This is a genomic window from Cryobacterium breve (assembly GCF_004402375.1).
GTDB lineage: Bacteria > Actinomycetota > Actinomycetes > Actinomycetales > Microbacteriaceae > Cryobacterium > Cryobacterium breve.
This window is the reverse complement of record NZ_SOGJ01000015.1, coordinates 1-115,060: the sequence shown is the minus strand read 5'-3', so window position 1 is coordinate 115,060 and position 115,060 is coordinate 1. Positions and strand designations below refer to the sequence as shown.

Here is a 115,060-nt window from a genome sequence, read left to right as displayed (position 1 = left end):
ACGGGAGCTCCTCGAGCGCACCGTGAGCCGGGATGACGCCCACCGCGAACTGGTGAGCCGCTCGGCACGGGCGCACGGCATCGGCACGGCGAAGGACTTCGCGGACTATTTCCGGCTGCGGGGACCGGCGACTCTGGCGGCCATCCGCGACCTCGAGGACACCGGTGAACTCATCCCGGTGGAGGTGCCTGGCTGGGGTGCGGGCGGGCAGGCAGGCGCCGCGTGGCTGCACCGCGACGCGCGGCTGCCGCGCACGATGAATGCCGCGACCCTGCTCTCCCCATTCGACCCGGTCGTCTGGGAGCGGTCGCGCACGTTGCGCCTGTTCGGTTTCCACTACCGGATCGAGATCTACACCCCACAACCGAAACGGGTGTTCGGGTACTACTCGCTGCCCGTGCTTCTCGGCGACACGATTGTGGGCAGGGTCGACCTCAAGAACGACCGCCAGGCACAGGTGCTTCGGGTGCGTGCGGCGTGGGCGGAACCGGGCGCGCCGGCGGACACCGCCGGACGCCTGGCATCCGTGTTGCGGCAGGCGGCCACGTGGCAGGGCCTTCCGGAGATCGACGTGGAACCACGCGGCAACCTCGCCGCCGCCCTGATCGCCGAGCTGCGCGCCTAGGCAGCATCTCAGTTTCTGCGACAGGGTCCGTTCCGGCCCAAAGTGACGCGCGGATCGGGGTCTCAGGGTCGGAACGAGTGGTTAGAACTGGCGACCCATGGCGTGCAGGCGCTCGACGCGGTCGGCGATCGGCGGGTGCGTTGCGAACAGCTTGTCCATGACGCCGGGCTTCAGCGGGTCGGCGATCCAGAGGTGGGCCATCGACGTGTTCTGCTTCTTCATGGGGCGCCCATAGGCCTCGAGCTTGCCGAGCGCACTGGCCAGAGCATCCGGATGCCGCGTGGTCAGTGCGCCCGTGGCATCCGCGAGGTACTCACGCTGCCGTGACACCGCCAGCTGCACGACCGTGGCGATCAGGGGCGCCACAACCATGGCGACGAGACCGACCACCATGATGACGGGGCTGCCGTTGTTCCTGCTGTCCCGACCGAAGAACGCCATCCGCAGGAACATGTCGGAGATGAACCCGACGGCCACCACGAGACCGAACACGACCATAGACAGGCGAATGTCGTAGTTGCGCACGTGGCCGAGCTCGTGTGCCATGACACCCTCAAGTTCGGAGTCGGTCATGATCTCCATCAGACCGGTGGTGGCGGCCACGATCGCGTGCTGCGGGTCGCGCCCGGTGGCGAAGGCGTTCGGCGCTTGATCATTGATCACGTAGATCTCGGGCATGGGCGTTCCGGTCGTGATCGCGAGGTTCTCGACGATGTTCCAGAGGCGTGGATTCTCCGACTTGTTGTTGATCTTGATGCCGCCGCTCAGGGCGACCGCCTGGCGACCCGCCATGAAGTATTGCAGCAGGGCATAGCCCGAGGCGACGACGACCGTGAGGACCAGGATGCTGTAGTTGCCGGGCGTGCTGTAGATCGCGTTCGCCAGCCAGCCGAGACCGGCGATGACGACAATGAACACGATGATGATGAAGACAGTGTTGCGCTTGTTGCGCGCGATAGCGCTGTACATAGCCAGTCGCCGCTAGAACTGGACGCGAGGCGGCTCCGCGATGGCGGCGGAGTCGGACACCTCGAAGAAGTCGCGCTGGGTGAATCCGAGGTTGCGGGCGATGAGGTTGTTGGGGAAGACCTGGATCTTCGTGTTCAGTTCGCGCACGCCGCCGTTGTAAAACCGGCGTGAGGCCTGAATCTTGTCTTCGGTGTCGACCAGTTCGCCCTGCAACTGTAGGTAGTTCTGGCTGGCCTGCAGCTGAGGGTAAGCCTCGGCCACGGCGAAGATGCTGCGAAGGGCGGTCTGCATATGGTTCTCGGCGGCGGCGGCTTCAGCCGGGCCCTGCGCGGTGAGCGACTCGGCCCGTGCCTTGGTGACGTTCTCGAAGACTGCCCGCTCGTGTGCCGCATAGCCCTTGACCGATTCGATCAGGTTGGGGATCAGGTCGGCACGACGCTTCATCTGAACGGTGATGTCACTCCACGCCTCGTCGACGCGCACCTTGAGGGTGACGAGAGAGTTGTACGTCGCCCAGAGGTAGATCCCAATGATGACGACGAGTGCAACAACGATGACGACCGGGATGAGCCATTCCATGGCAGCTTCTCCTTGTGATGGGGCGGGGCGAGCAAGCAGGCCGCGGCGGCGTGTCTACGACGCAGCACCATCATAACCATGCGCCCTGAACCTCTCATGTCCTTCCCAACACACTCCAAGAAACACCCTGCGCCTCAGTGTCAGCGGGCGGAGAGTGCCCTCTGCAGCCAGCGGTAGGAGGACTTCGGGGTGCGGCTGCGGGTTCCATCCTGGAAGTCGACGTGCACGAGTCCGTACCGCTGGGTGTAGCCGGCCGTCCACTCGAAGCTGTCTAGCAGGGACCAGATCGTGTATCCCTGAAGGGAGACGCCGTCGGCGATCCCACCGGGGGCGACCGCGGCTAGCGCCGCCGTGAGGTGCTCGGCAAGGTAGTCGATCCTGGCCGGGTCGTGCACGGCACCCCACTTGTCGGCCACGTCGGGAAAGCTGGCTCCCCCGGCCGTGATGCAGACGCTTGGCAGATGCTCCGCGTAACGGTCCCGCAGTTCGGCAAGGGCCACGCCCAGGAATTCGGGGGCGATGGCGGTGCCCGCGTTGCTCACCGGGAACTCGCGGAACGTGGTGACGTGGAAGGGGAACGCCACGACTTTCTCCGGCGGCCCGCTGGGCGGAGGGCCGTTCGCGGCCTTCGGGGTCGCCGCGCCGGCCTTGATCCGGCTCGGCTGGAAGTAGTTGAGGCCGTAGAAGTCCAGCGGCTGATTGATGGTGCGCAGGTCGTCCGGGTCTGTCTCCAGCAGCATCCGCAGCGGTACCTGATAGGGCTCGGGCGGTTCCGGGTAGCGGCCGAGCAGCACGGCATCGGCGTAGACGCGGTTGTGGAGCACGTCGAAGAGCGCGGCCGCGACCTCGTCGGCTTCGCGGCCGCTGGCAGCCTGCACGGGCGAGTGCACGTTCGCGATCCCGATCCGGCCGCGCACATCGGCGGCACGCAAACCCTGCACGGCGAAACCGTGGCCGAGGAGCTGGTGGTGCGCCGCGGGCAGGGCGCCGAACAGCCGGGCCTCACCCGGGGCATCCGTGCCGAGCGCATACCCGTTCAGGGTCACAGTCGCGGGGTCGTTCAAGGTCAGCCAGGAGTCGATCCGGTCCCCGAACACCTCGCCCACCTGGTTCGCGTAGTCGCCGAAACGCATCGCCGTGTCCCGGTTCAGCCAGCCGCCGCGCAACCGTAGCGGGGTGTCCCAATGGAACAGGGTCGCCATCGGGCTGATCCCCGCCGACAGGAGGCCGTCGACGAGCCGGTCGTAGAAGGCCAGGCCGGCTCGGTTGAGTGCACCCCGGCCGTCCGGCTGCAACCGGGCCCAGGCCAGGGAGAACCGGTAGTGGTCGATGCCCAGCTCGCGGAGCAGGGTGAGATCTTCGTCGAGCCGGTTGAAGTGGTCAGCGGAAACGGATGCGTTGGAGCCGTCACGGACGCGACCGGCTGCGGCCGTGAACGGGTCCCAGGTCGATTCGCCGCGGCCGCCCTCCCGGGCACCACCCTCGATCTGGAAGGCGGAGGTAGCCACGCCCACCGTGAACCCGTCGGGAAGCCGGTCGCCCAGCTCCCCCGCCCGGTGTTCCCAGGCGCGTGCTGCGGTGGTGTTGCTGTTACTCATCGACCGAGGACTCTTTCCAAATAGCTGTTGTTGAAGCGACGCTCCGGGTCAAGCCTGTCACGCACGGACAAGAAGTCGTCGAAATGCGGGTAGTCGGCGCGGAGAGACGCGGCATCCCGGTCGTGCACCTTGCCCCAGTGCGGGCGCCCGCCGTGCCCGCGCATAATGGCCTCGACGCCCTGGAAGTAGGCAGCCGGATCTTCCCGGTAGTACCGGTGCACGGCGATGTAGCCGGTATCCCTCTCGTTGGCTGTGGAGAGCCACACATCGTCGGCCGCCGCCGAGCGCACCTCGACCGGGAAGGAGATGTTCCAGCCGCGCATGGCGATCAGCTCCTGCACCTCCCGCAGCGCGGCCGGAACCAGGGCCCGCGGGAGGGCATATTCCATTTCTTGAAAACGCACGGCGCGGTTGGTCACGAACACGCGGTGGGAGACATCGGTGAATTCCCGCTGTCCGCTGAACCGGGTGGCAAGCCGGTTGAATCTCGGCACCGTCGCCGGCAGCGCGGCGCCCAGGGCGCAGATGCCGCGGTAGGCTCCGTTCGCGAGCAGTTCGCCGTCGACCCAGCGGGCGACCCTGCCGGCCGGCGACCGGCCGGACTCCAGGGGAAGCCGGGTGTTGGTCTTGGTCAGGGCCGTCTCGGTATGCGGGAACCAGAAGAACTCGAAATGATCGCTCCGCTCGGACCGGTCGAGGTAGCTGTCGAGCACCTCCTCGAGCGGTTCGGCCGCTTCGACGGAGTGCAGCAGGTATGCGGGCACGCACTGCAGGGTCACGTCCACGACAATGCCGAGTGCGCCGAGCCCGATCCGGGCCGCCGCCAGCAGCTCGGCGTTCTCGGTTTCGCTCACGCGCAACAGGGAACCGTCGCCGGTGACCAGGGTCAGGGCCACAATGTGGGTGGCCAGCCCGCCGAAGCGCCCCCCGGTGCCGTGGGTGCCGGTGGACAGGGCGCCGGAGATGGTCTGCCGGTCCACATCGCCCATGTTCGCCAGGGCCAGGCCGTAGGGCCGCAGCAGCCGGGGCAGCTCGAACAGTCGGGTGCCGGCAGCCAGAGTGACCTGGCCGGACGCGGGATCCGCGTCGATCAGCCCGGCAAGATCGAGCAGATCGAGCTGCACTCCGGGTGCTAGGGCGATGCCCGAGAAACTATGCCCGGAGCCGACGGCCTTGACCCGAAGGCCTACCTTGCCGGCCGAGACGACGGCGCGCTGCACAGCGGCGGCGGTCGACGGCCGCTCGACACGCACCGGCGTCACCGCCTGGTTCCTGGCCCAGTTGCGCCACAGCGCTCCACTCGCACTCATAGAAACGCCTTCCCCTCGCCGCGGTACGTCGGCAGGATGTCGACCACCTGACCATTCTCGACCAGCGCCACCTCGTTCACGTGCTCGCTCAGTTCCCCTGATTTGGTGTGCCGCGCCCACACGCGGTCGCCCACCTGGAGCCGCGCCGCGCCGGCTCCGGTGATCGGAGTCTGCGCCTCGCCGGCCATCTCCCGCGGAACCAGGCGCAACCCGTCCGGCCAGACCAGGCGCGGCACCCGGTCGGCGCCTGGAACCCCGGAAGCGATCCAGCCGCCACCGAGCAGGACGGCCATGCCGGGGCTGGGCTTCCGCACCACGGAGAAGGCGACCGCGGCGGCCGGTGCGGGCCGGAAGCTCGCGTAGTTGTCGAACAGATGCCCACCGAGGAATCCGCTGCCGACCGCGACGTCGGTGACGGATGCGTCGCCGCGCGTGGTCTCCACCGAGCCGGTTCCGCCTCCGTTCACGAATTCGAGGGGTGCGATCTCCCGCACCGCGCGCACGACCGCCCCGCGCCGCTCGCCGATTTCGGCAACGGACCGCCGCCGCACCCAGCGATTGAGCATCCCCCGGACGGGTTTGCCCGCCGGCCGGTCGCCGATGCCTGCCACCTGGGCCTCATAGGACATCACCCCGACAAGGTGGAAGCCGGGCCGGGCCAGGATGGCGACCGCGAGGCGACGGGCGTCGTCGGGCGTGTGCACGGGCGAGCGCCAGACGCCTAAGTGGCCGAGCAACGGGGTCTCCCAGGAGGCGTCGAGGTCGATGCAGACGCGAATCGGGGCCCGGCTGCCCGGCGGGAGCACCGCGTCGATGACATCGAGGTGCGCGACCGAGTCCACCATCAGGGTGACGGTCTCGGCCAGCTGGTCCGAGCGGCCCAGTCGCACGATCGCGGCCCGGTCGGCCGTGGGGTAGCCGACGACGACATCCGTCACCGTCTCCGCCAGCCACAGCGCTTCGGCCAGGGTGTAGGCGAGCACGCCCCGATAGCCAGGCAGAGCCAGGATCGCCTCGAGCACCCCGCGCACCCGGATCGACTTCGACGCCACCCGGAGCGGGGTGCCGGCCGCGCGATCCAGCATGTCGTGCGCGTTGTGCCGCAGGGCCTCCAGGTGCACCGCGGCGACCGGTGCGTCGAGGTGCGCCGTCGCGGCAGTGAGTGCGGGCCAGAACAGTCCGGGGTTCAGCCACGGCCTTTCCACCGGGCGCTGGGAGAGGTCGAGCATCAGCGCACCGCTTTCCCCGGCGTGGGGGTGGGTGTGCGGGAGGGCTCCCGGGGTGATGCCGGAACGGCGACCAAAGCCACGGAACGCCCTTTACTCGTCAGGGGGAAATCAGCGACCGGATGGGTCAGCGCCAGTATGCACCATGGCTCCCACCCGGGCCGAATGGGTTCATTTACGTCACAGTGCGCGTCCTGCGTTGACTTTCCCGGCCATGCCCCCTGGAATGGTCCCAAGGGGGAAGCGATGCGACGTAGAACTGTGGCCGGTTCGGGCTCCGAGTCCGGGCGATCCGGTCGAGGGTTCACCTCCGGCTTTCGTGCACTGGCTGCCCCGCTGATCGTCGCCCTGGTCGGCGCGCTGACCGTGGGCCTGCTCACGCTCGGATCCTCGGTGGCCCCAGCCGTCGCAGTCCCGACCCCCACGCCGTCGCCCACCCCGTCACCCACCCCGTCACCCACCCCGAAATCGACGGAATCGACGAGCCCACCGATGCTGACCCCGGCGATCACGAGCCCGGCGCCGGGCAGCTTCGTCGGCAGCGGCACCACAACGGTATCCGGCACCGGCGAAATCGGGCGGGAAATCCAGCTGCTCTCCCCCGTCACCGGTCAGGACCCGCTCTGCTTCGCCGTGGTCGACGCCGCCGCGGAGTGGAGTTGCACGGCCGTGGCCCTGCCCAGCGGTCCCGAGGTGCGACTGCGCGTCGTCGTCACGGGCGCCGCGCAGTTGGCGGCCGAGCAGACCATCGCCGTGCTGGCCGCCCCGGTCGTGACCGGGGGCCCGACCGGCCTCGCGCTGACCAACGGCACGGTGCGCGGAAGCGGCTACCCGAAGGCATCCGTTGTCGTCACTTTGGCCGGAGGGAAGCGCTGCACGGCCACCGCCGACGCGTCCGGCGCCTGGTCCTGCACTTTCTCCGGCAACGTCGCCAACGGATCGGTCGCCGTGTCGGCGAGCCAGCAGACGTCCTACAGCAACCCCTCCTGGTCGAACGCGAGCGCACCGGTCAACCTCGACTTCGACCTCGACCGCCCGGGAGCACCCACAGTGAGCGCGCCCGTGGGTGGCGACCAGGTGCCGCTCACCGGCACCACCTACTCCGGATCCGGCGAGGATGACGCGACCGTGACGGTCTTCGCCGACGCCTACTCGGTCTGCAGCGCCATTGTCGTCTCCGGGTCCTGGAGCTGTGCGGCCGGTGGCGTCGCCGCCGGGTCCCACCGGGTCATTGCGGTGCAGCGGGACCCGGCCGGCAACCTGGGACCGGGCAGTTCCGGCGTGGAGGTGCTCTTCGGGGCTGCGGCCACGGTTCCGCCCGGCAGCGCCGGTCCCGCCACCCCGGCCCCGACCGCGGAGGCGACCGCCCCACCGTCAGAGTCCGCGCCGACCCCGCAATCGACCGAACCCGGCACCCCGGCACCGGGCCAGGAGTCGCCGGCCCCGCAGGCCGGACCGACCTCCGGAGCGGCACCCGCTCCGGTGCCGGGCGGGTGGAACGATCCGACCCTGTTCGCGACCGCAGTTCCGGCGCCGTGGTCCACGTCTCAGCTCTCTTGGGCACAGGCAGCACTCCTCGCCTTCGGCGCCCTGCTGCTGCTCTGCGTTCCCGCTCGGCTCCTGGCGGGAACCGTCTCCCGGGCCCGGAACGGTCGCCCGGTCTGGCAGGCCGTTTCGATCGCGGGCCGCAACCGCAGCCGCGTTGAGTTCGAAACCGCACCCGACGTGCCCCTGAACCGGTGGTTGGTGGCCGGTGCGGCCGTGACGGCAGCGGCGACGCTGGTCATGCTGTCGGGCCCGGTGACCAGCCAGCCGGCCTACCTGCGTCTGCTCCTGGCAGTCATGGCCGCCCTTATCGTCGTCAACGCGGTCGGAACGCTCGTGCCGCTTTGGTGGAGCTCCCGGGTCTGGCGCGAACGGGCATCCGTCGCCTTTCTCCCGCGCTACCTGCTGCTCGTCGCCGTGACCGCGCTCGCCTCCCGGGCTTTCGAGATTCACCCGGCCCTGGTCTTCGGGCTGCTCGGCTCGGTCGCGACGGCGCCCGGGTTGCCGGGGCGCAGACGCGGCCAGCTCGCAGCCGTGCGGGCCGGCAGCCTGACCGCGCTGGCCGCGATCGGATGGCTCTCGCTCGGCCTCCTGCCACAGGCCCACGGCTTCCTCAGCGCTTTCACGGCGGAGATCGCCAACAGCGTAGTGCTGGCCGCGATCGGTTCGGCCGCCTTCGTGCTGATCCCGATCGGACGAACCAGCGGGCGGAGCATCCTCGCCTGGTCGCCGCCGATCTGGGCGGCCCTGACCGTGCTGGCCTTCACAATCATGTTCGGGGTGCTCTCACCCGCCGGACTATTCTGGCCCGGCGACGGCAGCGTCAGCCTGTGGTGGGCGGGGGCCGGCGTGTTCGCGGCGCTCAGCGTGGGCGCCTGGGCCTGGCAGAGGTTCGTCGTGCCCGCCCGGCACTAGCGGTGCCTCCCGACTGCCCGCCCGATCGTAGTCCCCGAACCAATTCGACGGGGCGACGCGGTGGCGCGATGCCGGCCGCTCCCCCGCGACGGATCAAGCCAGACTGACGCGCGGCCGCAACGCCCGCCGTGCGCGACACGACCCCGAGCCTCGGGATGACCGTGATTGGGTCGTCGGGCGAGGTGTCCGCGAGTAGATAGCCGGCCGCTCCGCCCTCGATGGCCCTGGGCGGGTCCCCCGCACGCTATCGTCGGAAGGGTGCGCCTCGGAGTCCTTGATGTCGGTTCGAACACTGTCCACCTGCTGGTCGTCGACGCGCATGCGGGCGCCCAGCCGGTGCCGATGGCCTCCGACAAGTCCGTACTGCGGCTGATGCGCTACCTCACACCCGACGGAGCCATCACCGACGAGGGCTGCACCGCCGTGCTCGAGGCGGTGCGGAATGCGGCCGAGGTAGCCCGTCGACACCAGGTCGACGATCTGCTCCCATTCGCCACCTCCGCTCTGCGCGAGGCCTCGAACGGGCCCGAACTGCTCGCCCGGGTCGAGCGGGAAACGGGCGTCGCCCTGCAGGTCCTGTCCGGGGAGGACGAGGCACGACTGACCTTTCTGGCCGTCCGGCGCTGGTACGGCTGGTCGGCCAGGGACATCCTGCTCTTCGACATCGGCGGCGGCTCCCTTGAGATCGCCGCCGGCGCGAACGAAATCCCCGCCATCGCCCTGTCACTGCCCCTGGGAGCCGGCCGCTCCACCATCGGCTTCCTGCACGACGACCCTCCGCTGCCCAACCAGGTGTCCGCACTCCGCGCGCATGCCGCCGCGGTGCTCGCGGAGGCCGTGACCGCCTTCCAGGGACTCCCAGCGCCGCATCACGTGGTCGGTTCGTCCAAGACCATCCGGTCCTTGGCCAAACTGGCCGGCTCCACGTCGGAGGGCTTCGGCTCAGGCGAACGAATGCTGCTGACGCGTTCCCAGCTGGCCGATTGGGTCCCGCGGCTGGCCCGGATCCCGGCTGAGGCCCGTCCGGCACTGCCCGGCATCACGGCAGACCGCACCTTCCAGATCGTGGCCGGTGGCATCGTTCTCAGCGCGGCGATGGCCGCCTTCGGCGTGACCGAGCTGGAAGTGTCCCCTTGGGCGCTGCGCGAGGGCATCATCCTGAGGTACCTCGACCACCTTGAGTAGTCTCCCCAACCAAGTCGACGGAGATTTTGGCAAGAATGGCTCCGAATCGCCCGAAACTGTGCCCCGAGCCTAAAATCTCCGTCGAATTGGTTGCAGCGCCCGTGATCCCGGGTGGCGACACACCGATGCCCTGGCCGGGAACTCTCCGGGCATCGGCCGGTGTGGCGGAGTAGGTCAGCGCAGCGCCTTCGCCTTCAGCGCCGCGTACTCCTCGCCGGTGATCGTGCCGCTGTCGAACAGCGCCTTCGCCTTCACAATCTCGTCAGCGGAGCCACCCGACCCGGCGACGGAGCGCACGTACTCCTCCGTGGCCTGCTGGTTGCGCTGGGCCGCCTGCATCTGGCGCGCGGCCATGCCCTTGCCTCGGGCGATCAGATAGACGAGGGAAGTCAGGAACGGCACGAAGATGAGGAACAGCATCCACGCGGCCTTGGCCCAGCCGTTGAGCGTGTTGTCACGGAAGATGTCCCCGATGATCGAGAACAGCACCATCAGATAGGCGATGAACGCGAAGGTCCAAAAGAAGAACCAGATGACATCCCACGTTGCTTCCAGAAAATCCATAGTTGTTCCTCCGTCGTCGGGGAAGGGCACGTAGCAGGAGGCAACGGCCGTTTCACTGGAGGATGGTAGCGCGACCAAACCGGCGCGGAAAGGCCCCGTCACGCCGCAGAAACGCCCTTGAGGACCTCCAGGCAGGCCCCCGCCACAGCGGTTCGAAACTGGTTTTCTCTGCAGCCGCCGATCTTCCGGGGGCATTTCCACACGGTGCGCCCGACCGGCGTGTCCGATGCCCAGGTCATGAACGATGCACTTCCGACTAGCGCCGCCCGGGCCGATGCGAAGGTGCACGCGAGTTGAGTCACGCTCCGGGAGATGTTCCTTCCCTCGACGGTGGGTTCTGGTGTTTCACCCTGTCCCGATGCCGGTGCAAGCTGCTCGGCTCTGGCCTGCACGGCAAGCGGTGACGGCGGGCACTCTGACTAGCGACCGCCGGGCACCGGTATTGCCCGGTGCGGATGCGCATGGTGCGTGGTGCCCCCGCTGGGGGTCGAACCCAGACTGTGACGATTTTAAGTCGTCTGCCTCTGCCATTGGGCTACGGGGGCGCGTCCGGAGAGTCCGAACGCCTCAAGCGTAGGCGCTGCGGGCGCCGCGGCTTCAACCGCTGACGCCCGCAGACCCTGCTATTTGGCGGCTGCGGTCTCCGCAGCCTGCTCGGCTGTTTTCTCGGCCGCCGTCTTGCGCGGGGCGCGAGGTGCCCGCGCCTTGACGGCGGGGACCGTAACGGACGAAGCCGCGGTGGCGGTGGGCTGCGCCGCGGCCGCGCTCACCGGTGCCTTGGCCGGAGCCACGGCCTCTGCGGCGGGCTTGGGACGCGAGGCGAACTCAACGAACGTGGCCCGCGGGTTTTCCGTCGCGGCCAGAGACACGATGTCGCGCCCGAGGAAGAAGTTGTTCACCCAGCCCCAAACGACGCGCAGTTTGCGCTCCCAGCTCGGCATGGCCAGGCCGTGGTAGCCGCGGTGCGCGAACCAGGCCGGCAGACCCTTGATGGCGATCTTGCCGGACTGGAAGACACCGGAGCCGGTGCCGAGGCCGGCAACGGCGCCGAGGTTCTTATGCAGGTACTCCTTGGGAGCCTCCTCGCGCAGAACCGCGACGATGTTCTTCGCGAGAAGCTTGCCCTGGCGCACCGCGTGCTGGGCGTTGGGCACGCAGAAACCGCCCACGCCGCCGCCGCTGAGGTCAGGCACGGCCGTGATGTCGCCGGCGCCCCAGGCGTCGGCGATGATCTCGTCCTCGGTGCCGACGCGCAGGTCCGGGCGAACCTGCAGGCGCCCGCGTTCTTCGATCGGAAGGTCGGTGTGGCGCACGATGGCCGGATTCGCCATGACTCCGGCGGTCCAGACGATCAGGTCGGTCTCGAAGCTCTCACCGGTGGAGAGCTCGATCCTGCCGTCGACCGCGCTGGTCAGCTGCGTATTGAGGTGGATCTGCGCGCCGCGCTCGTCGAGGTGCTTGATGACCCAGAGGCTGGTGGGCAGGGAAACCTCAGGCATGATGCGCCCCATGGCCTCGATCAAATGGAAGTGGGTGTCGTCGAACCCGATCTGCGGGTAGGACTTGAGTAGCGAAGAGGCGAATGAGCGCAGCTCGGCGAAGACCTCGATGCCCGCGAAACCGCCGCCGATGACGACGAATGTGAGCAAGCGGTCGCGCTCGGGGCCGGCCGGCAGCAGGGCAGCCTTGTCGAAGTTGGTGAGAACGCGATCGCGGATGGCGACGGCCTCCTCGATGGTCTTGAGCCCGATCGCCTGGTCGGCGACGCCCGGGATCGGGAAGGTGCGGGACACGGCGCCGGCCGTCACGACGACGATGTCGTAGACGAATTCATACGGCTCACCGATCGGCGGGGTAATGGTCGCCGTCTTGGTGGCGTGGTCTATGTGGGTGACCTTGGCCGTGACGACGACAGTCTTCTTCAGGTGGCGACGGTGAGCGACGACGGCGTGTCGGGCCTCGATGGACCCGGCCGCGACCTCCGGCAGGAACGGCTGGTAGGTCATGTAGGGAAGCGGGTCGACCATGGTGACCTCAGCCTCGCCGGTGCGGAGCCATTTCTCCAGCTTCCACGCAGTGTAGAACCCGGCGTATCCGCCACCGACAATCAGAATTTTGGGCACTAGGGAAGTCCTCCTACAAGATTTGGATGCGCGAAAACTTACCGTTTTGATCGTATTCGCTTGATGTGCCGAGTGGCCCCGATGCCGAACAGCGTTACTAGAGTACCAAACCCGACCAGCACCATGAGCGGCACGCTGACATACGTCAGGGTGAGCGGGGTGGGCAACCACGCCGCGGCCACGCTCGGCAGCGGTCGCTCCGGGTCGTCCTTCGGGGCCACGGGTTCTTGCGTCGCGGTGTCCGGTGTGGGCGCCAGTTCGGTGTCGGCCCGCCGGTGCACCCGGATCCATTCCTCCAGCAGGGCCGCCGGTTCCGGGCTGGCGGACGCGGGGACGAAAGCGGTGACCGCCGCCGCAGCGTCGATCAGGCCGTTGCCGTAGATGGGGCTGGGCACCTCGCGACCGTTGGCGTCGGCAGTCGCAATGACCCGGTTCATCACCTCGGCCGCGTCGAGCCGGGGATAGGCGGCACGCACGAGCGCGACGAGTCCCGACACGATGGGTGCGGACGCACTGGTGCCGTTCCACTGCACGTAGCCGCCGCCGGGAACGACGCCGACGAGCTGTTCGCTGGGCGCCGCCACGGAGATCGTGATGCCCTGCGAGGAGGCGTCGAAGCTGGCGCCCTTGTTGCGGTCGACGCCGGCGACGGTCAATACGCCGGGGATTGTGGCCGGGGCACCTACCTCAGTTGTTCCGCTACCCCGGTTTCCGGCGGCGGCCACGACGACGACGTCGTTTTCGAAGGCGTAAAGGAACGCGTCATCCCAGCTCGACGGCCAGTCCAGGGTGTTGCGCGTGAGCGACATGTTGATCACGTCAGCGCCGTTGTCGACGGCCCAGCGGACGCCCTCGGCAATTTGGTCGTCGTTGCTGAGGGTGGCGTCGCTGCTGCCGAAGGCCACTGAGACAGCCAAGATCGACGCCTCTGGTGCCACACCCAGCACACCCGATCCTTCCCCCGTGCCGCGGCCAGCCAGGAGAGAGGCCACCAGCGTGCCGTGCTCGCTGCCTTCGCCGACGGGCGTCTGCCCGTTGGCGGAGCCGAGCCCGGAGACATCCGTGCCCCCGGTGACCGCGCCGGTGAGCTCAGGCACACTCGTGTCGACGCCCGTGTCGATGACGGCGACCGTCACCCCCGCCCCACGGGTCGTGTTCCAGGCCTTGGTGAATCCGTAATCGTTCAGCCAGTACTCCAGGTCGCGCACCTGCGTGTTTGCCGCGTAGGCAGGGAAGGCCGGTGCGATGGATGCCGACCCCAGCACCACGGTGAGGGCCACGGCAACGCCCGCACCCGCTCGAAACCAAGCGGAGTGGGTCACGCGTCGGCCGCGGTGTAGTCGAGGCACTCGCAGACGGTGGGGGTCCAGGCCGCCCGCGCGAGGGCGAAGTCTCCGATCGGGTTCACGCCGGGCCCCGCGGCCAAGGAGTGTGCGGCCAGCGCGTGCAGGCATTTCACGCGCTCGGGCATGCCGCCGGAGGAGATGCCGGCGATTTCCGGCACCGTGCCCAGGGTCTCGCGGTCGGACAGGAAGCTCTCGTGCGCCCGACGGTAGCGGGCGCGCACGTGTTCGTCATCGGCGAGGAGCTGGTTGTATTCGTTCATCACCTGGGTGGCCTCGAGGAACGACAGTGCGGCGGTGGCCGCCGGGTGGGTCAGGTAGTACAGGGTGGGGAACGGGGTTCCGTCGGCGAGGCGGGGCGCCGTGGCCACCACCGTCGGGGCGCCGCACACGCACCGCCCGGCGATGCCGACGACGTTGCGGGCCGGGCGGCCGAGCTGGGCGGACACGATCGCAATGTCGGACTCGGTGACCGGTTCGAAGGGGGGCCGGGTCATTTCGCGGCCTCGGGAGCCAGACCGGCCGTCATTACGGAGGCGAACATTGAAGACAGCCAATCGACGTTGGTGGTTTGGATGGTGGGGGTGGCGACCGACTCGGCAGCACCGCCGGCGACGGGCAACGCCAGGTCGTTGATGACGAGGAAGCTCACGTCGCCGGGCAGCACGTACGACAGCCGGTCCCGGGCCTGGGTGGTGACGTAGGTGCGGTCGTTCCAGCGCTCCCGCTCGCTCTTGAGCTCTTCCACGGCGCCCTGCTGTGCCTCGACTGCGGCCGTGAGCCGGTCGATCTGCTGGCGCTGATCCACAAAGGTACGGATGCCGGGAGCGAGGACGACGACGGCCATGATCAGCAGCCCCATCATCACCAGGGAGAACCCGGACAGTCGTAGGCCCCTCAGCCATCGGGCGGCCGGGGTCTCGGTGTCGGGGAGCGCTACGGGCGTGCGGTCTGCACGTTTCTTGGCCACGGCCGCTCCCTTCCCGCATCGGTGATCGCGGTTGTCCCGCAAAGGAACCCTAACCGCAAAAGGACAAAAAAATGGAGCCCTCGAGGCGTGGGCCGTAACCCGCGCCGCGAGGGCTCCAGTCAATCTACGCCTTGAAGCGTGGGAAAGCGGAGCGGCCCGCGTACACAGCGGCCTCGCCCAGTTCTTCTTCGATCCGAAGCAGCTGGTTGTACTTCGCGACGCGCTCGCTGCGTGCGGGCGCTCCGGTCTTGATCTGGCCGGCATCCGTTGCAACCGCGAGGTCGGCGATGAAGGTGTCTTCGGTTTCACCGGAGCGGTGCGAGATGACAGCGGTGTAGCCGGCGCGCTGCGCGAGGGAAACCGCATCGAGGGTCTCGGTCAGAGTGCCGATCTGGTTGACCTTGACCAGGATGGAGTTGGCGGTGCCGAGGGCCAGGCCCTTGGCCAGACGAACCGGGTTGGTCACGAACAGGTCGTCTCCGACGATCTGGACCTTGTCGCCGAGTTCGGCGGTGAGGTGCACGTAGCCCTCCCAGTCGTCTTCCTCGAGCGGGTCTTCGATCGAGACGAGCGGGTAGGCGCCCACGAGCTCGACGTAGTAGGCGGACAGCTCAGAGGCGGTGAGTTCCTTGCCCTCGAAGTGGTAGACGCCATCCTTGTAGAACTCGGACGCGGCGCAGTCGAGCGCAAGGCCGATGTCCTTGCCGGGCGTGTAGCCGGCGTTCTGGATGGCTTCGACGATGAGGTCGAGTGCGGCACGGTTGCTCGGCAGGTTGGGGGCGAAGCCACCCTCGTCGCCGAGGCCGGTAGAGAGGCCCTTGGACTTGAGCAGCGCCTTCAGGGCGTGGTAGGTCTCTGTGCCCCAGCGGAGGCCCTCGGCGAAGGACTCGGCGCCGAGCGGGACAACCATGAATTCCTGGATGTCCACGTCGTTGTCGGCGTGGGAGCCACCGTTGATGATGTTCATCATCGGGACCGGCAGGGTGTGCGCGTTCGGGCCACCGAGGTAACGGAACAGCGGCAGGCCGGCCGACGTGGCAGCTGCCTTGGCGACGGCCAGGCTGACGCCGAGGATGGCGTTGGCGCCGACGCGGTGCTTGTTGTCGGTTCCGTCGGTCTCGTTCAGGACGGCGTCGATGATGCGCTGGTCTGCGGCCTCGAGGTCTTCGACTGCCGGACCGAGCTCGTCGATGACGGCGTCAACGGCCTTGAGAACGCCCTTGCCCAAATAACGTGACTTGTCGCCGTCGTGAAGCTCGTAAGCCTCGAACGCACCGGTGGATGCGCCGGACGGAACGGCGGCGCGGCTAACCGAACCGTCATCAAGCAATACCTCGACCTCGACGGTCGGGTTGCCTCTGGAGTCAAGAATCTCGCGTGCTACTACTGCCTCAATGAGAGCCACAGCTATCTCCTGTTTCCTATATTTTTTAATTGTTGGGGTGTTGGTCTGAAGGAATCAAGGAAGACAGCGCCGTGTTCCAATCCGGTAACAGTCTAGCGACTGGGCTCAGCCGCCGAGGGAACGGAACTCAAGGTCGGCTTCGCCGGGTGCGCCGTTTCCGACGAAGGCGTAGCGTCCATATCCCGCTCCGGCCGCGCGTTCCAGCAGTGCCTTGACGTTCTTGGTGCGCTGTTCGAGGCGCACCCGGAGACCCTGTTCGACCAGTGTTTGTTTCAGCGCCACGAGCTGGGCGGAATCTGTTCCCTTCTCGTACACCAGCACGACGGCGTTCTCGGAGGATGCGGCATCCGCCCCCAACAGGTCGACGATGCGTTCGAATCCGATTGAGAAACCGCAGGCCGGCACGTCGGTGCCGAGGAAACGGCCGATCATTCCGTCGTACCGGCCGCCGCCGCCGAGGGAGTAGCCGAGGTCCGGGTGGCTGATCTCGAAGATGGTGCCCGTGTAGTAGCCCATCCCGCGCACGAGGGTCGGGTCGAAGACGAGCCGCACCCCGGGCATCGCGGCACGAAGCGCGAGCAGATCGGCGTAGGCATCGGTGTCGAGCCAGACCGGCGGAGCCGAATCGGCGGCGTTCCAACCGGCGTCGGCGATCCCGTTCAGGGTCTCGGCGACGTCAGCGGTGGAGATGCCCAGACCGCCGAGCTCGGCGACGACCCCGTCGACGCCGATCTTGTCGAGCTTGTCGATCACGATCAGCGCACGTTCGTTCAGTTCGGGCGCCACCTTCCAGTGCGCGAGCAGCGTGGTCAGGATGCGCCGGTCATTGATGCGGATCGAGCACCCGGTCAGGCCGAGGGCGTCAAGCGCGGCGGCGGTCGCCGTGATCAGCTCGATCTCGGCGAGCAGCCCTGACTCGCCGATGATGTCGATGTCGCACTGCACGAACTGACGATAGCGACCCTTCTGCGGGCGCTCCGCCCGCCAGACCGGCGCGATCTGGATCGCGCGGAACACCGTCGGCAGCTCCGCACGGTGAGTGGCGTAGAAGCGGGCCAGCGGCACGGTGAGGTCGAACCGGAGACCCAGGTCGGCCAGCGCGAGAAGGTCGCCGGACTCGGCGGCGGCCGCGGCATCCGCCGGTTTGAGGCCACGCTTCATCACGGCGAAGGCGAGCTTCTCGTTGTCGCCGCCGAGCCCTGAGTGCAGCCGCGCGGCGTCTTCCATGACCGGGGTTTCGATCTCATCGAAGCCGTGCGCGGCGAAACTGCGCCGGATCACGGCCAGCGCGTGCTCCCTCGAGGCCTTGTCGGCGGGGAGGAAGTCGCGCATGCCGCGGGGAGGGGTCACTGGTGTTGCCATAGCCCTAATTGTGCCAGTTCGGATCAGCCCGACGGTTCGGGGTGGCGTCGGTTCGGATCAGGCTCAGAGGGCGCCGCCTGCCGTACCTGGGGCGTCGGAGTCGACGGTGCCGCCGGTCACGGTCTCCCGGGCGATGTAGTTCTCAATGTCGAAAAGATTGTCGCCGGCACGCTGAGCGATGGTCAGGAGGGTGGACATGGAGGCCACTTCCTCGACCTGCTCCTTCAGGAACCAGAGCATCGCCTGCTCTCCGAGGGCGTCGCCGTCGGCGCGCGCGGCCCGGAACATGGCCTCGATCTGCGCGGTGACCTGCTTCTCCTGGGCGAGCGCCAGCGCGATGGGCTCGACCGCTCTGGTAAAGTCGTTGCGCACGGCAGGGATCCCGGGGATTTCGACTCCCAGGTCGCGGTCGAGGCGGTACTGCACGAGCATCATGGCGTGGTTGCGTTCTTCAATGGACTGCGCGTAGAAATGCGCGGCCAGCCGCGGCAGAGCCTGGTTGTCGAACCAGACGGCGATGGCGATGTACTGCTGCGATGCAGCGAATTCGTTGCCGATCTGGGCGGACAGAAGGTCATTGAAGGATGTCTGGCTCATGGTTTGACGGTACCGCCTCTGCCCGGTCGGCATCACCACGAAATAACTGCGGGCCGGAGGATCAGCCGGGGAGACCGATGATCCCGGCATCGGCGACGTCGATGCCGCGGGCATCCGTTGTCTCGGCCTCCCGAATCTCGTCCTGCAACCCGCGGAGCGCCGTGCGCAGCGCACGCTCGGAGTCCAGTCCCTGGCTCTTGGCCGCGGACACGATCGCCAGCAGCAGCGGGCCGAGCTGGTCCTCGCTTTCGATCGGGAGCGGAAACGCCGCCTCGGAGCCGAGCAAACCGATCTTCTGAGCCCGGCCGAGCACCTTGTCGGCGAGCGCGAGCGCCGGCATGCCCTGCGGGATGCCATCGAGCACGCTCGTGCGGGATGGTTTCTCGGCGGCCTTGAAGTCGTCCCAGGCGAGGGCCACGTCGTCGGCCGTCTCCAGGTTCACGTCGCCGAAGACATGCGGATGCCGCCCCACCATTTTCGCGGTCATCTGCGCAGCGACATCCTGAATGTCAAAGCCCTCACCCGGAGTGTGCGCGGCGAGGTCGGCGTGGAAGATGACCTGATAGAGCACATCGCCGAGCTCCTCCAGCAGCTCGTCGCGGCTGCCGGACTCGATCGCCTCGATCAGTTCGTGCGTCTCCTCAGTCAGGTATTGCACCAGCGACTCGTGGGTCTGTTCCGCGTCCCACGGGCACCCGCCCGGGGCACGTAGCAGGGCCACCACGCGCACGAGCTCATCGAGGCTGGAGGCGGAGGCAAGCCCGGTGGGAAGGTCTGAAGAGGTCACGCGACAACTCTAATCGCCCCGAATTGCCGGGGAACCGCGGGGCTGCTCCGCCGGGCTGGGCCTGCCACGGGCATCCGCGGAGGTTGCATCCGGTATCGGCGGCCGCGACCTTACCTGCGGACATTTTCGCAACACGCCGCTGATCGGGCCGAGATAGCCGGCGTTTCGCGAAAATCTCCTCAGTTACGTGCGGACGGATGCCCCGGCTTGGCCCTGCCGCGGCGCGCGGGGCTCATGCATCAGGCGACCGCGGCGACGGGGCGCGGGAAGAGCGCGTCGAGCAGGGTGCCGGCCCACGCGATCAGCGCGGCGTCCCCGAGCGGTTCCCCGTTGACGCGCGGCAGGGGAACGGTGAGCGAGCCGTTCTGGGTGAAGTATCGCGAGCCCGGGTACATGCGTTGCAGACGCACCTGCATCGAGTCGGCGAGGTCCGCCGGCGACACCCGCAGGTTCGGTCCCATGGCCACGACCTCGCCGAGGCCGGCCTGTTGGGCCATCCAGCGCAGGCGTGACACCAGCACCAGATGCTGCACGGGCTGCGGGGGTTCGCCGTAGCGGTCGGTGAGTTCCTCGAGCACCAGGTCGATCTGGTTTTTCGCGGCCGTGGGTGAGCTGGCCGCGGAGAGCTTCTGATAGGCCTCGAGACGCAGCCGCTCGCTGTCGACGTAGTCCTCGGGGATGTGCGCGTCGACGGGCAGTTCCAGCCGCAGCTCGGTCTGCCCCTCGGCGACGTCGCCGCGGAAGGCGCTGACGGCTTCGCCGATCATGCGCAGGTAGAGGTCGAAGCCCACCCCGGCGATGTGCCCGGCCTGTTCGCCGCCGAGCAGGTTGCCGGCGCCGCGGATCTCGAGGTCCTTCAGCGCGACCTGCATTCCGGCGCCGAGCTCGTTGTTCGCCGCGATCGTGGCCAGGCGGTCGTGCGCGATCTCGGTCAGTGGCTTGTTCTCGTCGTAGAGGAAGTAGGCGTAGGCGCGTTCGCGGCCACGGCCGACCCGCCCGCGCAGCTGGTGCAGCTGACTGAGCCCGAACTTGTCGGCCCGGTCGATGATGATCGTGTTCGCGTTCGCGATGTCGAGCCCGGTCTCGATGATCGTGGTCGAGACGAGCACATCGAACTTGCGCTCCCAGAAGTCCACGACGACCTGCTCGAGCTGGGCCTCGGGCAGCTGGCCGTGCGCCACCGCGATGCGCGCCTCGGGCACGAGCTCGGCGAGCGCGGCGGCCACCCGGTTGATGCTGGACACCCGGTTGTGCACAAGGAAGATCTGCCCCTCCCGCAGCAGCTCCCGGCGGATGGCCGCGGCCACCTGGCGATCGGAGTACGGTCCGACGAAGGTGAGAATCGGGTGCCGGTCCTCCGGCGGGGTGGCCAGCGTGGACATCTCCCGGATGCCGGTGACCGCCATCTCCAGTGTGCGCGGGATGGGCGTGGCGCTCATGGCGAGGATGTCCACGTTGGTCTTCAGCTTTTTCAGGGCGTCCTTGTGCTCCACACCGAAACGCTGCTCTTCGTCAATGATCACGAGGCCCAGGTCCTTGAACACGATGGAGTCCGACAGCAGCCGGTGCGTGCCGATCACGAGGTCGACGGTGCCGTCGAGCATTCCGGCGATGGTCTCGCGAGACTCTTTCTCGGTCTGGAACCGGCTGAGGGCGCGCAGGTGCACGGGGAACCCGGCGAAGCGCTCCTGGAACGTTTCCATGTGCTGGCGCACAAGCAGGGTCGTCGGCACGAGCATCACGACCTGCTTGCCGTCCTGGATTGCCTTGAACGCGGCGCGCACGGCCACCTCGGTCTTGCCGAACCCGACGTCGCCGGAGAGCAGCCGGTCCATCGGGATGGGCCGTTCCATGTCGGCCTTGACCTCGTCGATGGTGGTGAGCTGGTCGGGCGTCTCCGCGAATGGGAAGGCCTCCTCCAGCTCGCGCTGCCAGGGGGTGTCAGGGCCGAACGCGTGACCCTTGCTGGCCATCCGTGCGGAGTAGAGCTTGACGAGTTCGACAGCGATGTCCCGTACGGCGCGACGCGCCTTGGTCTTCGCGGCGGACCAATCGCTGCCGCCCATCTTGCTCAGTGCCGGAGCCTCGCCGCCGACGTAGCGGCTGACCAGGTCGAGTTGGTCGGTGGGCACGTAGAGCTTGTCGCCCGGGTGCCCGCGCTTGGACGGCGCGTACTCGAGCACGAGGTACTCGCGCTTGGTCTTGACCGGGTTGCGGCCGCCGCTGGAGACCTCGCGCTGGGTGAGCTCGATGAAACGGCCGATGCCGTGCGTCTGGTGCACGACGTGGTCGCCGGCCTTCAACTGCAGCGGGTCCACGACGTTCTTGCGGCGGCTGGCCAGCTTCTTCACTTGGCGCGCGTCGTAGCCGACCGTGCGGCCGTAGAACTCGGACTCGCTGACGAGAGTGAACTTCGTCTCCGGCAGTTCGAAACCGTGGTCGACGGATGCCTGCAGCAGGTACGCGATGCCGGGTTCCGGTGTGCCGGGCCATTCCGTGACGATGCGGGCCGGAAGCTCCCGCTCGGCCAGCACATCGGCGGCGCGTTCGACCAGCCCGGCACCCTGTGCGACGATGCCGACGGTCCAGCCGGCCTTCATCCGCTCGGACAGGTGGCCGACGGCACCCTCGACGCTTCCCTGAAAGCTCGGAACGGCGTCGCCCTCGACCCGGACGGTGAGCAGGTCGTCGATTTCGCGGTGCTCCGGCAGCACAGGGGCATCCGTCGGCGCAGCTTGGAAAGAGCTCAGGGTCCACCACACGTGCGCGGATGCCGGGGCGCCGGGCGCACTGAACTGCACGGCCTCCCTCAGCCGCCCGAGGGTGAGGAAGTCGCCGGACTCCAGGTCGATCGGCGCCTCGGCGCCCGCGGTCGCGGCGCTCCACGCTGCACCGAGGAATTCCCGGTTCGTCTCGGCCAGACTGATCGCCCGCGAGGCAACACGCTCGGGCGAGATCACGGCGACGGCCGCCCCAGCGGGCAGGTAGTGGGTGATCGGAACGAGCCGGTCGAGAAGAGCGGGTGCAAGGCTCTCCATACCTTCGACCGGGATGCCCTCGGCAATCTTGGCGAGCAGGCCGGACAGGCTCGGAAACTCGTGCTGCATCTCGCGGGCCCGCTGCCGCACGGCGGGGCTGAGCAAAAGTTCGCGGCTCGGCGGCAGGCTGACCGACGCGACCGGGTCGGGGAATGAACGTTGGTCGGCGACCGAGAACGCGCGGATCTGCTCGACCTCGTCGCCGAAGAATTCAACCCGGAATGGGTGTGGGGCGATCGACGGGAAGACGTCCAGGATGCCTCCGCGCACGGCGAATTCGCCGCGCCGGGTGACCATGTCCACGCGGGCGTAGGCCACGTCGACGAGCTGGCGGGCGATGGCGGAGAGGTCATGGCCGCGCTGGCCCGCGACCAGATCGATCGGCTCATAGTCGGTGAGGTTGTCGGCCACGGGCTGCAGCGCGGCGCGCACGGAGGCGATGACGATCAGGGGGCGCCCTGCGGTGGGGCCGCTTTCCTCCCACTCGCGCATCCGTCGGAGGGCGAATAGGCGCTTGCCGACGATCTCGGCACTGGGGCTGAGGCGCTCATGCGGGAGCGTCTCCCAGGCCGGGAAGTCGATGATTTCGGCGTTGTCGGTGAAAGAGGCGAGATTCTCGTGCAACGACTCCGACTCCCGACCGGTGGCGGTGATCAGGAGCAGGGCCGGGGCTTTGCCCAGCTGCACGCGCTGCGCGAGCAGTGCGGCGAGCAGCGGCGCACGCAGCCCTTCGGTGAGAGAGAAGTCGACGTCGCGGTTCGCGAAAGCGAGCGCGTTGTCGAATGTGGAGGCGCGCGAAAGTGTGGCAATTATGCCCTGGAGAGTCACTGGACAAGTCTACGCAACCCGGCTGAAAGCCACCCCGCGCCCCGGGCACTGTCGCGGGAGGCTACGGCGCGTGAAACTTCTGCTGCGCGGCGGTGACGCCCTCGGCGGCGATGAGCTCGATTGCGTCGGCGGCATCCGTCAACAGGTTGGGCAGGGTCGCCCGCTCGGTCGACGCGAAGTCGTGCAGCACGAAGTCCGCGGCGGGCTGACGGCCGGGTGGGCGCCCGACGCCGACGCGGATACGAATGAACTCGTTGGTGCCGATGGCGGCGATGATGTCGCGCAGCCCGTTGTGGCCGCCGTGGCCGCCGCCGACCTTGATCTTCATCGTGTCGAACGGGATGTCGAGGTCGTCGTGGATGACGATCAGGTGCGCCGGAGGCAGCGAGTAGAAGCGCAGCAGCGCGGCCACCGGCCCGCCGGACACGTTCATGTACGTGTTCGGCTTGGCCAACACCAGCTTCGGTCCACCCGGAAAACTGCGCCCCTCAGCGACCGAGGAGTTCGTTTTGTGGTTCTTGAAATTCGCCGATATGCGGCCGGCCAGCACGGTAGCCACCATGTGGCCGACGTTGTGCCGGTTACCGGCGTAGTCGGGCCCGGGGTTGCCGAGCCCGACTACGAGCCAGAGATTGTCGTCCAGGGGAGTCCTCCGCTTGACGCGAAACCAGAAGGGAATGACTACTCGGCAGGAGCAGCCTCGGCGTCGCCCTCGGCGGCCTCGGTCTCTTCCTCTTCTTCTTCCTCGGCGGGCAGGTGCACGAGTGCAACAACGGCGTCCTCATCGGAGATGAGCGTGGCGCCCTTGGGGAGCTCGACGTCCTTCGCGTGGATCTGCGCGCCGTCCTCGAGGCCCTCGATGGAGACCTTGAGGTTCTGCGGGATGTTGGTGGCCTCGACCTCGAGCAGCAGGGTCTTGGTGTCCAGGTCGGCGATCAGGCCGGCGGCCGGCTCACCGGTCAGGTGCACGGAAATCTCAACCTGGACCTTCTCACCCTTGCGGATGACGATGAGGTCGAGGTGCTCGATGATCTGCAGGAACGGGTCCTTCTGGACGTCCTTGACCAGGGTCAGGTGGCTCTTTCCATCGATGTTCAGTTCGAGAACGGCGTTCGCGCGGCGCAGCAGCAGACCGATCTGGTGCGCGGGCAGCGCGACATGGACCGGCGTGGTGCCGTGGCCGTACATGACGGCGGGGATCTTGCCCAAAACGCGCAGCTTGCGGGCCGCGCCCTTGCCGAACTTCACGCGCAGGTCGGCGTCGATCTTGTTGGTGGCGTCAGCCATGATGTGTCTCCTTGAGGACCGCTACGGCCCAGATCTGGTTTGCGGGCGATGTTCCGCAAAGGTGGGTACTGGTTCAATTTCAACTCGAACGCGTGTCAGCGTGAGGAAAGGCCGTGAAGCATTCCGCCGCGTCGATAACGGATGCCGCACCCACGGTTTCCCGGCGGGCGGCAGCCCTCGCCGAAGTTCAACTGGTAAGTCTAGCGGAGACGCCCGGCCCCGGGGAACGCCCGCCCGGGCATCCGTCACCGGAGCCGCCCGCTTCACTCCACGTAACGTTCTTGGGCCGAGCGACTAGCCTTGGAGGAGTTTTGAGAACAGACAGCTGAAGGAGCAAACGTGGCCGAAACCGGCGCAGCACAGGCAAACATTGGCGTAGTGGGACTGGCGGTGATGGGCTCGAACCTCGCCCGCAACCTCGCCAGCCGCGCGGGCAACACCGTGGCGGTGTACAACCGATCCCCCGAACGCACCCGGCTGCTCACCTCCGAGCACCCCGAGGCCGCCTTCGTCGCCTCCGAAACCATCGAGGAGTTCGTGGCGTCGCTGCAGAAGCCGCGCACGGCGATCATCATGGTGCAGGCCGGTAAGGGCACGGACGCCGTGATCAGCCAGCTGACCGCCCTGTTCGAGCCCGGCGACATCATCGTCGACGGCGGCAACGCCGACTTTCAGGACACCATTCGCCGCGAGAAGGAGGTGCGCGCCACGGGCGTGAACTTCGTCGGCGCCGGCATCTCCGGCGGTGAAGAGGGCGCGCTCAAGGGCCCCAGCATCATGCCGGGCGGCTCGGTGGAGGCGTACAAGACCCTCGGCCCGATCCTCGAATCGATCGCGGCCTTCGTCGACGGCGTGCCCTGTGTCACCCACATCGGCACGGATGGCGCCGGTCACTTCGTGAAGATGATCCACAACGGCATCGAGTACGCCGACATGCAGCTGATCGCCGAGGCGTACGACCTGCTTCGCAGGGTGACCGGGCACTCCCCCGCCACTATCGCCGACGTGTTCACGGAGTGGAACGAGGGTGACCTTGAGAGCTACCTGATCGAGATCACCGCCGAGGTGCTGCGCCAGGTCGACGCCAAGACCGGTCTGCCGTTCATCGACATCGTGCTCGACGAGGCCGGCTCCAAGGGCACCGGCGTCTGGACCGTGCAGAACGCGCTCGACCTGGGCGTGCCCGTCGGCGGCATCGCCGAGGCCGTCTTCGCCCGCGCCGTGTCCAGCCACCCGGAGCAGCGCGGCCCCGTGCGCGCCGGCATCACCGCCCGCCCGGAGATCGCCGTCGTCGGCCACACCTTCCAGGACGACGTGCGCCAGGCGCTCTACGCGTCGAAGGTCGTCGCCTACGCGCAGGGCTTCGACGCGATCATCGCCGGTGCCCAGAAGTACGGCTGGACCGTTGACAAGGGCGCGATCGCCACGATCTGGCGCGGCGGCTGCATCATCCGCGCCCAGTTCCTGAACCGTATCGTCGACGCCTACGCCAACGACCCGTCGATCACGTCACTGCTCGTCGACCCGTACTTCGCCCAGGCCGTCGCCGACGGCGAGTCGGCGTGGCGCCGCGTGGTCTCGACGGCGGCACTGTCGGGCATCCCGGTTCCCGGCTTCGCGTCGGCGCTCAGCTACTTCGACTCGCTCGCGAGTGAGCGGCTGCCGGCCGCCCTGGTGCAGGGACAGCGCGACTTCTTCGGCGCTCACACCTACAAGCGCGTCGACCTGCCCGGCACGTTCCACACCCTGTGGTCGGGCGACCGCAGCGAGATCGCGACCGAGGGCTCCTCGCACTAGCTGCCCGCCCCCGGCTCCCGCCCGCCCGTCCCCGTAGGGCGGACGGGAGCACGCACGCCCTAACGAATTCGACGGAGACTTTGCCGCTATTACCCATTCGCAGGCCGAAAACCCGCCGTATCCCGAAAATCTCCGTCGAATTCGTCTGGCGGACTGGGCCGGAAACGGCGCGCGTACCTCGGGCGAGGTTTGGGATACTGGGAGCCTGATGATGAGCGACGACCACCCCGAACTCTCCGGCTACGAGCCGCAGGATGCCGCCAGGCCCCTGCGCAGTCGGCGCACCCTGGCCCTGATGCGCATCGTCGTCGTGCTCGGGCTCGTGGCCCTGATTGTTCCGGGTATCCTCACGAGCGTGCAGATTGCGTCGACCACGGCCGACAACGCGTGCAGCGTGGCCACGGCCCGGTACTATCCGGTCGCCATCGCCTTTGACGCGCGCTTCGACCTGGCCGGGCCGGGCGGTTTCGGATGGCAGTGCTACGCGATCGACATCAACGAACGCGAGACGTACGTCATCCCACTGGGCATCATCCCCTCAGCGCCCCGTGCGCCGGGGACGACCGTGCCGGCGTAGCCCGGCATTCACGGAGAGGTGGCCATGAGCATTTCGAGGGGTCCGTCGTTCACCTTCACCGCCGAATTGTGGGAGTACTCGGGACAGGCTGCGTGGATTTTCGTCTCGGTGCCCGCCGACATGGCCGAGGACATCCGAACTGTGACGGACGGACGGCGGGGCGGCTTCGGCACTGTGAAGGTGCAGGCCGGCCTTGGGAGCTCATACTGGTCGACGTCGCTCTTCCCCAGCTCGGCTGACGGCACGTTCCTTCTCCCGGTGAAAAGGGCGATCCGGCGGGCCCACGGGGTCGAGGCCGGGGACCCGGTCACGATCGTGCTCGAACTCCTGCTGTGAACCTGACCCCTGACCGGGCGCGGACAGACCGATGGCCGGCCGTCGACATCCGTCAACGACCGACCAGGGTCACGCAGAACAGTGGCGCCTACGCGGCACCCTCGAACATCGAGGTGACGGAACCCTCGTCGAAGACCTCGTGGATGGCGCGGGCCAGCAGCGGGGCGATCGGCAGCACGGTGAGGGTGGGGAAGCGCTTCTCCTCGGGAATCGGCAGGGTGTCGGTGACGACGACCTCGGAGATTGCGGGGTTCTGCAACAGCTCCAGCGCCGGGTGACTGAACACGGCGTGGGTGGCGGCGACGACGACGCCGATCGCGCCGGCGGCACGGAGGGCCTCCGCCGCGAGAACGATGGTGCGGCCGGTGTCGATCATGTCGTCGACGATCAGGCAGACGCGACCCTCGACCTGACCGACGATCTCGTGGACGGTGACCTGGTTGGCGACCTTCGGGTCGCGGCGCTTGTGGATGATGGCGAGCGGGGCGCCGAGCTTGTCACTCCAGATGTCGGCGACACGCACGCGGCCCATATCGGGTGAGACGACCGTCAGGGTGGCCGGGTCGAGCTTCTCCCTGAAGTGCTCGAGCAGCACGGGCATGGCGAAGAGGTGGTCGACGGGACCGTCGAAGAAGCCCTGGATCTGGGCGGCGTGCAGGTCGACTGCCATGATCCGATCGGCTCCGGCGACCTTGAACAGGTCTGCGATCAGGCGGGCCGAGATCGGCTCCCGGCCGCGGCCCTTCTTGTCCTGGCGGGCGTAGGGGTAGAAGGGAGCGACGACCGTGATGCGCTTGGCGGAAGCCCGCTTGAGTGCGTCGACCATGATGAGCGACTCCATCACCCACTCGTTGATCGGGTTGGTGTGCGACTGGATCACGAAGGTGTCGGATCCGCGCACGCTCTCATCGAAACGCGCGTAGATCTCGCCGTTCGCGAAGGTGCGAGCGTCGGTGTGAACGAGTTCGGTACCAAGTTCCGTGGCGATGTCCAGTGCCAGTTGTGGGTGAGCTCGCCCCGAAACCAATACAAGTCGCTTTTCGCCGCTGGTCTTGATTCCAGACACCTAGTCTCCGCTCTTTTCCGCAGCCGCCGCCGCGTCGGTTCCTGGGCGGTTGGTCTGTACCCAGCCGTCCATATTGCGTTGTGGGGCCACGGTGAGGCCCAGGGCCCCAGCCGGCACGTCCTTGCGGACGATTGTTCCGGCACCCGTGTACGCCCCGTCCCCAATCCTAATCGGCGCGACGAACACGTTGTGCGACCCGGTGCGCACGTGGGACCCGATGTCGCTGCGGTTCTTGTTCACGCCGTCGTAGTTGGCGAAGATCGTGCCGGCCCCGATGTTCGACTCGACGCCCACCGTCGCGTCGCCGACGTAGCTGAGGTGCGGAACCTTGCTGCCAGCGCCGATGGTCGCGTTCTTGGTCTCGACGAACGCGCCGATCTTGCCGTCAGCACCCAGATTCGTGCCCGGTCGCAAGTAGGAGAACGGACCGACGGATGCCCCCGCTCCGATCACGGCGAGCGTCGCATCCGTTCTCTTCACCACTGCGTTCTCGCCGATCTCGCAGTCGACGAGGGTGGTGTCCGGGCCGATCACGGCACCGGTCTCAATCACGGTCGAACCGAGGATCTGGGTTCCGGGCCGGATGGTGACATCCGGCGCCAGCTTGGCCTTGAGGTCGATCCACGTGGTGGCGGGGTCCTGCACGGTGACACCGGCCAGCTGCCAGCCGTAGACGATCAGCCCGTTCAACTGACGCGCGGTCTCGCTGAGCTGAGCGCGGTCATTGATACCGGCCACCAGCCAGGCGTCGGCGACCGGCACGGCGCGCACTTCGGAACCCGCCAGGCGGAGTAGACCGACCACGTCGGTGAGGTACTTCTCCCCCTGAGCGTTCTCGGTGGTGACGTTGCTCAGCTGCTCCCGAAGCTCGGCCAGGCGGAAGACGTAGACGCCGGCGTTGGTCTCGGCAATGGCGCGTTCCTCGACTGTCGCATCCTTCTGCTCGACGATGCGGTCGAAGGCACCCTCATCCGAACGCACGATGCGGCCGTAGCCGGTGGCGTCATCCGGGAAGGAGGACAACACTGTGGCAGCGACGTCCCGCTCGCGGTGCGCGTCGACGAAGCTGGCCAGCGTTGCGGCATTGAGCAACGGCACGTCGCCGCTGACCACGAGCACGTCGCCCTCGAAATCGTCGGGCAGTGCGGCGATCGCCTGTTCCACGGCACGGCCGGTGCCCGGCAGCTCGTCCTGGTCGACGATCAGGCTCTCGGGGAGGTCCTTGCCCACGAGTGCTGCCAGCCGATCACGCTCGTGCCGCACGACGGTGACGACGTGCGCCGCGTCGAGGGCGCGGGATGTCGCCAGGACGTGGCTGAGAATCGGAAGTCCCGCGAGCTGATGCAGCAGCTTCGGCGTGCTGGACTTCATGCGGGTGCCCTGGCCGGCGGCCAGCACGACGATGGCGAGTCGAGAATCAGTCACGTGGTTTCCTCTAGCTTCTGTGGAGCCGCCCGGTAAAGACCGGATGGTGACGCCAATCAAGTGCTCCGCCGCCAGGACTCGAACCTAGACCTAACAGCTCCAAAGGCTGTCGTGCTGCCATTACACCACGGCGGAATTCGTCGACCCGGGGCCGACCAACCGTGACAAGTCTGCCAGATATCGCGCCGGAAGCGCGCCCCGGCACCCCGGGAGGTGGCTCGCGCGCAGGTTTTCGCACCCGACCGGGATAATAGACGGATGCCCGCACATGACGAAGTCGACCGGATCGTTGATGCCTGGCTGCGCGAACGGCCCGACCTCGACTTCGCACCGCTGCAGGTGCTGTCCCGTGTGGGCCGGTTGTCAAAACACCTGGACCGCGCCCGGCGCACCGCCTTCTCCCGCTCAGAGCTGGACTCCTGGGAGTTCGACGTGCTCTCCGCACTGCGGCGCGCAGGTGCGCCCTACGAGCTGAGTCCGAAGGCGCTGCTGCAGCAGACTCTCGTCTCCAGCGGAACAATGACCAACCGCATCGACCGGCTCGTCGAGCGCGGCCTGGTGACCCGCCGCACGGACCCCAACGACGGTCGCGGCATCTTCGTCAGCATGAATCCGGCCGGACTCACCCGAGTGGATGCAGCCATCACCCGATTGGTCGACGCCGAGGCCGAGCTGCTCGCCACGCTGTCCCCCGCCGAGCAGACCGCCCTCGCGGGCCTGCTGCGCAAGCTCAGCCTCGGCTTCGACTGACTGACGCGACCGGACGAATGCGACCGGAAGTGGAACTCTTCAGCGCTTTGACCTGTTGAGACCCGTGCCCTATTTCGCGATCGAGGCCTTCGGGAAGTTGCGCCAGGTACGGAAAAAGCGCGCCTCCATCGCTGCGGCCCCGCTGTGTTCCACGGCGTGCAGCCTGCCGTAACTAAACGCGTTCTCACCCTGGAGGTATGCGGCCATGCCGAGCCCGAGCAACTCCGTGCGGGCCACAACGCTGTCTTGGTGGTCGCCGAGGGTGTCCTGCACCTGCCGGGCCGCGGCCACGAGCCGCGCCGCGCGCGCCCGCCGCAGCGGTGTGGCCGTCTCGGCCGCGTAGCGCAGTTGTTTGGCCCGCTTGCGCGCATCGTGCAACGCCTCGTCGCGAAGGGGCCCCGACGGTGTACCTCGGGCCAGGAAAACGGATGCCCGCAGCCGCTTCCAGTCGGCGCGAATCAGTTCCGGGATGACCGTGCTCGCGGGCTTCTCCGCCCGAGGGCGCAACGGCGCGGACGCCAGCACGGCGTCGAGGCGGTCGAGCAGCCCGAAGTACCGGTCCGAATCGAGGACGCCCAGGGCGTCGAGCCGGGCCGTCCGGATGACGGCGGCGAAGTGCGCGTCGATGCGCGCCGCCAGCGGCCCCACGACAAGCTCGGCGGGCTCCTGTCCGAGCCGGTGGGCGAGGCGCTGCCGGATCACCTCCGCGTCGCGGGCGGCGCCCAGCGTCCCGGCCAGCCAGCGCAGCTCGTCGCGGAGCGGGGCGGTGACCGAGGTGTCGAGCAGGTCCCGGTAGGTGGACAGGGCCGAACGCAGGCGGCGTGTGGCCACGCGCATCCGGTGCACGGCATCCGCATCGTTGTCGCGCACTCGCGCGTCCTGCACCCCGATGGCCTGAACCTGTTCCTGCACGTAGGCCATCAGGACCGTACCGGCGGAGCTCTTCCGGGTCGCCCGGAGCGCCGGCGCCGTCACGAACTCCGGCAACCGGTCACCGAGGGCTCTGGCCAGTTTGGAAGGGTTCGCGGAGGGCTCCACGCCGACCGACGCGAGACGCTCCTGGGCGGCGTCGAGCAGGGCGCGGGAACCGTTCACAAGTTCAACCTCCCATTCTCGCCAGGTCTGGCTGAACGCCTCCGGCGCGAGGCGGTCGGCCTGCACCTCGTCGTCGCAGACCTCGGCGAGCACGGAGTCGTTCTCACCGACCAGCTGGTGCAGAACCCGGCGGGTGCGCAGCCGCACCACGGGCACGAGGGTGCGACCGCGGAGCACGCCCCGCACGAGGTTGAGGATGCCTTCAGGGATCTTCTCGGGGTCGTCGCCCAACGGCTCCCGCATCTCGCGGCGCTCGTCCACGGCGACCGGGAGTTTGAGGTGCCAACCGGCGTCGTCTCCCCCGGTGCGGCGGCGAAGGGTCAGGCGACGGCTCGCAAGGACCAGGTCGGCGCTGTCGTAGTAGAGAGCGTCGAGGTGATGCTCGACGGGCGGGTCCACGTGGGTGACGCCGGGCAGGTCGTGCAGGGGCGGCAACACGGTTGCCGGGTTGACGTCGAAAGTGCGCTCGATCTCGGCAAAGCCAGCGGAAGTCATGCCTCAGTGTAATTGCGGCGGACGGCACCACCCGGGAAGGCGCACCCGTCGCCGCATCAGCTGCGCCAGCAACAGCAGCGCCAGCAACGTCAGCGCCAACAACGCCACGGCCAGCGGCGGCAGGACTAGCGGCGGAACGCCTTGCGGGCCAGCCAGTTGCCGAGGAACTGAACCAGCTGCACGAGCACGATGATGAGCAACACGGCCGCCCAGGTGACCACCGGGTTGAACTGGCGGTAGCCGTAGAGCAGCGCAAAGTTTCCGAGGCCGCCGCCGCCGACGTAGCCGGCTACGGCAGACATGTCCACGAGCGCCACGAAGATGAACGTGTAGCCGAGGATGAGCGGCCCGAGCGCCTCGGGCAGCAGCACCGTGAAGATGATCCGGACCGGACCGGCCCCCACGCTGCGGGCCGCCTCGATCACACCGGGTGTGACGGTGAGCAGGTTCTGCTCCACGATGCGTCCCATGGCGAAGGATGCCGCGAGCGAGATGGTGAAGATGATCGCCGCGTTCCCGATCCCGGTTCCCACCACGAACCGGGCCAACGGTTGGGCGGCGGCCAGGAAGATGATGAACGGGATCGGCCGCACGATGTTCACCAGCAGGTTGAGCACGACGAAGACCCCGCGGTTCGCCAAGATGCTGCCGGCGCGGGTCAGGTAGAGTCCCAGCCCGACCAGCAAGCCGCCGATTCCGCCGAAGAAGAGGGTGAGGCCGACGATGTAGAGGGTCTCCCCCGCGGCAACCCAAAGTTCGGGCAACAGGTCGATGAGGCTGTCCATGTCAGCGAACCTCCGTGACGGTCGTGAGGGTTCGCACCCGGTCGAGGGCGGCGTCGATGGCCGCGTCGGCCGCGGAATCCGTTGCCCCCGGCCGGGCGAGAGCGAGCGTCAGGTGCCCGAAGGATCGCCCCTGGATCTCATTGATGCCGCCGTAGACGACCTCGAAGGTGACACCGGCGGCGGCGAACTCACCGAACACGCGGGCCTGGTCGACACTGCTGTCGCGGAATGCCAGGGTCACGAGGCGGCCCGGGTGTCGCTGTCGCAGCACGGCCAGTTCCGACGGTGCGGGGAGCCCCTTCACCACGGTCGAGACGAACCGGGCGGATGCCGCCTGCTGCGGGTTTGAGAACACGTCGAACACGTCGCCCCGTTCGATCACCCGACCCTGGTCCATCACGGCGACCTTGGTTGCCAGGGTCTGGATGACATCCATCTCATGCGTGATCACGATGATGGTGACCCCGAATTCCCTGTTGACCCGACCGAGTAGGTCGAGCACCTCGGAGGTGGTCTCCGGGTCGAGAGCGCTGGTCGCCTCGTCGGCGAGCAGGATGCCCGGCTGGCTGGCGAGGGCCCGCGCGATGCCCACGCGCTGCTTTTGGCCTCCGGAGAGCTGGTCGGGGTAGGCGCGGGCCTTGTCGCCGAGTCCGACGAAGTCGAGCATCTCGCCCACCCGGGTCCGGCGTGCCTCCTTGGACTGGCCGGCCACCTCGAGCGGGTAGGCGACGTTGGCAGCCACGGTCCGGGACCCGAGCAGGTTGAACTGCTGGAAAATCATGCCGATACCCAGTCGAACCGGCCGCAGCTCCCGTTCGGGCAGTCGGGCTATGTCTGTGCCGTTGACGAAGATCTCGCCAGACGTCGACCGTTCGAGTGCGTTCACGAGCCGCACCAGGGTGCTCTTGCCTGCCCCGGAGTAGCCGATGATGCCGTAGACGTCGCCGGCGTCGATCGTGAGGCTGACTTTGTCGATGGCGACGACCTCGGCCCCGCCCCTGGTCGTGGGCGGGTACACCTTGCTCACATCACGAAGTTCGACAACGGGGCTGGGGGCAGACATGGAACATCCTTACTGACGGGCGTACTGCGGGGCTGTGACTGTGCCCGTTCCGGTCGAGAGTGACCCGAGGAACGGGCACGCCCGACCGGAACGGGCTTGGTCGGGCGGCGCTACTTCTTGGCCTTGGTGTCCTTCTCGACTGTGGCGAGAGATGCCTCGAGGTCGGCGACCGGGGTCTGGACCAACACTGCGGAACCGCCGGACACGGCGAGAACGCCGTCCTGGACGTCCTTCGTGGTCTGGTAGATCTCGACCAGCTTCTTGTAGGTGGCGTTGTCCTTGTCCTCGGCGCGGGCAGCGAACACGTTCACGTAGGGCAGGGCGTTGGGGTCGGTGGGATCGTCCTGGGCGAGGGCGTCCTCGAACTTGAGGCCGGCCTTCTCGACGAAGTCATTGTTGATGATCGCGGCGGCGACGTCCGGCAGGGAGGTGGCCGTGAGCGATGCCTCGAGCGCGGTCACGGTGACCGTGGAGTTGGCCGTGTCGATGTCGTCGAGCGTGGAATAGATGCTTCCGCCATCGGACAGCGTGATCAGTTTTGCCGACTGCAGCACGAGCAGCGCACGCGCCAGATTACTCGCGTCGTTCGGCACCGAGACGACGTCACCCTTCTTGATCTCGCTCACGTCGCCGTACTCGGTCGAGTACAGCCCGAGCGGGTAGATCGCGGTGGCGCCGATGGGCGTGAGGTCCTGTTTGCTGGCGACGTTGTACTCGCCGAGGTAGACGATGTGCTGGAACTGGTTCAGGTCGAGCTCACCCGCCGAGAGAGCCGGGTTGGGCTGTTCGAAGACGGCGAAGTCGATGATGTCGACCGTGATACCGGCCTCCGCTGCGGCGTCGGTGTACTCGGCCCAGTACGGGTCGCTGGCGCCGACGACGCCGATCTTCACGGCGTCGTCGGCGGCCGCACCGGAACAACCGGCGAGCAGGGCGACGAGCGGTACGACCGCGAGGGTGGCGAGCAGTTTCTTCTTCACGATGGGGTTCCCCTTGTTGGCTGTGGGTGCCGTCTTGGCGGCGGTGGGTGCCGGGCGCGTTTCGGGCACAGAAGAACCACGGGACAACAGGGGTGGGAGTCTGTGCCGCTGCATCGCGAGGCACGTTCCAAGGCTATCGGGCGATGCTGCGCCGCGTGCGCTCCGGCGTCACACGCGGTCACAGTATCTGCGACGCTAACCCTCGATCAGCTCAGAGAGTTCGATCCAGCGAGTTTCGAAGCCGGCGATGGCAACCTCGAGCTTCTGCAGTTCGGTGCTCAGCGCTCCGAGTCCGTCGAAGTCGGACTGGTCGTGCACGGCGAGACTTTCGTGCAGCGCGGCGATCCGCGCGTTCTGCTTGACCACCTTACGGTCGATGGATGCGAGTTCCTTTTGCGCGTTGCGGAGGTCGGCACCACCGATGGCGAGCTTGCGGCTCACCTTGCCGCCGGACGTGTTCGACGCGTTCGCCTCGGCAGGCTTGTCGTTGCCGCTGGTCTGCCGCTTGCGCATCTCGAGGTACTGGTCCACGCCGCCGGGGAGGTGGCGGAAGCCACCCTCGGTGACGGCGTACTGGTTGTCGGTGACACGCTCGATCAGGTACCGGTCGTGCGAAACGACGAGCAGCGTTCCGGGGAAGGAGTCGAGGAGGTCTTCCATGGCCGCGAGCATGTCGGTGTCCAGGTCGTTGGTGGGCTCGTCGAGGATGAGCACGTTCGGCTCATCCAGCACGATGAGAAGCAGCTGCAGGCGCCGTTTCTGGCCACCGGAGAGGTCCTTGACCTGCGTGGTCAGCTGGGCGCTCATGAAACCCATGCGCTCGAGCATCTGGCCGGGCGTGATTTCCTTGCCACCGGCCATGTACGACGTCTTCTGGCGCGCGATGACCTCGCTGACGCGGTCGTTCTGGATACCGTCGAGTTCGAACAGCTGCTGGGTGAGCACGGCGACCTTGATGGTCTTGCCGCGCTTGACCGTGCCAGTGGTGGGCTGCAGGGTGCCGGCCACGAGGTTCAGCAGCGTGCTCTTGCCTGCGCCGTTGACACCCATGATGCCGGTGCGCTCGCCCGGTGCGATACGCCAGGTTATGTCGTTGAGTACGGTCTTCCCGTCGAACTTCACACCGATGTCGATCAGGTCGACGACATCCTTGCCGAGGCGCTGCATGGCCATCGACTGCATCGACACGGTGTCGCGGGGCGGCGGCTCGTTCTCGATCAGTTCATTGGCAGCGTCGATGCGGAACTTGGGCTTCGCGGTGCGGGCGGGGGCGCCGCGCCGCAGCCAGGCCAGTTCCTTCTTCATCAGGTTCTGGCGTTTGCCCTCCATCACGCTGCTCATCCGGTCGCGTTCGACGCGCTGCAGGATGTAGGCGGCGTAGCCACCCTCGAACGGCTCGATCAGGCGGTCGTGCACCTCCCAGGTCATATTGCAGACCTCGTCGAGGAACCACCGGTCGTGTGTGACGACCACGAGCCCGCCGGAGTTCGTGGCCCAGCGTGTGCGCAGGTGGCCGGCCAGCCAGTAGATGCCTTCCACGTCGAGGTGGTTGGTGGGCTCGTCGAGGAAGATGACGTCGTGGTCGCCGATCAGCACGGCGGCAAGGGCCACCCGGCGGCGCTGGCCACCGGACAGGTCGTCGACGAGGGCGTTCCAGGGGATGTCCCGCACGAGCCCCGCGATCACGTCGCGCACCTTGGCGTCGCCCGCCCAGACGTGCTCGTCGATGCCGCCGACGATGGTGTGGCCCACGGTCTGCCCTGAAACCAGGTCGTCGGACTGGTCGAGCATGCCGATGGTCACGCCGCGCCGACGCGTGACGCGACCCGCGTCGGGTTCCATGCGTCCGGCGAGCAGGCGCATCAGGGTGGACTTGCCGTCGCCGTTGCGGCCGACGACGCCGATCCGGTCGCCTTCGTTGAGACCGGCGGTGACGCTGTCAAAAATGACGCGAGTGGGGAATTCAAGGTGCAGGGACTCGGCCCCGAGCAAATGTGCCATAGCTTTCGAGTTTAGCTGGCGCGGCTGAGAGCCCCGCGCGCCGGAGTTCGAGACTGCCGAGCCCCGCTCGCGGTCAGTCGTGGATGATGCGCGCTCCGTGCACCGGAGTTCGAGACTGCCGAGCCCCGCTCGCGGTCAGTCGTGGATGATGCGCGCTCCGTGCACCGGGCCGGTGGCTCGCACCACGGTCAGGCGGGACGCGCTCAGGGCGACCTGCAGTTCAAGCGCGCTGTCGGCATCCGCGACCAGGAATGCCACTGTCGGGCCGGAGCCGGACAGCAGGCCGGCCAGCGCGCCGTTCGCCTCTCCCAGTTCGAGCACCGCGGCCAGGCCGGGCGCCAGATGCAGCGCGGGAGCCTGCAGGTCGTTGTGAAGGGCCTCGGCCAGCATCCGCGGGTCGCTGGCGCGCAGGGCCTGCAGCACGTTCGCGTCGACGGTGGGCTGGATCTGGGCGGGGAAAATGTCCTGCGCGTGCCGTTCCCGGTGGCGGTCGAGTTCGTCGTAGACGCCGGGGGTGGACAGGCCGAACTCGGCCAGGGCGAGCACCCAGTGGAACTGTCCCTTGGCCAGGGCCGGGCTGAGCTGGTCCCCGCGGCCGGTACCGATGGCGGTGCCGCCGGTGAAGGCGAACGGTACATCGGCGCCAAGAGTCGCGGCGATGGCGATCAGGTCCTCGCGGGTGGCCTCGGTGCCCCAGAGGGTGTCGCAGGCCAGCAGAGTGGCCGCGGCATCCGCCGACCCGCCGCCCATTCCGCCGGCGATAGGCACGTTCTTCTCGATCTGGAGCCGCACTCCCCCGCGGTAACCGGCCTTGCGGGCCAGGGCGCGAGCGGCCCGGATGGCGAGGTTGCTGCCGTCGACGGCCAAGCCGGAGGTGTCGATGGGGCCGGAGAACTCGACCGAGAAGTCATCGGCCGAACGGGCGCGCACGTCTTCGAACAGGGACACGGCTTGGTAGGCCGTGGCGACCTCGTGGTAGCCGTCCTCGAGGACCGCACCGACCTTGAGGAAGACGTTGATCTTGCCGGGCGCCCGCGCATGCACCACGGGAGAAGCGGCCGCGTTGGTCATGTGTCTAACCTAGCCCAGCCAGTACAGCGGCGACTGCCCCGTGGGGCGCGGGGCGTCAGCGACCGGCCAGCTGGGCGCGGGCGATGGCGAGGAAGTCCTCGACCGTGAGCTGCTCGCCGCGTTCGGTGGGGTCGATCCCGGCGCGCGTCATGACCTCTGTGGCGGTGGAGGAGTCGCCGAGAACCAGGGACAACGACTGGCGCAGCATCTTGCGCCGCTGCTGGAATGCGGCGTCGACGAGAGCGAAGGTGGCGCGGCGCAGCTCCTCGGATTCGAGCGGTTGGGCGCTTCGTTCGAACGCGACCAGGATCGAGTCCACGCCCGGGACCGGCCAGAACACCTGCCGGCTGACCTTGCCTGCGGTGCGGAACGCGCCATACCAGGCAGCCTTGACGCTCGGGCTGCCGTAGACCTTGCTGCCGGGCGGTGCCGCGAGGCGCTCCCCCACCTCGGCCTGCACCATGACCACGCCGGACCGGATGGAGACGAAGTGCTCCAGCAGGTAGAGCAGCACCGGCACCGACACGTTGTAGGGGAGGTTCGCCACGAGACGGCTCGGGTCGCCGGGAAGTTCGGTGATTTTGAGGGCGTCATTGCGGATGACCGTGAGCGGTGCACCCGGGTGCATGAGCTCGACCGTCAGAGGCAATTGTTCGGCGAGCCGATCATCGATCTCCACGGCCACGACGGCGGCGCCGATCTCGAGCAGGCCGAGCGTGAGCGAACCCAGCCCGGGGCCGACCTCCAGCACCGTGTCGCCGGGCGAGACGGTCGCGACCTTGACGATGCGGCGCACGGTGTTGCCGTCGATGACGAAGTTCTGGCCGAGCTTCTTGGTGGGATTGACGCCCAACATCTCGGCCAGGTCGCGGATCTCGGCCGGGCCGAGCAGCGACCGGGCGGCGGGAGCGGCAGGCACGCCGGCGGATGCCGCGGGCTCCGGGGCCGTGACGGGCTCGGGCACATCGACGGGCGCTTCCACGGCGTGCCGGCCGGCGGTCTCCCCGTCGGCAGCCGGTCGGATCTCGGTCCCGGGTTCGTCGCCGGGGGCGTAGCCGTGGCGGGGCGGGGTCATGCGAGGCCTCCGAACGGGCGCGTCTCAGAGCCGGTCCCAATACCGATGACGTTCACCGGTTCGGCGTCCCAGCATCCGTAGACGAGTTCGGTGTTGGACGAAATCTGGCTGGCGAGAATGGTGACATCCGTTTCGAGGTGGTCGGCCATGGCGCGCAGCGTGTGCGGCAGCAGGTACGGCGCGTTCGGGCGGCCGCGGAAGGGTGCGGGGGTGAGGAAGGGCGCATCCGTTTCGACCAGCAACAGCGCGCGGGGCACGGCGGCCAAGGCCGCACGCAGTCTGTCGGCGTTCTTGAAGGTCACGGTGCCCGCGAAGGAGAGGTACCAGCCGTTGTCGGCGAGGATTCTGGCCATCTCGGCGTCGCCGGAGAAGCAGTGGAACACGGTGCGCTCGGGTGCGCCGACCCGGAGAAGCGTCTCGATCACTGCGGCGTGGGCGTCGCGGTCGTGGATCTGCAGCGCGAGGCCGTTCCGCTTGGCGATTTCGATGTGCGCCTCGAAGGAGCGCTGCTGGCTGGCGTGCCCTTCGGGACCGGTGCGGAAGTAGTCCAGGCCGGTCTCCCCGATCGCGACCACGCGCGGGCGGGTGGCCAGCTCTGCGATCTCGGCCAGGGCGTCGTCGAGGGTCCCGGCGGCGTCGTAAACGGGCGCTTCGTTGGGGTGGATAGCCACGGCCGCGAGCATGCGCGGCTCCCGGGCGGCCATCATCGCGGACCAGCGCGAGGTTTCCAGGTCGCCGCCGACCTGGATGACGCCCCGCACGCCAACGCTGGAGGCACGGTCGAGCTGCTCGGCCACACTGAGGGACTGGTCGCCGTCACCGATTTCCAGGTGGGTGTGGTTGTCGTAGACCGGCACGACGAGCGGGTCGGGCAACGGCGGGTAGGTCAGGTCCCGGCCGGTGCCCTTGTCGCGCTGCCGCACGAAGTTGGCCTCGGACTGGGGCTCGTTAGCCAACCGTGGCCTCGATGCGCGGGAACAGGGCCTCGAGCGGGGTGACCCGCGGGCGGCCGGTCCACTCCCAGGCACGGTCGATGCGCTGGTCGCTGACCAGGCCGGTGCCGCCGAGGGCGGTCCAGAGCTTTGCAGTGGCCTGCGGCACGACCGGCGAGAGCAGCACGGCGAGCGTGCCCAGTCCGCGCACGGCGGTCGCGAGCACGGCCTCGAGGCGGGCCCGGTTGGCCGGGTCCTTGGCCAGTGCCCAGGGCTCTTGCGCGGTGATGTAGCCGTTGAGGTCGTCGACCAGTTCCCAGATCGCGGCGATCGCCTCGTGGATGGCGAGGTGACTGATCGCCAGCGTGGCGGCATCCGTCACGCGCTTCTCGGTGCCGCGAATGAGCTCGTCAGCCTCGCTGAACTCGCTGCCGGCCGGAATCTCGCCGTCGCAATAGCGCACGACCATGGCGATCACACGGGAGGCGAGGTTGCCGAAGCCGTTGGCCAGCTCGGACTGGTATCGGGCGGACAGGTCTTCCCAGGAGAATGAGCCGTCCTGGCCGAAGCTGATCGCGCGCATGAAGTAGTAGCGGAAGGCGTCGGAACCGAACGTGTCGGTGATCTGGCTCGGGGCGATGCCGGTGAGCTTGGACTTGCTCATCTTCTCGCCGCCCACGAGCAGCCAGCCGTGACCGAAGACCTGGCGGGGCACCTCGATGCCGGCAGCTAGCAGCATGGCCGGCCAGATCACGGCGTGGAAACGCAGAATGTCCTTGCCCACGACGTGGGTCGCCGGCCAGAGGCGGCTGAACTTCTCGTCGTCGTGTCCGTAGCCCGCGGCGGTGATGTAGTTGAGCAGGGCGTCGAACCAGACGTAGACCACGTGGCTGTCGTCCCACGGCACCTTGATGCCCCAGTCGAAGCTTGAACGGGAGATCGACAGGTCGCTGAGGCCCTGCTTGACGAAGGAGATGACCTCGTTGCGCGCCGACTCGGGCTGAACGAAGTTCGGGTTCTCCTCGTACAGGGCGAGCAGCTGGTCGCCGAACGTGCTCATCCGGAAGAAGTAGTTCTTCTCGTGCAGCAACTCGCACGGGATGGAGTGAATGGCGCAGACCTGCTGCCCGGCGTAGTCGCCGACGCCGTCGATCAGGTCGCTCGGCTGCTTGTACTCCTCGCAGCCGACGCAGTAGAAGCCCTCGTACTCGCCGGTGTAGATGTGACCGGCATCGAAGAGGTGCTGCAGGAACTTCTGCGCGTTCACCTCGTGGCGCTCATCGGTGGTGCGGATGAAGTCGTCGTTCTGAATGTCGACGGTCGCAAGCAGCGGCTTCCAGGCGGTCTCGACCAGGCGGTCGGCCCACTCCTTCGGCGTGACGCCGTTGGCGGTCGCGGTGCGCAGAATCTTCTGCCCGTGCTCGTCTGTTCCGGTGAGCAGCCAGGCGTCCTCTCCGGACTGCCGATGCCAGCGCGCGAGCACGTCGGCGGCCACCTCGGTATAGGCGTGCCCGATGTGGGGGACATCATTCACGTAGAAAATGGGCGTGGTGATGTAGAAAGATGAGCCGTCGGACATGGTCTCATCCTATTGGGAGCAGCGGATGCCACTGGTCGTGTTACCGTTCTCGGCTATCGGGGCCGCGGTGGGCGAAGTCCGGCCTAACCAATTCGACGGAGATTTCAGGGAGAACAACCCGATTCGGCCCGAATCGGGTCTCTGAGAGCACAATCTCCGTCGAATTGGCTGGGCGCGAACGCGAGCGGGAAAGTCAGGGCAGCGGCAGCGCCGAAAAGTCCGTGCGGGCCGCAGCGGGCTTGCCGGTCTTACGCTCCAGCGCTGCCTCGTAGAGGGCGCGCTTGCCGAGCCCCGACGCGGTGGACACGTCGGCGGCGGCGTCCTTGAGTCGAATGCCCGACTCCACCAGCGCGAGCACCTCGGCCACCCCGGTCGCCAGGTCCAACACGCGTGCCTGGGCCCCGGCGACCACGATCGCGATCTCGCCCTTGACCCCGGCAGCGGCCCAATCGGCCAGGTCGGCCGCGGTGCCCCGCTTCACTTCCTCGTAGAACTTGGTCAGCTCGCGACAGACCACAACGCGCCTCTCGGCGCCGAGCACGGCGGCCAGGTCGGTCAGGGAGGCGGCCAGCCGGTTGGGCGATTCGAAGAACACCATGGTGCGGCGCTCCTCGGCCACCTCGCGCAGGGCCGACACCCGGTCGCCGTGCTTGCGGGGCAGGAAGCCCTCGAAGGTGAACCGGTCGGTCGGCAGCCCAGACACGGCGAGCGCCGCGAGCACGGCCGACGGCCCGGGCAGCACAGAAACAACGACGCCGGCCGCCACCGCGGCATCCACCAAGTGGAAACCGGGGTCGGACACCGTCGGCATCCCCGCGTCACTGAGCACCAGGACGTCGGTGTCGCGGGCGAGTTCGACGAGCTCGGCCGCCTTGCCGCGCTCGTTGTGGTCGTGCAGGCTGATCAGCCGAGGGCGGTTCTCGATGCCCAGCGCCTTGAGCAGGTGCACGGTCACCCGAGTGTCCTCGGCGGCGATGATTGCCATCGTGCCGAGTGCCTCGATCAGACGCGTCGACGCGTCGCCCAGGTTTCCGATCGGGGTGGCAGCGAGGAGGATCATGCTCCCAGTCTCGCAGCCCCGGCTCACTACGATGGTCACGTGTTCCTGACAAGCCGCGTGTTCCGCTGGGCCGGGCCGCTGGCCGTGACCCTGCTGGCGGCGGCGTTGCGACTCTGGAACCTCGGCAACCCGAGATCCCTGGTCTTCGACGAGACCTTTTACGTGAAGGACGCCTGGACCCTCAGCAACCTCGGTTACGAGTCGTCCTGGCCTGAGGGGGCTGATGCCCTGTTCGCCGCCGGGCAGACCGACGTCTTCCTGTCCGACCCGTCTTTCGTCGTGCATCCACCGCTTGGAAAATGGCTGATCAGCCTGGGCATGACCGCGTTTGGACCCGACAGCAGCTGGGGTTGGCGGATCGTCACCGTGCTGGTGGGCGTGCTGGCGGTAGTGCTGCTGATGCTGATCGCACAGAAGCTGTTCGGCTCGACCGTTCTGGCCGTGATCGCCGGGTTCCTGTTCGCCATCGACGGCAACGCCATCGTCATGTCGCGGGTGGCCCTGCTCGACAACTACGTGATGTTCTTCGCACTGCTCGGATTCGGCGCCGTGCTGCTCGACCGGGACTGGCATTCCACCCGCCTGGCGGCCCGGCTGGCCCTGGCGCGCGAGGCCGGGCAGGACCCCGGCTGGGGACCGACCCTGTGGTGGCGGCCCTGGCTGCTCGCGGCAGGGCTCGCCTTCGGCCTGACCTGCAGCGTGAAGTGGTCGGGGATCTACTTCCTCGCCGCGTTCGGCGTCCACCTAGTCGTCGTCGACGCCCTCACGAGGCGCCGGGCCGGCCTCCCGTTCTGGTTCAGCGCCGCCGTGCTCAAGCAGGCACCCGCGACCTTCCTGCTCATCGTTCCGGTGGCCGTGGCCACCTACTTGGCCTCCTGGACCGGCTGGTTCGTCACGGCGCGAGGCTTCTACCGTGACTGGGCGACCACGCCGGGGGCTGCCTGGACGGGGGCCCTGGCCTGGGTCCCTGACCCCGTGCAGAGTTTCTGGCACTACCAGGTGGCGGCCTACACCTATCACGTGGGGCTGTCCACGCCGCATCCGTACGAGGCGAACCCGTTGACCTGGTTGTTCATGGTGCGCCCCACCAGCATGTTCTACCGCGGGTCGAACCTGGGCGAGAACGGATGCGGGTTCACCACCTGTTCCGAGGCCATCACCGGCATCGGCAATCCGCTGATCTGGTGGGCGGCCACGGCTGCCGTGCTCTACCTGGTGTACCGTCTGGCGCGCTACCGGGAGTGGCGGGTCGGCCTGATTTTGATGGGATTGGTCGCCGGCTACCTCCCCTGGCTGATGTACCTGAACCGCACCGTTTTCCAGTTCTACACGATCGCGTTCGAGCCCTACCTGCTGCTCGGACTCACCTTCGTGATCGGTCTCCTGCTCAACCGGGCCCGGTGGGTCGTGTTCGGCTTCCTGGTGGCCGCACTGCTCGTCAGCGCGTATTTCTACCCACTCTGGACGGCTGCGCAGACGTCCCTGACGTTCTGGCAACTGCACATCTGGCTGCCCAGTTGGCGATGAGTTCGCACGTGCGATTCGGAGAAACTGAATGCCTTTCATATGCCGTTGTGGGCATATAGCGACTGGGAAAGCGGTGTGAAAAGCCCCCTTCCCGAGGGGTCCGGCCCGTAGGATACAGATATCTGTTTTACGAGTGTTTGCTCCATCACCGACTGAGAAGTCCGGATACAAACCAAAGGCCTCATGTCGGAAGCTGTTGCCGCACCCACGGTGCGTATTGTCAAGACTCGCCCTGGCGGCGATTCGAAAAACCCCACCACCGAGTACTCATCGCTGCTGCACACCGTGCGCAACCTTGGCCTTCTGAAGCGGGCCACGGGCTTCTACTGGTTCGTCTTCTCGATGCTGGTTCTGGCCACCCTCGCCACCGGCACCGCCTTCGTTCTGCTCGGCGACAGTTGGTACCAGCTCATTGTGGCCGGCGTGCTCGGCATCATCCTCACCCAGTTCGCGTTCCTCGCCCATGAGGCGTCGCACCGCCAGGTGTTCGAGGGAGGAAGAGCGAACGACCGTGCCGGGCGCATCCTCGCCAACCTGTTCGTCGGCATCAGCTACGCCTGGTGGATGCACAAGCACAGCCGACACCACGCCAACCCGAACGTCATCGGCAAAGACCCTGACATCGCCCCTGACTTCATCGTCTTCCGCGAAGAGGATGCCGCGAAGGTCAGCTGGATCGGCTCATTCGTCACCCGCAAGCAGGGCTACCTCTTCTTTCCGCTGTTGATGGCGGAAGGGTTCAACCTGCACGTTCAGGGCTTCAAGACCGTCTTCGGCAAGAAGAAGGTCGACAAGCGCTGGCTCGAAATCAGCATGCTGTCCACCCGCATCGTTCTCTACGTCGCCGCAATCTTCTACTTCCTGCCCGTTGGTATGGCGTTCGCGTTCATCGGCGTTCAGCTGGCTGTGTTCGGCGTCTACATGGGCGCATCCTTCGCGCCGAACCACAAGGGCATGCCTCAGTTGCCCCACGAGAGCAAGGTGGACTTTCTTCGTCGCCAGGTGCTCACGTCACGCAACATCCGTGGCGGTACGTTCATGGACACGTTCATGGGTGGTTTGAACTATCAGGTCGAGCACCACCTGTTCCCGAACATGGCCCGCCCGCACCTGCGCAAAGCGCAGGAGATCACCAAGGAATACTGCAAGACGCACAACATCCTCTACACCGAGACATCGCTCTTCGAGTCGTACGGGATCGTCATCGCCTACCTGAACAAGGTCGGCCTCAGCGCCCGCGATCCGTTCGACTGCCCGATGGTCGCCCGGTTCCACCACCGGTAGACCCGGACCGATAGAAGAGGGGGTTGCGGACAGCTCCGCACCCCCTCTCTTCCGTTGGCCCAGCGACTGATCAGCGACTGCTCAACAGCGGCTCGACGACGACTCGGCAGGGGCTTAAGGTCGGGCAGCAAGGGGGCGACGCCGGGCGGCGAGCCCACCCCCGGTGAGGATGGCCGTAAGCTTGGCGCAATGTGGCTGCCCGGTGTGCTGGTCGCGGCCGCCGCCGCGCTGCTCGCCGGAACCGTGCACACGTTCTTCCCCGCGCTGCCGCTGCTCACCCTCGCGGTCGCCTTTGGAATCGTCGCCGGCAATCTCCCGGTCGCCCGCCGGGCGATGACAGGTGTCCTCGCCCCGGGCCTGTCACTCGCCGCCAGCCGGATAATGCGCATCGGCATCGTGTTGCTCGGACTGAAGCTGAGCCTGGTGGACATCCTGGGCCTGGGCTGGGTGACCATCCTCGGCACCGTGCTGATCGTAATGCTCACCTTCGTCGGCACCTACTGGCTCGGACGCGCCCTTCGCCTGCCAGGACGCCAACCGATCCTGATCGCCACCGGGTTCTCGATCTGCGGGGCGTCCGCGATCGGCGCGATGAGCGGGGTGGTCAAGGCGAAGGATGCCGACACGGCGACCCCGATCGCCCTGGTCACCCTCTGCGGAACGCTGGCCATCGCAGTGCTGCCGGTGCTGTGGCATCCGTTGGGCCTGACCGACCTGCAATTCGGGCACTGGGTTGGCGCGGGAGTGCACGACGTCGGGCAGGTGGTCGCCACCGCTCAGATCGCCGGGCCCGCCGCACTGGCCGTGGCCGTGGTCGTCAAGCTCACCCGGGTGCTGCTGCTTGCGCCCATCGTCGCCGTCGTCGCCGTCGGTGAGCGTCGCCGTGAGTCTGGTATCTCCACGGTGACAGACGCCCCTGCCACCCGCCCGCCGCTCGTGCCGTTGTTCGTAGGCGGCTTCCTGGTCGCCGTGCTCGTGCGCACGTTCGTGCCCGTGCCCGGGACTGTTCTGATCGGTGTGGACACCGTGCAGACCTACCTGCTCGCGATAGCGCTCTTCGGGCTCGGCGCAGCCGTGAACCTCAGTTCCATCCTGCGCACCGGGGGCAAGGCCCTCCTCGTGGGGCTGATCTCCTGGACGCTGATCGCCACCCTCTCCTTCGCCGCCGTGCAGCTGCCCTAAGCAACACACGGCCAGTCTCAACCGCTGCTCAGCCCAGAACGAATTCGACGGAGATTCAGCCGAAATCGGCCCGAAACAGTCCGGAGTCGGGCTCTGGGGCCAAAATCTCCGTCGAATTGGTTCGACGCCGGACAGGGAGGCGGCGCTCGAGCGAGGCGGCGCTCAGCGGCGGGAGAGCCAGCCACCGGCAGCGGCGTTCGGCCTCCGGTTCAGGGCGAACAGAGGCGGCGCGGCGGCGGCATCCGTGGCCAGGTCGGCCAGGATGCGCCCGACCGCGGGCGTGAACTTGAAGCCGTGGCCGCTGAAGCCGGCACCCACGATCACCGGGCCGACCCGGTCAAGCACGAAGTCCTCGTCGACCGTGGTCGTGTAGGTGCAGCTGACTGGGTCCGGCACGTCGGGGTCGGCGCCGGGCAGCCACTCGCGCACATATCGCGCCAATGCGGCCAGCTGAACGGGCTCGGGCGCGAAACTGCGCGCATCCGGGTCGGTGCCGGGGCCCACGCCGTGCCAGCCGGCCTTGATCCCCTGGCCGGGCGTGTACATGCCGTAGACGGGCGAATACCAGTAGCCGTAGCGCAGGTCGGACCGCGCGGGCGTGTGATTGAAGCCGGGCCACTCCGTCTCCGCGCGCGCGGCGGCCGCCGGGGAGGCGTCGCGCAGGGCGAAGTGTGCGGGCTGTTCCTGCGTCACCGTGAGTCGCGGCACCGGAACCACCCCGGCCAGCAGACCGCTGGTCCACGCGCCGACCGTGACGACGGCTCGCCGGGCAATGATCGTGCCGGTCTCGTGGGTCACGCGCACCCGGTCGTCACCCTGCACCTCGAGTCGCAGCACACGGATGCCGTGCCGCACGTCGGCCCCGGCGGCGGTCGCCGCGGTCTGCAGGGCGGTCACCGCGGCATCCGCGTTCACCCGGCCGGCGTCGGGCGCGAACAGCACCCGACCGTCGAAACGGATGCCCGGCCAGCGTTCGGCCGCGGCCTCCGGCGCGAGGAACTCGGCGCCCAGGCCCGCCTGGGACAGCGCCGCCGCCACCCGGTCGAACGACGGATTCGGCCCGTGGTTGACGACCCCGACCTGGCGGAGCAGCCGGCTCGCCGTCTCGACCTCAAGCTCGCGCCAGAGCGGCAGCGCTTCGGCGAGCATGCTCACGTACGTGGGTTCCGCGTAGGCGGTGTTGAAATTCCGGGAGGCACCGTGCGAGGCACCGTTGGCGTGCCCGGGCGTGAAGCGTTCCAGCACGGTGACCGGTCGGCCCCGTCGCGCCAGCTGCCAGGCCGTCGCCGACCCCATTGCCCCGCCGCCAATGACGACCGTCTCCATGCTCTCTTCCATGCCACCATCCTGCCTGACGACTGTCACCCGCGGGGCATCGCCCCGGCCCGGGCGGCATCCGTTTCACACTGTTACGCGAGCGCCCGGAACCCGCGTCGATCCTCGCTAACGTAAGGCCATGGCAGATCGCGAGTACGGTTTCAAGACCCGGGCAATCCACGCAGGCAACATCCCCGACGCCGTCACCGGCGCGCGGGCCCTGCCGATCTACCAGACCAGCGCGTTCGTCTTTGATGACACGAGGGATGCCGCGGCCCGGTTCGCCCTACAGAAGTACGGCAACGTCTACTCCCGCCTCTCGAACCCGACCGTGGCGGCATTCGAGGAACGCGTGGCCAGTCTCGAGGGCGGACTCGGCGCCGTCGCCACCGCCAGCGGCCTCTCCGCGCAGTACATCACCTTCGCCAGCCTCGCCGGCTCAGGCGACCACATCGTCTCCAGCGCGAACCTCTACGGCGGCTCGATCACCCAACTCGACGTGACCCTGCGCCGTTTCGGGGTCGAGACGACGTTCGTGCGGAGCGCGGATCCGGCCGACTACGCCGCCGCGATCACCGAGAAGACCAAGTTGATCTTCGCCGAGACGGTGGCCAACCCGTCCGGCGAGGTCGCCGACATCGAGGGGCTCGCCGCCGTCGCCCACGCGGCCGGGATCCCCCTGGTGATCGACTCGACCATCGCCACGCCCTACCTGACCCGGCCCATCGAGTGGGGCGCCGACATCGTGATCCACTCCGCCACCAAATTCCTCGGCGGGCACGGCACCACGCTCGGTGGAGTCGTCGTCGAGAGCGGACGCTTCGACTGGCACAGCGACAAGTTCCCGCTCTTCGGCGAGCCGGTGCCCAGCTACGGCGGCCTCGAGTGGGCCGGCAACTTCGGCGAGTACGCCTTCCTCACCCGGCTGCGCGCCGAGCAGCTGCGCGACATCGGGCCGGCTCTCTCCCCGCACTCCGCGTTCCTGCTCGCGCAGGGCGTCGAGACGCTGCCGTTCCGCATGCAGGCGCACGTGGACAACGCACGCGTCGTGGCCGAATGGCTCGACGCTGACCCGAGGATCGACTTCGTCAACTGGGCCGGGCTGCCCGCCCATCCGCACTACCAGCGCGGCCTCAAATACCTGCCGAAGGGTCCCGGCTCTGTCTTCAGCTTCGGCGTGAGGGGCGGCCGCGACGCCGGTCGCACCTTCATTGAATCGGTCGATCTGGCCAGTCACCTCGCCAACATCGGCGACGCCAAGACGTTGGTCATCCACCCGGCCTCCACTACCCACGCACAGCTGAACGAGTCACAGCTCGTCGACGCCGGGGTATTGCCCGGCCTCGTGCGGATCAGCGTGGGCATCGAAGACGTCGAGGACATCATCTACGATCTCGACCAGGCCCTCGGCCGGATTGCGGGCACCGAATGAGCGGGCAGCAGCACCGGAGCGCCGACACCACCTCCGACACCACCTCCGACACCACCCCGGCCACGGATGCCGCCGCACACGACACCGTGCACCTCGCCAACGGGCTCAGCTGCTCGGTTCCCACCGGTTCCCCCCTCGCGAAGCTGCTGAAATCTCAGCGCACCTGGGAAGGCCCCGACGCCAAGGCCCGGTTGAAGATCCTACGGGCGGCGAAGTCGATCGCCATCGTCGGCGCGTCGCCGAATCCGGCCCGCTCCAGCTATTTCGTGGGCACCTACCTGCAGCAGTCGAGCGACTACCGGGTGTACTTCGTCAACCCGAACGCGAAGACCATCCTCGGCGAAACGGCCTACCCGAGCCTCGCGTCGCTGCCCGAGGTGCCCGACATCGTCGACGTCTTCCGCCGGGCCGGCGACATTCCAGCCGTGATCGACGAGGTTCTCGCCATTGGTGCCCCCACCGTCTGGGTGCAGCTGGGAATCTGGAACCAGGCGGCCGCCGAGTACGGTGAATCGCAGGGCCTCACCGTGGTGATGGACCGCTGTATCAAGATCGAGCACGCCCGGTTCCACGGCGGGCTGCACCTCCTCGGGTTCGACACCGGCCAGATCACGGCGCGCAAGACCATCCGCTGACCGTGCCCCGGTGTAGCACCGGGGCACGGTTACGATGGTGCGATGACTGCGTATGTGTCGGCACTCGACCTCTTCTCCATCGGAATCGGCCCCTCCAGCTCCCACACGGTCGGCCCGATGCGGGCGGCGCTCACCTTCGCCGACCACCTCCGCGACGGCGGTCGACTCTCCGACGTGGCCCGGATCAGCTGCTCGCTCTACGGGTCGCTCGGCTCCACCGGGCTCGGGCACGGCACACCCGACGCGGTCCTGGCCGGCCTCGCCGGGCTGCGCCCCGAGACCTGCGACCCGGATGCCGTGCGCTCTGCCTGGTCCGGCCTGGCGGACGACGCCGTGCTCCTGCTCGGCGGCAGCCATCCCATCCCGGTCCGCAAGGACGATGTCGCCTTCGAGGCACGCACCCGGCTGCCCGGTCACCCGAATGCGCTAACGCTGACGGCCTGGGGCCACGACGGCCTCCCCCTGCTGGAAGAGACCTGGTACTCGATCGGCGGCGGTTTCATCCGCCGCGACGGCGACCCGATCGGCCCCGGCCGGTGCGCACCGCAGCCGAGGCAGTATTCCTCCAGCGCCGAACTCCTCGCCCTCTGCGATCTCGACGACGTCGCCATCTGCGACATCGCCCGCGCCAACGAGGAGGCGATTCACGGGGCCGCGGCGCTCGACGCCGGCCTCGACGCTATCTGGGACGCCATGCACGTCTGCGTGGAGGCCGGGCTCGCGGCCACTGGCACCCTCCCCGGCGGCCTCCGCGTCAAGCGCCGCGCCGCCGCCATACGCATGCAGCTTGAGGAATATGACCGGTTGCCGCTGCGCGAACGCGACACCTCGACCGAGTGGTTGCACGCCTTCGCCCTTGCCGTCAACGAGGAGAACGCCGCCGGAGGCCGCGTGGTCACCGCCCCCACCAACGGCGCGGCCGGCATCATCCCCGCGGTCGGCCACTACTACCTGCGCTTCGTACCCGGAGCGGATGCCGCGGGCATCCGTCGCTATCTACTCACCGCCGTCGCCATCGGTTCGCTCGTCAAAGCCAACGCCTCCATCTCCGGGGCGGAGGGCGGCTGCCAGGCCGAGGTCGGCTCCGCCTGCGCGATGGCAGCCGGCGCCCTCTGCGCCGTGCTCGGCGGCACGCCGCGGCAGGTGGAGAATGCCGCCGAGATCGCAATGGAGCACCACCTGGGCCTCACCTGCGACCCCGTCGGCGGGCTCGTGCAGGTGCCCTGCATCGAGCGCAACGCCATCGCCTCGTCGACCGCAGTGTCGGCGGCCCGGCTGGCCCTGCACGGCGACGGCACGCACCTCGTCTCCCTCGACGCCGTGATCGAAACCATGCGCCAGACCGGCTTGGACATGTCGACCAAGTACAAGGAGACGAGCGAGGGTGGCCTCGCTGTCAACGTGATCGAATGCTGATCTTAATCCGGCGGTGACCCTGACCGGATGCTGACCGTGGTGCCGGACCCTAAACTGGCAGCATAGGCTCGGGGGGAATCGAGCGCCATTTCGAGGGGACATCCGATGGATTCTGCGCGACCGACTTCCGATCGCTTCCGCGCCTGGGCCAGGGTGGGCGCCCTTCTCGCGCTCTCGATCGCACTGACGGGCTGTTCCCCCGCCCCTGGGCCGACGGTTACCGCGACCGTCACGGCTACGCCGACGCCGACCGCAACGCCGACGCCGACGCCCACGTCGTCGCCCGATGCCGCGGTCGTGCCGAATCCGACCATCACGCCAAATGCCGAAGCCGTTCCGGTCGAGCCTCTGCCCGATGGCCCGGCCATCGACCTCGGTGCCACCGCGGGGGCCACCGGCGCTCCGGTCACGGACGGCGCGGGCGCCCCGCTCAGCTATACCGTGCTGGAGGGTGACGACTTCTTCGCCATCGCGCAGCGGTTCGACCTGCCTGTGCAGCAGCTGCTACGGATGAACCCGTCGGTGTCGGGCCTGGGCGAGGACATCTACATCCGGGACCTGATCAACCTCGACTGGACCACCACCAGGTAGCGCGGCCGACGGCACGGTCCCCGAGTCTTCGCCCCGAGCGCGCCGCGACGGCAGGGCCGGGAGGACCTACCCAGCTAATGCGTCAGCAGGTTGATGCGCTCGATCAGGGCGATCGTGCGCAGCGACTCGCGCGGGTCGACCGGAACCGGAGCCCCGCGCAGGATCGAATCGGCGAGGCCTGTGTAGAACGCCGCGTAGTTGCCTCGCTCGGCGGGCACCCGGGTCAGCGCACCGTCCCTTCCGAGCACACCCCAGGCGGTCTCCGGATCGACGCCGAATCCAGGGTCGGTCGGCTGAGCGCCCGCCGCGAGGGCCGTCTCTTGGCCATCGAGTCCCCATTTGGTGTAGCCGGATTCGGAGCCGAGCACGTGGAAGCGCGGGCCGACCTGGGCAGCGATCCCGTTCATCCACAGGTGGGAGCGCACCCCCGATCCGTGGTGCAGCGCGACGAAGGTGTCATCGTCTGCCACGCCGCCCTGACGCCGGGTGACGGTCTCGGCATACACGTCATCGACCGGGCCGAACAACTGCAGGGCCTGGTCGATCAGGTGGGCGCCGAGATCGAAGAGCACGCCGCCGCCCTGCTCGATGGTCGCGCCGACCTTCCACGCCTTGGTCTGCTCCGGCTTCCACCATTCGAACCGCGACTCGAACCGGCGCACCTCACCCAGGGCGCCCGTGGCGAGCAGCGCCCGGAGCGTGAGGAAGTCCCCGTCCCAGCGCCGGTTCTGGAACACGGTGAAGAGCAGGCCGAGACGCTCGGCCTTCTCGATCAGGTCCCGGCCGTCCCTGGCCTTCACCGCGAACGGTTTGTCGACGACCACGGCGAGCCCGGCGTCGAGGGCGGCATGCGCCAGCTTCACGTGGGTCCCCGACGGTGACCCGATGACGACCAGGTCCAGGTCGTCGACGGCGGCGAATACGTCGTCCGCGCTCGAAACCAGGCGCACGCCGGGGTGCCGCTCGGCGGCCACCTCCCGCCGCACGGGATCCCGGGTCACGATCATCTCCAGCGAGAACTCGGGGTTCGCGGCGAGGAGCGGGCTGTGGAAGACGCGCCCGGACGTGCCGAACCCAATCAGGCCGGTGCGGATGGGGGCGACGGATGCTGGCGACTGCGTCATGCTCCCACGGTACTCCCGCCGCCACTCTCCACCCGGCAGCCGACAGCGCCCGTCTTCCTACAGCCGGTTCACCCCGGTGACCCGCACTACGGCGGCGCCCAACTCGTCGGAGTCGGCCAGGTCGACCGTGGCGCTGATACCCCAGTCGTGGTCTCCCGCGGGATCGTCGAAGATCTGCCGCACGTTCCAGACGGATGCGCCCTCGTCCAGGATGATCAGGTTCGCGCTGCGGGCGTCGGCCCCGGTCAGCAGCTCATCGTGCTCGGCGTAGTAGCCGTCCATGGCGTCGCCCCAGGCATCCGCGTGGAAGCCATGCTCCCGGTCGAGTTCGCCCAGCGCGTCGTAGTTCTCGAGCGCGGCCAGCTGCACCCGCCGGAAAAGTTCATTGCGCACCAGGATCCGGAACGCGCGCGTATTGGTGGTCAGGCGACGCGGTGCAGGCGGCAGCACCGACTGCGCCCCGGCTTCGTGCACGGCGAGGTCCGGGTGGATGAGCTCCTCCCACTCGTCGAGCAGGCTCGAGTCGACCTGGCGCACCAGCTCGCCCAGCCATTCGATCAGGTCGAGCAGGTCCTCCGTCTTGGCGTCGTCGGGGATAGTCTGCCGTGCGGCCCGATAGGCGTCCGAGAGGTAGCGCAGCACGACACCCTCGCTGCGGGCGAGCTTGTAGAAGGCAACGAACTCGCCGAAGGACATGGCCCGTTCGTACATGTCCCGCACCACCGTCTTCGGGCTGAGCTCGAAGTCCGCAATCCATGGCTGGGATTCCCTGTACGTGGCGAAGGTGTATTCCAACAGCTCTTCGAGCGGCTTCGGCCAGGTGACCTCCTCGAGCAGCGCCATTCGCTCGTCGTACTCGATGCCCTCACGCTTCATGGCGTTCACGGCCTCGCCGCGGGCCGCGAACTGCTGGCCCATCAGCACCGGGCGCGGGTCGTCGAGGGTGGCCTCGACGATGGAGATCATGTCGAGGGCGTAGTGGCCGCTGCCCGGACCGGCCACGTCAGGGTCGGCGTCGAGCAGGTCGAACGCGGCGAGCGCGAACGGCGACAACGGCTGGTTGAGGGCGAAGTTCGGTTGCAGGTCAACCGTCAAACGGATGTCCCCATTCGCGCTCTGCTCCACGATCCCCGCCGCTCGCAGCGTCTTGTAGATCCCCAACGCACGCCGGGCGTGCGCCAGCTGGCGCTTCCACGGTTCGTGGTTGTCGAAGATGAGGTCGTAGACGTGGGCGAAGGCGTCGCCGCCGCGGCCGATCACGTTGATCAGCATGGCCGCGGTCATCTGCATGCTCGACTGCATGGTTTCCGGTTCGGCCGCCACGAGCCGCTGGAACGAGGGCTCACCCCAGGAGACGAAGCCCTCGGGTGCCTTCTTCCGGATGATCTTGCGCTTCTTCTTGGGGTCGTCGCCGGCCTTCTCGATGGCCTTGAGGTTGTCGGTCTCGTGGTCGGGCGCCTGGATGACCACCGTGCCGGCCGTGTCGAAGCCGGCCCGGCCTGCCCGACCCGCGATCTGGTGAAATTCGCGGGCGTTGAGCTGACGCATCTTGACGCCGTCGTACTTGGTGAGGGCGGTGAAGAGCACCGTGCGGATGGGCACGTTGATGCCCACGCCGAGGGTGTCGGTGCCGCAGATGACGCGGAGCAGGCCGCGCTGGGCGAGCTGTTCCACCAGGCGACGGTACTTGGGTAGCATGCCGGCGTGGTGCACGCCGATACCCATCCGGATCAGCCGGGAAAGGGTCTTGCCGAAGCTCGTGGTGAAGCGGAACTCGCCGATCAGTTCGGCGATCGCCTCCTTCTGCTCCTTGGTGGCGACTTTGACGCTGCTGAGCGCCTGGGCCCGCTCGAGGGCGGCCGCCTGGGCGAAGTGCACGATGTAGATGGGAGCCTGCCCGGTCTTCAGCAGTTCCTCCACGGTCTCGTGCACGGGAGTGGTCTCGTAGTAGTAGTGCAGCGGAACCGGACGCTCCACGCCCGTGACGACCGCAGTGGGCCGTCGGGTGCGACGCGTGAGGTCGTCGGCGATGAACGTGACGTCGCCGAGGGTCGCGGACATGAGGATGAACTGCACCCCAGGCAGGAGCAGCAGCGGCACCTGCCAGGCCCAGCCGCGGTCGGGGTCGCCGTAGAAGTGGAACTCGTCCATCACGACCTGGTCCACGGGGGTGTCCTCGCCGTTCCGCAGAGCGAGGTTGGCGAGGATCTCGGCCGTGCAGCAGATGATCGGGGCGTCGGAGTTGACCGAGGAATCCCCGGTCATCATGCCCACGTTCTCGGCACCGAAGATCTCCACCAGCGCGAAGAACTTCTCGCTGACGAGAGCCTTGATCGGCGCGGTGTAGAAGCTGCGCTTGCCGGCCGAGAGCGCCGCGAAATGCGCGCCGACGGCCACGAGCGATTTGCCCGTGCCGGTGGGGGTGCTCAGGATCAGGTTCGCCCCGGAGACGATCTCGATCAGGGCCTCTTCCTGCGCGGGGTAGAGCGTCAGTCCCGTCTCCCCCGCCCACGTTTCAAAGGCCTCGAACAGCACATCGGGATCGGTGACGTGCGGGAGAGCGGAGAGAGTTGCCATGATCCTTCGATCCTGCCCTATTCCACTGGGCGTCCGCTCCGCGACCGGCGACCCGGCGAACGGCGGCGGCGAATCAGATTCCGAGCGGCGTGGCCTGCGTCGCAGAGAAATCGGCCTCGCTGATTGCCCCGGCGGTCTTCAGGTTGGACCACAGACTATGGTCCCTCCGAGGCCGGGTCGTCCAGGGTCGCCACGGGGCTGTCGGACTCACAGGCCACGAATCTAAGCTGACGGGATGGCCAGCAGCGACGTGTCCTCATTCACTCCTCCCCCGCCGACCCCGGCCGCCCGGCCGGTCCGGTCCGCCCCGGCCGAGCTCGGTCGTGCGGCGACGGCTGGAGTGTCCGCGGCCCTCGCCGGCCTCGGCGCGGGCGAACTGACCGCCGCGCTGCTGGCCCCGGCAGGCAGCCCCGTCCTCACCGTCGGCGCGCTGGTCGTCGACCTGGCGCCTGCCTGGTTGAAGGAGCTGGTCATCGCCCTGTTCGGCACCGGTGACAAGGCCGTGCTTGTGGTCTGCGTCATCCTCGGAGCCGTGTTCCTGGCCGCTGCCGCGGGCGTGCTGGAGCTGCGGCGTCCCCCGATCGGCCGGGTGATCGTGGCTGCCGCCGGCGCTCTCGCCGTCGTCGCGGTGCTGTCCCGGCAGAACACCTCTGTCGTCGACGCGCTGCCCGCGGTGCTGGCGATGGTCGTCTCGGCCGTGCTGCTCACGGTCCTGGTCGCCCGGCTGCGCCGCACGCCTGCGGGCGCTACGGCATCCGCTCCGGACCGCCGTCGCTTCCTGGCCTGGGCTGGAGCGAGCGCCGGCCTGGGCCTGCTGGCCGCGGCCGGCGGGCAGCTGATCTCCGCCGGGGTCCGGGCCACGGATGCCGCGCGTGCCCGCTTCACGCTGCCAGTCGCGGCCGTGCCCGGCGCCCCGATCCCCGCCGGGGCGTCACTCGACGTGCCCGGCCTCGCCCCCCTGATCACCCCGAACGCCGAGTTCTACCGCATCGACACGGCCCTGCGGGTGCCCCGGATCGACCCAGGCACCTGGACGCTGAAGATCACCGGCATGGTTGAGAGGGACATCGAAATCGACTTCGCCGACCTGCTCGCGCTGCCCCTCGAGGAGAGCACGACGACCCTCACCTGCGTGTCGAACGAGGTCGGTGGCGACCTGATCGGCAACGCGACCTGGCTGGGCTACCCGATCCGACTGCTGCTCGCAGAGGCGAGGCCTCTCGCAGGGGCCGACATGGTGCTCTCCCGCAGCGAGGACGGCTGGACGGCCAGCACCCCGCTCGAGGTGCTCACCGACGACCGCAACGCCATCCTCGCGGTGGGCATGAACGGCAAGCCGCTCCCGCTCGAGCACGGCTACCCGGTGCGCATGGTCGTGCCCGGGCTCTACGGCTACGTCTCGGCCACGAAATGGGTGGTCGAGCTCACCGTCACCCGCTTCGACCGAGAGACCGCCTACTGGACCAACCGCGGCTGGACCGAGCGCGGACCGATCAAGCTCTCCTCCCGCATCGACGTGCCACGGCGCGGCACCGAGGTACCCGCCGGACCGGTGACCGTGGCGGGCGTCGCGTGGTCGCAGCACGTGGGCATCCGTGCCGTGCAAGTGCAGGTCGACGACGGCGACTGGAATGAGGCTGCCCTGGCCGAGGCGATCTCGGCCGACACCTGGCGGCAGTGGAGCTGGGTCTGGCCAGCCTCGGCCGGGCAGCACACCCTGCGGGTACGGACGACGGATGCCACGGGCCAGGTGCAGACCGCCGTGCGGCGGGACGTGATCCCCGACGGCGCCACCGGGCTGCACGATATCGCGATCTCGGTTGTCTAGGGCGCGGCCCCTGCCCCGCGACAGCAGACCGGCGCGAGCGTATTCTCGTCAGCACACCACGCAGCGTGCCTGCGCATCGCCACCCCAGCTTGAGAGGACGGGAATCATGCACCGGAATTTCGTTTCGACACGCCGACCCAACGGCTCGCGTCGCGCCCGGGCAGCGGAGTAGGCGCACATGCCCACCCAGACGAAACTCACTGCCGCCGACCTGCGGCACTTCGAGAAGCTTCTGCGCGGCCATCGGCACGAGCTCGATGTGGCCCTCGGCCGCATCGGGACCACCCTGGACGACGTGATCGAGGCCCGCAACAGCGGCACGGCCGACGACGAGCACGACCCCGAGGGCCCCAACCTGACGATGGAATGGTCTCGCATCTCGGGGGTGCACAGCGACCTGGAGGCCGCATCCGGGGCCATCGACCGGGCGCTCGCCCGCATCACGGACGGTGGCTACGGATCCTGCACCCGCCGCGGAGAACCGATCGGGCGGGAACGCCTGGAAGCCCGTCCAGCTGCCGAGCTGTGCATCGACTGTGCCCGCGAACTGGAATCCCAGCACCGGGCCTGACCGGCGCCGGCCACGCAGCCGCTCACAGTGCGAGACGGATGCCCTCACCAAGGTAGGCCAGTCCGAGAACGCCCAGGGACACGGCCCCAGCCGCCAACGCGGCCAAGGGCCACGCGCCCGACTCCGGAAGAGCCGCCCGGGCCTGAAGGGCGGCATGCGCGCGTCGGTAGCGGAACCGAACGCCCACGTACGCGGCCAGGGTCAGCGTCAGGCCGATCAGCCCGGCCACGGTGGCGACACCGCCGAATGCGGGTGCCGTCAGGCGCATCCCCACGATTGCACCCACGGCCAGGGCGAGCACCGTGCGCTGCCAGGCGAGCAAGGTCCGTTCGGGCTGCAGGCCCGGGTCGAACGGATGCTCCACGGTCACCAGATCATTCCGACGGCGACCAGGAGTCCGGCGGCCAGAAGGCCGACCGCGAGCAGACCGGTGAAGGCCGGCGCCGGCAGTGGCCGGTTCTCGCGCATGGCCCGTTCGGTGCGCATCCAACTGATCCAGGCGTGCACCGATGCGATCAGCCCGAGAGCGACGAACAACCCGGCCGCGGAGAAGCGCAGACCGGCCTGCGCAGGGAACTGCAGCGCCTCGAGCGCGACGCCGGCGGCGATGAGCGCCAGCGAGGTGCGGATCCAGGCCAGGAAGGTGCGCTCATTGGCGAGGCTGAACCGGGCGTCCGGTTCCTCGCCGCGCCGATAGACCGAGTGCGGATAACGCTCAGCTGCCACGGAACAGTCCTCTCCCGGCCGAATCCCGGCACCTCACCACAGTACGCCGCTGGGTGCCCCTAGACCTCGTCGGTGACGGCCGCCGCGAACTGAGCGTTGTAGAGGGCGTAGTACGCGCCATCCGCTGCCAGAAGCTGCTCGTGCGTGCCCAGCTCGACGATCCGACCTGCCTCCATGACCAAGATCAGATCGGCGTCGCGGATCGTCGAGAGACGGTGCGCGATCACGAAGCTGGTGCGGTCGGCGCGAAGGGCGCTCATGGCGTTCTGCACGAGCACCTCGGTGCGCGTGTCGACGGAGCTGGTCGCCTCGTCTAGGATCAGCACGCTGGGCTTGGCGAGAAACGCGCGGGCGATCGTGAGCAACTGCTTCTCGCCGGCGCTGACGTTGCCGCCCTCGTCGTCGAGCACGGTGTCGTAGCCGTCAGGCAGAGCGTGCACGAACCGGTCAACGTAGGTCGCGCGCGCCGCCTCCTGGATCTCCTCTTCGGTGGCCCCCGGACGCCCGTAGGCGATGTTGTCGCGGATCGTTCCGCCGAACAACCAGGTGTCCTGCAGCACCATGCCCATGCGCCCGCGCAGGTCGTCACGGGTCATCCGGCGAACGTCCACGCCGTCCAGCGTGATCCGGCCGGAGTCGAGTTCGTAGAACCGCATCATCAGGTTGACCAGGGTGGTTTTGCCGGCCCCGGTCGGGCCCACGATGGCTACGGTCTGGCCGGGCTCAGCCACCAGACTGAGCTTCTCGATCAGAGCCCTGTCCGGGCTGTACCGGAACGACGCGTCCTCGAAGACCAGACGCCCGTGGCCGAGCTCGGGAGTCTCGGCGGGTTCCGGGTCTGGGCTCTGCTCTTCGGCGTCGAGCAGGGCGAAGACCCGCTCGGCGGAGGCGACGCCGGACTGCAGCAGGTTCGCCATCGACCCGAGCTGGGCGAGCGGCTGGGTGAACTGCCGGGAATACTGGATGAACGCCTGCACGTCACCGAGTTGCATGGCACCGGATGCCACCTGGAGGCCGCCGACGACGGCGATCCCCACGTAGACAAGGTTGCCGATGAAGGTCATAGCGGGCATGATCAGGCCGCTGACGAACTGGGCCCCGAAGCTGGCCTCGTAGAGCTCGCCGTTCTTGGCCCGGAAGCGCTGTTCGACCTCCCTCTGGCGGCCGAACACCGTGACCAGGGCGTGGCCGGTGAAGGTCTCCTCGATCTGGCCGTTCAGCTCACCGGTGTGCGTCCACTGGGCCACGAACATCTTCTGCGAGCGCTTGGCGATCAGCACGGTGGTGACCAGGGTCAGCGGCACCGTGACCAGGGCGATCAAGGCCAGCAGCGGGGAGAGCAGGAACATCATCATGATGACGCCCACGACCGTGAGCAGCGAGGTGACGACCTGGCTCAGCGACTGCTGCAGGCTCTGCGACACGTTGTCCACGTCATTGGTGACCCGGCTGAGCAGCTCACCGCGCTGCACCGTGTCGAAGTAGCGCAGCGGAAGGCGGTTGATCTTGGCCTCGATCTCACTGCGTAGCCGGAAGACGGTGCGCTGCACCACACCGTTGAGCACGTAGGCCTGAACCCAGGCGAACGCCGAGGAGAGCACGTAGAGCGCCATCGCCCAGAGCAGCACGGTGGAGAGCATCGCGAAGTCGATGCCCTGGCCCGGGGTCAGCGTCATCCCGCTGAGCAGGTCGGCCTTTCCGGTGTCGCCCGAGGCGCGCAGCTGGTCGATCACCTCGGTCTGGCTCACCCCGGCGGACAGGTTCTGAGAGGTGACGCCGGCGAAGATGAGGTTCGTGCCCTCGCCGAGCAGGCGCGGACCGAGCACGGAGAAGGTGACGCTCGCGACGGCGAGGAAAAGGACCAGCCCGAGCCACAGGCGCTCGGGGCGCAGCTTGCCGAGCAGCCGCTTGGCGGACGGGCCGAAGTGCATGGCTTTCTCGGCCGGGGCGCTCATTCCGCCGAAGGGGCCGTGGCCAGGGCCGGGGCCGCGGCCCGGGGGACGGTCCGAGGCTGAGCTCGTGCTGGGGTGACTCATGCTGATTCCTCCGCCGCGAGCTGGGACGCCACGATTTCCCGGTATGTCCCGTTCGATTCGAGCAGTTCGTCGTGGGTGCCGCGGCCGACGATGCGACCACCCTCGAGAACGAGGATCTGGTCGGCGCCGACGATGGTCGACACCCGCTGGGCGACGATCACCATGGTGGCGCCGCCCGTGCCGAGGGCCAGGGCCTGGCGGAGCCGGGCATCCGTCGCCAGGTCGAGCGACGAGAAGGCGTCGTCGAAAATGTAGAGCTCGGGGCGTTTGACCAGCGCCCGGGCGATGGCCAGGCGCTGCCGCTGCCCACCGGAGACGTTCGTGCCGCCCTGCGCGATCGGCGCGTCGAGGCCCTCCGGCATCTCCTCCACGAAGTCACGGGCCTGGGCGATGGACAGTGCCTCCCAGAGTTGCTCCTCCGTGGCATCAGGCTTGCCGTAGAGCAGGTTGCTGCGCACGGTTCCGGAGAACAGGTACGGCGTCTGCGGCACCAGCCCGATGCTGCCCCAGAGCAGGTCCGGGTGCAGGTCGCGCACGTCCACCCCGTCAACCCGCACGCTGCCGCTGGTGGCGTCGAACAGGCGCGGCAGCAGGTTGACCAGGGTGGACTTGCCCGAGCCCGTGCTGCCGATGATCGCCGTGGTCTGACCGCGGTGCACCGAAAAGCTCACGTCGGCAAGCACGGGCTGCTCGGCGCCGGGGTAGGCGAAGCCCACGTTCACAAGCTCGAGCTCGCCGCGGCCGACGGTGTCGACGACGGGGTGCCGCGGCGGGCGCACGCTCGACTCGGTGTCGAGCACCTCGCCGATCCGGTCGGCGGAAACGGTGGCCCGTGGGATCATCACAGCCATGAACGTGGCCATCATCACGGCCATCAGGATCTGCATCAGGTAGCTGAGGAACGCGATCAGGGTGCCGACCTGCATTGAGCCATCCTCGATCCGGAACGCCCCGAACCAGATCACGGCGACGCTCGACACGTTGAGAACGAGCATGACAACCGGGAACATGAGAGCCATCAGGCGACCGGCGCGCAGGGCGGTCGCCGTCACATCCGCGTTCGCACGGTCGAAGCGCACTGTCTCGACGTCTTCGCGCACGAACGCGCGGATGACCCGGATGCCCGTGAGCTGCTCCCGCAGCACCCGGTTGACGGTGTCGATGCGGGTCTGCATCAGCCGGAACAACGGCACCATGCGCACGATGATCAGCCCGACGGCGATGAGCAGTACGGGCACGCTCACGGCGATCAGCCAGGACAACTGCACATCCTGACGGATTGCCATGATCACGCCGCCGATGGAGAGGATCGGCGCGGTGACCATCATGGTTGCGGTCATCAGCACGAGCATCTGCACCTGCTGCACGTCGTTGGTCGACCGGGTGATCAGCGACGGGGCGCCAAACCGGGTGACCTCCTGCTCGGAGAACTCACCGACCCGGGTGAAGACCGCGCCGCGCAGGTCGCGTCCGAGCGCCATCGCCGCCTTCGCGCCGAAGTAGACGGCGACGATGGCGCACACGATCTGGAACAGCGTGATCAGCAGCATCAGGCCACCGGTGCGCAGGATGTACCCCGTGTCGCCCGTGGCGACGCCCTCGTCGATGATGTCGGCGTTGAGGGTTGGCAGGTAGAGCGAGGCGATCGACTGCGCCAGCTGGAAGACCACCACGGCCGTCAGCAGCCGCCAGTACGGCCGCAGGTACCTCACAAGCAGTTTCCACAGCATCGGGTTCTCCTAGCTGGCGGCTTTCGGCTGCGCCTGGGCGCCGATGATGCCGTAGAGGATGAGCGCGGTCAGCTCATCGTCGTCGAACGCGGCACCGGCCGTGATGTGGGGCACGGATGCCGCGAGCGCGATCATCCGGATGACCTGCCCCGCCCGCTCGGGGGAAACCGTGAGCCGGGCGAGGTCGGGCGCCAGCACTCGCGCCAGCAGTCCGGTGAACTCGTGGGCCACGTCGTGGGTGTGCGGCTTGCCCATCGCCCCCACCGATGACATCAACGCGAAGCTCGTGGCGAATCGCCGTCGCAGCAGGGTGACCATGGCGCGCACCCGCTGCTCGAGTGGGACGGACCGGTCGAGCGCGGCAAGATCCAGGCGGAACGGCTCCGGGTCGAGCTGCCGGTGCATGGCCGCCCGGATCAGCTCGTCCTTGCTGTCGAAGGCTCGGAAGATGGTGCCCTCGGCGATCCCGGCGCACTCGGCGATCTGCCGGGTCGTGACACCCTGGCCGCGCTCGATCAGAAGCGGTGTCACGGCATCGAGGATCATCGACTGCCGGTCCTCCACGGACAGAGAGCGGGCGCGTGCTGGCTTGACCGTCATGCGCTCAGCCTAACTGAGTGAGGACTCACTCACAAACCGAGGCACCCAGGTCAACGCGGTCACCGAACGCGCGACGCGACCTTCGTCTCCTGGAAAACGGATGCGCGCCAGCGCCGGGACACGGTCATCACCGGGCGCTCGATCAGCCGGTAGCTCAGGTACCCGACGGTGAGCACGGCGGCGAAGGTCACCAGCCACCAGGCACCGACGATGAGCGGGTCGGTGACGGCCGGACCTGCGATCGCCAACCACACCCGACCCATCAGGGCCAAGACGAGCACGTGGCAGAGGTACACCGAATACGACATGTCCCCGAACACGGTCAACCGCGAGAACGCGCCGGCGCCACCGCGGTTCTCAGAGGCCGTCAGGCCCAGGAGGATCAGGGCGTAGCCGACACCGAGCGTCAGCGGACGCTCCAGTCCGGGGCCCGCATACATGTCCGCGGGGGTCGTGGCACCCAGCACGAGGAGCACGGCCACGCCCGCCACCGCCAGGACGACGGCGGCGACGCGGTTGACCCGGCGGAAAAGGAGTGCCGCTACGCCGCCGAAGATGAATTCGACGGCCATCGCGTTGGTCGGGAGCTCGAGCAGCGGGTTGGCCGCGATCGGCCCAGACCAGTTCATGACGATGAGGAAGGCGAACCAGACGCCCAGGGCGGGAACCAGCATCCGTTCCGGAAGCAACAGGACCACCGCGAAGACGATGTAGAACCACACCTCCAGGGTCAGCGTCCAGGCCACCAGGAGCAGGGGCAGGATCTCCGTCGGGAGCAGCAGGAATGAGGCGAGGACGTTGACCTGTCCACCCTGAGAGGAATTGATGAACGCCGGCGCGAGGAACAGGACCGGCAACAGCGCGAGGCTGTAGGCCCAGTAGGTCGGATAGATGCGAAAGAAACGGTTCCAGAGGAATTTCGCCACGTTGCGCGGCGCCCCGTGCTTGCCACGGGTCGTGAGGACCATGACGAAGCCGCTGATCACGAAGAAGAGATCGACGCCGGACAGCCCGCTGCCGAAGAAGCCGGGCAGGATGGTGGCCTCGGGGAAGTACTTTTCCTGGGTCAACTGCGCGTGGTAGGCCACCACGGCCAGGGCGGCGAAACCACGGGCCAGCTGAACGGTATCGAGTTGGGCGGCTGCCTGACGCAGTTGCGGGCGCCGCAGAAGCTGATCGGTCACATGTCCCCCAGGGTCGAAGCGCCAACGGCGCAAGCCGTGGACTCCGGCGGTCCGACAGCGCTGTCAGCCTAGCCCGCAGAACACGGACCCCTGACACGGGGGAACGGCGCGCCTGGGATGCAACGGTGGGTGAGTTCGTGGTTGCGGCGAAGACGTCGTGGGCGTGTGCTAGACAGGTGTTGACCGAAGGAGACGGCATGACCGGACTCACGATGGGCGTCATGTCACGCTCCGGGAAGGCCGATGAGCGTCGCCTTCCGCTGCATCCGCTGCACCTGGGCCGGATCGATGCGGAGATTCGTTCCCGGATATTTCTCGAGCAGGGCTACGGCGAACACTTCGGGGTCTCAGACGACGCGTTGGCGCCCCTCGTCGCCGGGTTGCTTCCCCGAGATGGGTTGGTGCGAGACTGCGATGTCATCCTGCTCGCCAAACCTCTCCTCGCGGATGTCGCCGCCCTGCGTCACGGTCAGATCCTGTGGGGCTGGCCGCACTGTGTGCAGGATGCTGCGCTGACTCAGCTCGCCATCGACAAAAAGCTCACTCTGATCGCATTCGAAGCCATGAACGAGTGGACGATGGAAGGTGAATTCAGCCGTCACGTTCTGGCTAAGAACAATGAATTGGCCGGTTTCGCCTCGGTCGTGCACTCCCTGTCATTGATCGGGTTGACGGGCGTCTACGGACGCACGCTGCGTGCGGCCGTGATCGGCTCAGGCTCGACGGCCCGCGGCGCGGTGACCGGCCTGACGGCCAACGGCGTGACCGACGTGACCCTGCTGACGGGCCGGGACGTGCCGGCCGGCTCAGTGCTCGACTCCGCCCGGATCGTGCCGATCGTGCACGACCCGGCCGGTCCAGCCGGCCAGTCGAAGCACTACGTGCTCTCCGACGGGGAGCGTACTCCGCTCCCTGAACTGCTCGCGGCCCACGACGTGATCGTCAACTGCGTGTTGCAGGACCCGAACGCACCGCTCACCTTTCTACGAACGGAAGACCTCCCGCTCGTCGGGCCAGGATCGCTCATCGTCGATGTGTCTTGCGATGCGGGTATGGGGTTTGACTGGGCCCGCCCGACCTCGTTCGCGGATCCCACCTTCCAAGTGGGCGACAACGTCACCTACTACGCCGTCGACCACAGCCCGTCGTACCTCTGGAACTCGGCGACCTGGGAGATCAGCGCCGCCCTCCTCCCCTACCTGCCGGACGTGCTGACGGGCGAGGCAGCCTGGGAGGCCGACGAGACCCTCCGGCGGGCGATCGAGATCCGGAACGGGGTCATCCGGAATCCCGGCATCCTCGCCTTCCAGAAGCGGTCGGCCGACTACCCGCACGACCGGCTCGGCTGATCGGGCACGGCTCCTCCCCCGCGCGCCCGGGGCCGGCTCTCGCCCAGGTCCGAAACCCGCGAGGGTCGCGCCGGGCAGCCGACTACAGTCGAGGAATGACCAGCATCGGACCCTCATTGCTACGGATGGCCAGCCCCATCGGCCGGTTGGAACTCACCGGTGACGGCGAGAGCATCCTGTCCCTCTCGATCGAACGCGATGGGCATCTGCCCCTCGACGACCGACCCGAATCGCCGTCACCCCTGCTCACCCGGGCCTCCCGGCAACTCACGGAATATTTCGCCGGAACCCGCACCTCCTTCGACTTGCCGGTGCGACCGCAGGGCGGGACCCCGTTCCAAATCGGCGTTTGGCAGCGCCTGTCCACGCTCGGCTTCGGGGAGGTCACGTCCTACGGCGAGTTGGGGCTGTCCCTGGGAAAGCCGGGGGCCGGGCGGGCCGTCGGCGGCGCCGTCGGAGCGAACCCCGTGCCCATTCTGATCGGTTGCCACCGGGTGCTGGCCGCGAACGGGCGCATCACCGGCTACAGCGGAGGCAGCGGCGTGCCCACGAAGGTCTGGCTACTGAACCACGAGGGCATCGAGCACCAGGTATGAGCGGAGAATCGATCGGCGCGGTGCCGGTCAAGGCTGCGGAATCCGCTTCGCTGGCGCTTGGAGACGACGGCCTGGCCCGCTGCCGCTGGGGCGGAGCGGACCCCGAGTATCGTCGCTACCACGACGAGGAGTGGGGTCGAGCGCTCCGCGACGACCGGCTCCTGTTTGAGAAGCTGTGCCTCGAAGGATTCCAGTCCGGCCTGTCCTGGCTCACCATCCTGCGGCGTCGCCCGGCCTTCCGTGCCGCCTTCCATGACTTCGACGTCGACAGGGTTGCCGTCATGGGCGAGCACGACGTGGCCCGGCTCCTCGCCGACGCAGGCATCATCCGGCACCGCGGCAAGATCGAGGCCACCATCTCGAATGCCCGGATCACCCGCGACCTCGGCGCGAGTCTGGCCGAGCTGATCTGGAGCTTCGCGCCGGAACCACGCGGCGCGCGGCTGCGGGAGCTCGGAGACGTGCCGGCCATCACGCCTGAGTCGACGGCACTGAGCCGGGAACTTCGCACCCGCGGCTACAAGTTCGTCGGCCCCACCACCATGTACGCCTTGATGCAGTCCGCCGGCCTTGTCGACGACCACGTCAGCGGATGCCACCGGGCCACCCCCACCGGCTAGCCACCCGCGGGGGGCCCAGCTACCCGCGGGGGCCCAGCTACCGACCGGCGGGCAGCAGGCCCAGCGCCCGAATGGCGTCCCGCTCATCGAGGAGCTCGGCGACGGAGGCGTCGATCCTGGCCCGGGAGAATGCGTTGATCGCCAGGTCGGGCACAATCTCCCAGCGGCCGTCCACGGACCGGACGGGGAAAGAACTCACAAGGCCGGCGGGCACTCCGTAGGAGCCGTCGGACACGATCCCCGCCGACGTCCACCGCTCCCCCGTGCCGTTGACCCAGTCGTAGACGTGGTCGACGACCGCACTGGCCGCCGAGGCAACAGACGAGGCACCGCGCGCCTGGATGATCTCGTAGCCCCGGTTCGCAACCCGGGGGATGAACTCATCGGCCAGCCACTCCCGCCCCACCAACTCGGAGACGGGTCTCCCGCCCGCGGTGGCGTGGAAGACATCCGGGTACTGGCTCGCCGAATGGTTTCCCCAGATGGTGAGGCCGTCGATCTCCGCGACGTGCAGCTGGAGCCGGACTGCGAGCTGGGCTACGCCGCGGTTATGGTCCAGGCGGGTCATGGCCGTGAATCGATCGGCCGGGATGTCGGGGGCGAACGCGCTGGCGACCAGAGTATTCGTGTTGACGGGGTTGCCCACCACCAGCACGCGCACGTCAGGTGCCGCCCCCGCGTTGAGTGCGCCGCCGGCCGGTCCGAAGATACGCCCGTTGCTCTCGAGCAGGGCCACGCGCTCCATCCCGACGGCGCGCGGCTTGGAGCCGACCAGGAGGGCGATGTTGACGCCGTCGAAGGCGCGAACGGGATCTTCGGTGACCGTTACGGTACGCAGCAGCGGGAAGGCGCAGTCCTGGAGTTCCAGAGCCGTTCCCTCGGCAGCCGCGCGCCCCGAGGGGATCTCCAGCAGGGTCAGATTGACCGGGGTGGTGGGGCCGAGGAGGTCCCCCGAAGCGATCCGAAAGAGCAGCGCATAGCCGATCTGTCCGCCGGCGCCGGTGACGGTGACATTCATTGTGGATGTGGACACGACAGCCAGCCTAGGGCCGGATCGCTCCGGCGTCAGACCCGGTTTGCCGCCACCTCTGCTGGGACGACCAGATCCAGTTCGCGGGCTCGTCCGGGCCGCACCGCGAAGCCCGCCCCTTCCGCCCAATCCACTAGCTCGGCAACGGTGTCAAAGGACTCTCCCTGCCGGATCAGCGCCCGGGTGAAATGTCCTTTCGCCTTCTTGTTGAAGTGGTTCAGGGCCCGCGTGTGGCCGTCGATCGTTTCTGTCACGACGCGCAGGAAAACCGCGTCGGCTCGTGCCGGAACCGGGCCGAGGGCGACATAACCGTTGGAACGCAAGTCGAGCAGGAGCCCCTCCGCGCCGGCCAGCACAGCGCTGACGGCCGCCGCCCAGTGCTTTTTGAGCGCCAGGGCTGGCAACTTCGAATCGCAGGACAGCCGGTAGGCGGGGATGAGGTCGAGAGCACCGACCGGACCGAAGAGCGCGGAGTGAACCAGCACGTTCCGACCGGCCCAGTCGCGCTCGGCCGGAGTGAGGCTGCCGGAGTCGAGAGCGTCGAAGAGCACCCCGGTATAGCGGTCGATCGCCGGCATGGTGGCGGAGGTCGCCAGCATCCGGTTTCGTTCGACCTCGCCGGACTGGGTGCGGCCCAGCTTGAGGGCAGCCATCATCACATCCGGATGTTTCGCGAGGGACTGCAGGGAACGCACAAGTACCCGCCGCTTGGAAACAAGCGACGGGTACATGAGATTGTGCAGATCAAGCGGTAATTCGATGCCACCGAGACGTTTCGTCTCCGACGGCGGCAGAAGGATCAGCACACTGGCTAGACGAGTTCTGCCTTGCGCGCCACGATGGTGACCACGTTGTTCGCGACCGACAGGAAGCCGTCCGCCGCTTCGGCTACGACCTTCTCGCCACCGCTCAGGGTCACGCGGACCTCACCGCTGGCGAGGATGGCCAGCATGGGCTCGTGGCCCGGCAGGATTCCGATCTGTCCTTCGACGGTGCGAGCGACAACCATGCTCGCCTCGCCGGACCACACCTCGTGGTCCGCAGCGACGACGCTGACCTTGAGCGGAGCACCGGCCATGACTAGTCGTTCTCCTTCTGAATTTTCGCCCACTTCTCTTCAACGTCGGCAATGCCGCCGACGTTGAAGAAGGCCTGCTCGGCCACGTGGTCGAAGTCGCCGTTGGCGATGGCGGTGAAGGATTCGATGGTGTCCTTGAGGGGAACCGTCGAGCCTTCGACGCCCGTGAACTTCTTCGCCATGTAGGTGTTCTGCGAGAGGAACTGCTGGATGCGGCGTGCGCGGGAGACGGTGACCTTGTCTTCCTCGGACAGCTCGTCGACTCCGAGGATCGCGATGATCTCCTGGAGTTCCTTGTTCTTCTGCAGGATCGCCTTGACGCGAACTGCCGTGTTGTAGTGATCGGCACCCAGGTAGCGGGGGTCGAGGATACGACTGGTCGAGGTCAGCGGGTCGACGGCCGGGTAGAGGCCCTTCGACGCGATTTCACGCGACAACTCGGTGGTGGCGTCGAGGTGGGCGAAGGTGGTCGCCGGAGCCGGGTCGGTGTAGTCGTCAGCCGGCACGTAGATGGCCTGAAGGGACGTGATCGAGTGGCCACGCGTGGACGTGATGCGCTCCTGGAGGATGCCCATCTCGTCGGCCAGGGTCGGCTGGTAGCCCACGGCGCTCGGCATGCGCCCCAGAAGGGTCGACACCTCGGAGCCGGCCTGCGTGAAGCGGAAGATGTTGTCGATGAAGAGCAACACGTCCTGCTTGGCGACGTCGCGGAAGTACTCGGCCATGGTCAGGGCCGAGAGGGCGACGCGGAGACGAGTTCCCGGTGGCTCGTCCATCTGGCCGAACACGAGGGCGGTCTTGTCAAAGACGCCGGCTTCTTCCATTTCGTGGATGAGGTCGTTGCCCTCACGGGTGCGCTCTCCGACACCGGCGAACACGGACACTCCACCGTGATCCTGCGCAACGCGCTGGATCATTTCCTGGATCAGAACGGTCTTGCCGACTCCGGCACCCCCGAACAGTCCAATCTTTCCACCCAGTACGTACGGGGTGAGCAGGTCGATGACCTTGATGCCGGTCTCGAACAGCTGGGTCTTGGACTCCAGCTGGTCGAAGGGCGGCGGCTTGCGGTGGATGGGCCAGCGCTCCGTGATTTCGATCTTCTCGCCGGGCTCCGCATTGAGCACCTCGCCAATGGCGTTGAACACGCGCCCCTTGGTGACGTCGCCGACCGGAACCGTGATGGGCGAACCGGTGTCCCGGACTTCCTGGCCGCGGACAAGTCCGTCGGTCGGGTTCAGCGCGATGGCGCGGATGAGGTCGTCGCCCAGGTGCTGGGCAACCTCGAGCGTGATCACGGTCGACACATCACCGATAACGATGGTGGTCTTCAGCGCGTTGTACATGCCCGGGATCGAGTCGTGCGGGAACTCGATGTCGACGACCGGGCCCGTGACGCGGGCGATCCGGCCAACGGCGACCGTCTCGACCGGTGCATGGACTGGCGCGGATATGGTGTCAGTCATTGCTCTCTCTTCTCTGGTTTAGTTCTTGGCGGATGAGAGCGCGTCGGCTCCACCCACGATCTCGGAAATCTGCGAGGTGATCTCGGTCTGCCGGGCGTTGTTGGACAGCCGGGTGAAGTCCTTGATCAGCTTGTCCGCGTTGTCGGAGGCCGATGACATGGCCTTCTGACGTGCGGCGTGCTCCGCTGCGGCGGACTGCAGCATGGAATTGAAGATCCGGCTCTCGATGTAGACGGGCAGGAGCGAGTCCAGTACGGTCTCCACATCCGGCTCGAACTCGTAGAGCGGCAGGACCTGCGCCTCACCGGGCTCTGCGACGCCTTCGACGACCTCGAGCGGAAGCAGCCGGACCACCTGGGGAACCTGGGTGACCATGCTGACGAACCGGTTATAGACGACGTGGATCTCGTCGACGCCACCGTCATCGGCTTCACGGAGGAAAGCCTCGAGGAGCGCGTCACTGATTTCACGGGCGGTCTCATACTGCGGCTGGTCGGTGGAACCGCTCCAGACCCGCTCGGAAACACGTCGGCGGAAGCTGAAGTACGCTGCCGCTTTGCGACCAACCAGGAAATAGACGATGTCCTTGCCCTGACTGCGCAGCAGTTCGCTGAGCGACTCCGCTTCGCGGAGCACCTGTGAGCTGAACGCACCGGCCAGGCCACGGTCGGACGCGAAAATGACAACCGCGGCGCGCTCGATCTTTTCCGGCTCGGTCGTGAGCACGTGCGCGACGTTCGAGTAGGTCGCTACCGCGGACACCGCCTGCGTGATGGCACGGGCGAACGGGGTTGACGCGGCGACGCGTGCCTTGGCCTTTTGAATGCGCGAGGCGGAGATCAACTCCATGGCCCGAGTGATCTTCTTAGTCGTCTGGGCAGACTTGATCTTCTGCCGGTAGACCCGAAGTTGCGCTCCCATGTGTCTCCTGTGCTTCCTTGTCAGTGCTGAATTGGTGCGGGTGATCGAGTGATGCTGGCCGCGCCCGCGACTCAGGAGTCGGGGACGCGGCTGCGCCACTTAGCGGCGGTGCTTGACGATCTTTTCCTGGTTGACCTCGTCGGCGCCGATGGCCTCGAAGACTTCCTTGCCCACCGAGGCGAGCGGCTTGCCCTCACCCGTCTGGAATTCCTGCTTGAACCTGTCGACCTCGATCTCGAGCGTTGCGATGGTCGCGTCGTCGAGAACGTTGGTGTCGCGCAGCGTCGTGAGCACGCTCGTGGTGCGGCCGAGGTGGTCGAGCAAACCTCGCTCGAAGCGAAGCACGTCGGCGACGGGAACCTCGTCGAACTTGCCGTTCGTGCCGGCCCAGATTGAAACGACCTGGTCTTCGACCGGGTACGGCGAGTACTGCGGCTGCTTGAGCAACTCGGTCAGGCGGGCTCCACGGCCCAGCTGGCGACGGCTCGTCGCGTCGAGGTCGGAGGCGAACATCGCGAAGGCCTCGAGCGAGCGGTACTGGGCCAACTCGAGCTTCAGGGTTCCGGAGACCTTCTTGATCGACTTGACCTGGGCGTCACCGCCGACTCGCGAGACCGAGATTCCCACGTCTACAGCGGGGCGCTGGTTAGCGTTGAACAGGTCGGACTGCAGGAAGATCTGACCGTCGGTGATCGAAATCACGTTGGTCGGAATGTAGGCGGAGACGTCGTTCGCCTTGGTCTCGATGATCGGCAGGCCGGTCATCGATCCGGAGCCGAGTGCGTCGGACAGCTTGGCGCAGCGCTCGAGCAGACGGGAGTGCAGGTAGAACACGTCGCCGGGGTACGCCTCGCGTCCCGGCGGGCGGCGCAGCAGCAGCGATACGGCGCGGTAGGCCTCCGCCTGCTTCGACAGGTCGTCGAAGATGATGAGAACGTGCTTGCCGGAGTACATCCAGTGCTGGCCGATTGCCGAGCCGGTGTACGGGGCGAGGTACTTGAAGCCGGCCGGGTCGGAGGCGGGAGACGCGACGATGGTCGTGAACTCCATGACTCCGGCATCCTCGAGCGCGCCCTTGACGGCGGCGATCGTGGAGCCCTTCTGACCGATGGCGACGTAGATGCAGCGCACCTGCTTGTTGACGTCGCCCGAAGCCCAGTTGGCCTTCTGGTTGATGATCGTGTCGATCGCGATCGCGGTCTTGCCGGTCTGGCGGTCACCGATGATGAGCTGGCGCTGGCCGCGGCCGATCGGGATCATGGCGTCGATGGCCTTGATTCCGGTCTGCATGGGCTCATGCACCGACTTGCGGTCCATCACGCCGGGAGCCTGAAGCTCCAGTGCACGACGACCTTCACTCTTGATCTCACCGAGACCGTCGATCGGGGCGCCGAGCGGGTCGACGACACGGCCGAGGTAGCCGTCGCCGACGGGCACAGAGAGGACCTCGCCAGTGCGGTGCACCTCCATGCCTTCGACGATGCCGGTGAACTCGCCGAGAACGACGACGCCGATCTCGTCTTCGTCCAGGTTCTGGGCTAGGCCCAGGGTGCCGTCGGCGAACTTGATGAGCTCGTTCGCCATCACGCTGGGAAGGCCCTCGACGTGCGCGATGCCGTCGCCCGCAGTGGTGACGTAGCCGACCTCGGTCGTAGCGGTCTTGTTCGGCTCGTAGGACTTTACGAAGTCCTGGAGAGCGTCGCGGATCTCATCGGGGCTGATCGTTAGTTCTGCCATCATCTTCCCTTTTCTGTACTGGGTGTACAGGTTCTGTCGTGCACGAGGCGTTGCCGCCCCGAGGTATGTGTGTGTACTGACCGAGGCGGTCAGCCAGCGAGCTGAAGTCTCAGATCTTTGAGGCGGGTGGCAATGCTGCCATCGATGACGTCGTCACCGATTTGAACGTGAACGCCCCCGACCAGAGCCGGGTCGACGACCTGGTTGATCGTGAGCCGACGGCCGTAACGCGCCGTCAGGCTCGTACGCAAGCGCTCGAGCTGTTCGGGAGCGAGTGTGGCGGCAGACGTAATCGTGGCGATCGACGTGTCCGACTGGTCGGCAATGACGGATGCCGCGTAGCGCAGCAATTCACCGATGCGGCGGCCGCGCGGCTGCTGCACGAGGTGACACACGATCGTCAGCGTCTGCTCAGAGACCTTGCCGGCAAGCAGAGAGTTGACGAGGCCGACTTTGGCACTCGACGCACCCAGTTTGCTGGCCAGGGCCAACTCAAGCTCGGCATTGGACGACACTGCGTTGCCGAAGGCGAACAGTTCCGCCTCTACCGTCCCGGCAACCGGAGCGGACGCGGCGATGGACCGCAGACCGAGGTCTTCGATCCCGGCGAGCAGGTCGTCGTGGCTGGACCACCGCGACGCGCTGGCCGACTGAACGAGTTCGAGTGCGGTCGGGGTCAGCCCCGACGCGAACACCGCGCGAACGAGCGCGGACTTCGCGGCGGCATCCGCTGCCGGGTCACCCAAGGCGGACAGGAGCTGCGACGAGTCGCCGATAACACGGCCGGCGTTCAGCAGGCTTTCGCCCGTCGCCAGATCGGCCGTGCTGCCATGGGCAGCCAATGCCGCCCGTGACGAGGCCAAAGCTTCTCTGGTGGCGCTTCCCATTACTTAGCTGCTTTCTCCGAGGCCTCAAGGTCAGCCAGAAAACGGTCGACAATGGCGCTGGCCTTCGCGTCGTCGGTCAGGCTCTCGCCGATGACACCGGATGCGAGGTCGATGGCCAGGGTGCCCACTTCGGAGCGCAGCGAGACGACTGCCGCCTGGCGCTCTGCTTCGATCTGGGCTTTGGCGCTCGAGGTTACACGTGCGGCCTCGGCCAAGGCCTGGTCCTTGTGCTCTGCGATGATCTTGTGACCGTCAGCGCGAGCCTGCTCGCGAATCTGGCCTGCCTCCGCACGAGCGTCGGCGAGCTGGGCCGTGTACTGCTCTAGAGCAGCTTCGGCCTTGCGCTGAGCGTCGTCGGCCTTGGCAATGTTGCCTTCAATGGCCTCGGCACGGTCGTCGAGCAACTTCTGCATCTTCGGAAGGACGTACTTCCAGAAGAAGAACAGAATGACAACGAAAATGAGCGAGGACCAGACAATGTCGTAGACCGCGGGGAGGAGCGGGTTCGCCGTCTCCCCCTCTGCAGCAGCTGCAATCACTGCATTAAACATCGTGCCTCCTGACTAGAGAGAAAAGAGGACTAAACGAAGATGAAGTAGGTAGCGATACCGATGAAGGCAAGCGCCTCGGTGAAGGCGATACCGATGTACATCAGAACCTGCAGCTGGCCCGCCAGTTCAGGCTGACGTGCGACACCCTCGATGGTCTTGCCGACGACGATACCCACGCCGATGGCCGGGCCGATTGCGGCGAGGCCGTAACCGACAGTCGCGATGTTGCCGTTGATTTCCGCGAGAACGGTTGTTGCGTCCAACATGTTTCCTTCCGTAGTGACAAATTCAGCGAATGCTGGATTTGTTGTTTAGTGTTCCTCAGCCAGCGCGAGCTGGATGTAGACGGCGGTGAGCAGAGCGAAGATATATGCCTGCAGCAGGGCGATCAGAACTTCGAACAGCGTGAATGCGAAGCCGAAGACCAGGGTGCCAACACCGAACAGCTTGAAGCCGCCGTCTGCCGTGAAGAAAAAGAACTGAGTGGCGCTGAAGAAGAGCACCAGGAGCAGGTGCCCGACGATCATGTTCATCAGAAGCCGCAGGGTCAGAGTGACCGGGCGGATGAGGAACGTCGAAATGAATTCGATCGGCGTCACGATGATGTAGAGGAACGGCGGAACCCCGGGAGGGAACAGCGCATTGCGGAAGAAGTTGCCTGGGCTCTTCTTGACGCCGGCGTAGATGAACGCGCTGTAGGCCACCAGGGCCAGAACGAGCGGGACGCCGATAACAGATGTGCCGGCGATGTTCAGGAACGGGATCGGGCCGGTGATGTTCAGGAACAACACCATGAAGAAGATAGTCGTGATCAACGGCAGGAAGCGCTTGCCGTCTTTCTTGCCGAGGATATCTTCTGCGATGTTGACCCGGGCGAAGTCCAGGCCCATCTCGACGACGCTCTGCATGCGGGTCGGAATGACCTTCATCCGGCGCGTGCCGATCCAGAAGACCAGCAGCAGCACGGCCACGGCCAGGAATCGGATGAGCATGATGCGGTTGATTTCGAAAGGCGTCCCGGCGAAGAAGATCGCTTCCGGGAAGAATTCACCAATCGTCGGACCGTTGAATCCACCCTCATCGGTGGCAAACGGAATCATCAGGTTTACGGCGGTTTCTAGCAGCGCTTTCTCCTGTTTCGGGGCGGGGAGCTCTGCTCTCGCGATGACGAATGATGGGCTGGACCGCTGTGCGACATGGCACAGTAGGTCCGGGGCGAACCGAGGCTTATCCTAGCAAGGATTGGGCGCGGGACCGAATCGAGGCGCGCGGTCAATCCTCGGAAGTTGAAGGCGGCAAAGTCACGTCGCTGACGTAGGGAACCCGGCTCCTCATCAGGACGAAAACGTCGACCAGGAGCGATCCGATCACCCCGGCGATGATGCTGAGGAACAGCACGACGGGCTGAATCCAGGACTGGTCCTTGAGCAGCACCATCAGCACCAGGAAGACAACGAACTTGACCAGCCAGCCGCCCATGACGATGCCGAAGAAGGCACCGATGGCGGCCGAGGTGCCGGCGAAGCGGTTGGCCACCAGGATGCTGCCGGCGGTGATGCCCATGAAGACCACGGCCATCAGGGTGCCGATCAGGGCACTCACGACGCCGGAGCCGCCGGCCACGACCCCGCCGATCACGGCGCCGACCACGGCGATGGCCCCGGCCAGGACGGCCCCGTAGAGGAGGATGCGGCGCAGGACCGGTACCGACGTCGGCTGGGGTGGGCGGGGCAGGGCGCTGGTCATACGTTCTCCTCAGCCGTCGCCGACGCCTCATCGAGACGGTCGAGTCTGGCGATTTGTTCTCTGTGGTCGGTCGGGCGGGCGAGCTGGCTGGCGGTTTCCACGGCCTTGCGTCGACTCAACGGAGCGAGCGTGACAACCGTGCAGACCACCAGCGCGACGATCAGGAAGATGGTGGCGTACCAGGTTGGCAATCCGAAGTACACCGGCAGCAGGAAGTAGAGCAGGCAGCCGACGGATGCCGCGGTGGTCCAGCCGTAGAAAATCAGCACGGCGTGCAGGTGCGAGTGTCCCATGTCCAGAAGCCGATGATGCAGGTGCTTCCGGTCAGCGCTGAAGGGCGATTTCCCGGCCCGGACGCGCCGGAACACCGCCAGGCCGAAATCGAGGAGCGGGATGATCAGGATGGCCACCGGAAGGATGATCGGGATGAACGCCGGGAACAGCTGCGACCGGTTGACGGACGTCGGGTCGACCTGGCCCGTGATCGCGATCGCGGACGTGGCCATCAGCAGACCGACCAAGAGAGCCCCGGCATCGCCCATGAACAATTTTGCCGGCCGCCAGTTGAGTGGAAGGAAGCCGACGCAGGCGCCCACCAGGATGGCTGCGATCAGAGAGGCGAGGTTGAAGTAGTTGCTTGGGGAGGTGTCCCGCGCCAACAGGTAGCTGTAGAGGAAGAACACGCCGTTCGCGATGAGCGCGACACCGGCCACCAGTCCATCGAGCCCGTCGATGAAGTTGATCATGTTCATCACGATCACGATCACGATCACGGTGATCAGGATGGACATCCAGGACGATCCGACGGTCAGCCCGCCGATGGGGAGCGAGAGCACCTGCACGCCCTGCCACGCGATGAGGCCGGCCGCGATGAACTGGCCGGCCAGTTTTGTCATCCAGTCGAGGTCCCAGAGGTCGTCGGCCACGCCCAACAGTACGATCAGCAGCGCCGCGCCGAGGATGGCGAGAATCTGCTGCGGATCGCTGAAGATGAGGCGCAGCGGGGCAAACCCGGCCGCGATCAGATAGGACACCCCGAACGCCACGACGATCCCGAGGAAGATCGCGATCCCGCCCAGTCGGGGCGTTGGCCGCGTGTGCACGTCACGTTCCCGGATCTTCGGGTAGAGCCGGTAGCGGTGGCTGAGTCTCAGCACCAGGAAGGAGAACCCGAAGGTCACAACGGCCGATACGAGACTCAGCAGGATGAAGATGGTCATGCGGGGTCGGCGCCTGCCTCTGGGTCGGCCCTCTCCGGTGCTGCCTCGACTGCGCCGAACCCGATCGGTGCGAGGGCGGCGCCGATCACGGCTTCGATGGCCGCGCGGGAGATCACACCGTTGCGCACGATGACCACCTTGCCGCCGTTCAAGTCGAAACCGGTCGCATCCACAATGGTCGACGAGGTGTCGCCCGGCCGATCGCCGATCGGTTCGTAACCCAGGCCGGCGGTGCCGCCGTCGAGGTACACGGCCACGCTGGTGCCGAGCATCTCCTCCGCGCCGAGCGCGTCGATGGCGGAGGGAAGTCCGCTGATGTTGGCGGATGACACGGCGAGCGGCCCCGTCTCGGACAGAAGGTCAAGGGCCACGGGGTTGCTCGGCATCCTGAGCGCAACCGTGCCACGAGTCTCTCCCAAATCCCAGGCCAGCGATGGCTGGGCCGTGAGCACCACAGTGAGACCGCCCGGCCAGAACGCGGCGACAAGATCGCGCACCGGCTGCGGAATGTTCTGGGCCAAGGCGTCGAGGGTGGGGATTCCGGGGATCAGCACGGGAGGGGGCGATGAGCGGTCACGGCCCTTCGCATCCAGGAGCCTGTGCACCGCCTCCGGGCTGAACGCATCCGCGGCGATGCCGTAGACCGTGTCGGTGGGTATGACAACAAGCGCGCCGCGGCCGATGGCCGAGCGCGCGAGCCTCATGCCGGCCGCGTATTCCGTGTCAACCGAGCAGTCATAGATGCGTGTCATTGTGCCTGATTCTACTGCAGCCGCCGGTGGCGACCCTGCTACCCCCACCCCGTCCACTCGCCGAGCCGGAAGTAATTCACCGGTTCTGAGGCCGAAAAGGAGGCGGACTCACGGCCCGGCGGGTGAGTGAGAGGGTTTGGGGGACGTGAGGGGCGTGAGGGGCGCGAGGGCGTCGATGGGGGCGGACACCGGGGCGAGGGCTGTCGTGGCGCGGTCACGTGTGGTGTAGTCGCGGTGGGTGGCGGGCGCGCGCCAGCCGTCAGCGGCGAGGAGAGCGCGGATCTCGGCGCCCTGGCGCTCCCCATGCTCGATCACGATCTGTCCGCCGGGACGGAGCAGGCGGAGCGCCGTGCGCGAGACGTGCCGCACGACGTCGAGACCGTCCGGGCCGCCGTACAGGGCCCTGGCAGGGTCGAAAAGGCGCACCTCCGGATCGCGTGGGATCGCATCCACCGGGATGTAGGGCGGGTTGGAGATGACCACGGCCACTGTCCCGTCCAGTTCGACGAGGGACTCGGCAAGGTCGCCGAACACCAGCGTGGCGTTCGGCGCAGCGACCGCCCGGAAGTTGCGGCTGGTCCAAGGGAAGGCATCCGGTGAATTCTCGACGGCCCAGACTCGCGCATTCGGTACCTCGACGGCCATGGCCAGTGCGATCGCACCGCTGCCGGTGCCGAGGTCCACCGCGATCGGCTCGGGGTCTGCGCTGGCCCGGAGTGCGTCGATGGCGAACTGCACCACCTGTTCTGTCTCGGGACGGGGAACGAAGACGCCCGGCCCGACGAACAGTTCCAGGGAACGGAACGGAGCCCGCCCGGTGATGTGCTGCAGGGGCTCGCGCAGGGAGCGGCGACGAACGAGTTCGAGGATGACCGCAGCATCCGTTTCACCGAGTGCAGTGCGCAGGATGGCGGCAGCCTGCACCTGGCCCCTGGTCTGGGACAGAACATGCCCGATGAGAAGGTCTGCGTCGACCTCGGGGTCGGACACGCCCGCCAGAGAGAGGGTCTCGATCGCCAGGTTTCGCAATGTGTCGACGCTGGCGGGAATGGAATCGTTACTCGGCGGAGTTGTCACGTATTGAAATGTAATGCACGCGCACGTCCGTTCCGTGGCCGTAGGCTGGGCGAAGTCCGTGACCCCGATCGAAAGGCGACCACCGATGCCCGCTCAGATTTACTCCGACATCACCGCAGCCGTTGGCAAGACTCCGCTGGTCAAGCTCAACCGACTCACCGCCGGTCTCGACGCTACCGTGCTCGTGAAACTGGAGTTCTACAATCCCTCGGGCAGCGTGAAGGACCGGATCGGCATCGCGATCGTCGATGCGGCCGAAGCCTCCGGCGAGTTGGCTCCGGGCGGAACCATCGTCGAGGGCACCAGCGGCAACACCGGTATCGCGCTGGCCATGGTGGGCGCTGCCCGTGGCTACAAGGTCGTGCTCGCTATGCCAGAAACGATGAGCCGCGAACGGCGCCTTCTCTTGCGTGCCTACGGTGCGGAGATCGTGCTTACCCCGGGCTCCGAGGGAATGCGCGGCGCAGTCACAAAGGCCGAGGAGATCGCTGCCGCCACGCCCGGCGCCATTTTGGCCCGCCAGTTCGACAATCCCGCCAACCCGGCCATCCACTACGCCACCACGGGGGTCGAAATCTGGGACGACACCGACGGTGCCGTTGACATCCTCGTCGCCGGGATCGGCACCGGAGGAACCATCACCGGCACCGGCCAACTGCTCAAAGGCCGTAAGCCCTCCCTTCGGGTCGTCGGAGTCGAGCCGCTCGACTCCCCCATCCTCACCGGCGGCAAGCCCGGACCGCACAAGATCCAGGGCATCGGCGCCAACTTCGTGCCGAACGTTCTCGACACGAAGATCTACGACGAGGTCATCGACGTGACCCTGGCCGATTCCGTGTCCACGGCCCGTGCGCTGGCGACGGATGAGGGAATCCTCTCCGGCATCTCCGGCGGATCCGCCGTCTGGGCGGCCATCGAGCAGGCCAAGCGGCCCGAGAACGCAGGCAAGACCATCGTGGCGATCATGCCCAGCTTCGGAGAGCGCTACCTGTCGACTGTGCTCTACGAGGACCTACTGGACTAGGTGCCGGGGCGCCAACGCCGCAGATGACTATTTTGTCGAGCATCCGGGAAGATATTACGATGGCGCGCGCTCACGACCCGGCCGCCCGCAGCAACATCGAGGTTTTCCTGGCCTATAGCGGCCTGCACGCGGTGTGGTCATACCGGGTGTCGCACCGCCTGTGGGAGGCCGGGCTTCGCCTCCCGGCCCGACTTCTCTCGCAGTTCACCCGGTTCCTGACCGGGATCGAGATCCACCCGGGCGCCCGGATCGGCCGGCGGTTGTTCATCGACCACGGAATGGGCGTGGTGATCGGTGAGACCTCAGACATAGGCGATGACGTGATGCTGTACCACGGAGTCACTCTCGGAGGGAAGACCCGGCACGGAGTGGCCCGTGGTGAAAAACGGCACCCCACCCTGCACGACGGTGTCACGATCGGAGCCGGCGCCAAAGTTCTCGGTCCCATCGTGATCGGCGCCTGGAGCACCATCGGGGCCAACGCCGTGGTCACCCGCGACGCCCCGGCCAAGTCGCTTCTGCTGGGAATCCCCGCCACCGTGCAACCGGCCAAACCCGACACCATCGAATCCGCGCGCGGGCTGCTCCCCGGCGACGACTAAGGACCCAGACCGATGACGACCGACACCACACCCCTCACTCTGCCCGTTCTCGACCTCTCCCGGCTCGATCGAGGCGACGCGGAGGCCGAGGTCTTCCGCACCGACCTGCGCGAAGCCGCCCACACCTTCGGGTTCTTCTATCTGACCGGTCACGGCGTGCCCGCAGAACTCATCGAGCGGGTCATGCGCACGTCTCGAGCCTTTTTCGCGCTGCCCGAAGACGACAAGATGGCGATTGAAAACCTGCAGAGCCCGCATTTCCGCGGGTACACCCGCGTCGGAGGCGAGCTCACGCAGGGAAAGGTGGACTGGCGCGAGCAGATCGATATCGGACCGGAGCGCCCGGCGCTGCCCCGGCCCACGGATGCCGACTATCTCCGTCTCGAGGGACCGAACCAGTGGCCGTCCAGCTTGCCTGCCCTCGAAACAGTGATGTCCACTTGGCGCGAGGAGCTCAACGCCGTTGCGCTGCGCCTGATGCAGGCTTGGGCGCTGTCCCTTGGCGCCGACGAGCACGTGTTCGACGCTGCCTTCGCCGACAGGCCGTTCACGCTGATCAAAATCGTGCGCTACCCCGGAAAGTCTGACCCCACACCCCGGCAGGGCGTGGGCGCGCACAAAGACTCGGGCGTGCTCACCCTCCTCTTCGTCGAGCCGGGCAAGGGTGGTCTCCAGGTCGAGAAGGACGGCGCCTGGATCGACGCTCCCCCGCTCGACGGCGCCTTCGTGGTCAACATTGGCGAGCTGCTCGAGGTTGCCACGAACGGGTATCTCAAAGCCACCGTGCACCGCGTGATCTCGCCCTTGATCGGTGACGACCGGGTCTCGATCCCGTTCTTCTTCGGCCCGGCGCTCGACGCGACCATTCCGCTGCTGATCCTGCCCGACTCCCTCGAGGCGCCCGGCGTGACGGTCGACCCGGAGAACCCGATCTTTTCCACCTACGGGGAGAATGCCTTGAAGAGCCGGCTGCGCGCGCACCCGGACGTGGCCGCCATCCACTACTCCGATCTGATCTGATCTGATCTGACCTGACCTGACCTGGTCTGGTCTGGTCTGGTCTGGTCGGCGCCGCGGCGGTTGCGGACGCTACGGCTGCAGCCGCTCCAGGGTCCAGCCGCCGCCCTCCGCCACTGTGAAGCGCAACCGGTCGTGCAGCCGGGAGGTGCGGCCCTGCCAGAATTCGATCGAGTGTGGCACCACCCGGAACCCGCCCCAGTCGGCCGGCCGCGGGACATCCACGTCGTCGGGGTATCGTCGCTCGACCGCGCGCACAGCTTCTTCGAGGAGCTCGCGGCTGCCGATGGGCTGCGATTGCTCACTGGCCACTGCGGCGATGCGCGCCGGGCGCGGTCGGCGAGCGAAGTAGGCGTCGCTCGCCGCGGCATCCGTGGGCTGGGCCGTTCCGCAGACGATCACCTGGCGCTGCATCGGATACCACGGAAAGAGCAGGGTGACGCCCGGGTTCACCCGCAGGGCCCGGCCCTTACGAGAGTCATAGTTAGTGACGAACTCGAACCCACTGCCATCGAGGCCCTTGAGCAGCACGGTGCGGCTGCTCGGCCGGCCGTCGGGATCGATGGTGCCGACGACCATGGCGTTGGGCTCGTACAGTCCGGCCCCCTCGGCCGCTGCCAGCCAGATCGCGAACTCCAGCAGGGGATCGGGATTGACCATGGTCTCGGTCAGGCTCTCGGCGCCGTAGTCGGTGTGACTCGTCAGGGATTCCATCAGCATCCTCACTTCTCTGCCCGGCGGTCAAACGAAAAAACCCAGCCGCCGCTCTCTCCAGACTACGAGAGAGCGAGGGCTGGGTAACCGTGTTGGCGGGTCAGTCGTGGTCACCGATCTCGGCAAGCCGGGTGGCCTCGTCGGCCGTGATGCAGGAATCGATCACGGCGTCGAGGGCTCCGTTCATGACCGTGTCCAGGTTGTAGGCCTTGTAGCCGGTGCGGTGGTCCGCGATGCGGTTCTCCGGGAAGTTGTACGTGCGGATCCGCTCGGAACGGTCCATGGTGCGAATCTGGCCCTTGCGGACGAGGGATGCCGCGGCGTCGATCTCTTCCTGCTGACGGGCGAGCACGCGGGCACGAAGAACACGCATGCCGGCTTCCTTGTTCTGCAGCTGGCTCTTCTCGTTCTGCATGGCCACGACGATGCCGGTCGGAAGGTGCGTGATACGCACCGCCGAGTCGGTGGTGTTCACCGACTGGCCACCGGGGCCGCTCGACCGGTACACGTCGATCTTGAGGTCGTTCGCGCTGATCTCGACTTCTTCGGGCTCGTCGACCTCAGGGAACACCAGCACGCCAGCGGCGGAGGTGTGGATTCGTCCCTGTGACTCGGTGGCCGGCACCCGCTGCACGCGGTGCACGCCTCCCTCGTATTTCAGGTGCGCCCAGACGCCCTCGGCAGGGTCACTCGAGTTGCCCTTGATGGCGAGCTGGATATCCTTGATGCCGCCGAGGTCGCTGGTGGTCTGCTCGATGATCTCAGTCTTCCAGCGCTTCGATTCCGCGTAGTGCAGGTACATGCGGAGCAGGTCGGCGGCGAACAGTGCGGATTCCGCACCGCCCTCCCCCATCTTGATCTCCATGATCACGTCTCGGGCGTCGAGCGGGTCGCGCGGGATCAGCAGGCGCCGCAGCTTTTCGGCTGCGGTTTCGAGCTGTTCCACCAGACCTGGGATCTCTGCGGCGAAGTCGGCGTCCTCGTCGGCGAGCTCTCGCGCTGCGTCAAGGTTTTCGCCGATCTCTTTCCACTCGTTCCAAGCCGCGATGATGCGGCTGAGCTCGGCGTAACGACGGTTGACCTTCTTTGAACGCGCGGGGTTCGCGTGCAGCTCGGGATCCGCCAGCTGAGACTGGAGCTCGTCGTGCTCAGCCAGCAGAGTCAGAACGGACTCGAACATCAGTGATCCTTGTCTGACCCGCCGAGGGTCGGCATCGACTTCTGAACCTGCATCAGGAACTCGACGTTGGAGGTGGTTTCCTTGAGACGGCCGAGGATGACCTCGAGCGCCTGCTGCTGCTCGAGCCCGGCGAGGGCGCGGCGCAGCTTCCAGGTGATCTTGACCTCGTCGGTGCTCATCAGCATTTCTTCACGACGGGTGCCGGATGCGTTGACATCCACCGCGGGAAAGATGCGCTTGTCTGCCAGCTGGCGCGACAGGCGGAGCTCCATGTTGCCGGTGCCCTTGAACTCCTCGAAGATGACCTCGTCCATCTTGGATCCGGTCTCTACGAGGGCGGAGGCGAGGATGGTGAGCGAGCCACCGTTCTCGATGTTGCGCGCGGCGCCGAAGAACCGCTTCGGCGGGTAGAGCGCGGAAGCATCGACGCCACCGGACAGGATGCGGCCCGACGGCGGGGCCGTCAGGTTGTAGGCACGCCCCAGACGGGTGATCGAGTCCAGCAGCACGACAACGTCGTGGCCCAGCTCGACAAGGCGCTTGGCGCGCTCGATGGCGAGCTCGGCGACCGTGGTGTGATCTTCGGCGGGACGGTCGAAGGTGGAGGCGATGACCTCACCCTTCACCGTGCGCTGCATGTCGGTGACCTCTTCGGGACGCTCATCGACCAGGACGACCATGAGGTGGACCTCGGGGTTGTTCGTGGCGATGGCGTTGGCGATCTGCTGCATGACGATGGTCTTGCCGGCCTTGGGCGGTGCGACGATCAGACCGCGCTGGCCCTTGCCGATCGGGGCGACCAGGTCGATGATCCGCTGCGTCAGCTTGCCCGGTTCGGTCTCGAGGCGTAGACGCTCCGTCGGATAAAGCGGGGTGAGCTTCTGGAATTCGACGCGGTTGGCAGCCTCTTCGACGGTCAGACCGTTGATGGAGTCGACCTTGACGATGGCGTTGTACTTCTGGCGACCGCTCTGGTCGCCTTCGTGCGGCTGGCGGATGGAACCGACAACGGCATCACCCTTGCGCAGGTTGTACTTCTTGACCTGGCCGAGCGACACATAGACGTCGCTGGCGCCCGGCAGGTAGCCGGAGGTGCGCACAAACGCGTAGTTGTCGAGAACGTCGAGGATGCCGGCCACGGGGATCAGCACGTCGTCGTCATTCAGTTCCGGCTCGAAGTCGTCTCCGGCGGTGACACCGCGACGCTTGCGATCGCGGAAACGGTTGCGGTTGCTACGGCCATTCTGGTCGTCGTCGAGTCCGACACGGTCAGGGCCACCGTTGCGCTCCTGGCGGTCCGGGGTCTGACGCTCCTGACGGTCCTGGCCCTGGTTTCGGTCCTGGCGGTCCTGGCCCTGGTTACGGTCCTGACGCTCCTGGCCCTGGTTACGGTCCTGACGGTCCTGGCCCTGGTTACGGTCCTGACGCTCCTGGGGCTGGTTCCTGTCCTGGTTTTCCTGGCCCTGGCCACGGTTGCCGGTCTGGCGCTGCTGGCGGGTTGTTTCCTCGCCACGCTCGGTGCCCTGCGTGCGGTCGCCACCGCGGCTGCGGTTGCGGTTGCGTCCCTGACGGGGCTGCTCAGTCTGGTCGGCCTGCTCGCCGTTCTCGGTCTGTCGGCCGTCCTCACCCTGCTCGGACTCCTCGGTGGACGCGGATTCGACCGGTGCGTGCTGGTCGAGCACGGGCTCTGCGGCAAGTTCGTCGGCGTTGTTACGCGCGTCGATGCTGCTGCGGGCGTCGATGCTGTTGCGGGCGCTTCCGTTGCGACCGCCGCGTGAGCTGCTGCGGCGCGAGCGGCCGGATCCGGTGCTCTCGGGGGCAACCTCGACGGCCTCGTCGGGCACGACTGTGGTCCCGGAAACGGCCGGAGCCGGTGCAGTCTCAGTGACGGTCTCGACATCGGCCAGGGCTTCTGGCGCCTCGGCGACGACGTCGGCGGCGGCGGTGGCAGCGGTGGCGGCAGCAGCAGCCTTCACGGTGACGGACGTGGCGCGCTTGCGGGCCTGGCGAACCGGTTTCGTGGCCGGGGCGGCCGTCTCTGCTGCGGGCGACTCCGACGAGGAGCCGGCGTAGGTGGAAGGGGCGGTGGTGCGGCGAAGGGTCGCGGCGTCATCCGGAACGATCATTCCGATGCCCAGTTCACCGTCCGCGTTGACGTGGGCCACTGCCGGAGCAGCAGTGGACGTGGAGGCCCGACGGGAGACACGCTTGCGCGGGGCTGCCGCGTCGGCCGGCTCGGCTGCGGTTGCCGAAGCCTCTACCGGAGCGGCCGGAGCTGTGGCAGCCGAAGCTTCGACCGGAGCGGCCGGGGCTGAGGTAGCCGCGGAGGCTGTCTGAGCCTGAGCGGCGGTGATGGCTCCGACGAGTTCACCCTTGCGAAGCTTGGATGCACCCGGGATGCCCAGTTCGAGCGCCAGAGCCTGAAGCTCGGCGACACGAAGGGTGGTGAGGTGCGAATAATCCGCACCGGGGGTGAGGAGGTTGACGTCAGTCACGAAAAATTGTCCTTTCCCCTGGCGTCAAGCGTGCTGGCCAGGGAAGCTGTTGCAGCGTCTCACGCGCTGCGGGTGGTCCAATCCCAAAGTGATGTGGATTGAAGTGAACACACACAGCTACGCATAGATGATGCGATAGCAGTGAGTTACAGGGAATGCACCGGAGAAGGGAACCGGACGTTACGCGGTTCCATCGGGTGCCCTACCACTGTAGCAGAACGCAAGAACGCCGAGGACCGCCCCAGAGGGCGTGTCCTCGGCGCTCGGATTCGTCGTCAGCTGTCGGTGCGGACCACGGTCGCGCCGAGCACGTCGACGGCCAACATGAGTGCCTGCCAGGGCGTCTCGGATTCGGCGGCGACGAGCTCGGCCGCCACGAGGCGCTGCCCAGGGTCGCTCGCGAGCACCAGAATCGACGGGCCGGCACCGGACACGACGGCGGCGAAGCCATGCTCCCGGAGCAGGATGATCAACCGGTTGGTCTCCGGCATGGCCGCCGCACGGTAGCTCTGGTGAAGTTTGTCTTCCGTGGCCGCGAGGAGCAGTTCCGGGCTCTGGATCAGGGCGGCGATCAGCAGGGCCGACCGCGACAGGTTGAACACGGCGTCTTCGTGGGGCACGTTTTCCGGCTGCAGGCTGCGGGCCAGCGCAGTGGACATGGCGTGCTCGGGCACGAACACGAGCGGCTTGACGCCGCGGTGCACCATCAGCTTCTTATGGCGGGGGCCTTCGGACGTCATCCAGGCAATGGTGAGACCGCCGAACAGGGCCGGGGCGACGTTGTCGGGGTGCCCCTCCATCTCGGTCGCGAGGGCCAAAAGCGCCTCGGCGTCGATGTCGACGATGCCGTCGAGCAGACCCTTGGCGGCCATGATCCCCGAGACGATGGCTGCGCCCGACGAGCCCATGCCCCGGCCGTGCGGGATCTCGTTGTGGGCCACGAGGTTCAGACCGGGCAGGTCTTGGCCGTAGGCAGCGAAGGTGTGGATGATGGCGCGCACGACGAGGTTTGACTCGTCGGTGGGCACCACGCCCTCACCAACTCCGTGCACTTTGACCGTAACGCCCGGCTCGTCACGCACCGAGACCTCGAGGTGGTCGTGGTGCGCGAGGGCCAGGCCCAGCGTGTCGAAGCCGGGGCCGAGGTTCGCGGTGGTGGCCGGCACCTGCACGGTGACGGAACGGCCGGACAGCACCGACCGACCGGAGACGGCCTCGGCGATGGTCATTTCTGGACCAGCCCGAGGACGCTGGCGATCTGGACGGTGTCGACGGGCACGATGGTCGGCTTGACGTCGGACCCGTCCGCGGTGCGAAGTGCCCACTGCGGGTCCTTCAGCCCATGGCCGGTGACCGTGAGCACCACAGTGCACCCGGCGGGGATAAGCCCGGCTTCGGCGCGCTCAAGCAGTCCGGCGACGCTGATAGCGGAGGCCGGCTCGACGAAGATGCCGACTTCGGCCGAAAGGATACGGTAGGCCTCGAGGATCTTCTCGTCGCTGATCGCACCGAAGTAGCCGTCGGTCAGGGTACGCGCCGCGAGAGCGAGGTCCCAGGAGGCCGGGTTGCCGATGCGGATGGCACTGGCGATGGTCTCCGGGTGGTCGACGCGGTGGCCGAGCACGATCGGGGCACTGCCGGAAGCCTGGAACCCGAACATACGCGGCAGCTTGGTGGTGGCGCCGCGCTCAAGCTCTTCGGTGTAACCGCGCGTGTAGGCGGTGTAGTTGCCGGCGTTGCCGACAGGGACGATGTGGATGTCCGGCGCGTCTTCGAGCACCTCGACGACCTCGAAGGCGGCCGTCTTCTGGCCTTCGATCCGATCGGGATTGACCGAGTTCACGAGGTGAACCGGGTAGTTCGCCGAGAGGTCGCGGGCGATGTCGAGGCAGTCGTCGAAGTTTCCCTGCACCTGCAGCAGCTGCGCGTTGTGCGCGATGGCCTGGCTGAGCTTGCCCATGGCGATCTTGCCCTCAGGCACGAGCACGACGGCCTGGATGCCGGCGTGCGTCGCGTAGGCGGCCGCCGAGGCGGAGGTGTTGCCGGTGGAGGCACAGATGACGGCCTTGGCGCCGTCTTCGACGGCCTTAGAGATGGCCATGGTCATCCCGCGGTCTTTGAAGGAACCGGTGGGGTTCATGCCCTCGTACTTGATCCAGACCTTCGCACCTGTGCGGGCGGAGAGCGCCGGAGCGGGAATCAGCGGCGTGCCACCCTCGCCGAGCGTGATGATCGGCGTTTCAGGCGTGATGTTGAGGCGGTCCGCGTACTCGCGCAGCACGCCGCGCCACTGCCGGGAAGCCGTCTTCACGGCTGGGTTCCGCAGAGTCTCTCGTTCGCTGGACATCAGGCTCCTTCAACTCTCAAAACGGATGCGACATTGGTGACAAATCTGTTCGCGTCGAGGTCTGTCACGGTGGCAGCCAGGGCAGCCTCCGTGGCCTCGTGCGTTCCGATGACAAGGGTAGCCGTGGCGGAGACGGCGGAGCGACTCGCGGTGCCGGGCTGGGCGGGCGTCATCGACTGTTCGACGAGGGCCAGGGACACGCCGTGGTCGCTGAATACGCTGGCGAGCGTGGCGAGGACACCGGGCTCATCCGTGACTTCCAGCGTGACGGCGTAGCGCGTCACGATCCGACCGATGTCGAGGATGGGCAGGTCGGCGTGCTTGGACGCGGGGACGCCGGGGCCGCCGGCGATGTGACGGCGGGCCAGGGAGACCAGGTCGCCGAGCACGGCGGACGCCGTCTCCACTCCCCCAGCTCCAGCGCCGTAGAACATCAGGCTGCCGGCTGCCTCCGCCTCGACGAAAACCGCGTTGTTCGCCCCGTGCACGGAGGCGAGCGGGTGGCTGCGGGGCACCATGGCCGGGTAGACCCGGGCGGAGACGCCCTCCTGGCCGGTTTCGGCGTCGACCAACCGTTCGCAGATGGCGAGCAGCTTGACGACGTAGCCGGCCTTCCGGGCCGATTCGATCTGCGCGGGGGTGACGGCGGTGATTCCCTCACGGTAGACGGATGCGAGCGGCACGGTGGTGTGGAAAGCGAGGCTGGCGAGAATGGCCGCCTTCTGTGCCGCGTCGTAGCCGCCGATGTCGGCGGTGGGGTCAGCTTCGGCGTATCCCAGCTCGGTGGCCAGCCGGAGCGCCTCTTCAAGGGTGTCCCCCTCGGTGTCCATCCGGTCGAGGATGTAGTTGGTGGTGCCGTTCACGATGCCCAGGATGCGGTTGACCTGGTCGCCGCCGAGGCTCTCGCCCAGCGGGCGCACGATCGGGATCGCCCCGGCCACGGCCGCCTCGTACGTGAGCTGTGCGCCGACCTGGTCGGCGGCGGCGAAGAGTTCCGGCCCGTGGGTGGCGAGCAGTGCCTTGTTGGCGGTGACGACATCCGCCCCAGAGTTGATCGCCATCAGGATGTGGCTGCGCGCGGGCTCGATGCCACCCATCAGCTCGATCACGACGTCGGCGCCGAGGATCAGGGTCTCGGCGTCGGTTGTGAACAGATCGCGGGGCAGGTCGACGGTGCGTTCGGCGTCGACGTCGCGCACCAGGATTCCGACGAGCTCGAGGCTGGCGCCGACCCGGTTGGCGAGCTCTTCGCTGTTGTCGAGCAGCAGCCGGGCCACCTGGGCGCCGACGGAGCCGCCGCCGAGCAGTGCGACGCGCAGGTTGCGGTATTCGATCATCGGGCGGTTTCCTTCGGTAGGTCGGTGGTCGAGCGTGTCGAGACCCCCGTCGTCGACACCCCCGTGTCGCGGGCGAGCAGATCGGCGATGGTCTCGCCACGCACGAGCATCCTGGGGATGCCGCCGGCCACCGAGACCACGGCGGGCCGGCCGACGAAGTTGTAGTTGTTCGACAGCGACCAGCAGTAGGCGCCGGTGGCCGCGACGGCCACCAGGTCGCCCGGGGCCACGTCTCCCGGGAGATAGTCGGCGTCGACGACGATGTCGCCGCTCTCGCAATGCTTGCCGGCCACGCGCACCAGTACCGGCTCGGCCGCCGACACTCGGCCGGCGAGGCGCACGGTGTAGTCGGCGCCGTAGAGGGCGGGCCGGGCGTTGTCGCTCATGCCGCCGTCGACGCTGACGTAGAGGCGCGGGTTGCCGGCCACGTCGACAGCCTTGGTGGTGCCGACCTCATAGAGGGTGACGCCGGCCGGTCCGACGATGGCCCGGCCCGGTTCGAAGGCGACCATGGGAACCGGGATGCCGAGGCTGCCGCATTCGGCGGCGACGATGTCGGCGAGGCTCGCGGCGAGCTCCGCGATCGGGGTGGGGGTGTCCGCAGCGGTGTACGCGATACCAAAACCGCCGCCGAGGTTCAACTCCGGCACGGGGCCGCCGGCGAGCAGGGTTGCGTGCACACCAAGCAGTCGCGACGCGGATTCGGCGAAGCCGTCGGCTCCGAAAATCTGCGAGCCGATATGGCAGTGCAGTCCGCGGAAGTCGAGGCTCGGCTCGGCCCGGATGCGCCCGACCAGGTGGGCGGCGTCGTCGAGCGTCACGCCGAACTTCTGATCTTCGTGTGCGGTGGCGAGAAACTCGTGGGTGTGCGCGTGCACGCCGCTGTTCACGCGCAGGCGCACGGACTGAACAATGCCGTGTCGCGCGGCGGCCGCGGCGACTCGGCCGATTTCGACCGGACTGTCGATCACGATGGTGCCTACCCCGACCCGGCAGGCCTCGTCGATTTCGGCCAGGGACTTGTTGTTGCCGTGGTAGCCGAGCCGGTCCGGCGGGGTGCCGGCCGCGAGGGCGACGGCGAGTTCACCGCTCGTACAGATGTCGAGGTTGAGGCCCTCGGCCAGCATCCAGCGGGCGATCTCGGTGGAGAGGAAGGCCTTGCCTGCGTAGTAGATGTGCACGCCGGTGCCGATGCGGGCGAACTCGGCCTCGAACGCGGCCCGGAGCGCGGCGGCGCGAGCGCGGACATCCGTTTCGTCGATCACGTAGAGCGGAGTGCCGAATGTGGCGGCGAGCTTCGACGCGGCACAGCCGCCGATGACGAGTTCACCCTCTGGGGTGCGGGCGACCGTGGACGGCCAGAGGCCGTCGGCAAGAGCGTTGGCGTCGTCGGGCAGGCGAAGCCAGTCGGGGGCGAGCGGGTTGATGGCCACGGGTGAAAACCTCACGGGAAATGTCGAGTGGGTGTCTCACTGAGTGGCGAGCGAACCCGGATTGGTCCCTGAAGCCAGTGAAAGAATGCCGCCGTCTGCGACCGGGGACCTGTTTTGAGTGTAGCGAACGGCACCGTCAGCGCCGAATCGCGTTACNGGGGGGGGGGGGGGGCTGCCGCAGCAGCGTGACCGAACAGACGACTGTGCGACCGATGGTTCGCCACGCGTACGACACCGGTGCCACCGTGTCAGGACCCCGGTTTGGTCACGGTCAGCCGTTGCCGCAACTGCCCAGCGTGGTCAGCGACTCCCGGGTCAGGGTCAGCGCGCTGGACTGGAGCGTCAGCCGCGCGCGTTCCGGCGTGACGTTGACACCGGCCAGGGTGACCCCCTCGGAGAGGTATTCGGCGACGCAGATGCGCACGGGCTGGTCGCCCAACCCGAGTGTGAGCAGATTGCCGGCGTCGACGCTGCCGGCGTCGGAGGTCACGGTGGCGCCGCTCAGGGTGAGCAGCAGGGCGTCGGTGTCAGCGGTCGGGATCGCCGAGGCGCGGTAGCCGATCGGGAAGCCGAGCACTTCCGCGCTGCCGCTGTAACTGACCTCGCCCACCCCGAGCTCGACATTTGCGTCGGGAGCGCCGCTCGGCAGCGCCCGGGCCAGCAGCGTGCTGAGGGCACCGGGTTCGAGATCGATGATGCCGCGCAGATCGCCGACGGGCTCGGACGACTCGAGTGGGACATCCGTCGCCACCACGTGCACGGATGCCGGCACGCCCTCCACGGTGAGTGCCTCGGATTCGAGGGCCACCCGATCGAAGCTCCCATCGAGGTATTGCACGATGACCGATAATCCTCCGATGGAGACCGTGACGTCTCCCGTCACGGTCTCGGGCAGGTTCGCCGCGATCTCCTGCTCGACCTGACCCTCGGCATAGCTGCGCAGCCCACCGTCGATGACGAAGAACACGCCGACCAGGGCGAGCACGACCAGGGCGACGACGATGAACGCGCCGAGGCCGCGGCGCCGGGACTTCCTGGCGGAGGCGTCCACGCTACATGCGTTCCGGCGCGGAGACGCCGAGCATGCCGAGGCCGTTCCGGATGACCTGGCCGGTGGCGTCGTTGAGCCAGAGGCGGGTGCGGTGCAGGTCGGTGATCGGCTCGTCGCCGAGCGGGATCACCCGGCAGCTGTCGTACCAGCGGTGGTAGTAGCCAGCCACCTCTTCGATGTAACGGGCGATGCGGTGGGGTTCGCGCAACTCGGCAGCCTGAGTCACGACGCGCGGGTACTCCTGCAGCACGCCGAGCAGGGCCGACTCGCTGTCGTGGGTGAGTAGCTCGGGGGCGAAGGCCGCGCGCTCCACGCCCGCGGCTGCCGCGTTGCGGGCGACAGAACAGGTGCGGGCGTGCGCGTACTGCACGTAGAAGACGGGGTTCTCGTTGGTGCGCTTGCCGAGCAGGTCGAGGTCGATGTCGAGCTGGGTGTCGCTGCTGGAGCGCACGAGGGAGTAGCGGCCGGCGTCCACGCCGACGGCGTCGACGAGGTCGTCGAGGGTGACGATGGTGCCGTTCCGCTTGCTCATCCGCACCGGTTCACCGCCCTTGATCAGATTGACCATCTGGCCGATCAGGATCTGCAGGTTGACGCCGGGCACATCGCCGAACGCCTGGACCATCGCCATCATGCGGCCGACGTAACCGTGGTGGTCGGCGCCGAGCATGATCAGGTTCTGGTCGAAGCCGCGCTCGCGCTTGTCGAGGTAGTAGCCGAGGTCACCCGAAATGTAGGCCGGCTCACCGTTGGAACGGATGATGACCCGGTCGCGGTCGTCGCCGAACGTGGTCGTGCGCAACCAGATGGCACCGTCTTCTTCGAAGATGTGGCCCTGTTCGCGCAGCCGTTCGATGGCCCGGTTGACAGCACCCGACTCGTGCAGGGAATCCTCGTGGAAATACACGTCGAAGTCCACTCCGAATCCGTGCAGCTTTTCCTTGATCTCGGTGAACATCAGGTCGACGCCGACGCTGCGGAAGACTTCCTGCTGCTCGTCCCGGGACAGCACGGCGATGTCGCCCGGGTGGCTGGCCACGACCTGATCGGCGATGTCGCCGATGTAGGCGCCGCCGTAGCCGTCTTCGGGAGTGGGCTCACCCAGGTAGCCGGCGAGCACGCTGCGCGCGAAGCGGTCGATCTGCGAGCCGTGGTCGTTGAAGTAGTACTCGCGGGTGACGTCGGCACCCTGCGCCTGAAGCACCCGGGCCAAGCTGTCGCCGACAGCCGCCCAGCGCACGCCGCCCATATGGATGGGGCCGGTGGGGTTGGCCGAGACGAACTCGAGGTTGATTTTGAGGCCGTCATAGATGTGGCCGGTGCCGTAGGCGGGGCCCGCATCGACGATGGTCTTGGCGAGGGCGCCGGCAGACGCCGCCTCGAGACGGATGTTGATGAATCCGGGTCCGGCCACGTCGACCGAGGCCACGTCAGGAAGCTGTTCGAGCCCGGCGGCCAGTTCGGTGGCAACGTCGCGCGGGGTGGACCCGAGCGGCTTGGCGATCTTCATGGCGACGCTGGACGCCCAATCGCCGTGGTCGCGGTTGCGCGGACGCTCGAGGGTGACGTCCGCCGCGGTCAGGGTGAGGGCGGTCACCGGGGTTCCGGCCTCGCGTCGACGCTCTCTCAACTGGAGGATGAGGTCGAACAGGGATTGGGAAAGCTCAGCGGGAGTCACGAAAAATCATCATACCGGCCCGGTCTTGGACCGCCCCCTTGGTAAGGTCAAGCGTGACTCACTCCCTCTCGCCCAGACTCCAGCGCGGACGCCTCCTGCGCACCACCTCACTTCTCCTCACGACCGGTGCGGTCGCCGTCGTGGCGCTGGTCGGCTGCGCCTCGGATGCTCCGGGTACCGGGTCGTCGGCCTCGTCGACTCCCGGGTCGACAACGGATGCGACGTCCCTCCCGGACCCGACGCCGACGCCGACGTCTGCGGGCACGCCGGTTGCCCAGACCTGCGACCAGGTGCTCACCCTCGACGACATCTACGCGTTCAACCCGAACTTCGGCACAGCGCCCGACTTCGAGCCGTCCCTTTCCGCAGGTCAGACGGCGGCCGAGTTCCAGGGGTTGAACTGCGGCCTGCTGAATCAAAGCAGCGGCGAGATCGTCGAGATCTCGGTAACGCAGCCGAACGACGTGTTGCTGGCGCAGCTCAAGAACGAGGCCCTCAGCTCCGGCCAGATCGTGCCCACCTACGGCACCCCACCCACGGTTGAGGGTTATTTCTCGGCTGCCGACGGCACCGGAGTCGCCCAGGCCTTCACTCCCACCTACTGGATCACAGTGGGTTCGCCCGAGTTCTTCGAGCCTGGCGACGCCGAAGCCCTCGTCGCCGCGGTAATCGCCAACCTGCAGTAGACCGCAGGAGCCTGCCGGGTTCGGCACTCTCGGTCGGGTTCGCGGGATGTGCCGGGCGAACTCGGCCGCATCCGTCGAACTCGATGCGGAACATCGCACGCCGAGATGCTGATAACCTAGTGTTTTCCCTGGCCCCCATAGCTCAGGGGATAGAGCACTGCCCTCCGGAGGCAGGGGCGGCAGTTCGAATCTGCCTGGGGGCACACTTGTCGCGTGACACGCTAGTTCGGACTTTTGCCACCTAGTTCGGACAACGGGGCTCGTGCGCCGTACCTCCATGGCTAACCGCAGCGGCCAAACCGGGACCGCGAGTTCGGTGCCCGTAGTCCGGCCTTTACTCCTGTCGGTCGCGGTCCGATCCCGAGAATTTTATTTCGTGCCAGCCGCTCGCCCTCGGCGTGCGGTGACTTCCCAGCTTTCAATGTGCTCAGCATGGGCGCGGATTTTGCCGAGTCAGCTCCCAGGACACATGAGATCTTGTTTTTGAGATGGCATGTTGGATGTGGTTTCGGCCACTAACTGCCCAGTTGACATACCAAGAGGATTTCGAGCTAGTCGGGACTCGGCTCCTCCTCTGTCCTCCCCGCCTTTCGACTCAAGCGCCTTGAGCGTGGACAATCGCAGGCTCTCATGACGACCTGGTTCAAGGCCGCGGCAACGCTGTCCAGATCGTCATCGACGAGGTCACTCGTACGTGTCCAGATTCTCCTTGGCCGACGCATGTCCGAGCATCCGCTGTAGCGCCTTTACGTTGGCGCCGGCTGACACGGCCAGGCTCGCACACGTACGGCGCAGATCATGAGGTGTAGGTCCTGGTTCTCCGATTTTGACGGCGGCGGCGTCAACCCAACCTCGTCGAAAGACTCGGTTTCGCAGAACGACGCCACCGCGCGTGCCGACGAACACGTGCTCGTTCGGGATCTAGTCCGCAACGTGGAGCGTAAGTTGCTGTGCGATGTACGTTGGCAGCTGGATCAAACGCTCCCCATAAACCTACGGACTTTCGCGGAAGTAGCCGTTCATCTCGACCAAGGTTGTTCGCATGTGGAGCCGTCCCGTCCCGGCATCGAAATCACGGACTTGCAAGCCCGCGAGCTCACCCCGACGCAGGCTTCCGTAGGCCTACACCAGCGCCAATAGGCCATAGCCCGCGCCGACGCTGTTGGCTAGAACTTCCTCCGCCAGCGCAGATACCTGAGCGTGAGACAAAAAGCGCTTCCGCTTTGTAGACAGCTTGGGGAGTTTGAGGCGCACAGCCGGATTCGAAGGAAGGTATCCATCATCGACGGCGAGTTGCAACGCACCTGACAACACGTTGACAATTTTTCGTACCGATGCTGGCCCCAGGGCCCGGCTGAGGCCGCCAGCCCATTGCTGCACACGCAGACGTTCGAGGTCGCCAATAGGAATTCGACCCAGCTCTGGAATGATGTGATTGCGGACGGCGCCATCTGCCCGATCGAGAGTAGTTGGACGTAGATCAGAGCGGCTGGCAAGCCAGATGGCCGTCCAGTTCTCGACGGTCACACGAGACCGACTCGGATCAATGTGCCGCCCCGTGTGCTTCGCGACCTCGACAGGCGCAAGGAAAAGCTCGGCATCTCGCGCAGAATGTGCAACCGCGTATATCGGTCTGAGACCTATCGGGCTTGCGGTATCGAACACGGTACCGTCGGCCCAACGTCGTTTGATACGGAGTGCGGAAAGTCGATGCACCCTCCCCGCGGAGCCGGTAGCTGACGACCTTCCGATAGTCCTCTCATGGCGCGCTCTAGAGAGCGCTCTCCAAATACGTTAAGATCCTCATTGCAGACCGGTCGGTCGCCGCGCACATCCTCAACGGAGAGGCACCAACATGATTCCGCTTGACCACCCGCACCCCCGAACCCGTCGCCGGCGCATCGCCGCAGGCGCCACGGGCCTCGCGCTCCTCGCTGGAGCCCTCTCGGCCGCACCAGCGCAGGCCGCTCCCTCGCAGACTATTGATCCGCTGCAACCGAATTTCGGACCCAACGTGCAGATCTTCAGCCCGGCCACCCCGCTCGCTGAGATCCAGAGCACCATGGATGCGCTCGCCGATCAGCAGCGCGACGCCGAGATGAGCTCCGCTCGTAAGGCCGTCTACTTCCTTCCCGGCGACTACGGCACCGCCGAGGCGCCGCTTCAGTTCGAGGTGGGGTACTACACCGAGGTGGCGGGGCTCGGGGCATCCCCCGACGACGTCTCGGTCAACGGCTCCATCGAGGTCTACAACCGCTGCCTCGAGAACGGCGGCACGAGCAACTGCATCGCGCTAAACAACTTCTGGCGCACCCTCGCGAACCTCTCCATCCAGGTGAACAAAACGGGCCAAGACGGATGCCGCCAGAGCGCCAACTTCTGGGCGGTGTCGCAGGCGGTCTCGATGCGCCGCGTCCACGTGACGGGCGCGAACCTCTCACTGATGGACTACTGCACCGCGGGCCCGCAGTTCGCGAGCGGCGGTTTCATCGCCAACTCCGACCTGCCCGTGACGATCAACGGCTCACAGCAGCAGTGGATCATCCGCAACAGCAAGGTAACCGAGTGGACCAACGGCGTGTGGAACCAGGTGTTCTCCGGCGTCGAGGGTGCCCCTGCCGAGACCGGCTTCCCCAACCCGCCGTACACAACGGTCGCCCAGACGCCGGTCAGCCGCGAGAAGCCGTACCTTTTCGTCGATGGCGCCGGGCGCTACAACGTGCGGGTGCCTTCTGCACACATGAACACGAGCGGAACCTCGTGGGGCCAGGATGTCACGGCGGGACGCACACTCCCGATCACCGACTTCTTCATCGCGAAGCCCGGTGACTCGGTGAAAGACATCAACAACGCTCTCGCCAAGGGCAAGAACCTCATCCTCACCCCCGGTGTCTATGACATCGACCGCACCATCGAGGTGAAGCGCGCCGACACGGTCGTGCTGGGCATGGGTCAGGCGACTCTCACGTCTGCCGGTGGCGCCGTTCCGATGGAGGTGAAGAACGAGGAGGGCATCGTGATCGCGGGCGTCACCATCGACGCTGGTCCCGCGCTCTCCCCCGTGCTGCTGACGGTGGGCAAGGAGAAGAGCGGCAAGAAGCTCGACCCGCGCAACCCGATCACCCTGAGCGACGTGTACTTCCGCGTCGGCGGCCCGCACACCGGAAAGACCACGACCGCGCTCGAGGTCAACGCCAACAACGTTCTGATCGACCACATCTGGGTGTGGCGCGCCGACCACGGCATCGAGGGCTTCACCAACGGAGTGAACGGTGACACCGACCGCTGGCAGACCAACATAGGCACCAACGGCGTGATCGTCAATGGCGACAACGTGACCGCCACCGGCATGTTCGTGGAGCACTTCCAGACGTTCAACACCGTCTGGAACGGTGAGAACGGCCGCGTCATCCTGTACCAGAACGAGCTGCCCTACGACCCGCCCACGCAGGCCGACTGGACCCAGCCCGACGGAACCCTCGGCTACCCCGGCTACAAGGTGGGCCCGAATGTGAAGAAGCACCTCCTTGAGGGTGCAGGCGTTTACGTGTTCAACCAGAACAACCCGTCGATCGTCACCGCCAACGGGTTTACCGCACCGAACACCCCAGGCGTCACCCTTCGCCACATCATGACGGTGAACCTCACCTCCGGCACCATCCAGCATGTCGTGAACGGCGTCGGCGCTCAGGTCGACAGCTCCGCACCCGGGGTGCCGTCCTACGTCGTGAAGTTCCCGGCTCCGTAAGGCCTGAATGACGGATGCCCCGGCTGTGCGTTACGCACGGCCGGGGCATTTGCCTCCATGAAGCTGCCGTCGTACGAAACAGGACAAAGCACCAGATTTCGTCGGTCATCGACTCTCACTGAATCTGAGCTACCCTCCCGTGTCGGAACGATTCCGACTCGAAGTCCTCGGGCCCCTTCCAGAGCGCTCGAGTTAATCTTGACGGTGGTTCCCATCCACTTGTCCGAGTCAGGCCCACCGACGAACAGGTCGGCCTTCCACCACCCGCAAATGCTCTGCAGAAGGTTCGCACGGGCTGATGGCCTTCGGAAGGCCGTCGCAATGCCGTTGAGGTGGCGACGGAGTTCAACCGTTCGGCCGCCCGTGCCCGAGAGAAGCGAAGACTCAGAAGTGAGCATGGAAGCAGCCGTGTCAATCACGTCCTGAGCTCCTGACTTCTCAGCACCGAAGAGGATCGAACCAACGTCTCCATCGCTAATCCTGCACAGACTGAGCGCGTCGGCCACCCGCCCGGTCACAGCGGGTCTGCGCCGACCAAGTGCGTCGTGCACGGCATATTCGAAACAGATGCCACAGTCCCCGTCCCCGGGACGGCGGATCCTTGGCAGCTGTCGAAGAAGGAGACTCTCGCGACCGCCAGCATCGTTCACGGCTTCTTGCTTGAGCGCATAGAGGATGCCGTGGCCTCACGACAGCGGTGATGGCAGCCACTTCGTCGGCAACCGGATTCAGCTGTTTCTCGCTACGTATCTCCATGGAGGAAACCCATCGACGAACCACCTGATGACCGACCGGTCTTGAAGGAAGCCGCCGAGCAATCGCGTTCAACGGAGGTTCAGCTTCCGCACATCGACCTCGCCCTGAGGAATGGTGACGACATGCAACACTCGCCACTGGAGGACATCCAATCATTGAAGCTTCGTGTGTCCGATGTCCTCTGGCGAAGAACACGGACCTGCCCGAGGCGACTTCCGCGTCGTTCCGCGAGTCCGGACTTGGCAATGTGTCCGGACTCGCCTGTCACGCGACACACACTGTAACGAGGATCGGTTTTTCACCCTTTCCTTCCGGGCGAAGTCCTGTGTCATCAAGCCGGACCGTAGGCTGTCGAAATGCAGATCGAAGTCGACATCACATACTGGGAACAGGCCTGTTGTGGCGTGTTGATCCGTGTCGGCGACCAGACGACGTTGCGGTTACTGGCTGTCGATCCCGCTTCCGCGACGTTCCGCGTGCCGCCTCGGTTCGAGGAGGAGCACCACGGTCAGACACCCCCGGATGTGCCGCACTGGCCAGTGACCGGCACTGTCTCCGCTATCGAGGGACTCCGCTACGCACGCATCCCGACGCCCGGTCTCGCAGGGGTGCACACCTGGGACACCTCACAACCGACGTCCCAAGCGCTCGGCTCGGTGGGCGAGCCGGCAGAACCCGCGTTCGACCAGTTCCGGGTGATCCTCGACGTCCCCGACGACACCACTTTGCCGGCCTTCCAGCTCGGCGCGAATACCATCGCGCAGTCGGAGCGCGATGCCCATACCGCGAACAGAAACCGCGAACGGATGCGGGACGAGGTGGGCGTGCTGCTCGAAGCCCTCGCCGACGATGCGCAGCGTCGGTACGCCGACGTCGCACGAGCTTCCCGGGCAGCGGACAGGTCGGCAATGACGGTCGAGCCCCACCGGAACGGTGCCGCCTCCATCCGATGGATCCGCAGCGCAGGGGACGTTGATGGGATCACCGTGCAGGTCGGCGAGGGCACCTGGCGCTTGCCCGCAGCCCGCACGGACGCGGCATTCGTGAGTACTTTTCTCGAAGCCGCGGCCGCCGGTCGGGTCTATGAACACGTCAGACCCGTTGGTTCCCCGGCGCAACGGCTCGAGACCGAGGTGCTCGCGGACGACGGCCGGGCTTGGACCGCCGCGATCAGCTGTGAACCGATCGAATTCGGCCGAGTGATGGCAGTCGCCCGCCCCTTGAGTGATCGAGTCCAGCGCGGAGAGCACCGTTACACTCCCTGGTGACCCAAGCGCGAGGTGCGAAATAGACGACGTAGAGCCACAGAGAAAGGCACGGTCAGCAGGGCCAGCGAGGCCACGATCGAGCTCAGGCACCGCAGCCTGATCGCACATGATCAGGTCCGCGAGGCGCGTGGTCGTGCGATTGAAGTCGCTCCTGACGGTGCAGAACCTCGACGTCGACGCCAAGAAGGCACCGGTATGCCGGCCCGCGGTCAGTGGGCGGCGTCCGGGGCCCGCGGTCATCGGCTGATTCCTACTCCACCCAGAGACCCGGAATGACGATGACCAGCTTGCACCGCGGGCAACGGTGACAGGATTCGACTCCCGCGGCGGTGTCCACACCGTCGGGGGTCATCTCGGCCCCGCACGCCGGACACGCGGGGCCGTCTGCGTCGAGGGCGAACTCTTCCATCTGCCCAGTCTGAGGCATTCGTGCGCCGCGTCAGCGCCAGCATCCGTCTCGCGCGGGTTGTGCGCCGCTGCGCGCGTGGCATGCCTCGCGCGCAGCGGCGCAGCACCCGCGTACCGCAAAATTCCGCCCCGCCGCAGCAGGCCGCAGCAGGATGTCGGGAGAAGGCGCGCGAATCGGCGGCAGGCTATTGGCGGGCCCAGTCTCCCTGCGCCTTGCCGAACAGGAACGGAGTGAAGGCCAAGAAGACCGCGCCTCCGATCCAGCCGCTGACGGCGCCGATTGCTGGCACGAAGTACATGCCGATCGCACCGAGCACAACCAGTGCTCCTCCGAGTAACGCAAAGGTCTTCGTGCCGTACAGGGTCACGAAGACGAAGTAATGCGCCCCGACGATCAGCAACGACGCCGGAAAGAACAGGACCGGTTCATATGTGCCGAGGGCGATGGCGACCAAGAGCCCGACGGGCACAGTGAAGGCGGATTGCATGGCGAGAGCGCTCGAGGCATGTCCCTTGGGGAGTGAACTCCGTCCGGGCATCGTCTTGAGAATCACCGCGGAAAGCGGAAATATCAGCATGCCGCCGAAAAAGAGCGCCGCCATAGCCGCGCCGGGCGATACGAGCAGGTAGATGGTGTTCGCAACCGCCCAGACGATTGCCGATATCAGGGGGCCGCTGAACCCTCCTCGGTAGGCGCGACGGACATCAGCCTGAACATCGGTGATAGTCATGCGTCCTTCCTAGCAGTCGGTCGGTCTCCCGGAACGCCGGTATCACGAGGCATGGACAGGAAGCGAGATTCAACGACTCGCTGTGATGACGAAGGGTACGGCCAGTGGTTCACTTCACCAGCCATGCACGAGGTCAGGACATCCGGCGCCAGGGCAGGATTCGACATCATCGCCGAGGGCTTGACTGGCGGCCAACTGAATTCAGGCCTAGGGAACCAACGCACCTCGAGACGGTGACCGTCACGGCCCCAACTCAGACGCTAAAGTCGTGATTAGAAATGATCGTTCTGGGGGGAAAAATGGAATTTTCGGAATTACTCGCGGCCTTGGCACTGAAGGTTCGCAACCAACGGGATGCGATCCTAACCGAGGAAGCAACCAAGAACGCGTTCATCATGCCGTTCATCTCGACGATCCTCGGCTACGACGTCTTCAATCCGTTGGAAGTCGTTCCTGAATTCACCGCCGATGTTGGCGTGAAGAAGGGCGAAAAGGTCGACTACGCGATCATGCGCGATGGCGAAGTCCAGATCCTCATTGAGTGCAAGAAATCGAAGGAATCGCTCAAGATTGAGCATGCTTCTCAGCTTTTCCGCTACTTCGCTGTCACGAATGCGCGGATCGCCGTGTTGACCAACGGCGAAACCTACCAGTTCTACACGGATCTCGACGCGCCCAACCGCATGGACGAGAAGCCCTTCCTCGTCCTCGATCTGATGGACATCGACGAGACCCTGATCCCTGAGCTCCGCAAGCTTACGAAGGATGTCTTCGACCTCGATTCAATCATCAATGCTGCCGAGGAACTCAAATACATTGGGCAGATCAAGCGAACCATTGCCGCGCAGTTCAAGGAACCGCAGGATGAATGGATCCGCTTCTTCACCACTCGGGTTTACGAGGGCGCGTTCACCCAGAAGGTGCGTGAACAATTCACCACTTTGGTTACTAAGGCAACCAAGCAGTTCCTCAATGACCAGGTCAATGAACGTCTGAAGTCGGCGTTGGGTGCCACGACGTTCTCGCCCGCCATTGGCGAGGCTCAGGCTGCATCGATCACGAGTCAGGAGATCGCCGAAGAGGATTTGGAGCGTGACACTGAAATTCAGACAACCCTGGAGGAACTCGAGGGCTATCAGATCGTGAAGGCAATCGCCTGCAGCGAGGTCAAACCCCAGAGGGTCATGCACCGCGACGCCAAGTCATACTTTGCCGTGCTCCTCGACGATAACAATCGCAAGCCGATCGCTCGCCTTCACTTCAACGGCAAGAAACAGAAGTACCTGGGCGTCTTCGACCTGGACAAAGCGGAAACGCGACACGCGATCGATTCCTTGGACGAGATCTACCTGTACGCGGACGCCATCCGCGGCTCCGTCAAGAGCTACCAGGACTAGCCAAGGTAACTGCCCGCGACGAATCCACGGCAGCGTGCCCGGCACCACGGGCGTCTCCGCCGTGCCACCCCGCGCACGCGGAGACGTCCGAGGCGACTCCGTGTCCGGGCAAGAAGACGACGGTTCGCCTCGACGCGCCCCGCTCTAGATCTGAGCAGACGAAAGCCGACCCGTTCAGCTTCAGGGCAATGAATTTCGGGATGGGCGAGGTGAGGAATGCCACGCCCCAGAACGGCCGCTTGCCCTGCAGTCGCTTGGCCAGCGCCAGACCACCAACTTTCGAGCCGGAATGGCACTCGTTGAGGGGGGAACTCCAGCCCGACGTGGGACCTGGCTTCGCACCGACCGGCCTCGCGGCTGAAGCCGGCCCTGACCCGATTCGGGCAGAATGAGCGCATGCCCAGAAACGAGCCCCCGCTTCGTTCCGTGCGTCAGGATCCCGACGCCCCAGTACTGGCCCGCGACACCTGGCCCGCGACCCTCGCCCCGATTACCCAGCTCCTCGACAACGGTCTCGAACTGGGCCCTGTGACCGTCTTCGTCGGCGAGAACGGCGCCGGCAAGTCGACCCTCGTCGAGGCCATCGCGGGCGCCTACGGCATGGGCCCGGAGGGCGGATCGACCGGCTCCCGGCACACCACACGCCGGAGCGAATCCACCATCGCCGACCACCTGCGGCTGAGCCGAGGTCTTGGTGCCGGCCGCGGTGGCTTCTTCCTGCGGGCCGAGACCATGCACGGATTCTTCACCTACCTGGAGGACAACCCCGGCGGCAGCGACCCGGTGTTCCACGAGCGCTCGCACGGCGAATCCTTCCTCGACCTCGTCGCGGCCAGGTCCCGGTACCCGGGCCTGTGGATCCTCGACGAACCGGAGTCGGCCCTCTCGTTCACTGGCGCGCTCGCCCTGCTCCGCGACCTGCAGGACATCCTGGATGCAGGCGGCTCCCAGGTCATCCTGTCGACGCACTCACCGATCCTGGCTTCCCTCCCGGGCGCCGTCATCTACGAGGTCGGACCGTGGGGCTACCGCCCCTGCGACTGGGACGACCTCGACCTCGTGCGCGACTGGCGTTCATTCTTGGAGGCGCCGGAGCGCTACCTCCGGCACCTCCTGTGAGCCTCCTGCTGCCGCCATATGCGCCCGCAGCTCGGCCTCCGGGTCGGAGGCGGGTTCGCCGTCGACAGGTTCTCCGAGGTGGAGACCGAGCAGAGCGCCCGGCCGCCGGGTTGCGCAGGTCGTGCAGCTTGCTGTCCTTGACGAAGGGCGAGTAGCCGCCGGCCGCCGAGCCGGACCGGCTCAGACCGCGCTCAGTCGTCCAACATGCCCGGCAGCAGCGGCGAGAAAACCACCACGAAGGCGGCCACGTTCAACGCCACCGTGCCCCAGAAAGCGGAGCGGAAACTAGCCTTCTTCGTCTTGTGCCGCAGCACCTGCTGCGCCACGATCGCACCCGGCCAGCCGCCGGCGAGCCCGAGCAGCAACAGTGTGTTCTCGGGCACCCGCCAGCGCGCGGCGACAGCGGCGGACTTGTCCACGGCGTAGACGACGAAGCAGGCGACGCTGAGAACCAGGTAGAACGCGGCCATCCATATCGAGATCGGCCGGTAGGCGTCGACGACGAGGTAGACCCCCGCGAATGCGACGACGGCAAGGTAGGCGACGGCTCCGGAACCGGTGTGGGCGGAAATCGGCCGTCGTGTACCGGCTTGTCTTCCGGGCGCGCCCCGCCGTGGGGGCTGGGCCTGGCGCCGGGGTGTGGTCTGTCTCATCGGCAGCGGCGACTCAATCGAGGAAGTCGTGCACGACGGTGTCGAGGGCGGCCACGGTCAGTGCGATCGAGCCGATGTCGATGCGCTCGTCGTTGCCGTGGAAGAGCTGACGGAACGTGCCGTAATCCCAGTGCCGGCTGAGTAAAGCGAAACCGTAGGCGGGGATGCCGCGGCGGCGGTAGAACCTGGCGTCGGAGCCGCCGACGCTGAGCACCGGAAGCAGGTCGGCATCGGGGTAGGCCCGGCGCACGGCCTTGCCGAGGGAATGGAACAGGGGCGTGTCGACCGCGGACCGGGTAGCCGCGGCGAATTCGTCGCCCTCGATTTCCACGTCGTCGGCCAGGTCGCCGAGCGCCTCCCGCAGGTAGGCGTCGACGTCGGTGGCCGCCAGGTCGGGCAGCACCCGGATGTCGAGTGTGATGGTCGCGAGCGCCGGGATCACGTTGTCTTTCACGCCCGCCCGAACGATGTTGGGCGAAATCGTAGTGTGCGTCGAGGCGTGCGCGAATCCGGCCAGACTGCCCAGTTCGTTCAGGGCGCCGTCTATCCGGTGCCGGTCGAGCAGTCGCTCCGCCAGGGCTGGTTCCAGTTCGAGGGCGTGCACGTACCGCCGCCAGTCCGGGGTGATCTGCACCGGGGCGCGGTAGCGGGCCAGGCGCGTCACGGCATCCGCCGCGATCACGGCCGCGTTGCGGGCGCCCCAGGGGGCCGACCCGTGGCCGGGGGTCCCGCGCACCACGAGGCGGCGTCCGGCGATCCCCTTCTCGCCGACGGCCGTGGAGATCAGCGGCCGCGGCCCGACCATGGCCCCGCCGGACTCGGTGAGCACGTAGTCAGCGTCGATGAGGTCGAGGCGGTTGTCGGTCAGCCACTCCACACCGAGCCGGCTGCCGTCCTCCTCATCGGCGACGGCCGCGAATACGAGGTCGCCGCGCGGGCGGAACGATCCGGTCGCAATGGCCCGGGTGACGACGGCGTAGCTGGCGGTCAGATAGAGCATGTCGAGCGCGCCGCGCCCCCAGATCTCGCCGTCGACGATCTCGGCGGCGAACGGGTCACGCGTCCAGCCGTCCTCGTCCACCGGCACCACATCGAGGTGGCCGACCAGGGCTAGCGTGGGTGCCGTAGGGTCGGTGCCCCGGACGCGAGCGATCAAGGAGGCACGCCCCGGATGCGGTTCGACGACCTCGAGGTCGAGTCCCGATCCGGCGAAAAACCCCTCCAGGGTGCGCACGCTGCGGATCTCGCCGCCCGAATCGGGGGTGCCGTCGTTGACGCAGGCATTGCGGATGAGGTCACGCAGCAGGTCGACCGTCTGCCGGGTCAGAGCGTCGTAGTCGCTCATGCGCGGGCTCGGCGGAGAAGGTGCGCGACAGTCGGTTCCATGGTGGCGGCCAGTCCTTTCGGAAGTGCCTGAACTCTACCGGGTGAGGTCGCCCGCGGCGGACGCCCGGGCAGTGGCAGCGCGCGAAACGGAGTACCGGATGTGCACCCGCAACGATGAGCCGACGGGAATCTTCGGATGCTGGAATTCGACCATCGCGGTCATCCCGAGTCGTTCCATCACGGCTCGTGAGGGTTCGTTGATGACGGCCGTGATGGCGTGCACCTGTTCGAGCTCGAGTCGTCCGAAAGCGAAGCCGAGGGCCGCCCGCGCCGCTTCGGTGGCGTATCCCTGACCCCAGAACGCGCGGGCGAGCCGCCAACCGACCTCGATCCCGCTGGGGCCGGGGATGAACGCAGGCAGGGGCGCGAGCCCGGCGAAGCCGAGAAAGTCCCCCGTCGAGCGCGTTTCGAGCGCCCAGAGACCGTAGCCGTGCGTGTCGAACAGCCCGTCGGCCCGCGCGGCGAGCGCGTCACCCTCGGCGCGGGTCAGCGGCGCCGGGAAGTACCGCATCACCTCCGGGTCCTCCCCCATCGCGGCGAACGGCGCCAGATCTGACTCGCGCCAGCGGCGGAGCAGGAGGCGATCGGTGCGAATCTCGAGCGACATCCGTCCAGACTAGTGACCCCTTCCTTGTCGCTGTCGACGACGGGCGACCATATGATCGTGGCCGATCACCGGCGAGGCCGTGCAGCGGCGCGTCAGGCGGCGAGCTGATCGGCCACACGGGCCTCGGCAAGCTGGGACGAAAGGGCGGCCAAGAGCAGCGGCAGCTGATCGGCAGGCGAATTCGGCGCCTCGGGATGCCACTGCACACCCGTGATCGGCGCGGACTCGTGCTCGACGGCTTCCACCAGCCCGTCCGGGGCAATGCCGGCCGGAACCAGCCCGGCCCCGAGTCGACCGACGCTCTGGTGGTGGGCGCTCTGCACCCGGATGTCGGTCTCGCCGAGGCTCTCGATCAGGGTACTGCCGGGCAGAAGCTGCACGGGGTGCTCGCGCAGGATCTCGTCGATGGGCACATCGACGTTGCGGTGGATGCCCTCCTCGATGTGCTGAACAAGGGTGCCGCCGAGGGCGACGTTGATGATCTGCAGCCCGCGGCAGATGCCCAGCAGCGGGGTGCCGCGGTCGAGGGCCCGCCGCACGAGCGCAATCTGGCCGGCGTCGGCCACCTCGAAGTGGTGGGTCTCGCCCTCGTAGCCGGCGCCGCCGCCGTAGAACCGTGGCGTCAGGTCCTCGCCACCCATGATCACGATGGCGTCACAGTCATCCGTGGCTGCCAGTAGCTCGACCAGGGTGAGGTCGGCGGCCGCCAACCGGGTGACGTGCCAACCGCCGTGCGCGCCGGCGTTCACCGCAGTCGCATTGAGCAGCTGCACTTTCGCGTGATAGGCAGGGCGGTCCGGGCGGTGCCGGGTGACCTCGACGACCGCGAGTCGCGGAGCCATGGAGAACGAACGGGTCATGGTCGGCCTCCGGGGGTCGGTGTGGTGTTGCGACGGGGTATGGACCCAGTCTGGGCACCAGTGGCCGGCACGGCCAGCACCGCCGTAACAGTGGGCAATAGTGTTGCAACCGGCCACCCGCCGCCGGCCCCGGTGGACGGGCCTGCGCGGTCGTTCTATGCTCGACCAGGGAACGCCGAAGTATCGATATTGGCGAGAATGGGGTGTCCATGCGGTCACGGTGGTTGTTTGCGGTCGCGGTTGCGGCGATCGGGTTGATTTCGGCACCCGTCGTCTCGGCACCCTCCGCTGCCTGGGCCGAAGACCCGGTCGAGTTCGGGGCGAGTCATATCCTCGACACAGTCGATGCCGTCAGCGGCCGCACCAACGAGATCACAGCGGCCCTCGACGCACTCTACGCCGACACCGGCGCCGACCTCTTCGTGGCGTATGTGGACAGTTTCACCGGGGTCGAGGACCGCAAACAGTGGGCTGACCAGACCGCCGACAGCAATGGCCTGGGCACCAACGACGTGCTGCTGGCGGTGGCCACCGAAGACCGCGAGTTCCAGCTGTCGGTGGCCCCTGACTTCGCCCTGACGGATGCCCAGCTCCAGGAGATCGAGACCGTCGCCATCGAGCCGGCTCTGCGCCAGAACGACTGGGCCGGCGCCGGGATCGCCGCCGCCGCGGGTCTCTCGGCGGCCCTCCAGGGCGAGCAGGTCACGACCCCCGAGATCACCCCCGGAGACGAGAGCCCCGGAAGCGGTGGCGGGTTGCTGATCGTGATTTTCGTGGTCATCGCGGTTCTGGTGCTCCTGGCCGTCGGCGCAGTCATCCTGCTCGCCCGTCGCGGGCGCAAAGGCACTCTGCCCGCCGGTGCCACTCCGCCGACCGGACTGCAGGCCTTGCCCACCCCCGAGCTCAAGCGGCGCACTTCGAGCACCCTCGTGCAGACCGACGACGCCATCCGTTCGAGCGAGCAGGAACTCGGTTTCGCGATCGCCCAGTACGGCACGGATGCCACGACCGCCTTCCAGACCGCCCTCGACACGGCGAAGTCGCAGCTCAGCCAGGCATTCACCCTGCAGCAGAAACTCGACGACGCCGAACCCGACTCCGAGGAGCAGGCGCGCGCCTGGTACGCCGCGATCATCGATCTCTGCGGCCAGGCCAACGGCATCCTCGACGACCAGGCCGACGACTTCGACGAGCTGCGCCAATTGGAGAAAAAGGCTCCGGAGGCCGCCGCCGCGGTCGCCGGCGATGCGACCACCGTGCGCAGCCGGCTCAATGCCGGCGAGGAGGTTCTCGCTGCACTGGCCGCCCGCTACACCGACGCCGCGCTCGGCACTGTCGCCGACAACCCCGCCGAGACACGGGAGCGCCTCGCCTTCACCGATACCGTCCTGGCCCGGGCCGCCACTCGGCTGGATACCGGCGAGACTGCCGCCGCGGCCGTGGACATCCGTGCGGCGGAGGAAGCGGTCGACCAGGCCAAGCTGCTACTAGACGCCGTGGACCGGCTGGGGCGGGACCTCGCGGGTGCCACGCAGTCCGTGGCCGCCACTGTCGCCGAGCTGCAGGCCGACCTGCTGACCGCGCGCGGCCTGCCGTCCACGACCGCGGCGGCGGCCGTGCTGCCCGCCGTGATCAGCCGCACCGAGCAGACCCTCGCCGATGTGCAGGCGCGGTCCGCGGCAGGCAGGATCAACCCGCTCGAGCTGATGCAGTTGCTCGAGGCCGCCAACACACAGATGGACGCCGCGTTGCAGGGCGTGCGCGACGCCGAAGCTCAGCGGCAGCGAGCCCAGGCCCTGCTCAACCAGAACTTGCAGGCCGCGCGCGGCCAGGTCTCCGCCGCCGAGGACTACATCACGGCCCGCCGCGGCGCGGTCGGCGCGGAAGCGCGCACCAGACTCGCCGAAGCCGGCCGCTCTCTCGCGGAAGCTGACTCGCTGGCCGTCACCAACCCGGATGCCGCCCTCACCGCCTCGCAGCGGGCCAATTCCCTGGCCGCCGCCGCCATTTCAGGTGCCCGAAACGACGTCGAGGGATTTGCCGGTCAGGTTTCGGGCGGTTTCGGCAGCGGTTATGACAGCGGCAACGGCGGGAGTGGCGGCAGCGGAGTCATGGGCGCCATGATCGGCGGCATCCTGATCAATTCGCTGCTCGGCGGCGGAGGCGGAGGCGGTCGGCGCGGCAGCGGCATGTTCGGCGGAAGCGGGGGCGGTCGGCGCGGAGGCGGCGGTGGCGGCGGTGGCGGCGGTGGCGGCTTCAGTATGCCCGGTGGATTCGGCGGGTCCGGATCCCGCTCGCGGCGCGGGGGTGGCGGGCGGTTCTAGAACCCGGGCCGCCGCATCCCTCGCCCCACCCGGGCCGTCTTAGAGGTCTTGACCAGCACAAACCGACACAATGGATGCATCAGATGCTCCGGAACTCGAAAGGACACCGCACAATGACGAAACAGTCCATTTTTGGCCGTATCTCCCAGTTGGCGAAAGCGAACATCAACGCGCTGCTGGACTCCGCCGAAGACCCGGCGAAGATGCTCGACCAGATGGTGCGTGATTACACCAACAGCATCGCGGACGCGGAGAGCGCCATCGCCGAGACCATCGGCAACCTGCGCCTACTCGAGGACGACTACCGCGAAGACGTGGAGGCCGCGACCGAGTGGGGTGGCAAGGCTCTGGCCGCGAGTCGCAAGGCCGACCAGCTGCGCACCGCCGGAAATGCGCTTGACGCCGACCGTTTCGACAACCTCGCCAAGGTGGCCCTCAGCCGCCAGATGCAGTCCGAGAAGGAGGCAAAGCAGGCCGAGCCCCAGATCGCCTCGCAGACGGCCGTCGTGGCCCAGCTCAAGGACGGTCTCAACAAGATGAAGGAGAAGCTGAACCAGCTCTCCTCCAAGCGCAACGAGCTGATTGCGCGGTCGAAGACCGCCGAGGCGCAGACCAAGGTGATGGATGCCGTCAAGAGCATCGACCTGATGGACCCCACCAGCGAGGTCAGCCGCTTCGAGGACAAGATCCGCCGCGAGGAGGCCCGCGTCCGGGGCGCAAGCGAACTGGCCGCATCGAGCCTGGACGCGCAGTTCGAAAGCCTCGAAGACCTGGGTGAGCTGACCGAGGTCGACGCCCGCCTGGCCGCCCTCAAGGCCGGCGGAACCAGCTCCATCACGCAGTAGCGCTCTTTCGCTGCCAGCGCAATCGGGCGCCGACGGGAACATCCCGTCGGCGCCGCTCCTTGTTCCAGGTATGACAACTCTTGGAATCATCGGCGCCGGGAACATCGGCAGCCAGCTCGCACGACTCGGCGTGGCCAACGGATACGACGTGGTCGTGAGCAATTCGCGCGGCCCCGAAACCCTCACTGACCTGATCGGCGAGCTCGGCCCGCGCTCCCGCGCCGCAACCCCCGCCGAGGCCGCCGTGGCCGGCGACCTCGTGGTCGTGACCATCCCGCTCAACCAGATCCATACCCTGCCCACGACGGAACTGGCCGGCAAACTCGTGATCGATACGAACAACTACTACCCCCAGCGCGACGGCGACATCGCTGCGCTCGACGATGAAAGCACCACCACGGCCGAGCTTCTGCGGGACCGCCTCCCGGAGTCGACGATCGTGAAGGCGTTCAACCACATCTATGCCGCCGACCTCACCGAGCACGGCCAGCCGGCCGGTTCGCCCAACCGTCGCGCCCTGGTCATCGCCAGCGACGACTCCCCCGCCGCCGCGACTGTGACCGCGCTGCTCGACAGCTTCGGCTACGACACCGTCAACGTCGGAGCGCTCAGCGAGGGCTGGCGTATCCAGCGCGACACCCCCGGTTACGGCCCGCGCCTGAATGCGGCCGAGCTTCAGGATGCGACGAGCGCCGCCGTTCGCTACCGCGACCAGTAGAGCGCCCGGAGAAATCGGCCCGATCCGGCACGAGAATCCCGCGCGCGGGAATGGCCAGGGAGCATACTGAAGTATGGCTCCCACCTTCGTTGTCGTGCCGCAGTGGCAGGGTTCGGTTTCTCCGCGCGCAATGCGCCTGAGTGACGGGGCGGAGGCGATCCGAGGCGATCTTCCCTCGTCCGTCACCCATCAGGTGCCGGTGCCCGCCGAGGCCGGTGACGCCCTCGACACCGGCATCGACCGCTTCTCCACCCTGGTGATGGTGCGCGAACGCCTCGCGATCGCGCTGCGCGGCGGGACCGGCCCGGTGCTCACGATCGGCGGCGACAATGGGGTGTCCCTGGCGGCCGTCGAACATGCGTCGCGGCAGCATCCGGATGACCTGGCCGTGGTCTGGCTCGACGCCCACCCCGACCTGCACACGCCCGACACGTCCCCGTCCGGCGGTTTCACCGGAATGGTGCTGCGCGCCATCACCGGCGAGGGTGCCGAGGGTCTGACCCTCGACGCGGAGGTGCGCGTTCCGCTCCAGCGGGTCGTGCTCGGCGGAGCACGCGCCATCGACCCGGCCGAGGACGTTCTGATCCAGGAACGCGGAATTGTGAGCCTCCCGGTCGAAGACCTCGACTCCCCCGATGCTCTCGTCGCCGCCCTGCGCGCCACCGGCGCCCGCACCTTCTACCTGCACCTCGACCTGGACGTGCTCGACCCGGCGGTTCTGGCCGGCCTGGCCGACCTGTACCCGTTCGGGTTGAGCGTGGAGGGTCTGAATAGGCTGATCACCGCGCTGCGCGCGGATTTCGAGCTGGCCGGCGCCACCATCGCCGGCTTCGCCCCGGCCTCGCCGGAGGCCGCCACCGACGACCTGCCGAGCATCCTGCGGATCATCGGCGCGCTCACCCGCTGAGCTACGCTGAACCGAAACTGCTGGTCGGAGGCCAGCCCGGCGCGGCCGTAGCATGGGGTCGACGCGCCAGAAGCCAAGGGAGGCATCCGTGAACGAGCAGAACTCCGTTTCCGATCCGTCGAGGATCATCACCGAGAGGCGCGGGCACCTGCTGCTGATCGGGTTCAACCGTCCGGAGAAGCGCAATGCCGCCGATCTGGCGCTGCTGCAGCAGCTGGCGCTCGCCTATGGTGTGCTCGACCGGGACCCCGAGCTGCGCGTCGGGCTCGTCTACGCGGTCGGCGACCATTTCACTGCCGGCCTCGATCTGGCCGACATCGGCCCCCGGCTCGGTCCCGACGGCCTCGACATGGTGCCGGAGGGCGGCATCAACCCGTGGCAGGTCGACGGGCGGAGCGTGTCCAAGCCCGTGGTGATGGCCGTGCAGGGCACCTGCCTGACCCTCGGCATCGAGCTGATATTGGCCAGCGACATCGCCGTGGCGGCCGAATCCACCCGGTTCGGTCAGATCGAGGTGGCGCGAGGCATTCTTCCGTTCGGCGGTGCGACCCTCCGTTTCCCCCGCACGGCCGGGTGGGGCAACGCCATGCGCTGGATGCTCACCGGCGACATGTTCGACTCCCGCGAGGCGCACCGGATCGGGCTGGTCCAGGAGGTGGTGCCGGACGGCACCCAGTTCGAACGCGCGCTGGAACTGGCCGAACGGATCGCGTCCCAGGCCCCGCTGGCCGTGCAGGCGACTCTCGCCAACGCCCGCACCGCCGTGCGGGATGGCGCCGCGGCAGCCGAGACGGGGCTGCAGCCAGCCCTGGCCCGGCTCGCCGTGACCGAAGATTCCCGCATCGGCATGGAGGCTTTTGTGAGTCGCCAGCCCGCAGTTTTCGTGGGCCGCTAAGGTTGCATTCCTACCGCCAACACTGATCCGAGGAGAGACGGATGCCCGACGCCCCCATCACCACCGCACCGAACCCTGCCGAGTCGAACTTCGACGTGATAGTGATCGGTGCCGGCGCCGTGGGGGAGAACGTAGCCGACCGTACAACGCAGGCGGGACTTCGAACAGTGATCATCGAGGCCGAGCTGGTCGGCGGCGAATGCTCATACTGGGCCTGCATGCCCTCGAAGGCACTGTTGCGCAGCGGGTCGGTTCTGGCGGCCGCCCGTCGCGTGGGAGGGGCGGCCGAAGCCGTGACCGGCGATCTGGACGTCGCCGCCGTGCTGCGCCGCCGCGACGCCTTCACCAGCAATTGGTCCGACGAGGGTCAGGTGCGCTGGCTGGAGAAGACCGGAATCGCCCTGGTGCGCGGCCACGCCCGCCTGACCGGCGTTCGGGAGGTCACCGTCATCGCTGCGGATGGCACGGCGACCGTGCTGACGGCCGAGCACGCGGTGGTCGTCAGCACCGGGTCGGCGGCGCTGCTGCCGGACATTCCGGGCCTGGCATCCGTGTCGCCATGGACGAGCCGGGAGGCAACCAGCGCCCGAAGCATCCCGGACAGCCTCGCCGTGATCGGCGGTGGCGTCGTGGCGGCCGAAATGGCCGCCGCCTACGCCGGGCTCGGTGCCGAGGTCACGATGATCGTGCGCAGCATGCTGCTCGGCGGGCAGGAACCGTTCGCCGGCGAGCTCGTCACTGCGGCCCTGCGGGAGGCCGGCGTCACCGTGTTGACGGGGGTGTCGACCACCGGAGCGGCCCGCAATGCCGACGGCGATGTGACCCTCACCCTCTCCAACGGCACCCGGGTCACCGCGACCGAGGTGCTCGTTGCCACCGGCCGGGTTCCCCGGAGCACGGATGTCGGGATCGAGACGGTGGGTCTCACACCGGGCGATTGGCTCGAGGTCGACGACACCCTGCTCGTGCAGGGTGCCGCGCCGGAGCTGGCCGAGGACTGGCTATACGCCGTCGGCGACGTCAACCACCGGGCACTCCTCACCCACCAGGGCAAGTACCAGGCCCGAGCAGCCGGTGATGTGATCGCGGCCCGGGCCGCCGGCGCGCCCGTTGACGACGCCCCGTGGGGCACCCACGTCGCCACCGCCGACCATGCCGCCGTGCCACAGGTCACCTTCACTGACCCCGAAGTCGCCTCGGTGGGACTGACCCAGGCTGCTGCCGAGAAGGCCGGATTCCGCATTCGGGTGCTGGACTACAACCTGGGCTCGGTGGCCGGGGCATCCGTGCACGCCGACGGCTACACCGGGGCGGCGCGCGTCATCGTGGACCTGGACCGTGAGGTTCTGATCGGGGCCACCTTCGTGGGGCCGGATGTCGCGGAGCTGTTGCATTCTGCGACCATCGCCGTGGTCGGCGAGGTGCAGATCCGCCGCCTGTGGCACGCGGTGCCCAGCTACCCAACCCTGAGCGAGGTCTGGCTGCGCCTGCTCGAGGAGTACGGGCGACCGTAGCCGTAGCCGCAGAAGTTGTATCGCCCGGCCACAAGAGCGGGTGAATCGTCGTTCTGCGACGCCGAAACCGACGATCCACCCACCACCTATCCAGTCTTACGCTGCACCGCGTCCGTCATTCGGGTGCGGGATTTCGTGATGCTCCGCCATGTGCGGGCCCCGGTCTCGAGCCAGGGTGGGGCCATGATCTGCACGGCACCGCGCACCATCCGGATCGCCCACCCGGA

101 protein-coding genes and 3 tRNA genes (1 of these 104 cut by a window edge) are annotated in these 115,060 nt (G+C 67.3%); 34 read left to right on the top strand and 70 right to left on the bottom strand.

Annotation, left to right across the window (positions count from 1 at the left end):
- Nucleotides 1–625, top strand: the 3' portion of a protein-coding gene (locus E3O65_RS06390) for a winged helix-turn-helix domain-containing protein (RefSeq protein ID WP_134362904.1). It extends 578 nt beyond the left edge of the window; the window shows 625 of its 1,203 coding nt (coding positions 579–1,203); the start codon falls outside the window, past its left edge; it ends in the stop codon at nt 623–625.
- Nucleotides 626–706: 81 nt separating this feature from the next.
- Here the strand turns inward: E3O65_RS06390 and E3O65_RS06385 are convergent, their stop codons facing one another.
- The 5 genes from E3O65_RS06385 to E3O65_RS06365 all read right to left on the bottom strand — a co-directional run bounded on the left by E3O65_RS06385 (nt 707) and on the right by E3O65_RS06365 (nt 6,310).
- Nucleotides 707–1,594, bottom strand: a complete 888-nt coding sequence (locus E3O65_RS06385) for a M48 family metallopeptidase (protein ID WP_134362903.1) — start codon at nt 1,592–1,594, stop codon at nt 707–709.
- A gap of 12 nt (nt 1,595–1,606) precedes the next feature.
- Complete coding sequence (locus E3O65_RS06380; RefSeq protein WP_134362902.1) at nt 1,607–2,173, bottom strand: LemA family protein; 567 nt, start codon at nt 2,171–2,173, stop codon at nt 1,607–1,609.
- A gap of 140 nt (nt 2,174–2,313) precedes the next feature.
- On the bottom strand, nt 2,314–3,771 hold the full coding sequence (locus E3O65_RS06375) for a glycoside hydrolase family 1 protein (RefSeq protein ID WP_134362901.1): 1,458 nt from the start codon (nt 3,769–3,771) through the stop codon (nt 2,314–2,316).
- Entirely contained in the window at nt 3,768–5,081 is a 1,314-nt protein-coding gene (locus E3O65_RS06370; protein ID WP_134362900.1) for a D-arabinono-1,4-lactone oxidase, read from the bottom strand. The genes E3O65_RS06375 and E3O65_RS06370 overlap by 4 nt, the downstream gene beginning before the upstream one ends.
- Nucleotides 5,078–6,310 carry an amino acid deaminase/aldolase gene (locus E3O65_RS06365; protein ID WP_134362899.1) on the bottom strand — a complete coding sequence of 411 codons (1,233 nt, stop codon included), beginning with the start codon at nt 6,308–6,310 and terminating at the stop codon, nt 5,078–5,080. Before E3O65_RS06365 ends, E3O65_RS06370 begins: the two co-directional genes overlap by 4 nt.
- Nucleotides 6,311–6,553: 243 nt before the next feature.
- On the opposite strand from E3O65_RS06365, the gene E3O65_RS06360 reads away from it, so the two are divergent.
- The gene (locus E3O65_RS06360; RefSeq protein WP_134362898.1) at nt 6,554–8,767 is read left to right on the top strand and encodes a hypothetical protein; all 2,214 of its coding nucleotides are present in this window, start codon (nt 6,554–6,556) and stop codon (nt 8,765–8,767) included.
- A 258-nt stretch (nt 8,768–9,025) separates the two neighbouring features.
- On the top strand, nt 9,026–9,952 hold the full coding sequence (locus tag E3O65_RS06355; RefSeq protein ID WP_134362897.1) for a Ppx/GppA phosphatase family protein: 927 nt from the start codon (nt 9,026–9,028) through the stop codon (nt 9,950–9,952).
- 174 nt (nt 9,953–10,126) lie between these two features.
- Here E3O65_RS06355 and E3O65_RS06350 read toward each other — a convergent pair whose 3' ends face one another.
- The 13 genes from E3O65_RS06350 to E3O65_RS06290 form a co-directional block, all read right to left on the bottom strand.
- A complete protein-coding gene (locus E3O65_RS06350) occupies nt 10,127–10,516 on the bottom strand; it encodes an SHOCT domain-containing protein (RefSeq protein WP_134362896.1) in 390 nt (129 codons plus the stop codon).
- 469 nt (nt 10,517–10,985) lie between these two features.
- Nucleotides 10,986–11,061 (bottom strand) — tRNA-Leu (locus E3O65_RS06345).
- A 78-nt stretch (nt 11,062–11,139) separates the two neighbouring features.
- Nucleotides 11,140–12,639 (bottom strand): NAD(P)/FAD-dependent oxidoreductase, encoded by a 1,500-nt coding sequence (locus E3O65_RS06340; RefSeq protein ID WP_134362895.1) that lies wholly within the window; start codon nt 12,637–12,639, stop codon nt 11,140–11,142.
- A gap of 38 nt (nt 12,640–12,677) precedes the next feature.
- Complete coding sequence (locus E3O65_RS06335; RefSeq protein WP_134362894.1) at nt 12,678–13,961, bottom strand: S8 family serine peptidase; 1,284 nt, start codon at nt 13,959–13,961, stop codon at nt 12,678–12,680.
- The gene (locus E3O65_RS06330) at nt 13,958–14,479 is read right to left on the bottom strand and encodes a DUF501 domain-containing protein (protein ID WP_134362893.1); all 522 of its coding nucleotides are present in this window, start codon (nt 14,477–14,479) and stop codon (nt 13,958–13,960) included. The genes E3O65_RS06335 and E3O65_RS06330 overlap by 4 nt, the downstream gene beginning before the upstream one ends.
- Nucleotides 14,476–14,952, bottom strand: coding sequence for an FtsB family cell division protein (locus tag E3O65_RS06325; RefSeq protein ID WP_134362892.1), 477 nt, complete (start codon nt 14,950–14,952; stop codon nt 14,476–14,478). Before E3O65_RS06325 ends, E3O65_RS06330 begins: the two co-directional genes overlap by 4 nt.
- 124 nt (nt 14,953–15,076) lie before the next feature.
- Complete coding sequence (gene eno, locus E3O65_RS06320; protein ID WP_134362891.1) at nt 15,077–16,357, bottom strand: phosphopyruvate hydratase; 1,281 nt, start codon at nt 16,355–16,357, stop codon at nt 15,077–15,079.
- Nucleotides 16,358–16,462: 105 nt separating this feature from the next.
- The gene (gene hisS, locus E3O65_RS06315) at nt 16,463–17,719 is read right to left on the bottom strand and encodes a histidine--tRNA ligase (protein WP_134362890.1); all 1,257 of its coding nucleotides are present in this window, start codon (nt 17,717–17,719) and stop codon (nt 16,463–16,465) included.
- Nucleotides 17,720–17,782: 63 nt separating this feature from the next.
- Nucleotides 17,783–18,316, bottom strand: coding sequence for a ferritin (locus tag E3O65_RS06310; protein ID WP_134362889.1), 534 nt, complete (start codon nt 18,314–18,316; stop codon nt 17,783–17,785).
- Between the two features lie 61 nt (nt 18,317–18,377).
- Entirely contained in the window at nt 18,378–19,103 is a 726-nt protein-coding gene (locus E3O65_RS06305; RefSeq protein WP_134362888.1) for a nucleoside triphosphate pyrophosphohydrolase, read from the bottom strand.
- Nucleotides 19,104–19,342: 239 nt separating this feature from the next.
- Nucleotides 19,343–22,969 carry a transcription-repair coupling factor gene (gene mfd / locus E3O65_RS06300; RefSeq protein WP_134362887.1) on the bottom strand — a complete coding sequence of 1,209 codons (3,627 nt, stop codon included), beginning with the start codon at nt 22,967–22,969 and terminating at the stop codon, nt 19,343–19,345.
- A 61-nt stretch (nt 22,970–23,030) separates the two neighbouring features.
- The gene (gene pth, locus E3O65_RS06295) at nt 23,031–23,612 is read right to left on the bottom strand and encodes an aminoacyl-tRNA hydrolase (RefSeq protein ID WP_134362886.1); all 582 of its coding nucleotides are present in this window, start codon (nt 23,610–23,612) and stop codon (nt 23,031–23,033) included.
- Between the two features lie 38 nt (nt 23,613–23,650).
- A complete protein-coding gene (locus E3O65_RS06290; RefSeq protein ID WP_134362885.1) occupies nt 23,651–24,256 on the bottom strand; it encodes a 50S ribosomal protein L25/general stress protein Ctc in 606 nt (201 codons plus the stop codon).
- A gap of 393 nt (nt 24,257–24,649) precedes the next feature.
- On the opposite strand from E3O65_RS06290, the gene gndA reads away from it, so the two are divergent.
- From gndA to E3O65_RS06275, 3 genes are all read left to right on the top strand, one after another.
- Entirely contained in the window at nt 24,650–26,053 is a 1,404-nt protein-coding gene (gndA, locus tag E3O65_RS06285) for an NADP-dependent phosphogluconate dehydrogenase (protein WP_241985855.1), read from the top strand.
- A gap of 211 nt (nt 26,054–26,264) precedes the next feature.
- Nucleotides 26,265–26,630: a hypothetical protein gene (locus E3O65_RS06280; protein ID WP_241985842.1), complete on the top strand. Its 366-nt coding sequence runs from the start codon at nt 26,265–26,267 to the stop codon at nt 26,628–26,630.
- Nucleotides 26,631–26,654: 24 nt separating this feature from the next.
- Complete coding sequence (locus E3O65_RS06275) at nt 26,655–26,966, top strand: DUF1905 domain-containing protein (RefSeq protein WP_134362882.1); 312 nt, start codon at nt 26,655–26,657, stop codon at nt 26,964–26,966.
- An 88-nt stretch (nt 26,967–27,054) separates the two neighbouring features.
- Here the strand turns inward: E3O65_RS06275 and E3O65_RS06270 are convergent, their stop codons facing one another.
- The 3 genes from E3O65_RS06270 to E3O65_RS06260 all read right to left on the bottom strand — a co-directional run bounded on the left by E3O65_RS06270 (nt 27,055) and on the right by E3O65_RS06260 (nt 29,592).
- Nucleotides 27,055–28,032, bottom strand: a complete 978-nt coding sequence (locus E3O65_RS06270; RefSeq protein ID WP_134362881.1) for a ribose-phosphate diphosphokinase — start codon at nt 28,030–28,032, stop codon at nt 27,055–27,057.
- Nucleotides 28,033–29,457 carry a bifunctional UDP-N-acetylglucosamine diphosphorylase/glucosamine-1-phosphate N-acetyltransferase GlmU gene (gene glmU / locus E3O65_RS06265; protein WP_134362880.1) on the bottom strand — a complete coding sequence of 475 codons (1,425 nt, stop codon included), beginning with the start codon at nt 29,455–29,457 and terminating at the stop codon, nt 28,033–28,035.
- A gap of 63 nt (nt 29,458–29,520) precedes the next feature.
- Nucleotides 29,521–29,592, bottom strand: a tRNA-Gln gene (locus E3O65_RS06260).
- Nucleotides 29,593–29,715: 123 nt separating this feature from the next.
- Here E3O65_RS06260 and E3O65_RS06255 point away from each other — a divergent pair.
- Nucleotides 29,716–30,207, top strand: coding sequence for a MarR family winged helix-turn-helix transcriptional regulator (locus tag E3O65_RS06255; protein ID WP_134362879.1), 492 nt, complete (start codon nt 29,716–29,718; stop codon nt 30,205–30,207).
- A gap of 69 nt (nt 30,208–30,276) precedes the next feature.
- Here the strand turns inward: E3O65_RS06255 and E3O65_RS06250 are convergent, their stop codons facing one another.
- The 10 genes from E3O65_RS06250 to rsmI all read right to left on the bottom strand — a co-directional run bounded on the left by E3O65_RS06250 (nt 30,277) and on the right by rsmI (nt 42,343).
- Nucleotides 30,277–31,797, bottom strand: coding sequence for a CYTH and CHAD domain-containing protein (locus E3O65_RS06250; RefSeq protein ID WP_134362878.1), 1,521 nt, complete (start codon nt 31,795–31,797; stop codon nt 30,277–30,279).
- Between the two features lie 125 nt (nt 31,798–31,922).
- A complete protein-coding gene (locus tag E3O65_RS06245; RefSeq protein ID WP_134362877.1) occupies nt 31,923–32,582 on the bottom strand; it encodes a methionine ABC transporter permease in 660 nt (219 codons plus the stop codon).
- Between the two features lies 1 nt (nt 32,583).
- Complete coding sequence (locus E3O65_RS06240) at nt 32,584–33,645, bottom strand: methionine ABC transporter ATP-binding protein (RefSeq protein WP_134362876.1); 1,062 nt, start codon at nt 33,643–33,645, stop codon at nt 32,584–32,586.
- A gap of 110 nt (nt 33,646–33,755) precedes the next feature.
- Nucleotides 33,756–34,625, bottom strand: a complete 870-nt coding sequence (locus E3O65_RS06235) for a MetQ/NlpA family ABC transporter substrate-binding protein (RefSeq protein WP_241985854.1) — start codon at nt 34,623–34,625, stop codon at nt 33,756–33,758.
- A 195-nt stretch (nt 34,626–34,820) separates the two neighbouring features.
- The gene (locus E3O65_RS06230; protein WP_134362874.1) at nt 34,821–36,626 is read right to left on the bottom strand and encodes an ABC-F family ATP-binding cassette domain-containing protein; all 1,806 of its coding nucleotides are present in this window, start codon (nt 36,624–36,626) and stop codon (nt 34,821–34,823) included.
- Between the two features lie 135 nt (nt 36,627–36,761).
- Entirely contained in the window at nt 36,762–37,697 is a 936-nt protein-coding gene (locus E3O65_RS06225) for a 4-(cytidine 5'-diphospho)-2-C-methyl-D-erythritol kinase (RefSeq protein ID WP_134362873.1), read from the bottom strand.
- Nucleotides 37,698–37,752: 55 nt separating this feature from the next.
- Complete coding sequence (gene rsmA / locus E3O65_RS06220; RefSeq protein ID WP_241985853.1) at nt 37,753–38,553, bottom strand: 16S rRNA (adenine(1518)-N(6)/adenine(1519)-N(6))-dimethyltransferase RsmA; 801 nt, start codon at nt 38,551–38,553, stop codon at nt 37,753–37,755.
- A 215-nt stretch (nt 38,554–38,768) separates the two neighbouring features.
- Nucleotides 38,769–39,728: a TatD family hydrolase gene (locus tag E3O65_RS06215; RefSeq protein WP_134362871.1), complete on the bottom strand. Its 960-nt coding sequence runs from the start codon at nt 39,726–39,728 to the stop codon at nt 38,769–38,771.
- Nucleotides 39,721–41,283 (bottom strand): methionine--tRNA ligase, encoded by a 1,563-nt coding sequence (gene metG, locus E3O65_RS06210; RefSeq protein ID WP_134362870.1) that lies wholly within the window; start codon nt 41,281–41,283, stop codon nt 39,721–39,723. The genes E3O65_RS06215 and metG overlap by 8 nt, the downstream gene beginning before the upstream one ends.
- A gap of 193 nt (nt 41,284–41,476) precedes the next feature.
- Entirely contained in the window at nt 41,477–42,343 is an 867-nt protein-coding gene (gene rsmI, locus E3O65_RS06205; RefSeq protein WP_134362869.1) for a 16S rRNA (cytidine(1402)-2'-O)-methyltransferase, read from the bottom strand.
- Nucleotides 42,344–42,382: 39 nt separating this feature from the next.
- Between rsmI and E3O65_RS06200 the strand changes: the two genes are divergently transcribed.
- The 3 genes from E3O65_RS06200 to E3O65_RS06190 all read left to right on the top strand — a co-directional run bounded on the left by E3O65_RS06200 (nt 42,383) and on the right by E3O65_RS06190 (nt 46,336).
- A complete protein-coding gene (locus E3O65_RS06200; protein WP_134362868.1) occupies nt 42,383–43,870 on the top strand; it encodes a dolichyl-phosphate-mannose--protein mannosyltransferase in 1,488 nt (495 codons plus the stop codon).
- A gap of 183 nt (nt 43,871–44,053) precedes the next feature.
- Entirely contained in the window at nt 44,054–45,154 is a 1,101-nt protein-coding gene (locus tag E3O65_RS06195; RefSeq protein ID WP_134362867.1) for a fatty acid desaturase family protein, read from the top strand.
- Between the two features lie 189 nt (nt 45,155–45,343).
- Nucleotides 45,344–46,336, top strand: coding sequence for a YeiH family protein (locus E3O65_RS06190; RefSeq protein ID WP_134362866.1), 993 nt, complete (start codon nt 45,344–45,346; stop codon nt 46,334–46,336).
- A 162-nt stretch (nt 46,337–46,498) separates the two neighbouring features.
- Here the strand turns inward: E3O65_RS06190 and E3O65_RS06185 are convergent, their stop codons facing one another.
- Nucleotides 46,499–47,674, bottom strand: coding sequence for an FAD-dependent oxidoreductase (locus E3O65_RS06185; protein WP_134362865.1), 1,176 nt, complete (start codon nt 47,672–47,674; stop codon nt 46,499–46,501).
- 118 nt (nt 47,675–47,792) lie between these two features.
- Between E3O65_RS06185 and E3O65_RS06180 the strand changes: the two genes are divergently transcribed.
- From E3O65_RS06180 to E3O65_RS06165, 4 genes are all read left to right on the top strand, one after another.
- Nucleotides 47,793–49,085, top strand: a complete 1,293-nt coding sequence (locus E3O65_RS06180; protein WP_134362864.1) for an O-acetylhomoserine aminocarboxypropyltransferase/cysteine synthase family protein — start codon at nt 47,793–47,795, stop codon at nt 49,083–49,085.
- A 143-nt stretch (nt 49,086–49,228) separates the two neighbouring features.
- Nucleotides 49,229–49,720, top strand: coding sequence for a CoA-binding protein (locus E3O65_RS06175; RefSeq protein WP_241985852.1), 492 nt, complete (start codon nt 49,229–49,231; stop codon nt 49,718–49,720).
- 42 nt (nt 49,721–49,762) lie between these two features.
- Nucleotides 49,763–51,136 carry an L-serine ammonia-lyase gene (locus E3O65_RS06170; RefSeq protein ID WP_134362862.1) on the top strand — a complete coding sequence of 458 codons (1,374 nt, stop codon included), beginning with the start codon at nt 49,763–49,765 and terminating at the stop codon, nt 51,134–51,136.
- Nucleotides 51,137–51,241: 105 nt separating this feature from the next.
- The gene (locus E3O65_RS06165) at nt 51,242–51,727 is read left to right on the top strand and encodes a LysM peptidoglycan-binding domain-containing protein (protein ID WP_134362861.1); all 486 of its coding nucleotides are present in this window, start codon (nt 51,242–51,244) and stop codon (nt 51,725–51,727) included.
- A 74-nt stretch (nt 51,728–51,801) separates the two neighbouring features.
- Here the strand turns inward: E3O65_RS06165 and E3O65_RS06160 are convergent, their stop codons facing one another.
- Together E3O65_RS06160 and E3O65_RS06155 are read right to left on the bottom strand one after the other, a co-directional pair.
- On the bottom strand, nt 51,802–52,851 hold the full coding sequence (locus tag E3O65_RS06160) for a Gfo/Idh/MocA family protein (protein WP_134362860.1): 1,050 nt from the start codon (nt 52,849–52,851) through the stop codon (nt 51,802–51,804).
- 57 nt (nt 52,852–52,908) lie between these two features.
- Nucleotides 52,909–55,428: a DEAD/DEAH box helicase gene (locus E3O65_RS06155; RefSeq protein WP_134362859.1), complete on the bottom strand. Its 2,520-nt coding sequence runs from the start codon at nt 55,426–55,428 to the stop codon at nt 52,909–52,911.
- Between the two features lie 235 nt (nt 55,429–55,663).
- Between E3O65_RS06155 and E3O65_RS06150 the strand changes: the two genes are divergently transcribed.
- Both E3O65_RS06150 and E3O65_RS06145 read left to right on the top strand, forming a co-directional pair.
- Nucleotides 55,664–57,256, top strand: a complete 1,593-nt coding sequence (locus E3O65_RS06150) for a molybdopterin-dependent oxidoreductase (protein WP_134362858.1) — start codon at nt 55,664–55,666, stop codon at nt 57,254–57,256.
- A gap of 178 nt (nt 57,257–57,434) precedes the next feature.
- Nucleotides 57,435–57,827 (top strand): TraR/DksA family transcriptional regulator, encoded by a 393-nt coding sequence (locus tag E3O65_RS06145; RefSeq protein WP_134362857.1) that lies wholly within the window; start codon nt 57,435–57,437, stop codon nt 57,825–57,827.
- Nucleotides 57,828–57,849: 22 nt separating this feature from the next.
- Here E3O65_RS06145 and E3O65_RS06140 read toward each other — a convergent pair whose 3' ends face one another.
- From E3O65_RS06140 to E3O65_RS06115, 6 genes are read right to left on the bottom strand one after another with little or no spacing between them, the layout of a single operon-like run.
- Entirely contained in the window at nt 57,850–58,197 is a 348-nt protein-coding gene (locus E3O65_RS06140; protein ID WP_241985841.1) for a DUF202 domain-containing protein, read from the bottom strand.
- Entirely contained in the window at nt 58,194–58,553 is a 360-nt protein-coding gene (locus E3O65_RS06135; protein WP_134362856.1) for a YidH family protein, read from the bottom strand. The genes E3O65_RS06140 and E3O65_RS06135 overlap by 4 nt, the downstream gene beginning before the upstream one ends.
- 59 nt (nt 58,554–58,612) lie before the next feature.
- Nucleotides 58,613–60,589 (bottom strand): ABC transporter ATP-binding protein, encoded by a 1,977-nt coding sequence (locus E3O65_RS06130; RefSeq protein ID WP_134362855.1) that lies wholly within the window; start codon nt 60,587–60,589, stop codon nt 58,613–58,615.
- Nucleotides 60,586–62,319, bottom strand: coding sequence for an ABC transporter ATP-binding protein (locus E3O65_RS06125; RefSeq protein WP_134362854.1), 1,734 nt, complete (start codon nt 62,317–62,319; stop codon nt 60,586–60,588). The genes E3O65_RS06130 and E3O65_RS06125 overlap by 4 nt, the downstream gene beginning before the upstream one ends.
- Before the next feature lie 9 nt (nt 62,320–62,328).
- Entirely contained in the window at nt 62,329–62,919 is a 591-nt protein-coding gene (locus E3O65_RS06120; RefSeq protein WP_134362853.1) for a TetR/AcrR family transcriptional regulator, read from the bottom strand.
- A gap of 59 nt (nt 62,920–62,978) precedes the next feature.
- Nucleotides 62,979–64,103, bottom strand: coding sequence for an acyltransferase family protein (locus tag E3O65_RS06115; RefSeq protein WP_166785675.1), 1,125 nt, complete (start codon nt 64,101–64,103; stop codon nt 62,979–62,981).
- 197 nt (nt 64,104–64,300) lie between these two features.
- Here E3O65_RS06115 and E3O65_RS06110 point away from each other — a divergent pair, with 197 nt between their 5' ends.
- The 3 genes from E3O65_RS06110 to E3O65_RS06100 all read left to right on the top strand — a co-directional run bounded on the left by E3O65_RS06110 (nt 64,301) and on the right by E3O65_RS06100 (nt 66,668).
- On the top strand, nt 64,301–65,452 hold the full coding sequence (locus E3O65_RS06110) for a N(5)-(carboxyethyl)ornithine synthase (protein WP_134362851.1): 1,152 nt from the start codon (nt 64,301–64,303) through the stop codon (nt 65,450–65,452).
- A 95-nt stretch (nt 65,453–65,547) separates the two neighbouring features.
- Entirely contained in the window at nt 65,548–66,048 is a 501-nt protein-coding gene (locus E3O65_RS06105) for a methylated-DNA--[protein]-cysteine S-methyltransferase (RefSeq protein ID WP_134362850.1), read from the top strand.
- Complete coding sequence (locus tag E3O65_RS06100; protein ID WP_134362849.1) at nt 66,045–66,668, top strand: DNA-3-methyladenine glycosylase I; 624 nt, start codon at nt 66,045–66,047, stop codon at nt 66,666–66,668. The genes E3O65_RS06105 and E3O65_RS06100 overlap by 4 nt, the downstream gene beginning before the upstream one ends.
- Nucleotides 66,669–66,705: 37 nt before the next feature.
- Here E3O65_RS06100 and E3O65_RS06095 read toward each other — a convergent pair whose 3' ends face one another.
- The 14 genes from E3O65_RS06095 to prmC form a co-directional block, all read right to left on the bottom strand.
- Nucleotides 66,706–67,686, bottom strand: a complete 981-nt coding sequence (locus E3O65_RS06095) for a malate dehydrogenase (RefSeq protein ID WP_134362997.1) — start codon at nt 67,684–67,686, stop codon at nt 66,706–66,708.
- A 47-nt stretch (nt 67,687–67,733) separates the two neighbouring features.
- The gene (locus tag E3O65_RS06090; protein WP_134362848.1) at nt 67,734–68,504 is read right to left on the bottom strand and encodes a YaaA family protein; all 771 of its coding nucleotides are present in this window, start codon (nt 68,502–68,504) and stop codon (nt 67,734–67,736) included.
- Nucleotides 68,505–68,509: 5 nt separating this feature from the next.
- Nucleotides 68,510–68,776: a F0F1 ATP synthase subunit epsilon gene (locus E3O65_RS06085; protein ID WP_134362847.1), complete on the bottom strand. Its 267-nt coding sequence runs from the start codon at nt 68,774–68,776 to the stop codon at nt 68,510–68,512.
- A 2-nt stretch (nt 68,777–68,778) separates the two neighbouring features.
- A complete protein-coding gene (gene atpD / locus E3O65_RS06080; protein ID WP_134362846.1) occupies nt 68,779–70,242 on the bottom strand; it encodes a F0F1 ATP synthase subunit beta in 1,464 nt (487 codons plus the stop codon).
- Between the two features lie 18 nt (nt 70,243–70,260).
- Nucleotides 70,261–71,163 (bottom strand): F0F1 ATP synthase subunit gamma, encoded by a 903-nt coding sequence (locus tag E3O65_RS06075; RefSeq protein WP_134362845.1) that lies wholly within the window; start codon nt 71,161–71,163, stop codon nt 70,261–70,263.
- Nucleotides 71,164–71,262: 99 nt separating this feature from the next.
- The gene (gene atpA, locus E3O65_RS06070; protein WP_134362844.1) at nt 71,263–72,900 is read right to left on the bottom strand and encodes a F0F1 ATP synthase subunit alpha; all 1,638 of its coding nucleotides are present in this window, start codon (nt 72,898–72,900) and stop codon (nt 71,263–71,265) included.
- An 89-nt stretch (nt 72,901–72,989) separates the two neighbouring features.
- Complete coding sequence (locus E3O65_RS06065) at nt 72,990–73,787, bottom strand: F0F1 ATP synthase subunit delta (RefSeq protein WP_134362843.1); 798 nt, start codon at nt 73,785–73,787, stop codon at nt 72,990–72,992.
- Nucleotides 73,787–74,338, bottom strand: a complete 552-nt coding sequence (locus tag E3O65_RS06060) for a F0F1 ATP synthase subunit B (RefSeq protein ID WP_134362842.1) — start codon at nt 74,336–74,338, stop codon at nt 73,787–73,789. Before E3O65_RS06060 ends, E3O65_RS06065 begins: the two co-directional genes overlap by 1 nt.
- Before the next feature lie 29 nt (nt 74,339–74,367).
- The gene (atpE, locus tag E3O65_RS06055) at nt 74,368–74,604 is read right to left on the bottom strand and encodes an ATP synthase F0 subunit C (RefSeq protein ID WP_174722269.1); all 237 of its coding nucleotides are present in this window, start codon (nt 74,602–74,604) and stop codon (nt 74,368–74,370) included.
- 45 nt (nt 74,605–74,649) lie between these two features.
- A complete protein-coding gene (atpB, locus tag E3O65_RS06050; RefSeq protein ID WP_134362841.1) occupies nt 74,650–75,438 on the bottom strand; it encodes a F0F1 ATP synthase subunit A in 789 nt (262 codons plus the stop codon).
- 172 nt (nt 75,439–75,610) lie between these two features.
- Nucleotides 75,611–76,084 carry a Cg1360 family ATP-synthase-associated protein gene (locus E3O65_RS06045; RefSeq protein ID WP_134362840.1) on the bottom strand — a complete coding sequence of 158 codons (474 nt, stop codon included), beginning with the start codon at nt 76,082–76,084 and terminating at the stop codon, nt 75,611–75,613.
- Nucleotides 76,081–77,304, bottom strand: coding sequence for an MraY family glycosyltransferase (locus tag E3O65_RS06040; protein ID WP_134362839.1), 1,224 nt, complete (start codon nt 77,302–77,304; stop codon nt 76,081–76,083). The genes E3O65_RS06045 and E3O65_RS06040 overlap by 4 nt, the downstream gene beginning before the upstream one ends.
- Nucleotides 77,301–78,056, bottom strand: a complete 756-nt coding sequence (locus E3O65_RS06035) for an L-threonylcarbamoyladenylate synthase (protein WP_134362838.1) — start codon at nt 78,054–78,056, stop codon at nt 77,301–77,303. The genes E3O65_RS06040 and E3O65_RS06035 overlap by 4 nt, the downstream gene beginning before the upstream one ends.
- 108 nt (nt 78,057–78,164) lie before the next feature.
- Nucleotides 78,165–79,133 (bottom strand): peptide chain release factor N(5)-glutamine methyltransferase, encoded by a 969-nt coding sequence (prmC, locus tag E3O65_RS06030; protein WP_422386404.1) that lies wholly within the window; start codon nt 79,131–79,133, stop codon nt 78,165–78,167.
- A gap of 85 nt (nt 79,134–79,218) precedes the next feature.
- Here prmC and cysK point away from each other — a divergent pair, with 85 nt between their 5' ends.
- From cysK to E3O65_RS06015, 3 genes are read left to right on the top strand one after another with little or no spacing between them, the layout of a single operon-like run.
- On the top strand, nt 79,219–80,157 hold the full coding sequence (gene cysK, locus E3O65_RS06025) for a cysteine synthase A (RefSeq protein WP_134362837.1): 939 nt from the start codon (nt 79,219–79,221) through the stop codon (nt 80,155–80,157).
- Between the two features lie 23 nt (nt 80,158–80,180).
- On the top strand, nt 80,181–80,759 hold the full coding sequence (gene epsC, locus E3O65_RS06020) for a serine O-acetyltransferase EpsC (RefSeq protein ID WP_134362836.1): 579 nt from the start codon (nt 80,181–80,183) through the stop codon (nt 80,757–80,759).
- A 12-nt stretch (nt 80,760–80,771) separates the two neighbouring features.
- Nucleotides 80,772–81,779, top strand: a complete 1,008-nt coding sequence (locus E3O65_RS06015) for an isopenicillin N synthase family dioxygenase (protein WP_134362835.1) — start codon at nt 80,772–80,774, stop codon at nt 81,777–81,779.
- 69 nt (nt 81,780–81,848) lie between these two features.
- Here the strand turns inward: E3O65_RS06015 and pdxH are convergent, their stop codons facing one another.
- The 9 genes from pdxH to argS all read right to left on the bottom strand — a co-directional run bounded on the left by pdxH (nt 81,849) and on the right by argS (nt 94,011).
- The gene (pdxH, locus tag E3O65_RS06010) at nt 81,849–82,490 is read right to left on the bottom strand and encodes a pyridoxamine 5'-phosphate oxidase (RefSeq protein ID WP_198411719.1); all 642 of its coding nucleotides are present in this window, start codon (nt 82,488–82,490) and stop codon (nt 81,849–81,851) included.
- Nucleotides 82,491–82,590: 100 nt separating this feature from the next.
- Nucleotides 82,591–83,670 (bottom strand): peptide chain release factor 1, encoded by a 1,080-nt coding sequence (gene prfA / locus E3O65_RS06005; protein WP_134362834.1) that lies wholly within the window; start codon nt 83,668–83,670, stop codon nt 82,591–82,593.
- Entirely contained in the window at nt 83,670–86,165 is a 2,496-nt protein-coding gene (gene rho / locus E3O65_RS06000) for a transcription termination factor Rho (protein WP_134362833.1), read from the bottom strand. The genes prfA and rho overlap by 1 nt, the downstream gene beginning before the upstream one ends.
- A gap of 275 nt (nt 86,166–86,440) precedes the next feature.
- Nucleotides 86,441–87,394: a homoserine kinase gene (thrB, locus tag E3O65_RS05995; RefSeq protein WP_134362832.1), complete on the bottom strand. Its 954-nt coding sequence runs from the start codon at nt 87,392–87,394 to the stop codon at nt 86,441–86,443.
- Nucleotides 87,391–88,512, bottom strand: a complete 1,122-nt coding sequence (gene thrC / locus E3O65_RS05990) for a threonine synthase (RefSeq protein ID WP_134362831.1) — start codon at nt 88,510–88,512, stop codon at nt 87,391–87,393. The genes thrB and thrC overlap by 4 nt, the downstream gene beginning before the upstream one ends.
- The gene (locus E3O65_RS05985; protein ID WP_134362830.1) at nt 88,512–89,849 is read right to left on the bottom strand and encodes a homoserine dehydrogenase; all 1,338 of its coding nucleotides are present in this window, start codon (nt 89,847–89,849) and stop codon (nt 88,512–88,514) included. The genes thrC and E3O65_RS05985 overlap by 1 nt, the downstream gene beginning before the upstream one ends.
- Entirely contained in the window at nt 89,846–91,282 is a 1,437-nt protein-coding gene (lysA, locus tag E3O65_RS05980; protein WP_134362993.1) for a diaminopimelate decarboxylase, read from the bottom strand. Before lysA ends, E3O65_RS05985 begins: the two co-directional genes overlap by 4 nt.
- 271 nt (nt 91,283–91,553) lie before the next feature.
- The gene (locus E3O65_RS05975) at nt 91,554–92,333 is read right to left on the bottom strand and encodes an LmeA family phospholipid-binding protein (RefSeq protein WP_134362829.1); all 780 of its coding nucleotides are present in this window, start codon (nt 92,331–92,333) and stop codon (nt 91,554–91,556) included.
- 1 nt (nt 92,334) lies between these two features.
- Nucleotides 92,335–94,011, bottom strand: coding sequence for an arginine--tRNA ligase (gene argS / locus E3O65_RS05970; RefSeq protein WP_134362828.1), 1,677 nt, complete (start codon nt 94,009–94,011; stop codon nt 92,335–92,337).
- Between the two features lie 53 nt (nt 94,012–94,064).
- On the opposite strand from argS, the gene E3O65_RS05965 reads away from it, so the two are divergent.
- Nucleotides 94,065–94,697 carry an iron ABC transporter ATP-binding protein gene (locus E3O65_RS05965; protein ID WP_134362827.1) on the top strand — a complete coding sequence of 211 codons (633 nt, stop codon included), beginning with the start codon at nt 94,065–94,067 and terminating at the stop codon, nt 94,695–94,697.
- A gap of 131 nt (nt 94,698–94,828) precedes the next feature.
- A tRNA-Arg gene (locus tag E3O65_RS05960) sits at nt 94,829–94,900 on the top strand.
- A 481-nt stretch (nt 94,901–95,381) separates the two neighbouring features.
- Here the strand turns inward: E3O65_RS05960 and E3O65_RS17585 are convergent.
- A complete protein-coding gene (locus E3O65_RS17585) occupies nt 95,382–95,603 on the bottom strand; it encodes a tyrosine-type recombinase/integrase (RefSeq protein ID WP_166785673.1) in 222 nt (73 codons plus the stop codon).
- A 216-nt stretch (nt 95,604–95,819) separates the two neighbouring features.
- A complete protein-coding gene (locus E3O65_RS16650; protein ID WP_166785672.1) occupies nt 95,820–96,224 on the bottom strand; it encodes a tyrosine-type recombinase/integrase in 405 nt (134 codons plus the stop codon).
- Between the two features lie 328 nt (nt 96,225–96,552).
- On the opposite strand from E3O65_RS16650, the gene E3O65_RS05945 reads away from it, so the two are divergent.
- Nucleotides 96,553–98,445, top strand: a complete 1,893-nt coding sequence (locus E3O65_RS05945) for a glycosyl hydrolase family 28-related protein (protein WP_134362825.1) — start codon at nt 96,553–96,555, stop codon at nt 98,443–98,445.
- A 1,112-nt stretch (nt 98,446–99,557) separates the two neighbouring features.
- Complete coding sequence (locus E3O65_RS05940; protein WP_134362824.1) at nt 99,558–100,469, top strand: hypothetical protein; 912 nt, start codon at nt 99,558–99,560, stop codon at nt 100,467–100,469.
- A 593-nt stretch (nt 100,470–101,062) separates the two neighbouring features.
- Here E3O65_RS05940 and E3O65_RS05935 read toward each other — a convergent pair.
- Nucleotides 101,063–101,608 (bottom strand): DUF7010 family protein, encoded by a 546-nt coding sequence (locus E3O65_RS05935; RefSeq protein ID WP_134362823.1) that lies wholly within the window; start codon nt 101,606–101,608, stop codon nt 101,063–101,065.
- A gap of 299 nt (nt 101,609–101,907) precedes the next feature.
- Between E3O65_RS05935 and E3O65_RS05930 the strand changes: the two genes are divergently transcribed.
- Both E3O65_RS05930 and E3O65_RS05925 read left to right on the top strand, forming a co-directional pair.
- Nucleotides 101,908–103,005, top strand: coding sequence for a type I restriction endonuclease (locus E3O65_RS05930; protein ID WP_134362991.1), 1,098 nt, complete (start codon nt 101,908–101,910; stop codon nt 103,003–103,005).
- Between the two features lie 396 nt (nt 103,006–103,401).
- The gene (locus E3O65_RS05925) at nt 103,402–104,124 is read left to right on the top strand and encodes an AAA family ATPase (protein WP_134362822.1); all 723 of its coding nucleotides are present in this window, start codon (nt 103,402–103,404) and stop codon (nt 104,122–104,124) included.
- Between the two features lie 191 nt (nt 104,125–104,315).
- On the opposite strand, the gene E3O65_RS05920 is transcribed toward E3O65_RS05925, so the two are convergent.
- The 4 genes from E3O65_RS05920 to E3O65_RS05905 all read right to left on the bottom strand — a co-directional run bounded on the left by E3O65_RS05920 (nt 104,316) and on the right by E3O65_RS05905 (nt 107,630).
- Entirely contained in the window at nt 104,316–104,777 is a 462-nt protein-coding gene (locus tag E3O65_RS05920) for a DUF1294 domain-containing protein (RefSeq protein ID WP_134362821.1), read from the bottom strand.
- 13 nt (nt 104,778–104,790) lie between these two features.
- Nucleotides 104,791–106,122 (bottom strand): M20/M25/M40 family metallo-hydrolase, encoded by a 1,332-nt coding sequence (locus tag E3O65_RS05915; protein WP_134362820.1) that lies wholly within the window; start codon nt 106,120–106,122, stop codon nt 104,791–104,793.
- A gap of 75 nt (nt 106,123–106,197) precedes the next feature.
- On the bottom strand, nt 106,198–106,770 hold the full coding sequence (locus E3O65_RS05910; RefSeq protein ID WP_134362819.1) for a GNAT family N-acetyltransferase: 573 nt from the start codon (nt 106,768–106,770) through the stop codon (nt 106,198–106,200).
- A gap of 92 nt (nt 106,771–106,862) precedes the next feature.
- Nucleotides 106,863–107,630 (bottom strand): gamma-glutamyl-gamma-aminobutyrate hydrolase family protein, encoded by a 768-nt coding sequence (locus E3O65_RS05905; RefSeq protein ID WP_241985840.1) that lies wholly within the window; start codon nt 107,628–107,630, stop codon nt 106,863–106,865.
- Nucleotides 107,631–107,839: 209 nt separating this feature from the next.
- On the opposite strand from E3O65_RS05905, the gene E3O65_RS17405 reads away from it, so the two are divergent.
- From E3O65_RS17405 to E3O65_RS05875, 6 genes are all read left to right on the top strand, one after another.
- Nucleotides 107,840–109,954: a TPM domain-containing protein gene (locus tag E3O65_RS17405; protein WP_134362818.1), complete on the top strand. Its 2,115-nt coding sequence runs from the start codon at nt 107,840–107,842 to the stop codon at nt 109,952–109,954.
- A 113-nt stretch (nt 109,955–110,067) separates the two neighbouring features.
- The gene (locus E3O65_RS05895) at nt 110,068–110,799 is read left to right on the top strand and encodes a PspA/IM30 family protein (protein ID WP_134362817.1); all 732 of its coding nucleotides are present in this window, start codon (nt 110,068–110,070) and stop codon (nt 110,797–110,799) included.
- 70 nt (nt 110,800–110,869) lie between these two features.
- On the top strand, nt 110,870–111,517 hold the full coding sequence (locus E3O65_RS05890; protein ID WP_134362816.1) for an NADPH-dependent F420 reductase: 648 nt from the start codon (nt 110,870–110,872) through the stop codon (nt 111,515–111,517).
- A gap of 73 nt (nt 111,518–111,590) precedes the next feature.
- Nucleotides 111,591–112,424 carry an arginase family protein gene (locus E3O65_RS05885; protein WP_134362815.1) on the top strand — a complete coding sequence of 278 codons (834 nt, stop codon included), beginning with the start codon at nt 111,591–111,593 and terminating at the stop codon, nt 112,422–112,424.
- Between the two features lie 52 nt (nt 112,425–112,476).
- Nucleotides 112,477–113,319 (top strand): crotonase/enoyl-CoA hydratase family protein, encoded by an 843-nt coding sequence (locus E3O65_RS05880; RefSeq protein WP_134362814.1) that lies wholly within the window; start codon nt 112,477–112,479, stop codon nt 113,317–113,319.
- Nucleotides 113,320–113,360: 41 nt separating this feature from the next.
- On the top strand, nt 113,361–114,833 hold the full coding sequence (locus E3O65_RS05875) for a dihydrolipoyl dehydrogenase family protein (RefSeq protein WP_134362813.1): 1,473 nt from the start codon (nt 113,361–113,363) through the stop codon (nt 114,831–114,833).
- The last annotated feature ends 227 nt before the right edge of the window (nt 114,834–115,060 follow it).

What these genes read in the sequence shown, in the direction of transcription:
- E3O65_RS06385 (WP_134362903.1), bottom strand. Translation starts at nt 1,594, where the DNA reads ATGTACAGCGCTATCGCGCGCAACAAGCGCAACACTGTCTTCATCATC.
- E3O65_RS06380 (WP_134362902.1), bottom strand. Translation starts at nt 2,173, where the DNA reads ATGGAATGGCTCATCCCGGTCGTCATCGTTGTTGCACTCGTCGTCATC.
- E3O65_RS06375 (WP_134362901.1), bottom strand. Translation starts at nt 3,771, where the DNA reads ATGAGTAACAGCAACACCACCGCAGCACGCGCCTGGGAACACCGGGCG.
- E3O65_RS06370 (WP_134362900.1), bottom strand. Translation starts at nt 5,081, where the DNA reads ATGAGTGCGAGTGGAGCGCTGTGGCGCAACTGGGCCAGGAACCAGGCG.
- E3O65_RS06365 (WP_134362899.1), bottom strand. Translation starts at nt 6,310, where the DNA reads ATGCTCGACCTCTCCCAGCGCCCGGTGGAAAGGCCGTGGCTGAACCCC.
- E3O65_RS06360 (WP_134362898.1), top strand. Translation starts at nt 6,554, where the DNA reads ATGCGACGTAGAACTGTGGCCGGTTCGGGCTCCGAGTCCGGGCGATCC.
- E3O65_RS06350 (WP_134362896.1), bottom strand. Translation starts at nt 10,516, where the DNA reads ATGGATTTTCTGGAAGCAACGTGGGATGTCATCTGGTTCTTCTTTTGG.
- E3O65_RS06330 (WP_134362893.1), bottom strand. Translation starts at nt 14,479, where the DNA reads ATGACCCGGCCCCCCTTCGAACCGGTCACCGAGTCCGACATTGCGATC.
- hisS (WP_134362890.1), bottom strand. Translation starts at nt 17,719, where the DNA reads ATGGCAACACCAGTGACCCCTCCCCGCGGCATGCGCGACTTCCTCCCC.
- E3O65_RS06310 (WP_134362889.1), bottom strand. Translation starts at nt 18,316, where the DNA reads ATGAGCCAGACATCCTTCAATGACCTTCTGTCCGCCCAGATCGGCAAC.
- E3O65_RS06290 (WP_134362885.1), bottom strand. Translation starts at nt 24,256, where the DNA reads ATGGCTGACGCCACCAACAAGATCGACGCCGACCTGCGCGTGAAGTTC.
- gndA (WP_241985855.1), top strand. Translation starts at nt 24,650, where the DNA reads ATGGGCTCGAACCTCGCCCGCAACCTCGCCAGCCGCGCGGGCAACACC.
- E3O65_RS06280 (WP_241985842.1), top strand. Translation starts at nt 26,265, where the DNA reads ATGAGCGACGACCACCCCGAACTCTCCGGCTACGAGCCGCAGGATGCC.
- E3O65_RS06275 (WP_134362882.1), top strand. Translation starts at nt 26,655, where the DNA reads ATGAGCATTTCGAGGGGTCCGTCGTTCACCTTCACCGCCGAATTGTGG.
- E3O65_RS06255 (WP_134362879.1), top strand. Translation starts at nt 29,716, where the DNA reads ATGCCCGCACATGACGAAGTCGACCGGATCGTTGATGCCTGGCTGCGC.
- E3O65_RS06250 (WP_134362878.1), bottom strand. Translation starts at nt 31,797, where the DNA reads ATGACTTCCGCTGGCTTTGCCGAGATCGAGCGCACTTTCGACGTCAAC.
- E3O65_RS06245 (WP_134362877.1), bottom strand. Translation starts at nt 32,582, where the DNA reads ATGGACAGCCTCATCGACCTGTTGCCCGAACTTTGGGTTGCCGCGGGG.
- E3O65_RS06240 (WP_134362876.1), bottom strand. Translation starts at nt 33,645, where the DNA reads ATGTCTGCCCCCAGCCCCGTTGTCGAACTTCGTGATGTGAGCAAGGTG.
- E3O65_RS06230 (WP_134362874.1), bottom strand. Translation starts at nt 36,626, where the DNA reads ATGGCACATTTGCTCGGGGCCGAGTCCCTGCACCTTGAATTCCCCACT.
- E3O65_RS06225 (WP_134362873.1), bottom strand. Translation starts at nt 37,697, where the DNA reads ATGACCAACGCGGCCGCTTCTCCCGTGGTGCATGCGCGGGCGCCCGGC.
- rsmA (WP_241985853.1), bottom strand. Translation starts at nt 38,553, where the DNA reads ATGTTGGGCGTCAATCCCACCAAGAAGCTCGGCCAGAACTTCGTCATC.
- metG (WP_134362870.1), bottom strand. Translation starts at nt 41,283, where the DNA reads ATGTCCGACGGCTCATCTTTCTACATCACCACGCCCATTTTCTACGTG.
- rsmI (WP_134362869.1), bottom strand. Translation starts at nt 42,343, where the DNA reads ATGATCCTCCTCGCTGCCACCCCGATCGGAAACCTGGGCGACGCGTCG.
- E3O65_RS06195 (WP_134362867.1), top strand. Translation starts at nt 44,054, where the DNA reads ATGTCGGAAGCTGTTGCCGCACCCACGGTGCGTATTGTCAAGACTCGC.
- E3O65_RS06190 (WP_134362866.1), top strand. Translation starts at nt 45,344, where the DNA reads ATGTGGCTGCCCGGTGTGCTGGTCGCGGCCGCCGCCGCGCTGCTCGCC.
- E3O65_RS06185 (WP_134362865.1), bottom strand. Translation starts at nt 47,674, where the DNA reads ATGGAAGAGAGCATGGAGACGGTCGTCATTGGCGGCGGGGCAATGGGG.
- E3O65_RS06180 (WP_134362864.1), top strand. Translation starts at nt 47,793, where the DNA reads ATGGCAGATCGCGAGTACGGTTTCAAGACCCGGGCAATCCACGCAGGC.
- E3O65_RS06170 (WP_134362862.1), top strand. Translation starts at nt 49,763, where the DNA reads ATGACTGCGTATGTGTCGGCACTCGACCTCTTCTCCATCGGAATCGGC.
- E3O65_RS06165 (WP_134362861.1), top strand. Translation starts at nt 51,242, where the DNA reads ATGGATTCTGCGCGACCGACTTCCGATCGCTTCCGCGCCTGGGCCAGG.
- E3O65_RS06160 (WP_134362860.1), bottom strand. Translation starts at nt 52,851, where the DNA reads ATGACGCAGTCGCCAGCATCCGTCGCCCCCATCCGCACCGGCCTGATT.
- E3O65_RS06155 (WP_134362859.1), bottom strand. Translation starts at nt 55,428, where the DNA reads ATGGCAACTCTCTCCGCTCTCCCGCACGTCACCGATCCCGATGTGCTG.
- E3O65_RS06150 (WP_134362858.1), top strand. Translation starts at nt 55,664, where the DNA reads ATGGCCAGCAGCGACGTGTCCTCATTCACTCCTCCCCCGCCGACCCCG.
- E3O65_RS06145 (WP_134362857.1), top strand. Translation starts at nt 57,435, where the DNA reads ATGCCCACCCAGACGAAACTCACTGCCGCCGACCTGCGGCACTTCGAG.
- E3O65_RS06130 (WP_134362855.1), bottom strand. Translation starts at nt 60,589, where the DNA reads ATGAGTCACCCCAGCACGAGCTCAGCCTCGGACCGTCCCCCGGGCCGC.
- E3O65_RS06125 (WP_134362854.1), bottom strand. Translation starts at nt 62,319, where the DNA reads ATGCTGTGGAAACTGCTTGTGAGGTACCTGCGGCCGTACTGGCGGCTG.
- E3O65_RS06120 (WP_134362853.1), bottom strand. Translation starts at nt 62,919, where the DNA reads ATGACGGTCAAGCCAGCACGCGCCCGCTCTCTGTCCGTGGAGGACCGG.
- E3O65_RS06110 (WP_134362851.1), top strand. Translation starts at nt 64,301, where the DNA reads ATGACCGGACTCACGATGGGCGTCATGTCACGCTCCGGGAAGGCCGAT.
- E3O65_RS06105 (WP_134362850.1), top strand. Translation starts at nt 65,548, where the DNA reads ATGACCAGCATCGGACCCTCATTGCTACGGATGGCCAGCCCCATCGGC.
- E3O65_RS06100 (WP_134362849.1), top strand. Translation starts at nt 66,045, where the DNA reads ATGAGCGGAGAATCGATCGGCGCGGTGCCGGTCAAGGCTGCGGAATCC.
- E3O65_RS06095 (WP_134362997.1), bottom strand. Translation starts at nt 67,686, where the DNA reads ATGAATGTCACCGTCACCGGCGCCGGCGGACAGATCGGCTATGCGCTG.
- E3O65_RS06085 (WP_134362847.1), bottom strand. Translation starts at nt 68,776, where the DNA reads ATGGCCGGTGCTCCGCTCAAGGTCAGCGTCGTCGCTGCGGACCACGAG.
- atpD (WP_134362846.1), bottom strand. Translation starts at nt 70,242, where the DNA reads ATGACTGACACCATATCCGCGCCAGTCCATGCACCGGTCGAGACGGTC.
- E3O65_RS06075 (WP_134362845.1), bottom strand. Translation starts at nt 71,163, where the DNA reads ATGGGAGCGCAACTTCGGGTCTACCGGCAGAAGATCAAGTCTGCCCAG.
- atpA (WP_134362844.1), bottom strand. Translation starts at nt 72,900, where the DNA reads ATGGCAGAACTAACGATCAGCCCCGATGAGATCCGCGACGCTCTCCAG.
- E3O65_RS06065 (WP_134362843.1), bottom strand. Translation starts at nt 73,787, where the DNA reads ATGGGAAGCGCCACCAGAGAAGCTTTGGCCTCGTCACGGGCGGCATTG.
- E3O65_RS06060 (WP_134362842.1), bottom strand. Translation starts at nt 74,338, where the DNA reads ATGTTTAATGCAGTGATTGCAGCTGCTGCAGAGGGGGAGACGGCGAAC.
- atpE (WP_174722269.1), bottom strand. Translation starts at nt 74,604, where the DNA reads ATGTTGGACGCAACAACCGTTCTCGCGGAAATCAACGGCAACATCGCG.
- atpB (WP_134362841.1), bottom strand. Translation starts at nt 75,438, where the DNA reads ATGATTCCGTTTGCCACCGATGAGGGTGGATTCAACGGTCCGACGATT.
- E3O65_RS06045 (WP_134362840.1), bottom strand. Translation starts at nt 76,084, where the DNA reads ATGACCAGCGCCCTGCCCCGCCCACCCCAGCCGACGTCGGTACCGGTC.
- E3O65_RS06040 (WP_134362839.1), bottom strand. Translation starts at nt 77,304, where the DNA reads ATGACCATCTTCATCCTGCTGAGTCTCGTATCGGCCGTTGTGACCTTC.
- E3O65_RS06035 (WP_134362838.1), bottom strand. Translation starts at nt 78,056, where the DNA reads ATGACACGCATCTATGACTGCTCGGTTGACACGGAATACGCGGCCGGC.
- cysK (WP_134362837.1), top strand. Translation starts at nt 79,219, where the DNA reads ATGCCCGCTCAGATTTACTCCGACATCACCGCAGCCGTTGGCAAGACT.
- epsC (WP_134362836.1), top strand. Translation starts at nt 80,181, where the DNA reads ATGACTATTTTGTCGAGCATCCGGGAAGATATTACGATGGCGCGCGCT.
- E3O65_RS06015 (WP_134362835.1), top strand. Translation starts at nt 80,772, where the DNA reads ATGACGACCGACACCACACCCCTCACTCTGCCCGTTCTCGACCTCTCC.
- pdxH (WP_198411719.1), bottom strand. Translation starts at nt 82,490, where the DNA reads ATGGAATCCCTGACGAGTCACACCGACTACGGCGCCGAGAGCCTGACC.
- prfA (WP_134362834.1), bottom strand. Translation starts at nt 83,670, where the DNA reads ATGTTCGAGTCCGTTCTGACTCTGCTGGCTGAGCACGACGAGCTCCAG.
- thrB (WP_134362832.1), bottom strand. Translation starts at nt 87,394, where the DNA reads ATGACCATCGCCGAGGCCGTCTCCGGTCGGTCGGTGCTGTCCGGCCGT.
- thrC (WP_134362831.1), bottom strand. Translation starts at nt 88,512, where the DNA reads ATGTCCAGCGAACGAGAGACTCTGCGGAACCCAGCCGTGAAGACGGCT.
- E3O65_RS05985 (WP_134362830.1), bottom strand. Translation starts at nt 89,849, where the DNA reads ATGATCGAATACCGCAACCTGCGCGTCGCACTGCTCGGCGGCGGCTCC.
- E3O65_RS05945 (WP_134362825.1), top strand. Translation starts at nt 96,553, where the DNA reads ATGATTCCGCTTGACCACCCGCACCCCCGAACCCGTCGCCGGCGCATC.
- E3O65_RS05940 (WP_134362824.1), top strand. Translation starts at nt 99,558, where the DNA reads ATGCAGATCGAAGTCGACATCACATACTGGGAACAGGCCTGTTGTGGC.
- E3O65_RS05935 (WP_134362823.1), bottom strand. Translation starts at nt 101,608, where the DNA reads ATGACTATCACCGATGTTCAGGCTGATGTCCGTCGCGCCTACCGAGGA.
- E3O65_RS05930 (WP_134362991.1), top strand. Translation starts at nt 101,908, where the DNA reads ATGGAATTTTCGGAATTACTCGCGGCCTTGGCACTGAAGGTTCGCAAC.
- E3O65_RS05925 (WP_134362822.1), top strand. Translation starts at nt 103,402, where the DNA reads ATGCCCAGAAACGAGCCCCCGCTTCGTTCCGTGCGTCAGGATCCCGAC.
- E3O65_RS05920 (WP_134362821.1), bottom strand. Translation starts at nt 104,777, where the DNA reads ATGAGACAGACCACACCCCGGCGCCAGGCCCAGCCCCCACGGCGGGGC.
- E3O65_RS05915 (WP_134362820.1), bottom strand. Translation starts at nt 106,122, where the DNA reads ATGAGCGACTACGACGCTCTGACCCGGCAGACGGTCGACCTGCTGCGT.
- E3O65_RS05910 (WP_134362819.1), bottom strand. Translation starts at nt 106,770, where the DNA reads ATGTCGCTCGAGATTCGCACCGATCGCCTCCTGCTCCGCCGCTGGCGC.
- E3O65_RS05905 (WP_241985840.1), bottom strand. Translation starts at nt 107,630, where the DNA reads ATGACCCGTTCGTTCTCCATGGCTCCGCGACTCGCGGTCGTCGAGGTC.
- E3O65_RS17405 (WP_134362818.1), top strand. Translation starts at nt 107,840, where the DNA reads ATGCGGTCACGGTGGTTGTTTGCGGTCGCGGTTGCGGCGATCGGGTTG.
- E3O65_RS05895 (WP_134362817.1), top strand. Translation starts at nt 110,068, where the DNA reads ATGACGAAACAGTCCATTTTTGGCCGTATCTCCCAGTTGGCGAAAGCG.
- E3O65_RS05890 (WP_134362816.1), top strand. Translation starts at nt 110,870, where the DNA reads ATGACAACTCTTGGAATCATCGGCGCCGGGAACATCGGCAGCCAGCTC.
- E3O65_RS05885 (WP_134362815.1), top strand. Translation starts at nt 111,591, where the DNA reads ATGGCTCCCACCTTCGTTGTCGTGCCGCAGTGGCAGGGTTCGGTTTCT.
- E3O65_RS05880 (WP_134362814.1), top strand. Translation starts at nt 112,477, where the DNA reads ATGGGGTCGACGCGCCAGAAGCCAAGGGAGGCATCCGTGAACGAGCAG.
- E3O65_RS05875 (WP_134362813.1), top strand. Translation starts at nt 113,361, where the DNA reads ATGCCCGACGCCCCCATCACCACCGCACCGAACCCTGCCGAGTCGAAC.